We start from the raw sequence: 87,533 nt of genomic DNA, 5'->3' as shown, positions 1-87,533 counted from the left end.
CGCGCGCTCCAGCGCCGCCTTGATGACCAGCGCGCCCAGATCGGGCGCGGCAATCTTTGCCAGCGAACCGCCGAATTTGCCCACCGCGGTACGCGCGGCCGAAACGATCACGATATCCGTCATTTTCAGTTCCTCCAGGCGGCGGGAAGTTGCGTTAGCCGCCTGCCCGTCACGTTAAAAACCCTTCACCGCGCATCACCGCAAAATTCGCGGCGCACGCTTCAGACCAACCCGACCTGCGCTTCGACCAGCCTCAGTCGCGCTGCTGCACGTAGCGCCCAGGCGCAGGTTCGATTTCGGGAAACTCCGCCGAGCCAGGCTGCGCGCGCGGCTTCACCTTCTTGCCACCGAACTGGTCGAGCCACTCGACCCAGGTCGGCCACCAGCTACCCGGCTTTTCCTCGGCCGCGGCGAACCAGTCGTCGGCCTCACCGGGCAGTTGCTTCGCATCGGCTTCGACGCTCCAGTAGCTGCGCTTGTTCTTCGAAGCCGGATTGATCACGCCAGCGATATGCCCCGACGCGCCCAACACAAATTTGAGCGGCCCCGAAAGCAGCGGCACCGAAGCATAGGCGCTGCGCCACGGCACGATGTGATCCTCGCGCGAACCATAGATGAAGGTGGGCACGTCGACGCGCGAGAGATCCACTTCCTCGCCGCACACGGTGAGCGCACCGGGCTCGCGCAGCTTGTTCTCGAGATACGTATTGCGCAGATACCACGCATACATCGGGCCCGGCAGGCTCGTCGAGTCGCTGTTCCAGTAGAGCAGATCGAACGCGGCGGGCGTGCGGCCTTTCAAGTAATTATCGACGACGTAGTTCCAGACCAGATCGTTCGGACGCAGGAACGAGAACGTGTTCGCGAACTCGACGCCGCGCATCAGGCCCGGCTTACTGCCATTCTTGCCCCCGATGGTCTGCTCGCGCATCTGCACATGCGCTTCGTCGATAAACACGTCGAGCACGCCCGTGTCGGAGAAGTCGAGCATCGTCGTGAGCAGCGTCATCGACGCCGCAGGATGCTCGCCGCGCGCAGCCGCGACGGACAGCGCCGTGGCGAGCAGCGTGCCGCCCACGCAGAAGCCGAGCGTGTTGATCTGCTCGCGCCCGCTGATGCTGCGCGTCGTCTCGATGGCGGTCAGCACGCCCTCCTCGATGTAGTCGTCCCAGCCTTTATGGATGATCGACGCGTCGCCGTTATGCCAGGAAACGAGGAACACCTGCTGGCCCTGCTCCAGCGCGTACGCGACGAGCGAATTCTCGGGCTGCAAGTCGAGGATGTAGTACTTGTTGATGCACGGCGGCACGAGGAGCAGCGGCCGCTCGCGCACGGTCGCCGTGCGCGGCTTGTACTGGATGAGCTGGAACAGCGCGTTCTCGAACACCACCGAGCCTTCGGTGTTCGCGAGATTACGGCCCACCACGAAGCGCGATTCGTCGGTTTGCGAGATCTTGCCGCGCGACATGTCGCCGAGCAGATTCATCACGCCCTGGCGCAGGCTCTCGCCATGGCTTTCGAGCAGCGCGTGCTGCGCGTCGGGATTGAGCGCGAGGAAATTGCTGGGCGACGCGGCCGCCGTCCATTGCTGAACCGCGAAGCGAATGCGTTCGCGCGTTTTTACATCGGTATCGATGGCGTCGACCATTTCATGCAGGTAACGCGCATTGAGCAGATACCACGCCGCAGTGAACGCATAGGCCGGCGTGGCCTTCCATGCGTCCGCGTTGAAGCGGCGGTCCTTGAGTTCGGGAGCCTTGGGCGAGGCGGCGGACGCCTCACGCAGAAGCTCGAGCGCGTCGCGCGAATATTCGGCCTGCAGATGCTGCAAACGCGAAGGCTCGATCGAGGCAGAAGGAAGCTTGAATCCTTCGAACGCGCCTAAAGCCGAGCGCATCGCAGCGGGATTCATCGCGGCATTGAACGCCGCCTGAGCGGGATTCGGAGCGGCATTCGCGGCGCCGTTGGCCAAGCCTTGCCAGAATGCGCCAGGCTGCGCCGCCTGGCCCCATTGCGGCATACCCGATTGCTGCGCGGCATCCATGGCGCTGCGCCATGCCTGCGTCCACGCATCGAGCATCTGTTGCATGCCAGCGGCGTCCGGTGTGAATTTCGGAATGAAAGACTGTGCACCGTCGGTTGAAGCGCCCGCACCCGGGGTAGTCGAGGAACGTTGAGATGCCGTCATGCCTGCTTTTGACCGATATGTCCCGAAGGACTGGTTGAGAGGCAGGTGGTCCGCGCGCGGCGCACTGTTGCTAACGTGAGCCTTGCCGCGTCCTGTCCCGTAGGTGAGGGACATTCTTGCTCCCCACTGCAAAGCATGTCAATGCTTGTGCCCGATTTTGCCGCACTGCGATATTTTTTTTATTATCGTTTTCCCGATGTAAGCCGTTCTTAAATTGGCTGACACAATGCGCCGCGCACGGCAGTGCGAAAAAAATCGCCTTGCGCGCAAGTGCTTGCAGTGCAATGAAGGAATCGCCCGGCTGATTTGAATTGCATGAAATACGGAGCTTCGCGCCGATAGTGCAATGCAGCAAAACAGGCCCGATCGAGCCTTAAAATCGGGGTTTGAAATACCAGGCAGGAAGCCGCGAATCGGAAATGAAGTAGCGGCTACCCGGGGCAAGGTTCAATACGTGATTCCGTTTGATTCAACGTGGCTCAGCGTTGCTCAAGGGGCGAGCCAGATGAGCGCCGCCATGCGCCCGGTCACGCGTTCGCGCCGATAAGAGTAGAACCGTTCACGATCTGTAAAAGTGCATAGCCCCCCGCCGCTGATATGCGTCACGCCGATTTCAGCAAGACGCAGGCGCGCCAGGCGCTCCAGATCGGCCAGATACTTGCCAGGCGCTTCGGAGCGCGGCACGAATGCCGCCGCTGTGCTGACGCGCACGGCATCGCGCTGTACACCATCAATGGTTTCGACGTGATCCATGAACGCAGTGCGCACGTCCTCCCCCACTTCGAACGCCTTCGGGCCGATTGCCGGCCCAAGGTAGGCGTGCAGTTCGCTCGCAGCGCAGCCCGCGAGCGTGGCCACGCGTTGCGCGGTTTTCTCGATGACGCCCGCAGCGAGCCCTCGCCATCCCGCATGCGCTGCGCCGACCGCCCGGCCCGCGCCATCGCAAAGCAGCACCGGCATGCAGTCGGCGACCATTACCGTGCAGGCGATGCCCGGCTGGTTGGTTACGCTCGCATCGGCCTCGAGCAGGGTACCCGCGCGAGCGGCCTCGAGCGCGACGGCCGCGTCTACCACCACTGGCCCGTGAATCTGCTTCAGCCACGCTGCCGGCACGCCCGCATAGGCGAGCAAGCGCGCGCGATTGGCTTCGACGTGCTCCAGGTCGTCGCCGGACGAACGGCCCAAGTTCAGGCCGCACGGCAACTCCACACCGTCTTCGTGTGCTGCATGCGCAAGCGATGCCTCATCGGCCTGCCAACGGCCGAACGGCGGCAAGCTCACGCCGCCGTTACGCGTGGTCACGATCGCACGCACGCGCGGCGTCACATGCCACTCCGGATGCAACAAATCAGCGGAGGTCAGTTCCGGACAGGTCGTCATGCGGGCTTGTTCTCCTCTTCGCCTTCGTCGTCTTCTTCGTCGTAGTCGTAATCGCCCTCGTCGCTGCCGATGACGTAACCCTCGTCGGTGTACGCGCTATCGAACATCTCTTCGTCGAAGCCGTATTCGTCCCCGCCCTCTTCGCGGCCGAAGCCGAGCGCTTCGATCAGCGCGTCCATGTCGTCGGGCACCTCCGCGCGCCATTGCATCGCACGGCCCGTAACCGGATGGATCAGGCCGAGACGCCACGCGTGCAGCGCCTGGCGCGCGAAGCCGCCAGGCAGCGCGGCGACCGAGCGCTTGCCACGCGCGTGCCCATACACCGGGTCGCCGAGCAGCGGATGGCCGATGGCCGCGCAATGCACGCGGATCTGGTGCGTGCGGCCCGTCTCCAGGTCGCAATGGATCGCGCTCACGGGCTGGTTGTGCCAGAGGGTCTTGTCGATGCGCCGGAAGTGCGTGCGCGCGGGCTTGCCCGAGGCGCCCGACACGACCGCCATACGCGTACGCTCGCGCGAATCGCGGCCGATGGGCGCGTCGATCGTGCCCTCGTCGCGAATATTGCCCCACACGAGCGCGAGATAGCGGCGCTTGACCGTGCGCGCCTGCAACTGGCGCACGAGATCGGTCTGCGCTTCGAGCGTGCGCGCGACCACCATCAGCCCCGAGGTTTCTTTATCGAGACGGTGCACGATGCCTGCGCGCGGCAGACCCGCCGCCGCCTCGCCATAGCGGTGCAGCAGGCCGTTGAGGATCGTGCCGCTCCAGTTGCCGGCGGCCGGATGCACCACGAGCCCGGCGGGCTTGTTGATCACGACGATGGCGTCGTCTTCGTAGACGACGTCGAGCGGCAGCGGCTCGGGAGTGAACGCGAGCTGTTCAGGCAGCAAATCGGGCACGAGCTCGATGACCGCGCCCAGCGGCACCGGCTGGCGCACCTTGGCCGGCTTGCCGTCGACGCGCACGCGCTGCTCCTCGATCCAGCCTTGCAGACGGCTGCGCGAAAACTCCGGAAACACTTTGGCGAGCACCTTGTCGAGCCGCTCGCCGGCAAGCTCGTCAGGCACCTCGACGCGGCGGGCTTCCTGCTCCTGCTGGGCGCGACGCGTACGCGGCGCGGCGGCGGACGTGCCGCCAATGGGGGCGTCATCACGCACCTGGCCGGCTGCTGCGTCATTGGGCGCATCGCCCAGGCTATAATCGCTGATGCTGTTTTGGGCGCCGGGAGCGCCGGCCCCCCGAATAACTGAACGGGTCATTGAGTCTGGGTCACCTGTGGACCTGTAGCTGGACTGGATAAATGCGAGCCTTGAACACGATTACGAAACTGGCCCAAGAAACAATGGCCCGAAACGCAACGCACACGGCGCGAGCACAAACGCTCGGCAAGATTGGCAATGTTATTCGCGTTGCCGCCTGCGGTGCCGCGCTCGCCTTGGTCGCGGCCTGCCACGGCCTGCCGCAAAAAACCGACGAAACGGCAACGTGGAATAACAACAAATTATATACGGAGGCCCAGGACGCGCTCTCCGGCGGCGACTGGGGCAAATGCGCGAAATACTTCGAGCAGCTCGAAGGCCGCGACCCGTTCGGCCGCTTCGCCCAGCAGGCGCAGATCAACGTCGCCTACTGCAGCTGGAAAGATAACGAGAACGACGCCGCCGACCAGGCCATCAATCGTTTCATCCAGTTGCACCCCGATCATCCGGACATCGCCTATGCGTACTATCTGAAGGGCATGATCCACTTCAACGACGACCTCGGTCTGTTCGGCCGCTTCTCCGGCCAGGACATGAGCGAGCGCGATCCGAAGTCGCTGCGCGAGTCGTATGACGCGTTCAAGGTTGTCGTCGACAAGTTCCCGAAGAGCAAATACGCGCCTGACGCGGCACAGCGCATGCGCTATATCGTGAACGCACTCGCCTCGCACGAAGTGCACGCGGCCGACTACTACTACCGCCGTGGCGCCTACGTGGCGGCGATCAATCGTGCGCAACTGGCGATCCAGGACTACAAGAGCGCGCCGGCAATCGAGGACGCCTTGCACATCATGATCCTCTCGTATCAGAAGCTGGATCAGCCGCAGATGGCCGAGGACACCCGCCGCGTGCTCGCAGCCACGTTCCCGGACAGCCCGTACATCACGGGCCACGCGCGCGCCGGCAAGGAAAGCAAGCCGTGGTACCAGATCTGGTGATCGCAGCTTCAGGCCAGTCCGCCCAATAAAAAATCGCCACGGAAATCCGTGGCGATTTTTTTTGCTGCTGCCGCCGCTAACGGTAATCGCGCTGCGGCAAGAACAGGCGCCAGAGGCGCCATCCTCGTTCAGTCTCGCTCGAACAGCGCGATCGACTCGACGTGCGACGTGTGCGGAAACATGTTGACCACGCCAGCGCCCTTGAGCCGGTAACCCGCTTCGGTCACGAGCACGCCCGCGTCGCGCGCGAGCGTCGCCGGGCTGCACGACACGTAGACAATGCGCGACGGCAACGGACCCTCGCCGCTCTTCGCGATCTCGGCGAGCGCCTGCGACACCGCGAGCGCGCCTTCGCGAGGCGGATCGATCAGGAATTTGTCGAACGCACCGAGCGCGCGAAGATCGTCGGCGGTGACTTCGAACAGATTACGGCACGCAAACGACGTATGGCCGTCCACGCCATTGGTGCGCGCGTTTTCGAGTGCGCGCGCCGTCAGCGTATCGCTGCCCTCGATGCCTACCACTTCGCGCGCGAGACGCGCGAGCGGCAGCGTGAAGTTGCCGATGCCGCAGAACAGGTCCAGCACGCGGTCGCCTGCCTCGGGCGCGAGCAGACGCAGCGCGCGGCCGACGAGCACGCGGTTGATCTGATGATTGACCTGAGTGAAATCCGTAGGCTTGAACGGCATGCGGATATCGAATTCGGGCAGCGTGTAGTCGAGCGCCTTGTCGAGCGGATAGAACGGAAACACCGTGTCCGGCCCCTTGGGCTGCAGCCAGAACTGCACGTTGTGCTGATCGGCAAAGGCGCGCAGCTGGTCTTCGTCGGCGGCGGTGAGCGGCTCGAGGATGCGCAGCACCAACGCCGTCACGCTCGATCCGACGGCCAGCTCGATCTGCGGCATGCGATCGCGAATCGACAGCGCCTCGACCAGCCGGCGCAGCGGCACGAGCATGGCCGAAACGTCAGGCGGCAGCACCTCGCAGCTCGTCATGTCGGCAACATAGCTGCTCTTGCGTTCGTGGAACCCCACCAGCACGCCGCCCTTCTTCGGCACGTTGCGCACAGTCAGACGCGCACGGTAGCGATAGCCCCACGACGGCCCGTGGATCGGCCGGAACATCGTTTCCGCACGCACCTTCGAGAGATGCATGAGATTGTCTTCAAGCACGCGCTGCTTGACGGCGATCTGGGCGCGCACGTCCAGATGCTGCATCGAGCAACCGCCGCAGGTGCCGAAGAACTGGCATTGCGGCCTCGTACGGATCGCGCTCTCGCGCAGCACGTTCACGACCTGGGCCTGCTCGAAGCTCGGCTTCTTGCGGTAGCTCAAATATGTGACCCGTTCGCCCGGCAACGCGCCCTCGACGAAGATCACCTTGCCGGGTTCGCCCGTTTCGGTGACGGTGCGGCCCACGCCACGCGCCTCCATGTCGAGAGACTCGATTTCCAGAATCGGGGCATGAGCAACCGACGCTTCGATGGATGCGCGTTTCTCGGCACGGCGCTCGCGCTTGCTGAGCTTCTTCGCGGGCACAGGCGGGGAAGCAGCGGCGGCGGATTCGGCACGGCCAGTTTCGGCACGGCCAGTTTCGGCGTGAACAGTTTCAGCTTGAGGGTCGGGGGCAGCTTGAGACACCAGCGGGTTCCTGACAGACAGTGAGGGGAATTTTCAGGCGAAGGCGAGATTGTAGTCGATTCGGCGTCTGCTCCCTACACGCGGCTGCGACACGCCCCCGCTCACCGCGGCATGCGCGCTTTCAAATTAATCCGATATTCGGCACCGGCACCGGTCAGTACGATGTTTCTCGCGATGTGCCATATGAGGCCAGCGCCCGAGACCCGACATCATGGACATACTCCTTTCTGATCAAGGCTTTGCGATCCCGCTGGCCATACTTTGCACCGCGGTCGTTTTGCTCGCCCCTTTTCTGGAAGTGCCGCCTCGTCGCGCCATCGCGCGGCGCAGATCGTATGCGGTCGCGGCAATCATGCTAGGTAGCCCGTTCCTGATGGTCGGCCTCATTTATCTCGTCGTCCGCTTCGTATTCGATTGAGTGTCCGAGTAAGCGGTCACCCATGCGTGCACACAATGCTTTGGATTCCCTGGCACGTTGAATTGAGACGAATCCGATAGGAAATCTCGCCCCGGGAGCGTACAGATAGCGCACCCATCATGATCCTCTGGTTTGAAATGAACAAACTGCTTTATGCGATGCTCGTCGCGACTGTCCTCGGTGCGAGCGCCTGCACCTCGCCGACGCCCGCTCCTGACGTGACGATTTCCTCCGTCACGCGGGGCATGACGCAAACCGAAGTCACCAAGCGCATCGGACCACCCGATCGCATCTTTGGCGAAAACGGCAGCGAGTGCTACCAGTACGCGCTCGGCGATTACGGAAGCGTCCCCTTCGCCGTTTATTTCAAGCAGCGCGCCGTATCGGCTAGCGCGCGCGGGAAATGCGACCTGGCCCTGGTGCGCGCGGCAGCCGGGCCCGCCGTGGCCTATCATTCTTCCGATTACGCGGTCATGCGCCGATAACCCGCTCGCAGCCACTCCGGAGTCCGGCGCTTCCGTCGTTCAATGATGCGTGAGCTGGAGCCGGCCATGAAACTCGTTAGCTGGAACGTGCAGTGGGGACGCGACGCATCCGGTGTCGTAGATCTCGCGCGCACGGTGCGCGAAGCCCGCCGTCTCGCCGACTTCGACATCCTGTGTCTGCAGGAAATCACGCGAGGCTTTCGCGCACTGCCGGGCGGCCCCGGCAACGATCAGTTCGCCGAACTGGCAGCGCTTCTACCCGGTTTCACGGTAATCGAGGCAATCGGCGCCGATCTGGGCGCCGATCCAGCCGCTGCGCCGGGCACTGGACCCGCGCCGCGCCGGCAGTTCGGCAATGCGATCGCCACACGCCTGCCCATCGCCCAGGTGTTTCGCCATCTGCTGCCGTGGCCCGCCGATCCTGCCGCACCGTCGATGCAGCGCGTCGCGCTCGAAGCGGTGCTCGATGTGTCCGGCGCGACTTCGTCGGGCGGCGCATTGCGCGTACTCGTGACACACTTGGAGTTCTATTCCGAGCGCCAGCGGCTCGCGCAGGTCGATGCGCTTCGGCAACTGCAGCAGGACGCCGCCGCCCACGCGGCGCACCCTGCCCCCGCCGAAAACACCGCAGGGCCGTTCGCTGGTACCGCGCGGCCGGTGAGTGCAATTATCTGCGGGGATTTCAACAGCGCCTTCGGCAGCGCTGCTTACACGCGTATGCTCGAGCCGCTAGCCGGCAGTCCGGCATTCGTCGATGCCTGGACGGCGCTGCATCCCGGCGCGACGCCACCGCCCACGGCAGGCGTCTTCGACACTGTGCAATGGTCCGACGGGCCGCTCGCCTGCGATTTCGTGTTCGTCACCGAGGATTTGCGTGGACGTCTCAAGTACTGCGAGATCGACGGCGCCACCGAAGCGTCCGATCATCAGCCCATCGTTCTCGAACTGGACTGACTCAGGGGAGTACCTCAGGGGACTAACTCAGAGGACTAACTCAGGGGACCAACTAAGCGCTGACCTTCACTGGCCGAACGCCTCCAGATATTCCTTCCAGTGCGCCGCGGGCTCGGCCGCGAGCGACTGCTTCACGAACGCGATTTCATCGTCGTATTCGCGCTCGGTGAAGCCGCCGCGCATCTTCTGGAAGCGGCAATAGAGCAGATACGTGTTGACCACATCGGTCTCGCAATAATTGCGGATTTCCTCAATATGCCCCTGCTGGAACGACGTCCACACCTGGCCGCCGTCCATCCCGAGCTTGCCCGGAAAGCCGCACAGTTTCGCAAGCGCATCGAGCGGCGCGTTGGCGCGCGGCTGATACATGGCGAGCAGGTCCATCAGGTCGGTGTGACGCGAGTGGTAGCGGCTGAGGTAGTTGTTCCACTTGAAGTCGCGGTCTTCCTCGCCCATTTCCCAGTAGCGCACGGCGCGGATGCCGTGCACCAACGCCCGATAATGCAGCACCGGCAGGTCGAAGCCGCCGCCGTTCCACGAAACGAGTTGCGGCGTGTACTTCTCGATGGTGCGATAGAACGAGTCGATCAGCTTCGCTTCGCCATCCTCGGGCGTGCCGAGCGAGCGCACGCGAAAGCCTTGGCCGTCGCGGAACACGCACGAAATCGCGGCCACGCGCTGCAAATGATGCGGCAGGAAATCGCTGCCGGTTTTCTCGCGGCGCGCGGCGAATGCGTGCTCGGCCACTTCGGCGTCGGTGAGCGAAGCGGGCAGATCTTCGAGACGGCGAATGCCGTCGACATCGGGAATCGTCTCGATGTCGAATACAAGTACGGGAACTGTCATTCAGGTTGACGCGAGGTTTTATAGAACGGCGTCCTTGCGCACGCCGTTCGAAGCGAAAAAGCGCTTGAGGCGCACCAGCGCTTCCTGCTGGATTTGCCGCACGCGCTCGCGGGTGAGGCCCATTTCGTCGGCCAGCTCTTCGAGCGTGGCGGGCTCGATATGGTTCAGTCCAAAGCGCCGCTCAATGACATGGCGATGCTTGTCCGAAAGCCGGCCGAGCCAGGCGCGCGTGAGCGTCTCGAGCTCGCGATGCTGCACCTCGGCGTCGGGCGACTGGCTCTGGTCGTCCGAGAGCAAATCGAGCAGGCTGCTTGCCGGATCGAGATCGAGCGGCGCATCGAGCGAAGCGGTGTGCTCGTTGAGCGCGAGGATGTCGGTGACTTCCTCGGTGGTCTTGCCCGTGAGATAGGCGATGTCGTCGATGCTCGCGTCGCGCCGGTCGGACGCCGAGTCGGCGTTCAGCGAATTCTTCTCCAGATGGCGCTTCGCACGCAGTACCTGGTTGAGTTCGCGAATCACGTGCACCGGCAAGCGCACCGTGCGAGCCTGGTTCATGATCGCGCGCTCGATGCTCTGGCGGATCCACCAGGTGGCGTAAGTCGAAAAGCGGAAGCCGCGCGTGGGATCGAACTTCTCGATCGCGTGCATCAAGCCGAGGTTGCCCTCTTCGATCAGGTCGAGCAGCGGCACGCCACGGTTCAGATAGCCCTTCGCAATGCTGACGACGAGACGCAGATTGCGTTCGATCATGACCTGCCGGGCCTCGAATTCGCCGGCCTTGGCAAGACGAGAGTAGCGCTGCTCTTCTTCGACGGTGAGCAGCGGCTTCACGCTGATCCGGTTCAGATAATGCTGGATGGTGTCGGCCGTGAGTTCGGCCTGCAAGATCGCGCGGAAGTCGTCCGCATCGGACGGCGCTTCCGCAGGTTCTTCATTTTCGCGGCCGCCCTCTTCCGAGGTGGACTCGCGCTCGTCGAACTCGCGTGCGTTCTCGAGTTCTTCGTCGTCGCCTTGCCGAGCGCCGTCCTCCACCGAAACCTGGGCGGCTTGACTGTCAGACTCGGACTGCTGCAGACGGCGCTTCGATTTCGGCATAGTCGGCTCGCTTTATTGCGGCGGCAAGTACTTCATAGGGTCGACGGGTTTGCCCTGACGGCGTACTTCGAAATGCAGCATCACACGGTCCGAATCGGTATTCCCCATTTCGGCGATTTTCTGACCCTTCGTGACCGCATCTCCTTCTTTTACCATCAAAGTCCGGTTGTGTGCGTACGCTGTCAAAAACGTCGCGTCATGCTTGATGATAATGAGATTGCCGTAACCGCGCAGCCCATTTCCGGCATAAACCACTCGTCCATCACCAGCCGCCTTGACCGGGTCACCGGTCGCACCACCGATATTGATGCCCTTGTTCTTCGCATCGTCGAAGCGGTTGAGCACCGGGCCACGCACCGGCCACGCAAGCGTAATGTTGCCCGCCGGCGCCGCAGCCATGTCGCCGCCGCTCGCCGGCGGCGGCACGGCTGCAACGGGCGGCGGTGCACCTGCGCCCGAGCCGTATATCGGCGGCATCGCTGCAGCCGAGCCCGACTGCGCACCCGGCGCCAGCGCAGCGACGACACCCGGCGCGCTGCTCGCACCATTCGGCGGCGCGACGCGCAGCAACTGATCGACTTCAATCTGATTCGGATTGGTGAGATTGTTCCACGTAGCGACGTCGCGGTAGTTCTGACCGTTTTCGAGCGCAATCCTATAGAGAGTGTCGCCAGGCTTCACCCGGTAGTATCCCGGAGGCGGCGGCCCGAGCGGCACCGCCGGCTGTGCACCCGCCGTCCCGAGCGGCGCAGTGCGGTCGACGACAGGTGCGTTGTCGAGGCGCGTTGCACAGGCCGTCAGCAGGCAGAGCGCGATGACCGAAGCACCGTTACGGGCTGCGGTCAGGTCAATATTCAAGCGTTTTCTTTGCATCGCGCGCAACATACTCATCGGTTTCAAATCACTCCGGATTTTAAAGGGACAAAGAAAACGCGATCAAGCCGCGACTCCCGCCACTGCGCAGGCCCCGTCCGCTCGACGAGCGTGAGCACCTGGGTCGTCTCACCCTGCTCCGCGACAGGCGCGACGAGCCGTCCGCCAATGGCAAGCTGTTCGAGCAGCGCCTGCGGCACCTCGAAGCCGGCGGCAGCGATCACGATCGCGTCGAACGGCCCCGCCGATGGCAAACCGAGCCGTCCGTCGCCATAGTGCAAGCGGATGTTCGGAATACGCAGTGGGCGCAGGTTCGTTTTCGCGCGCTCGTACAACGGCTTGATGCGTTCAATCGAATACACGTCGCGTGCAATCTGGCTCAGCACCGCGGCCTGATAGCCACAGCCCGTGCCGATTTCGAGCACGCGCTCGAGGTTGCGGCCCGCACCCGCGAGTTCGAGCATGCGGGCCACGACCGAGGGCTTCGAAATGGTCTGGTGATGGCCAATTGGCAACGCCGCATCTTCGTAGGCCTGGGTCGCGAGGCCTGGGTCGACGAACATGTGGCGCGGCACACCCGCAATCGCCTGGAGCACGCGCGGGTCGGCAATGCCATTCGCACGCAGGCGTTCGACCATGCGTTCGCGAACCCGTTCCGAAGTCAGCGCGTGCGCGCCATTGAGCGCGACGCCCGGCGCCCCCGAACTGGGCGCCACGCCGGTGCGCGCGTTGGCTGTGGGCCGTGCCTGGGCACTCTTGGCCACAGACGTGGTAGCAGAAAAAGATGCCGCAGCGCGCGGTGCAAGTTCGCTGCGGCGCACCTCGGGCTTGCGCGCGGGCGACGCGGCGGCGTGCAGCGCGCCCGGCGCTTTTGCGGGTTGAATGCCGTGCGCGGCAGACGACGAACCCGATGCGCCCGTCGTGCCCTTCACACCGGCGCTTTTCGCAGGCGCGGCTTTCGCCACGGGATTGACCGCCCGCTTCGCTGCGCCTGGTGCACCCGGCTGGCCTGCGCGCCCGAGCGGCGCACGCGCCTCGCCCGGCCGCCCATCGTGACGATCCTGGCCGTCATGACGCCGCGGCTCGCGCACGAGATCCGCGAGGCCGAGCGGGAAACGCTTCGTGCGTTCGCCCGTCATGAAGCGCTGCCGCCCTGACGCACCCAATCGTGCGTCGCTGGCAACATCTGCGTGTGTGTGAGGTCTAGTTGCAGCGGCGTGATCGACACATGGCCGTTCGACACCGCATGAAAGTCCGTGCCCTCGCTCGCGTCGCGCGCGCTACCCGACGGACCGATCCAGTAGATCGGCTCGCCGCGCGGATTGGTCTGGCGGATCACAGGCTGCGAAGGATGACGTTTGCCGAGACGCGTGACACGCCATTCGCCGAGTTCGTCGTATGGCAGATTGGGAATATTGACGTTGAGCAGCGGACTGCCCGGCAGCGGATTCGCCAGATAATGCGCGACGATGTCGGCCGCCACGCGTGCGGCGGAGTCGAGATGCACCCAGTCTTTATCGACGAGCGAGAACGCGATGGCGGGAACGCCGAACATGATGCCTTCGGTGGCCGCGGCGACCGTGCCCGAATAAAGCGTGTCCTCGCCCATGTTCTGGCCGTTGTTGATGCCGGACACCACAAGGTCGGGCTTGTGATCGAGCATCCCCGTGAGCGCGATATGCACTGAGTCCGTGGGCGTGCCGTTCACGTAATAGAAACCCGTGCTCGCCGAGCGCAGCACCGAGAGCGGGCGCCATAGCGTGAGCGAGTTGGAAGCGGCGCTGCAGTTCTGCTCGGGCGCCATTACCGTGACCTCGCCGAGCGGCTTGAGCGCTTCGTAGAGCGCAGCAAGGCCGGGCGCGAGATAACCGTCGTCGTTGCTGAGTAGGATTCGCATCCGCCGATTGTAACCGAGGATAGAAGGCAGGCGAACGACAGTCCGGTGTGCGCCGCGCCGCCGTGCACGGGCTGATTCGTAGTGCATTCCGGCGCGTATCGGAAATCTCGTGCGAGCCGCTTTTCGCCCCCCTCACACACCCTTTTGCGCAATCTTTCATGGCCGCATGCGTACCGGATTAATAACCTGCTCGCGGAAATAAATGCACGGTCGTTCGCGTTCGCCGGGATTGCCGTACACTGTGGCGCTGAGTCTTATCCATGACCGCCCCACCAGAACGACAGAAGACAGGAGACACGATGCGCGCAATCCGCTGCAACCAGTACGGCCCGCCCGAAACGCTCACTCTCGAAGACCTGCCTGAACTCGTGCCAGGCGCGGGCCAGGTGGTGATCGACGTGAAGGCGGCGGCCGTCAACTTCCCCGACGTCCTGATCATCGAGAACAAATATCAGGTCAAGCCTGCACTACCCTTCACGCCCGGCGCCGAAGTCGCTGGCATCGTGCGCGCCGCCGGCGAGGGCGTAGCGCTCGCACCCGGCATGCGCGTGGTCGCCTATGTGGGCAACGGCGGATTCGCGGAGCAAGTGCTTGCCGATGCCGCCGCCTGCGTGCCGCTGCCCGAAGGCGCCGACTACGCCACTGCAGCCGCCTTCACGCTTGCCTACGGCACCTCGCATCATGCGGTGGTCGACCGCGCCGCGCTGCGCGCCGGCGAAACGATGCTCGTGCTCGGCGCCGCGGGCGGCGTGGGTCTGGCGGCGGTGGAAATCGGCAAGGTGCTGGGGGCGCGCGTGATCGCGGCGGCATCGAGCGACGAAAAACTCGAGGTCTGCCGCCGCTTCGGCGCCGACGCCACCATCAACTACAGCACCGAGGACCTGCGCGAGCGCATCAAGGCGCTCACCGACGGCAAGGGTCCCGATGTGATCTACGACCCGGTCGGCGGCGTCTATGCCGAACCGGCGTTTCGCAGCATCAGCTGGCGCGGCCGCTATCTCGTGGTCGGCTTCGCCAACGGCGAAATCCCGAAGCTGCCGCTGAACCTCACGCTGCTCAAGGGTGCGAGCATCGTCGGCGTGTTCTGGGGCGATTTCGCGCGCCGCGAGCCGCAGCGCAACGCAGCCGCCTTCGCGCAGATGGTGGGCTGGATCGGCGAAGGCAAGCTCAGGCCCTATGTCTCGAAGCGTTACGCGCTCGCCGACACCGCGCAGGCGCTCAAGGACATGGCCTCGCGCAAGGTGACGGGAAAGATCGTGATCGAGCCCTGAGCGGCGCCTTATACCAGCGGGAATAAAAAAGGCTCGCAATGCGCGAGCCTTTTTTGCGTTTTTTGGCGCAATAACTGCGTTGTTAGACGATTTGTTGCGCGTGCAACTGTGCAATGCGCTCCGCGTCGTAACCGAGCGAACGCAAGACTTCGTCGGTATGCTCGCCCAGTTCGGGGCCGAGCCAGCGCGTGTCGCCTGGTGTTGCCGAGAGCTTCGGCGTAACCGCCGGCAGTGCGATATCGACGCCCTCGCCTTCCTGCCCGTCCTTCTTCTGCCAGCGGAACTGCTGGATCATCTGGCGCGCGGCGAACTGCGGATCGGTGAACATATCGGCCACCGTGTAGATGCGGCCCACGGGTACGTCCGCGTCGTTGAGCACGTCGAGCGCCTCGTCGATGGTGCGTGTCGCGAGCCACTGCGCGATCGCGCCATCGATCTCCGCGGTGCGCGGCACACGGCCATCGTTATGCGCGAGGCCGGGATCGTTGGCGAGGTCGTCGCGTTCGATCGCTGTCATTAGGCGCTTGAAGATCGGATCGCTGTTGCCGCCGATCACGATGCTGCCATCGCGGCATGGATACGTATTCGACGGCACGATGCCCGGCAGCGAGGCGCCGGTGCGCTCGCGCACCATGCCGTAAACGCCGTACTCGGGCACCACGCTCTCCATCATGTTGAACACGGCCTCGTAGAGCGCGACGTCGACAATCTGGCCGCTGCCGCCGTTCATATTGCGATGATGGAGCGCCATCATCGCGCCAATCACGCCGTGCAGCGCGGCGATCGAATCGCCGATCGAAATGCCGATGCGCGGTGGCGGCAGTTCGGGATAGCCGGTGATGTGGCGCAGCCCGCCCATCGACTCGGCAATCGCGCCGAAACCCGGGCGGTCGCGATACGGGCCGGTCTGGCCATAGCCGGAGAGCCGCACCATCACGAGACCCGGGTTCTCTTTCGAGAGCACGTCATAGCCGAGCCCGAGCTTTTCGAGCAGGCCAGGCCGGAAGTTCTCGATAACGATATCGGCTTCTTTCGCGAGCCGGCGCACGATCTCCTTGCCCTCCTCAGCCTTGAGATTGATCGTCACCGACTTCTTGTTGCGTGCCTGCACCGCCCACCAGAGCGAGGTGCCGCCCACTTCGGGATAGAGCTTGCGCCACTTGCGCAGCGGGTCGCCGCCCTTCGGATCCTCGATCTTGATGACCTCGGCGCCGAATTCGCCAAGAAAGCGCGCTGCGAACGGGCCTGCGATCAGCGTGCCGAGCTCGAGCACTTTCACGCCCGCGAGCGGACCGGCGGGTTTCGTACCGGATTCAGGGGAAGAGGCTGCGCTCATGAGTCTCCTTTCGTGTTCTGCAATCGGCGCGGCGCTACATCGAGCGCCGGTCGAGCATTGCGCGGGCAATGGTGCCCGCGTCGACGTATTCCAGTTCGCCGCCCACCGGCACGCCGCGCGCGAGGCGCGTGACAGCGAGGCCTCGCGCCTTGAGCGTCTGGCCGAGATAATGCGCGGTCGCCTCGCCTTCGTTGGTGAAGTTGGTTGCGAGCACAACCTCCTTGACGATGCCATCCGAGGCGCGCTTCACAAGGCGGTCGAAATGAATTTCCTTGGGACCGATGCCGTCCAGCGGACTCAGATGGCCCATCAGCACGAAATACAGTCCGCGATAAGTCATGGTCTGTTCGAGCATGATCTGGTCGGCGGGCGTCTCCACGACACACAGGAGCGTGGGATCGCGCTCATCGTCGAGACATGTTTCGCAGACCTGAGCTTCGGTGAAGGTATTGCACTTCTCGCAATGCTTCAGATGGTCGGTCGCGAACAGCAGCGCGCGGCCGAGCTTTTCAGCGCCGTCGCGGTCGTGCTGCATCAGGTGATAGGCCATGCGCTGCGCCGACTTCGGCCCGACACCGGGCAACACGCGCAGCGCCTCGACGAGCGCCGCCAGGGCGGAAGGTTGTTTCATGCGGATTCAGCGTGGCAATGCGTGAGCGTGTGCGGTGGCCGGGAAAGCCACCGCGCACGAGGCTGCGCGCAGCCACCGGGCCGCGCGGCGCGCCTGCTTTAGAACGGCATTTTGAAGCCCGGCGGCAGCGGCAGACCGGCGGTCATGCCGCCCATCTTTTCCTGCGACGTGGCTTCGGCCTTGCGCACGGCGTCGTTGAACGCTGCGGCGACGAGATCTTCGAGCATGTCTTTGTCGTCGGCGAGCAGGCTCGGATCGATCGACACACGGCGCACGTCGTTGCGGCACGTCATCGTGACCTTGACGAGGCCGGCGCCTGCCTGACCCTCGACTTCGATCTGGGCAAGCTGCTCCTGCATCTTCTTCATGTTTTCCTGCATCTGCTGAGCTTGCTTCATGAGCCCGGCGAGTTGACCTTTCAACATTTCACTGCTCCTTCTGGATCATGTGTGATTCGTAAATGACGTGTTCGCACGCGCGGCGCCCGGAGCGCCGCGCGGCGCAATTCAATGGGCGGCCTGGTTGCCGCCCGTCGCGGCTTCGGGCGCGATCGGCCGGATCGAACCCGGCACGATGCTCGCGCCGAAGTCGCGAATCAGTTGCTGCACGAAAGGATCGGCGCCGATCTCGCGCTCGGCGTCGCGCTGGCGCTCGGCGCGCGCAGCGGCATCCAGCGCAGCCGCCGTGCGGCGCGCTGGGCCGACCGTGACGTCGACTTCCACGGACTTGCCGAGACTTTCGGCCAGCGCCGTCTTGAGCTTGGCGACCTGCGAGGTTTCGGCGTACTGCGGCACCGGCACGCTGAGCTTGAGCACGCCGCCTTCGAGCGCGGTGAGCTCGCTGTTGAACGCAAGCTGATACGAGATGCCGGTGAGCGGTAGCGTGGCGGCAAGCGCCGGCCAGTCGCCCGAGAAGCCGATGGCGTCCAGCGGAATGCCTGCAGGCAGCTTGCTCACGTCGACCACTGCCGCCGAAGTCGCGGCGGGAGCAGCTGCGCGTGGCGCAGCGGACTCGCTCTCATACGTGGGCACGAAATTGTCGTCGGGCGCGGAGAAATAAGCGTCGTCGGCGCTGAGCGGCACGTAGTCGTCGGGCGGGATGTCATCCCAAGGCGGTGCGCCCGATGCGTCCTGACGCGGGCTCGCCCCTCGCGCGGGCCGGCGCGGCTGCGCTTCCTGCGCAGCCGCGGCGCGACGCGCGGGGTCCGGCGTCGGCACCTTCACCTCCGCGCGTGGCGCGGCGGCCTTGGGAACCGCCGTGGGCGCTGCGGCCTGGGCCGCTGGCCGGGAACCGCGTTCGGAGGAAACACGCATGCCCTTGCTACGCAGCACGTCGAGCGCGGCGCCCGCGCCGCTGCGCGACGAAGACGCGGCTACGGCCGCCGCCTTCTCAGGCTGCGGCTCGGGCGCTGCCGGCTCTGCGGCGACAGGCGCAACAGTGGGAGCCGAAGCGGTTTGCACGTCGGCTTGTGCTGCGGGCTTTGCGTCGTCGTCGCCCGACGCGGTCGTGGCTTCGTCTTCCCAAGGCGGCACGATGCGCGCTAGCGCAACAGGCGCGGCGTCCACCACATTCGCCGCCGCGGCGTCTGCGGGCGCGGCACGCACATCGTCGGCAACCGGCGATGCGGTGCCCTGCTTCGCGTCTTCGACCACAACGGCACGAAGCGGCGCGCTCGCCACTTCCGCCGGCGCCTGTTCGGCGCGCGGTGCGACCGACTTTGTCGGCGCGGCAAACCTCGGCTGGGCAACAGCACGTTCGGCGGACGCAGCGCCCGCCGCCGAAGTTACCGTCTGCGCTGCTGTCTGTACAGCCGCACGCACGCCGGCGCCTGCGGCAGCCGGCCTCGAGACCGGCGCGCTGCCGACACTGCCCGCGCCCACCGAAGGCTCGAACGCAAGCATGCGCAGCAGCGTCATGGTGAAGCCTGCGTACTCGTCGGGCGCAAGCCCGAGCTCGCTGCGCCCGAGCGTCGCGATTTGATAGAAAAGCTGCACTTGCTCCGCGCTCAGCACGTCAGCGAAGCGGCGCAAATCGTCAGCCTCGGGCCATTCATCAAGCACCGACGCCGGCGCGAATTGCGCCCACGCCACGCGATGGAACAAGCTCGCGAGATCTTGCAGCGCGGTCGAGAACGACAGGCTGCGCAGCGACATTTCGTCGGCGATCGCGAGCACCTGCGCACCATCGCCGGCAACCAGGGCATCGATCAGGCGAATCAGGTAGCTTTGGTCGAGCGCACCGAGCATGCCGCGCACGGCCTCTTCCGTGACCTGATTGGCCGAATAGGCAATGGCCTGATCGGTGAGCGAGAGCGCGTCGCGCATCGAGCCGTCCGCGGCGCGCGCGAGCAGGCGCAGCGCTTGCGGCTCGAACTCGACTTTCTCTTCGCCAAGAATATGCGTGAGATGCTCGACGATATTGCCGGCCGGCATCTGCTTCAAGTTGAACTGCAGACAGCGCGAGAGCACCGTGACCGGAATTTTCTGCGGATCTGTGGTCGCGAGGATGAACTTGACGTGCGGCGGCGGCTCCTCCAGCGTCTTGAGCATCGCGTTGAACGCGTGGTTCGTGAGCATGTGCACTTCGTCGATCATGTAGACCTTGAAGCGTGCATCCACTGGCGCATAGACCGCGCGCTCGAGCAGCGCCGCCATTTCGTCGACGCCGCGATTGCTCGCCGCGTCCATCTCGACATAATCGACGAAGCGGCCTTCGTCGATTTCCCGGCACGCGCGACACACGCCGCATGGCCTGGACGTCACGCCGGTCTCGCAATTAAGCGCCTTGGCGAAGATGCGCGAGAGCGTCGTCTTGCCCACGCCGCGTGTGCCCGTGAAGAGGTACGCGTGGTGCAGACGCCCGCCGTCGAGCGCATGCGTGAGCGCGCGCACCACGTGCTCCTGTCCGACGAGCGAAGCGAAATCCTTCGGTCGCCACTTGCGTGCGAGAACTTGATAGGTCATCCGGAAATTGTATCAGCAACGCCCGCGCGCCCAGATGGATTCGAAGCGCGTCTCGCGCCCTCCGGACGGGCACGCCGAACCACCGCAGCAGCACTGCCACGAGGCATCTCTGACGAGTTCTTGCACCCTGCCTCTTCGCTGCCAATCCGCATGCGAGCAACGTGCGCAGGCGGCACACTCAGCCACATTCGGCAAGGCTATGCACCAGGGAGAAAAACGAGGGGAAAGAAGAAATAACGCGGAAAAAAAGGAAGGTGACGAGCCTGACCCTCGGCACTGGCGGAAAACGGCTGTGGCTGCTTCGTTCCCGACCTGACCAGGTTGACCGCCCCTCCATGCGAGGAGGCCCGTCACGGCGCATTCTAACATCGGTTGTGCGGCATTGCGAATGCCGCATCGCAAAAAGTCTTCAAAAGACCCTGGACCAATGCGATGAATGAGCCGGGATGAGTCCGTGAAAAACATGAAGGCAGACGCAAAACGACACATCGTGTGCGCCCTCTTGCAAACACGCACGGCATCGCCATATCGGCATTGTGATGGGTGCGTCGCTCGGTGGGAGGCGTTGGCGCAAAGCAATGCTAACGCAGTAGAAACGCCCGAAAATGCCCGGAAACCCTGCTGCTGATATGCGTACTATCACCGTCGGCAACGCATAGGGATTTAGGCTACACTGGCGTCGACCGTTACCTGGGCAGGCCCGGCGACCGTGTCACGGCGACCGCATCCGGTCTCGCCTGGCTAGGCCTTGGCACCCCCGGATATATTTTGAGTTTTGGTGTATCGTGGCGAGCAATTCAATCAGCCTCGATCGTGAAGAGGTATTCATATAATGAGCGAACAAATCAAGCATATCAGCGACGCATCGTTCGAACAGGACGTCGTGAAATCCGACAAGCCCGTGCTGCTGGACTTCTGGGCCGAATGGTGCGGCCCCTGCAAGATGATCGCGCCGATTCTCGACGAGGTCGCGAAGGACTACGGCGATCGCCTCCAGATTGCGAAGATCAACGTTGACGAGCATCAATCGACGCCCGTGAAGTTCGGCGTGCGCGGCATCCCGACGCTGATCCTCTTCAAGAATGGCGCCGTTGCGGCACAAAAGGTCGGCGCGCTCTCGAAGTCGCAGCTCACCGCGTTCCTGGATAGCCACCTGTAACCAGGCGCTCCACCGCCCCGCCGCGAGAACAAGCGAATGGGCGGGCGAATCAAAGGTGCGTGTTGTCCACCGACAACACGCACCGCAAAAACATGCCGAAACTTACTGCCGGGCTCCACTGGCGGCTTCCGGCGTGTGCTATGCTAGAATTCATAAAGCGTCTACCCGGCGCCCTTATATAAGTCCTTGAGCGGTTCCGCTCGCTTCTTTTCCCCCAGACTTCTTTTCGTCGCATCCTCCCCGACGGGTTCTCCGTATGCATCTTTCCGAGCTCAAGTCTCAGCATGTCTCCGCACTGATCGAGATGGCCAATGGCCTCGAGATCGAAAGTGCGAACCGCCTGCGCAAGCAGGAGTTGATGTTCGCCATTCTTAAAAAGCGCGCCAAGACGGGCGAAACGATCTTCGGCGACGGCACGCTCGAAGTCCTGCCGGACGGCTTCGGTTTCCTGCGCTCGCCGGAAACCTCGTATCTCGCGAGCACGGACGATATCTATATCAGCCCGTCGCAGATCCGCCGCTTCAACCTGCACACCGGCGACACAATCGAAGGCGAAGTACGTACGCCGAAGGACGGTGAGCGCTACTTCGCACTCGTGAAGGTGGACAAGGTCAATGGCCAGCCGCCCGAGGCCTCGAAGCACAAGATCATGTTCGAGAACCTCACGCCGCTCCACCCGAACAAGGTGCTGCTGCTCGAGCGCGAAATGCGCGGCGAGGAGAACGTGACGGGCCGTATCATCGACATGATCGCGCCCATCGGCAAGGGTCAGCGCGGCCTGCTGGTCGCCTCGCCCAAGTCGGGCAAGACCGTGATGCTTCAGCACATCGCCCACGCCATCAAACAGAATCACCCCGACGTGATCCTGTTCGTGCTGCTGATCGACGAGCGTCCTGAAGAAGTGACCGAAATGCAGCGTTCGGTGGCGGGCGAAGTGATCGCCTCGACCTTCGACGAACCGGCCGCACGCCACGTGCAAGTGGCCGAAATGGTGATCGAGAAGGCCAAGCGCCTCGTCGAAATGAAGCACGATGTCGTGATTCTGCTCGACTCGATCACGCGTCTCGCACGTGCGTACAACACGGTTGTGCCCGCATCGGGCAAGGTGCTCACCGGCGGTGTGGACGCCAACGCGCTGCAACGTCCGAAGCGCTTCTTCGGCGCCGCGCGTAACATCGAGGAAGGCGGCTCGCTCACCATCATCGGCACCGCGCTGATCGAAACCGGCAGCCGCATGGACGACGTGATCTACGAAGAGTTCAAGGGCACCGGCAACATGGAAGTGCACCTCGAGCGCCGCCTCGCGGAAAAGCGTGTCTATCCGTCGATCAACCTGAACAAGTCGGGCACGCGTCGTGAAGAGCTGCTGATCAAGCCGGACATCCTCCAGAAAATCTGGGTGCTGCGCAAGTTCATCCACGACATGGACGAAGTCGAGGCCATGGAATTCCTGCTCGACAAGATCCGTCAAACGAAGAACAACTCCGAGTTCTTCGACATGATGCGTCGCGGCGGCTAAGGGCCACGCCCATCCTGCCCCTTTGATGTACCGCAAACGCCCGCACACGCGGGCGTTTGTCATTTCTGGTCAAGACAGTTTAACGCCCCAACCTGCACGTGAACGTTCACGTTGAACTATAATCCGCCCATCACTCCACCGCCGCAGCCATGCGGCCGCCCGCCGATGCCCAGGGATTCCAGCGCACTGCTGACGGTGCGCGACGCCGCCCAGCGGCTCAACGTCACGCCGCGAACGCTCAAGTATTACGAGGAACGCGGCCTCGTCACGCCCACGCGCAGCGAAGGCCGCTACCGCCTCTACGACGAACAGAATCTAGAGCAATTTGCCCGCATCCTGCGGCTACGTGCGCTCGGCTTCTCGCTGCACGGCATTACCGAGATGCTCAAGCGCCCGCTCGAATCGCTCGACGACGGCCGCCGGCGCTATTCGCAGGAATCGCTGCAGCAGATTGCCGATGCGCTCGCGCAACAGATCGACACGCTCGACGCACGGATCGCCGCAGTGCGCCGCGAGTTGAGGGAAGCGCAGACAGTGCGCACCGAACTGGCCGGCGATCTCGACTATCTGCGGCAGCGCCTTTCTGGCGTGCCATCGGAGACGTTGATCGACGAGCGGCTTGCCGCCACGCGCCGGCGCAAGGAGGAGGCAAAAGCCTCGGAGCCGCCCGGCCGCCGCCCGAGCACGAGAGGCGGCAAACGCAACAGCAATACAAGCGGCGCCTCACCCGCTGCCAAGCCTGCCGAGAGCAACGATGAAGGCGAAAGCGCCAGCGAGCGCAAACATGGGAGCGCTCGCGAATGAGCAGCACCCCGACCCGCGCCCCGCTGTTTGACGCGGCACGCCTGCGAGGCGACTTTTTCCCATGGGTGCTCGCGCTCGCGACCGGCCTCGACTACTACGACAACGCGATCTTTTCGTTCTTCACGAGCTATATCGCCGGCGGCATCAACGCTTCTCCCGACGAACTCGTCTGGGCATCCAGCGCTTACGCGGTATGCGCCGTGCTCGGCATTCTGCAGCAGCAATGGTGGGTCGAGCGCATCGGCTACCGCCGTTATGTGGGTGGCTGCCTGCTGCTCTATTCCGCGGGCGCGGTGGCGGCGGCGCTCTGCGAATCGTCGATCGAACTCGCCTTCGCGCGCGGTTTCCAGGGCTATTTCATAGGCCCGATGATGGGCACCTGCCGCATCCTCATCCAGATTTCCTTCACACCACAGCAGCGCCCGGTGGCGACGCGCGCGTTCCTGATCCTGATCGTGCTGTCCAGCGCGCTCGCGCCGCTCGCGGGCGGCTTTCTCGTTGCGCATTTCGACTGGCGCGCCCTCTTCGCGTTTTCCGCGCCCGCCGGCGTGCTCTATGCGGTGCTCGCCCTGCTCGCACTGCCCGACGCCGGCCACGTGCTGCCCGAAGAGCGCGGCGATACGCATTTCTGGCCCTACATCATCTTCGCACTTGCCCAAGGCGCGCTGCAGATCGCCATGCAGCAGGTGCGCTTTGCGCTCTTCAGCACCTCGCCCGGCACCATCTTGCTTAGCGTTGCCGGCATAGGAGCGCTCGCGTGGTTCGCCTGGCACCAGTGGCATCATCCGAAGCCGCTCATGCGACTGCATGCACTGCGCGAAAAGCCGTTTCGCGTCGGGCTGCTTCTCTACATGGTCTATTACTATCAGAGCACTGCGCTCAGCTATCTGGTCTCCCGCTTTCTCGAGGGCGGGCTGAATTATCCGGTGGAGAATGCGGGCCGCCTCACTGGCGTCACCTCGCTGATTTCGGCTTCGACGCTATTCTTCTATTTTCGCTACGCGAAGTACATCACACACAAGAAGTGGATCATCGTGCCGGGCTTCGTGCTGGCGGCGTTCATCTCGTTCTGGATGACACGCCTCACGCCCGAAACCAGCGAAAATTGGCTCGTTTTCCCGCTGCTGCTGCGCGGCCTGCTGCTGCTCTTCATCGTGCTGCCGGTCGCGAACCTGACGTTCCGCATCTTCGACAACGAAGAGTTCACGCACGGATACCGCTTGAAAAACGTCGTCCGTCAGTTGACGATATCGTTCGCGACCGCAACGATTATCATCGTCGAGCAGCACAGGCTGGCGCTCCACCAGACGCGGCTCGTGGAATTCGTGAACCCGTTCAACCCGATCTTCCAGAGCACTTATGCCACGCTCACGCACGCCTTCGAAGCGCTCGGCCGCTCGCCCGGCGAGGCCCATGGGCTCGCGCTCGTGCAGATGAGCCGCCTGGTCGCGCAGCAGGCGAGCTTTCTGAGCTCGCTCGACGGGTTCTATTTCCTGATCGGCGTGGCCGTGTGCGGCGGGATATTCGCAGCGTGGCAAAAGCAGATCGACTGAGCGGCTGAGCCTTCGAACACACCTGAACACGCACCCAAATGTGCAACAGAATACGCAACTGAGCGATGCTTTCGAAACTGACCCACTGGTTCGGCGCGCGCCGCCGCGAAAAGGCACTGCGCACCTATGCGATCGACGACGCGCTCTGGCAGACGACGCTTGCCGGGCTGCCCTTCCTCTCGCACCTCGAGGCCGCCGCCCTCGCGCGCCTGCGCGAACTCACGAGCCTCTTTCTCGCGCAAAAGGAGTTCTCCACGGCTCACGAACTCGAACTCACCGACCAGATCGCGGTAGCGATCGCGGCGCAGGCTTCGCTGCCGGTGCTCAATCTTTCCCTTGATCTCTATAAGGGCTGGGTTGGTGTAACCGTCTATCCCGGTGAATTCGTGATCCGCAAGACCGTCGAGGACGAGGACGGCGTGGTGCATGAAGTCGAGCACGACGCGAGTGGCGAAGCATGGGAAGGCGGGCCGGTGATCCTCTCGTGGGAAGACGCACAGATGACCGATGGCAGCGATGCCTACAACGTCGTGATTCACGAGTTCGCACACAAGATCGACATGCTCACCGGCGAGGCCGATGGTCATCCACCCCTTTTTCGCCGCTGGCATGCACCGCTCGACGGGCAGGCCTGGGCCGATGTGTTCGACAACGCCTATGACCAGTTCTGCGACAAGGTCGATGCCGTGCCCGAGCGCCGCTGGCCGCGCTTCGAGCGCGACTCGCTGATCGATCCCTATGCTTCGGACCATCCGTCGGAATTCTTCGCCGTGTGCAGCGAGGCGCTGTTCGTGAAGCCCAAGGCATTCGAGGCCGAATATCCCGAGCTTTACCGGCTGCTCGCATGCTATTACCGGCAGGATCCGGCCAAAGTGGGCGCGCTGGCCGCGCTCGCCGCTCCACCCACGTGAACCCGCCTCGCGAGGCAGCAAAAATTCGCCAACCAGCTGATTTTCTGGCATAATCGCCGTTTTTCGACCTTGGGCAAGTGGCTCGCGCCGAAACGACCTTCACAGTGAAGGCACGCGGGTTGGCTACCGCCAGATTTAAGGAATAACCATGAAAGAAGGCATTCACCCGAATTACCGCGAAGTCCTGTTCATCGACGTTTCGAACGACTTCCGGTTCGTGACCCGCTCGACCATCCAGACGCGCGAGACCGCCGAGTTCAACGGCAAGACCTACCCGCTCGCAAAGATCGAAGTGTCGTCGGAATCGCATCCGTTCTACACGGGCACGCAAAAGATCATGGACACGGCCGGCCGTGTCGAGAAGTTCAACAAGAAGTTCGGCGCGCGCGCCTCGGGCAAGGCAAAGTAAGCTTTCGAAGCGAGCTTCGCGCACCGGCTCTCGAGTCGGTCCCGCACAAAAAAGGGCAGCGTACGCTGCCCTTTTTTATTGCCTGCACGGTGTTCGCGCTGGTCCGCGCCGTGACGCTCGCTGGCGCGGGCGGCTAGAATGCCGGATGCTCCCGACCGGCGGCGCACGACGACACTGCCGCGGCAATTCCCGCGGCATCGCCCCCTTGAGGCCACGACCGCCATTGGCGCGCCCCGGTCTGCTTACCCGAATTCCTTCGCACTGCATGAAGCCTGCCATTCGCCTGACCGCCTCCGCCACCAGCGCCCTGCCGCGCTGGCTGCTGCTGACCATCTGCATCATCTTCGCTTCGTTCGGCCTGTTCGGCCGCGACCCGTGGAAGAACGAGGATGCGGCCGGCTTCGGCGTGATGTGGACGATGGCCGGCGGCACCACGCACGACTGGCTGATGCCGAACCTCGTCGGCAAATACATCACCGCAAATGGACCGCTTGGCTACTGGCTCGGCGCCATCTGCATCCGCGTCTTCGCCCCTTGGGTAGACGCGAGCAACGCAGCCCGCGTGGCCACCGGCGTGCTGTTCTGCAGCGCCTGCGCATTCGTCTGGTACGGCGCCTATCTGCTCGGCCGGCGCCCTGAAGTGCAGCCGTTCAAATACGCGTTCGGCGGCGAACCCGAGCCGCGCGACTACGGCCGTACGCTCGGCGATGGCGCCCTGCTCATCCTGCTGGCCTGCTTCGGCCTGGCCGAGCGCGGCCACGAAACCACGCCGCAACTGATGCAGTTCATGGGCATCGCCATGCTGGTGTACGGCCTCGTTCGCGCCATCGACAAGCCCATTCAGGGCGCGCTCTGGTGGGGCCTCGCGCTCGGCGTGGTGATGCTTTCGAGCGGGCCCGTGCTGGTCGGCGCACTGCTCATCGGCACGCTCGTCATGCTTGTGTTCGCGCCCGAGACGCGCTCGCGCTGGCTGCTCGTGGCCGGCTTGCCGGTCGCACTCGTGGTGTCGCTCTCCTGGCCGATCGCCACCCTACATCTCTATCCCACGGATGGCGTGTGGTTCCTCGACCAGTGGGCGCGCACGAGCGTCAGTGCCTTCGCGGGCCCTCCGGGCTCGGTGCTGCGCTACGCGGCCAAGAACCTGCCGCTATTCACGTGGCCGGCCTGGCCGCTCGCCATCTGGGCCTGGATGAGCTGGAAGGGGCTGCGGCGCGCGCCGCATGTCGCGATTCCGCTCTCGGTCATCGTGCCGCTTCTGATCCTCGTGATCGTGCAGAGCCACGAAACCAACCTGCTCTTCATGCTCGTGCTGCCTGCGCTCTCGGTGCTCGCGACCTTCGCGCTGCCCACGCTCAAGCGCGGCACGATCAACGCGATCGACTGGTTCGCGGTGCTGAGCTTCACGATCCTCGGCACCTTCGTATGGCTCGTCTGGCTCGCCAGCATGACCGGCTTCCCGGCGCCGCTCGCGCGCAACCTCGCGCGCCTCGTGCCGGGCTACGTGCCGCAGTTCAAGATTCTGTCGTTCGTATGCGCGGTGGCCGTGACCGTGTGCTGGATCACGCTCGCACACTGGCGCGTCGCGCGGCACCCGAAGGTGCTCTGGCGCAGCGTCGTGTTGTCGAGCGCCGGCACCACGCTGATGTGGGTGCTACTGATGACGCTCTGGCTGCCGGTCGTCAATTACAGCCGGACCTACAAGGACGTCGCTCAGCAGATCGCCGCGCATCTGCCGGTCGACTATCAGTGCATTTCGCCCGTGCGCCTCGGCGACGCGCAGATCGCCACCTTCGCGTATTTCGGCAAGATGCATTTCTCGTTCAACGAGGACTGCGACGTAATCCTGCGTCAGGACACGCAGGACTATAGCGAGCCGAGCCCGATGTCGAACTTCGCGTGGAAGCTCGTCTGGGAAGGCCGCCGCGCGGCCGACCGCGACGAGCGCTTCCGCCTCTATGTGCGCATCGACCGCCCGCAGCCGCCGCTGAAGAAACGCATCTGGCACAAACGGCCCGACTGAGGCCCCGGTGACAGCAACCTTCCTCGGCGATATCCGGCGCATCGCCACCCTCGCCTGGCCGGTGCTGGTCGGCCAGCTCGCGATCATCGCGTTCGGCGTGATCGACACCGCGATGGTGGGCCGCTATTCGGCGCTCGATCTCGCGGCGCTGGGGCTCGGTTCGTCGATCTATGTTTCGGTCTATATCGGTCTGACCGGGATACTCACTGCGCTGCAACCCGTCGCGGCGCAGCTCTACGGCGCGCGCAAGGACATCGAGATCGGCCTCGAAGTGCGCCAGGCCTTCTGGCTCGCGTTCGTGCTGATGGTGATCGGCTTCGTGATCCTGTACTTTCCCGGTCCGCTGCTGGACCTCGCGCGCGCGCCCGAGGCGCTGCGCGAGCGCACCATCGCGTATCTGCGGCTGCTCTCGTTCGGGCTGCCTGCGAGCCTCGCGTTCCGCATCTACAGTTCGCTCGCCAACGCCGTAAGCCGGCCGCGCCTCGTCATGTTCCTGCAGGTGGCCGCGCTCGGCATCAAGGTGCCGCTGAACACTTGGCTCATTTTCGGCGGCCTCGGCGTGCCCGCACTGGGCGGCCCGGGTTGCGCGCTCGCGAGCACCGCGATCAACTGGGCGCTTGCCGCGTGCGCCGCAATTGCGCTCACGCGCATCGACGTATTCGCGCCGTTCGAAATCTTCAAGCACTTCTGCTGGCCCGAGTGGAAGCGTCAGGCGGAACTGCTCAAGCTCGGCATTCCGATGGGGCTTTCGTATCTCATCGAAGTGACGTCGTACACCTTCATGGCGATCTTCATCGCGCGCCTCGGCACGACGACGCTCGCGGGCCACCAGATCGCCGGCAACGTGGGTGCGGTGCTCTACATGACGCCGCTCTCGATCGGCGTGGCGACTTCCACGCTGGTTGCCCAGGCGCTGGGCGGCGCGCGCCCAGCCGAAGCGCGCACGCTCGCGCGGCATGGCGTGATGACCGCGGCGGCGATCGCCTGCTGCTATGGCGCGATCGTGCTGGTGCTGCGGCCGCTCCTGATCAAGGGCTATACGCCGGACCCGACTGTCGCCGTGGCGGCGATGCCGCTCGTGGCGATCGTCACGGTCTATCACGTGTTCGACGCTCTGCAGATCACCACAGCATTCGCGCTGCGCGCCTACAAGGTCGCTGTGGTGCCGACGGTGATCTACGCCATTGCGCTGTGGGGCGTCGGCCTCGGCGGCGGCTATGCGCTCGGCTTTAATGTGCCTGGCACGCTGCCCGAGTGGGCGACCGGAGCACGCGGCTTCTGGATCGCCAATACGGCGAGCCTCGCGCTTGCCGGTGTCGGGCTCGTGATCTATCTGTCGTTTGTCAGCAGGCGGTATCTGCGCGTGAAGGCGTAAAAACCACCACTGGGCAACCGCCGAAGCAGGCACCCAGTCTAGGCAGTTAGTTGCAAATTAATCGACTTCTTCACGCGCCGATGCATGACCCCGCGCGGCTTCGACGGTCTGCGCGGCGTGATACGACGAACGCACGAGCGGCCCCGCCACCACCTCACTGAACCCCATGCCAAGCCCGGCCTCGCGCAGCGCCGCAAACGCGTCCGGATGCACGTAGCGGCGCACCGGCAAGTGATAACGCGACGGCGCGAGATATTGCCCGATCGTCAGCACCTCCACGCCATGCTCGCGCAAATCGCGCATGGTCGCGTACAGCTCGGTGTCGGTCTCGCCCAGCCCCACCATGAGTCCCGATTTCGTGACGAGCGCCCCATGCGCGGCCTTTGCACGCGCGAGCAGTTCGAGCGAGCCGCGATAGTCAGCGCCCGGCCGCGCCGCCCTGTAAAGCGACGGCACAGTCTCGATGTTGTGGTTGAACACATCGGGCCAGGCCACCGAGAGCGCCTCCAGTGCGCGATCGATGCGTCCACGAAAATCCGGCGTCAGAACCTCCACGCCGATGCCCGGCACGCGCTCGCGCACATTGGCGATGCAGCGCGCGAAGTGCGCCGCACCGCCATCACGCAGATCGTCCCGGTCCACCGAGGTGATCACGACATGACGCAGGCCGAGCGCCGCGACCGCCTCCGCAAGGTGCACGGGCTCATCTTCGTCGAGCGGCGCTGGCCGCCCGTGCGCAACGTCGCAAAACGGGCAGCGCCGCGTGCACAGACCGCCCATGATCATGAAGGTGGCCGTGCGCTGCGCGAAGCACTCGCCGATATTCGGGCACATTGCCTCCTCGCACACCGAATGCAGGCGGTGCTCGCGCAGCACGGCTGCCACCCCGGCGACCGTCGTGCTCATGAGCGGACGCGCGCGCAGCCAGGGCGGCTTGGGCAGCGCCGTGCCCTCGTCCGCCGGCACGATCTTCACGGGGATGCGCGCGAGCTTCTCGCGGCTGCGCAGGCCATGCTGGCCGAGCGCAGTGTCGCCGGACGCGCCCGGCGATGGTGCGCCCGCGCACGCCGCTTCAATCGTGACGGCGTTCATGGTCAGCCTCCCGTCTCGAAGAGCGCCTTGAGCGCGCGATTGACCTCGGCGGCGGCCTCCATCTGCACCATGTGCCCCTTGCCGGCGATCACCTCGACGCGCACTTCGGGCGACAACCCTTGTGCGTGCTTGACCGGAATGATCTGGTCAGTCTCGCCCCAGATCACCAGCACCTTCGGCGCCAGCGTCGACAGGCGATCTCGGAACACGCGCCGCTGCGCGCCGCCCTCGAAGGCCTGCGCCGAGATTTTCCTCAGCGCGTCCTGCACGCCTTCGAGCCGCTTGTACTTCACGAGGTCTTCCACGAGCTGGCGCGTAACCAGCGCAGGATCGGCGAACAGCTTCACCACATGCGGCTTGAGCGCGTTGCGGTTCGCTGCCGCGACGAAGCCCTCGATATACGCGCCGTCGATCTCGTCGCCGAGCCCCGCGCTCGCGATCAGCGCGAGCGTTGCAACGCGCGCGGGCACGCGTTCGGCCACCGTCATCGCGACCGCGCCGCCCAGCGAATGCCCGACCAGATGGGCACGCTCGATCTTCTGCGCGTCGAGAAAATCGACCACGCTCTGTGCGAGTTCGTCGAGCGCGCCGCTCTGGACCGCCTTGCCCGATTCGCCGTGTCCCGGCAGATCGAGCGCCCACACGGTGCGTTCCGTGGCGAGATCGGCATGATTGAAGAGCCAGTTGTTGAGATCGCCGCCGAAGCCGTGGATCAGCACGACTGGCGTGCCGTCGCCCTCGCCCAGCTTCAGATAGCGCAGCGTGCGCCCGCCGATTTGCGCCTTCTCCGGCTGCGGACCGGCATCGGCGTCGCCGGCTTTCGCAGGCACGAAATCGCGCTGGAATTCGGCCACCGCCGCATCTATTTCGGCCTCCGAATCTTCTACGCCCGCCACCACGCCGAGCAGCGCGCCCACCGGCAGCGTGTCGCCTTCCTGCGCGATCTGCCGCCGCAACACGCCGTCGAACGCGCACTCGACGCCCGACGCGATCTTGTCGGACTCGACGTCGAGCAATTCCTCCCCCTTGGCCACCTTGTCGCCGAGCGACTTGAGCCAGCCGTTCACCTGGCCCTGCTCCATCGAAAGGCCCCACTTGGGCATCGTGATCATGTGAATCGGCATGACTTCAGCTCCTTGCTGCGCGCACGGCATCGGCGATCTGCTGCGCCGAGGGAATGTAAAGGTCTTCGAGCGAGGCCGCGAACGGTACCGGCGTATGCGGCGCGGTCACCATGCCGACCGGTGCCTTGAGATCGCGAAACGCCTTATTCGCCACGAGCGCGGCGATGTCGGTCGCGATCGAGCAACGCGGGTTCGCTTCGTCGACGACCACGATGCGGCCCGTGCGGCTCACGCTCTCCAGAATGGTCTCCTCGTCGAGCGGCGAGGTCGTGCGCAGATCGATCACATCGGCTTCGACGCCGTCCTTCGCAAGCTGTTGCGCCGCGTCGAGCGCGTAGTGGAGCATACGCCCATAAGTGACGATGGTGACGTCGTCGCCGTCGCGCGCGATGTTGGCCTCGCCGAACGGAATCGAATACGACTCTTCGGGCACCTCGCCCTCCATCGTGTAGAGCAGCTTGTGCTCGCAGAAGATCACCGGGTCGTTGTCGCGGATGGCCTCGATCATGAGGCCCTTCGCGTCATAAGGCGTGGCCGGGCACACGACCTTGAGGCCCGGAATATGCGTAAAGAGCGACGTGAGCATCTGCGAGTGCTGGGCCGCCGCGCGCAGGCCCGCGCCGTACATCGTGCGAATCACCACCGGCGTGACCGCCTTGCCTCCGAACATGTAGCGGAACTTCGCCGCCTGATTGAAGATCTGGTCAAAGCACACGCCCATGAAGTCGATGAACATCAGCTCCGCCACCGGCCGCATCCCGCACGCCGCCGCGCCCACTGCCGCGCCGATGAAGCCGCCCTCCGAGAGCGGCGTGTCGAGCACCCGACCCGGGAATTTGCCATAGAGGCCCTTCGTCACGCCGAGCACGCCGCCCCACGCGTCCTGCTCGCCAGGCGAGCCCGCGCCGCCCGCGTTGTCCTCGCCCATCACGATCACGCTCTCGTCGCGCGCCATCTCCTGGGCGAGCGCTTCATTGATCGCCTGCGAATAGGTGATTTTCCGTGCCATTTCCGTCTCCTTGATCTGGAATCCTGATTACCTGATTGAACCGCGCTCAGGGATACGACACGTACACGTCGGTAAGCAGCGCGTCGGGGGCCGGCAACGGCGCGGCCTTGGCCTTCGCCACGGCGTCGTCGATCAGCGCCTTCACTTCGGCGTCCACCTTGCGCAAATCGTCGGTGCTTGCGAGTTCCGCGCGCACCACGCGCTCTTCGAAGCGCTTGAGACAGTCCTTTTCCTCGCGCAGCTTCTGCACCTCGCCGGGGGCGCGATAGGTTTGCGCATCGCCTTCGAAGTGGCCGAAATAGCGCGAAAGTTTCATCTCGATGAGCGTCGGGCCGCCACCATTGCGCGCCCGCGCCACGGCCTCGCCAAGCGCCTCGTGAACGGCGAAAAAGTCGAAACCGTCGACGATCACGCCCGGCATGCCAAAGCCGTTGGCGCGGTCGGCGATGTTGTCGGCTGCGACCGACCACGTAGACGAAGTCGCTTCCGCATAGCCGTTATTCTCGGCGACGAAAATTACAGGCAAACGCCATACCGAAGCAAGATTCATCGACTCGAAGATCACGCCCTGGTTCGACGCGCCATCGCCGAAAAAGCACACGCCCACACCACCGGTTTTCTTTTGCTTCGCGGCGAGCGCCGCGCCGCACGTGAGCGGCCCGCCCGCACCGACGATGCCGTTCGCACCCAGCATGCCCTTCGAGAGATCGGCGATGTGCATCGATCCGCCCTTGCCACGGCACGAGCCGGTGGCGCGGCCATAGATCTCGGCCATCATTTCACGCACGTCCACGCCCTTGGCGATGCAATGGCCGTGGCCACGGTGCGTGGTGGCGACGTAATCGTTGTCGTTCAGATGGCTCATGGTGCCGACGGCGGACGCCTCCTCGCCCGCATACAAATGCACGAAGCCCGGGATCTCGCCGGTTGCGAATTCGACGTGCAAGCGCTCCTCGAACTCGCGGATCGTGCGCATCGAGCGATACGCCGCGAGCAACTGCTCCTTGTTCAACGTGACAGACATGGTTGTCTCCTGTCGAGTTGTGATGACCACGGTAGTAATGCCTGCTGTTTCCGAAACGAACTGGGTGGGTGGAGTGGCTCCTTTATTGAGGAAAGTTGGAAGGGAAAATCCGATGAAGTGCGCGTTACTCCGGCGCCGCGCGCAACAACTGATGCGAGGCCGCATAACGCAAGGTGCGTGCAACGTCCACAGTCACCGGACCGCCCCAGTCGAGCGCGATTTCGTAGCGATCGCCGCGCGCCGGTTCGATCTCGCGCTCGCCATCGAAGGCGAGCGTGCCGTGATCGGCGTCGAGCGGCAGCGCCATGCCCACCTCGAGCCGCTGGCAGGTGCGCATCATCAGGCGCTCGATGCGCCCGGGCGCGATGGGCGCGATGAGCGGCACGCCTTCGCCCTCGCCGCCTTGCGTAGACGCCTGCGCAAAGGTCATGTGCAGGCCGTGCGCGGCGTCTCGACCGACCGGCGCCCATGCACCGCCGATCGACGCGAGCCCGATGCCATCGGGCGGCGCAAAGGCCAGGAATAACGATTCGATATCCGAACTATCTGAAATCGCGCGCGCGCCAATAAACGGCTGACGCGACACGCAGATATCGACCAGCGCGATCTCTTCGCGCCCGCGATTCGGCCCCTCGACGCAACGCGCGACAAGACGTTTGTTGCGCGCCAGCGCCGTTTCGGGCGGCACGGCGCCGGTGGCGACGAGCGCGCCCGCGAGACCCGCGACCGTGGCTTCGCGCAGTTCGGGAAACGCGTTGTTGGTGCCGGTCGAAAGCGCGAGCAGCGGCGTGTCGCCGCAATGCGCGGCAACGGCGCGATGCGTGCCGTCGCCGCCGAGCACGGCGATCAGCGCGACCCGCTCGCGAACCATATGCGCGACGCCCGCGTGCGTGTCGGCCACGCTCTCGCTGATCGGCAAATCGATGAACTCCACGGCGGGCCAGCGTTCGTTTCGCGCCACGGCCGCATGGGTTTCGAGCGCGCGCAGCACAAGCGCGGCCACGCCGGTGCGGTCGCGCAGCGTGAGCACGCGCTCGACGCCCAGTGCACCAAGCCCCGCGAGCAGGCGCACGACCATGTTGGCCTTTTCCGCAGTCGGAAAGACGGAAGCGTGCGTGGTAAGACGGCGAATGTCGCGCCCCGAAGCGGGGTTCGCGATCACGCCAACGGTCACGGGCGTCGTCACGGGCGTTGTCTCCTATGTCGCGGCGCATCTGCGCACCGCTATTGCCCTGAATCTCTGCAAGCGCTGTGCCAATGCACTCGAATGGCCGTCGATGTCCTGCCGAACACCGTATCTACTGGCGTTGCGGGAGCAGTGAAGGCGCATCCGCACGATCGTTCACGGCCCGCACGGCGTCTCCGTTGCGACGGGAAGGGCCCACCCCACAAGACTAAGCCCGTCTCCCGCGTCCATGGCAAAACCCGTCCGGCCCAGCGCAGCAGGCCTCGCGCCGCGTCTCACGATCGTCTCGTCGCACCCTGAGACGATCGTCTCGGCTGTCTCGCATGCTGCGCTGCGGTGTGATCGCGCGCCGCAGATGTGCTACAAAAAGGCTCCCGCCGAACGCTCCAAGCGCCGACGCCCCTCGTCAGGAATCGTCTGGAATCGCCCATGCCCTACGCACTCGCGCCCACCCGCCACGCCGAACGCGTACGCGGCGCCGTCGAAGGCCGGCTGCCCGCGCCGAACGACTCGCCGCGTCTCGTCTCGTCCTGGCAGCGCTCGTTCGAGCGTTATCAGCTCGACCCGGGGTCGGTGATCGGCCCGCGCGTGCTGAGCGCCGCCGAGCTGCGTGAGATCCGCGACCGTGAAGAGGCTTTCCTGCGCGCCTCTGGCCAGTGCCTCACGCGCCTGCACGAGACCGTGCGCGACGCCGACTATTGCGTGATGCTCACCGACGCACACGGCGTCACCATCGACTACCGCATCGATCGCGAACGCCGCAACCACTTCAAGCACGCGGGGCTCTATATCGGCTCGTGCTGGTCGGAGAGCGAGGAAGGCACGTGCGGCATCGCGAGCGTGCTCACCGATCTCGCGCCCATCACGGTGCACAAGACCGACCACTTTCGCGCCGCGTTCACGACGCTCACGTGCAGCGCCGCGCCCATCTTCGCGCCGGGCGGCGAGCTGATCGGCGTACTTGATGCCTCTGCCGTGCAGTCGCCCGACAACCGCGACAGCCAGCGCATCGTCAATCAGCTCGTGCGCCAGAGCGCGACGCTCATCGAAGACGGCTACTTTCTGCATCGCACCTCGGCGTGCTGGATTCTTTTCGGACACCAGAACCGCAACTATGTCGAGGCGCAGCCCGAGTTGCTGATCGCCTTCGACGAGAACGGCAACGTGGCCGCCGCGAACCGACGCGCGCGCGAATGCATTCCGGGGCTCGACGGGCCGCGCCATATTGACGAGATCTTCGATTCGTCCCACGTGCAGTTGCGCGATATTGGCCGTATCGAAGCCATCGCGGCGCTGCGCCTGCGCGCGAACGGCGCCATGCTCTATGCGCGCATTCGCGCACCGCTCGGGCGCACCGGATTCCCGGGCGCGGCGCGCGCCTCATCGCCGGCTGTACACGGCGCAACGCCGCTGCGCAACGCGCGTGCCGAGGACACCCGGGACCATGGCGCGCTAGGCCCATTCCTGCGCAGCGCGGATGCGCGCGTCGCGGAAAACGCGCGCATCGCGCAGCGCGTGGCAGGCAAGCGTTTGCCGGTTCTGCTGCTTGGCGAAACGGGCGCGGGCAAGGAAGTGTTCGCGCGTGCGATCCACGACGCGGGGCCGCGCCACAACCGGCCGTTCGTAGCGGTGAACTGCGGCGCGCTGCCGGAGTCGCTGATCGAGAGCGAGCTCTTTGGCTACGCGCCGGGCGCGTTCACGGGCGCGCGGCGCCATGGTTCGCGCGGCAAGATTGCGATGGCCGATGGCGGCACGCTCTTTCTCGACGAGATCGGCGACATGCCGCTCGCGTTGCAGACGCGCCTCTTGCGCGTGCTCGCCGAAGGCGAGGTGCTGCCGCTCGGAGGCGAAACGCCCACGCACGTCGACCTCGAAGTGATCTGCGCGACCCACCGCGATCTCACGCAGATGGCCGCTTCAGGCACGTTTCGCGAAGACCTTTACTACCGGCTCTGCGGCGCTGTGCTCACATTGCCGCCGCTGCGCGAGCGGCACGACATCGCCGGGCTCATCGAATCGGTGTTCGCCGAGGAGGCGCAGGCGGCCGGCCGGCCGCTCGTGCTCGACACCGATCTCGCCGCGCGGCTTGCGGCGTTCGCCTGGCCCGGCAATCTGCGCCAGTTGCGCAACGCCATGCGCTACGCATGCGCGGTGTGCGATACGGTACGCGTAGAGGCGCGGCACTTGAGCAGCGACCTCGCGGCGCAACTGGCCGCAACCGGCAATCCAGGCAGCGCTCCGATCAGAAATCCGGCGGACAACCATTCCGACGAACGCTCGCGCATCATCGCGGCGCTCACCGCGCATCGCTGGCGGCCCAATGCCGCCGCTGCGGCGCTGGGCATTTCGCGCGCGACGCTCTATCGGCGCATTGCGAAACTCGGCATCGTCGGGCCGCATCGCGCCTGAAGCACGTCGCAAACGCCATCCAATTGCACAGAAGTATTAAAGATTGTGCGGCGCGATTGTATTGCCACGAAACCATGGGTATAAATCGAGCGCTTCCCGTTCACGGATACGCCAACTGACTTATCCTTGTAGTGCAGCACCACCTACTCGATGCGTCGTCCGTTCCCGGCTAACCGAAATGCCCTCAATGGAGTGATTGCCATGCTCAAGAAGTTGCTGATGCTGTTCCTCGCGCTGGGTCTGTCGCTGTCCGCCGCGCTGGCGGCGGCTGTCGAAGTCAACACCGCTGATCAAGCCACGCTTGAATCCGTCAAGGGCATCGGCCCGGCCCACTCCAAGGCGATCATCGACGAGCGCACCAAGAACGGCCCCTTCAAGGACGCCGACGATCTCGTGAACCGGATCAAGGGCATCGGCCCGAAATCCGTGCAGAACCTTGAAGCCGCGGGCCTCACGATCAACGGCTCGTCGGCGCCGCCTGCGGCCAAGAGCGCCACGACGTCGAAGAGCAGCAAGAGCGCCGCTCCTGCCGCGCCCGCTGCCGCCGGCACCACGCCCAATCCGATGACGACCGCGCAAGCGCCCGCTGCCACGACCGCGCCGCAAGCCGCGTCGGATACGGGCGCAAGCAAGTCGAAGCACAAGAGCAAGAAGGACAAGGCAGCCGCTGGAGCAAGCGCGCCTGAAGCAGGATCCGCCGCAGCGGCGCCGGGCGCTGCCTCGGACACCACGGCGAAGAAGTCCAAGAAGTCGAAGAAGAGCAAGGCTGCGTCCGACGCGGCTGCTTCGGGTGCATGATTCGCATACCCGGTTTGCATTCCGGGTTCCGGTTTTCCGGCCGCGGCCTCTGCCGCGGCCATCCTTCAGAGAGATTGTCATGAGCCTGCTAGATACCCTCGGTTCCCTGCTCGGTTCCTCGTCGCAGCAACAAAGCGGCGGCCAAGCCCAACTCCTCGCCGTCGCGATGGAATTCATCAACAACCAGCCGGGCGGACTGAACGGCCTGATCCAGAAGTTCCAGCAAGGCGGCCTTGGCGATGTCGTGCAGTCGTGGGTCGGCAACGGCGAGAACCAGGCGGTTTCGCCGGATCAACTCCACAATGCACTGGGCTCCGATGTGGTTTCGGGTCTCGCGCAAAAGGTCGGCATGCAGCCCGACCAGGTCAGCGGCCTGCTCGCGCAGGTGCTGCCGCACGTGATCAACGCCGGCACGCCGAACGGTGAAGTGCCCGCCGGCGGACAGATCAATTCCGAGAGCGTGCTGGGCACGCTGGGCGGCCTTGCTTCGCTGCTTGGCGGCGGGAACAAGCAGACATAAGCAGACGTAAGTTGTCGCGCGCCAGGTGCGCCACATAGGAAAAAGGGCAACGGAAAATTCCGTTGCCCTTTTTGTTTGCCGCTGCGCGTGCCTTCCGGCACGCGCTTCGCGCTGATTGAACCGCGCCTTAGTGCACGACGTGTTCGAACACGAACTTGCCGTCCTGGACGTTGACCGGAATCACATCCTTCGGCCCGAACTTGCCAGCGAGGATCAGCTTGGCAACCGGATTCTCGATCTCCTGCTGGATCGCACGCTTGAGCGGCCGCGCCCCGAACAGCGGATCGAAGCCGACCTCGGCGATCTTCGCGAGCGCCTCGTCCGACACCTCCAGTTCCATGTCGAGCTTCACCAGACGCTCGCGCAAACGCCGCAACTGGATCTTCGCGATCGACTCGATATTCGCGCGGTCGAGCGCATGGAACACCACCACTTCGTCAATCCGGTTCAGGAATTCCGGCCGGAACTGCTGCTTCACTTCGTTCCAGACTGCTTCCTTCACCACTTCCTGCGGCTCGCCCGTCATCGACTGGATGAGATGCGAACCGAGGTTCGACGTCATCACGATCACCGTGTTCTTGAAGTCGACAGTGCGTCCCTGGCCATCGGTCATGCGGCCGTCGTCGAGCACTTGCAGCAGCACGTTGAACACGTCCGGGTGCGCCTTCTCGACTTCGTCGAGCAGGATCACGCTATACGGCTTGCGACGCACGGCCTCGGTCAGATAGCCGCCCTCCTCGTAGCCCACGTATCCCGGCGGCGCGCCGATCAGACGCGCGACGCTGTGCTTCTCCATGAACTCGCTCATGTCGATGCGGATCAGATGATCCTCCGAATCGAACAGGAAGCCCGCGAGCGCCTTGCACACTTCGGTCTTGCCCACACCCGTCGGCCCGAGGAACAGGAACGAGCCATAAGGCTTGTTCGGGTCCGCAAGACCGGCGCGCGAACGGCGGATCGCATCGGCCACCGCGTTGATCGCCTCGTCCTGCCCCACCACGCGCTCGTGCAGCTTGTCTTCGATCAGCAGCAGCTTTTCGCGCTCGCCTTGCATCATGCGCGAGACCGGAATGCCGGTCGAACGCGACACGACCTCGGCGATTTCCTCGGCGCCCACGTGGGTGCGCAGGAGCCGCCGGCGCGTCGGGTTGTTCTGCTCGTCCGCCTCGGCCTGCGCGACCTGCTTCAGTTGCGATTCGAGTTGCGGAAGCCTGCCGTACTGCAATTCGGCAACCTTTTCGAGCTTGCCTTCGCGCTGTAACTTCGTGATCTCGGCGCGCACCCGATCGATTTCTTCCTTGATCTGCGCGCTGCCCTGCACTGCCGCTTTCTCGGCGGTCCAGATCTCTTCGAGGTCCTTATATTCGAGGCTCAGGCGGTCAATCTCTTCCTCGATCAGCTGCAGACGCTTTTGCGACGCTTCGTCCTTTTCCTTCTTGACGGCTTCGCGCTCGATCTTCAGCTGGATCAGGCGACGGTCGAGCTTGTCCATCTCTTCGGGCTTCGAATCGATTTCCATCTTGATCTTCGAAGCCGCTTCGTCGATCAGATCGATGGCCTTGTCCGGCAAGAAGCGATCGGTAATGTAGCGATGCGAGAGCTCCGCCGCCGCGACGATCGCCGGGTCGGTGATTTCCACGCCGTGGTGCAGCTCGTACTTCTCCTGCAAACCGCGCAGGATCGCGATGGTCGCCTCGACCGACGGTTCGTCGACGAGCACCTTCTGGAAGCGGCGCTCGAGCGCGGCATCTTTTTCGATGTACTTGCGATATTCGTCGAGCGTGGTCGCGCCGATGCAGTGCAGCTCGCCGCGCGAGAGCGCCGGCTTGAGCATGTTGCCCGCATCCATCGCGCCTTCGGCCTTGCCGGCGCCCACCATCGTGTGAATTTCGTCGATGAAAACGATGGTCTGACCTTCGTCCTTCGCGATGTCGTTGAGCACGGCCTTCAGGCGCTCTTCGAACTCGCCGCGATACTTCGCACCCGCGAGCAGCGCCGCCATGTCGAGCGAGAGCACGCGCTTGCCCTTGAGCGTTTCCGGCACTTCGCCGTTGACGATACGCTGCGCGAGACCTTCGACGATGGCCGTCTTGCCCACGCCCGGCTCGCCGATCAGCACCGGGTTGTTCTTGGTGCGGCGCTGCAGGATCTGGATCGAGCGGCGGATTTCGTCGTCGCGGCCGATCACGGGGTCGAGCTTGCCCGCGCGCGCACGCTCGGTCAGGTCGACGGTGTACTTCTTGAGCGCTTCGCGCTGGCTCTCGGCATCCTGGCTATGGACCTGCGCGCCGCCGCGCACCGCGACGATCGCCGCCTCGAGCGCCTTGCGCGTGAGGCCGTTCTTGCGCGCGATCTGGCCGGCATCGCCCTTATCCTCGGCGACCGCCAGCAAGAACATCTCGCTCGCGATATAGGTGTCGTTGAGCTTCTGCGCTTCCTTGTCGGCCTGATTCAGCAGGCCCGTGAGTTCGCGGCCGACCTGCACGTTGCCGTCGGTGCCCTGCACCTGCGGCAAACGGTTGATGGCGTCGTTGAGCGCGTTCTGCAATGCCTGAACCTGCACGCCAGCGCGCGACATGAGCGAGCGCGCCGAGCCGTCCTGCTGCGCGACGAGCGCCGCCAGCAGATGGACCGGTTCGATGTATTGATTGTCGTGCCCGACGGCAAGGCTTTGTGCGTCGGAAAGTGCTTCCTGGAACTTGGTGGTGAGTTTGTCGACTCTCATTTAAAACGAGACCTCCAATTTTTTAACTGTCACCAAATCTGAGGGGTGTTGCGCGGGTTTCAAGCGGGCGCCGCGTAATTTTTTCCGATTTTCTCACCCAGAGCCTGGGCGAACGGCCGCACCTGCCTGCCGCGAAACGGCAGGCAGGTGCGGTGTGGCGAGGCACCTTTGTGAGAATAGACGCTAAGCGGGGAAACGCGGCGTGCGCGAGCGACGGGTGCGCCGCGCTGCGGGCTTCAGTGGGCTTCAGTGCTCGCCCGGCGGCGCATGCGGCACGACTCGCGCGCGTGGCATCAGGATAACGGGCGCGAGGCCCAGCAAGCCGGTCAGCTCCCCGGCAGGCTGCGCCAGCTCGCCGATGGTGTGCCGGTCGAGCTCGGCCAGGAACGCGTCACGCGCCGCCGCCAGCGCATGCTTGAGCCGGCATTGCGGCTCAATGACGCAGCTTCGGCGCTCGCCATGCTCGTCGGGGAAGCATCCGACCAGCGCGAAATCGCTCTCGGTCTGCCGCACTACTGCGCCGACGCTCAGTTCTAGCGAATTCTGCCCGAGCCGCAGGCCACCGTTGCGCCCACGGATGGTATCGACCCAGCCGAGCTCGCCCAGACGCTGCACCACCTTCATCAGATGGTTCTTCGAAATGCCGTAGGCATCCGAGATCTCCTGGATGGTCGAGAGCCCGTCGCGACGCAGCGCGAGATAAAGCATCACGCGCAGCGAATAATCGGTGTAGTCGGTCAGTCTCATGGTGCCAGGCTGTCAGTGGGCGCGCGAGCGCGAATAACCATACAATAACATGCAAGTCGCATGCACGTTTTTGATCGCCTGGGTATTATGATCGCTTCGATCAGTACTTCGCAAAATCATTCGTTGTGTGGCGGCTCAGCGCCCCGCCCCCAGGCTTCCGACATGACGCACCCCGACACCAGCGCCGCTCCCGCGCGGCACACCGCCCCTACCGAAGACAACATCCGCGAGCTCGTCTACGCGTTCTACGACCGTGTGCGCGCGGATGCCCTGCTCGGTCCTGTTTTCGAGGGGGTGCTGGCTGGCCGCTGGGACGAGCATCTACCGAAAATGTGTCGTTTCTGGTCGAGCCTCGTGCTCGGCACGAAGACTTACCGCGGCAATGTGCAGCAGGCGCATGACCCGGTGCCGGGCGTCGAGCCGAAGCATTTCAGCCACTGGCTCTATCTGTTCCTCGACACGGTTCAGGCGCATTACGAGCCCGCTGTGGCCGTGCAGTTCATGGAGCCCGCGCTGCGCATCGCGCAAAGTCTGCAGTTGAGCCGCTTCGGCTGGGATTACGTGGTTCCGCCCGAACAGCAGGCCCTACTCGATTCGATCGCACCGCGCCGCCGTCCGACGGATCACGGTCACGATCTGCCCACTCGACCGGCTGGCGAGCCGTTTCCGGCCAAATTCATTGGCCGCTCGATGGACGAGAATGAGGACGAAGCCGCGCGCTCGCACTGAACGCGCCCGCCATGCATGCGCGGGATGCGCCGGGCTGTTAGTTGCATAACACCCCGCTTGCCGAATGCCTCGTCTCAGAGCAGTTTGCGATCGACTTTCGGCACCTCGGGCGCCATCTTCTCCAAACGCTCGGCCTGCCCGACGATAAAGTCCGCGACGGTCTGTAGCAGCCCGCGCTCTTCACCGACATAAGTCGCGCTCCGAGCCAATTCCGGAGCCAGGCTGCGTGCCGCGTACGCCATGCGGACCAGCTCACGCGCGAGATAGCGCGGCTGTACACCCGTGCGCTGCGCGAAGCACGCCAATTCGAACGGTGTGACCGCGTCGAGGTGAAACGCGTCGCCGTAACCCATCGCCATTTCCTGCTCGACCATTTCGCCGTACGCGTTCACCGACACAAGGTCGTATAGCGGCGCTGGAACGAGGCCGCCGCGCTGCATGAAGAACGAGAGATTCTTGCCGTGCGCATCGCTGTTGCCGATGAGCAACTGGAACACCGCCCAGCGCGTGAGGAACGTACGAGCAGCCGCCGGCGTAACGAAGCGCGACGTCAACGCGAAGAGTTTTTCGAAGCTCGCGCCTTCGCGGATCATCCGCACGTCTGCCGTATTGCCGAAGTTGCGCTCGTACTTGAACGAAACGGGCAAATCCAGCGCCTGACAGCCGTCGATCACATGAAGGCGCTTGACTGCCGCCACACGCCCGGAACTAATCTCCTGCTCGACCACGCGATCGAAGCGCTCAATGAGGAGGATCGGCTCGGGAATCCTGCGGATCGTCACCGGCGCGACCGGCAAGCCCATGCGCGCCGCGAGCGTCATGCAGAAGTGCTCGTTGGCGACCATGAACGGCGTGCCCGGATTGCGCGACTCGGGCTTGAGAATGTGTGTCGAGCTGAGCGGACTACCGTCGACGAGCGAAAGCTGGCTGCCTTCCACCAACACCTGCAACTTGTCCTGATAACCGGCGATGGACAGACGCACGCGCTTGTCCCATACCGGAAAAGGCAGCGTGTCACGGTCACGGATGCGCTCCGTCAACTCCTCCTCGCCGACGATGCGGCGCCCGTGGTCGCCCAACGGCGCCCCACTCTCCACCGCGACCTGTGAAGCGGCCGCCATCGGCTGGGTTTCCTCGCCCGTGACAAGAAAGCTCAATGCCCCGACCGGCTCCTGGCCGAGCATGCGAATCAGGCCGTAGAGGTTGTCTTTCGAAATCTGGTAGACGATCGAAGCGACGTCGAGCGCCCGCCCTTCCGGCAGCAGATTGCCGATGAAGCGAGCAAGCGTGCCCGTGGGGGGCGCGGCGCCATCGAGCCCGATATGCGGCGAGAGCGGAAACGCGTCACGCCGAGCAAGCCAGCCGTCTTCGTAGCGGAAGTCGTAACGATCCTCGCGAGGCTCGAAGCCTAGTGAGCCGACCGGCTCGCCATTCGTCGAGACATTCAGGGCGTGTCGCATCAACGGCGCTCCTCGCCGGACGAATCGAGCATGTGGAGCACCTCGGACGCCTCGACACGCGGCAGCACGAGCAGGCTCAAGCCGAGGCCGTCGAGAATCAGGAACAGCTTGTCGAGACCGATCGGGCGCCCGTTTTCCAACCGCGAGAGCACGTCTTTTGAAACGCCGATCTGGTCGGCTGCATCGTCGATGCGCAACGCGCTCTGAGCGCGTCGATTGCGCACGAGCCGGCCGAGTGCGGCCAGGTCGGGCGCGCCCGGAGTCAACTCGATGGGTTTCGGTAGTACGCGAGCCATAGTTCCGATATATCAGGAATAATGGCGGCTGGCAGTGCCTTGACAGCCATAATTCCGCCAATAACGGAATTATGGCTCAAAATCGGACGGGAATCCAATAAAACCTTAAATATCGGAACTATCTGTGGCCGCTCGGGTGTCAACCCAATAATTCCGCGATACCTGAACTATTTCACGGTCGACGGCGCGTTCAGGCTTCTTTCGCCGCATTCGTCGACGTCACGCCCCAGCGCGCGAGCGCCGCATCGTCGCTCTCGCGTGCATCGACCCAGCGCGCGCCTTCCCCAGTCTCTTCCTTCTTCCAGAAAGGCGCCTCGGATTTCAGGTAGTCCATCACGAACTCGCACGACGCGAACGCATCGCCACGATGCTTCGAGGTCGTCGCCACCAGCACGATCTGGTCGAGCGGCGCGAGCTTGCCCACGCGATGGATGATCAGCACCTCGATGCCAGGCCAGCGCCGCTGCGCCTCAGCGACGATGCCCTCCAGCGCCTTCTCGGTCATGCCCGGATAGTGCTCGAGCTCCATACCCGCGACCGCGCTGCCGTCATTGATGTCGCGCACGGTCCCGACGAAGCACGCCACCGCGCCAATCGCCGGATTACTCGCACGCAGTTGCGCAACTTCGGTCGTCAGGTCGAAATCCCCGGTCTGGACACGTACTGGCATGGCCGCTCTCCTCGTCGCCCTTGGTCGTCTTTGTGAATCAGCCGCCCGTGACCGGCGGGAAAAACGCCACTTCGCAGCCATCGGTGATGCGCGTGGCCGGATCGGTCATGACATGGTTGCAGGCCATGCGCAGCGCACGCCCCTCCGCCAGCGTTTCCGACCACACGCCGCCGCGCGCACGCAGCCAGCCGCGCACGTCGCCCACCGTGACGATGCCATCGGGCAGCGTGACCGTCTCGTCGGCCACGCCCAGCGCCTCGCGCACGCTCGCAAAAAATTTCAACTGGATCTTCATCGGATAACGCTCAACTCAATACAGCAGTTCGGTGAAAGGAATGAAACGCACGGTTTCGCCCGCGCTGATCGCATGATTCGGCGGATTGTCGATGAGGCCGTCGCCCCATACCGTCGATGTGAGCACCGCCGAGCTCTGATTCGCAAACAGGTCGAGGCCGCCCGCCGGGTTCACGCGCGCGCGCAGGAACTCGTTGCGGCGATCGGCCTTGGCCTGCGAGAAATCGGCGCGCAGAGAAAGCGCGCGCGGACTCACGTGCGTCGCGCCGGACAGGCGCAGCAGGAACGGCCGCACGAACAGCAGGAAGGTCACGAAGCTCGACACCGGATTGCCCGGCAAGCCGATGAAAAACGCCTCGTCGGCGGCAGCCTGATTCGCGTCCTGCGGCCGGCGCACTGCGCCGAACGCCAGCGGCTTGCCCGGCTTCATCGCGATCTGCCACATGTTGATGTGCCCTTCGGCCTCCACCGCCGGCCTCACGTGGTCTTCCTCGCCCACGGAAACGCCGCCCGAGGTCAGGATCAGATCGTGCTTCGCGGCGGCCTCGCGCAGCGTCGCGCGGGTGACGTCGAGCCGGTCCGGCACGATGCCGTAGTCGGTGACCTCGCAGCCGAGATTGCGCAACAGGCCCGTGAGGGTGAAGCGGTTCGAGTTGTAAATCGCGCCCGGCTTGAGCGGCTCGCCCGGCATGGTCAACTCGTCGCCGGTGAAGAACACCGCCACTTTCACGCGACGCACAACCGTGAGCGTCGCGCAGCCCACCGACGCCGCCAGCCCGAGCGCCGCCGGCGTGAGCCGAGTGCCCACGGGCAGGATCACGGCGCCGTTCTTGATATCGGCGCCCTGAGCCGTAATCCACTCGCCCGCCTTCGGCGCATGCAGGATCGTCACCTCGCCGTCGGCGGCCTCAGTCTGCTCCTGCATCACTACGGCATCGGCGCCCGGAGGCACCGTCGCGCCCGTGAAAATGCGCGCTGCCGTGCCCGCCGCCAGCGGCTGCGGCGCATGCCCGGCGGGCACGCGCTGCGAAACCGGCAGACGGCGGCTGCCCTGCGCGAGATCGGCCACGCGCACCGCGTAGCCGTCCATCGCGCTCGTGTGCATCGGCGGCACGTCGAGCGGCGAGACGACCTCGGCCGCCAGCACGCGGTTGAGCGCGTCGAAGGTCGATAGTGTCTCGGTGGCGCTGCCGTGCGCGGCATCGGTCAGGGGCCTGGCGGCGGCCAGCAAAGTGGCGAGCGCGTCGGCGGTCGAAAGCATCGGCGCGCGCGGCGCAGGCGCGGCGGCAGCGGAGGATGGCGATTGAGGCGTGGACATTGGCGGGGATGTTGGGCTTGACTGGACGCCGCGTGCGGCGCCTTCGACAGAAGTGGTCTGTCGGTATTGTAGCGGCGAGGACGCGGCGTTGCGCCGCTACGCTTTATGCCACGAATTTGCAGCGCCCTGGTCGCGAGCGCGACCAGGGTTCATACGGCCACTCAGTGGGCCATCAAAGCCCCGTGTGGGCGGCGATGAAGTCCTTCACGCGCTGGGCATCGGCCGGCATGACTTCGAAGCGCTGCGGCAGCGCCTCCAGGCCTTCGAACGCGGCCGGGCGCTCCGCTTCGCGATCGAGCGCCTCGCGAATCGTTTCGCCGAACTTCACTGGCTGCGCGGTTTCGAGCACGATCATCGGCACGCCCGGTTGCAGGTGCTCGCGCGCGACCTTCACGCCGTCCGCGGTGTGCGTGTCGATCATGGTCTGATAGCGCGCATACACGTCGCGGATCGTCGCGATGCGGTCGTCGTGGCTGCTGCGCCCCGACACGAAACCGAATTGCTGCACACGCACGAAGTCGCCGCTGGCCGCGAGATCGAAGCCGCCCTTTTCCTCGACGTCGCGGAACAACTGCGTCACGCGCGACGGATCGCGGCCAAGCAGGTCGTAGACAAAGCGCTCGAAGTTCGATGCCTTCGAGATGTCCATGCTCGGGCTGGTCGTGTGATAGGTCTCGGCCGAGCCGCGCACGCGATAGATGCCCGTGCGGAAGAACTCGTCGAGCACGTCGTTCTCGTTGGTGGCGACCACGAGCTTCTCGATCGGCAGGCCCATCATGCGCGCGATATGGCCCGCGCAGACGTTGCCGAAATTGCCCGAAGGAACCGTGAACGAGACGCGCTCGTCGTTGCTCTTCGTAGCCGCGAAGTAACCCGCAAAGTAGTAGACGACCTGGGCCACGACACGCGCCCAGTTGATCGAATTGACCGTGCCGATCTTCTGCTGCGCCTTGTACGCGTGGTCGTTCGAGACCGCCTTGACGATGTCCTGGCAATCGTCGAACACACCTTCCACCGCGAGATTGAAGATGTTCGGGTCTTGCAGGCTGAACATCTGCGCGGTCTGGAACGCGCTCATCTTCTTGTGCGGCGAGAGCATGAACACGCGCACGCCCTTCTTGCCGCGCATCGCATATTCGGCGGCGCTGCCGGTGTCGCCGGAAGTCGCGCCAAGAATGTTCAGCTGCTGGCCCGCCTTCGCGAGCGCGTACTCGAACAGATTGCCGAGCAGCTGCATCGCCATGTCCTTGAACGCGAGCGTCGGGCCGTTCGAGAGTTCGAGCAGCGAGAGCTGCGCGCCGTTTTCCTCGCCGAGCGTCGTGAGCGGCGTGATCTTGCTCGCGTCCTCGCCATGGCGCACGTTGCAGTACGTGGCGGCGGTATAGGTGCGGCGCGTCAGGTCGCGCAGGTCCTCGGCGGGAATGTCGTCGCTGAACTTCGAGAGAATCTCGAACGCGAGGTCCGCGTACGAGAGGCCGCGCCAGCGCGCGAGTTCTTGCTGGCTAATGCGCGGATACTCGGCCGGCAGATACAGGCCGCCGTCGCGCGCGAGGCCGCCCAGCAGGATGTCGGAAAACGAGTGATGCTCGCCGGCACCCGCGCCGCGCGTCGATACGTAATTCATTGCCTTTGCCTTATTCAGCGCTTCAGTTCAGTCCTTCCATGCGCAGCTTCGTCACCGACGACTTCACGGTCGCCAGCTTCTCCACCTGCGCAATTGCCGCGTTGACGCGCTTCTCGACCGTCTCATGCGTGATCAGGATGATGTCGGTTTCCGCCTTGCCCTGCGCGTCGACCTGCTCCGATTCCTTTTGCAGCAGCGCGTCGATCGAAATACCGCTGTCGGCGAGGATGCGCGTGATGTCGGCCATCACGCCGGTCTGGTCGGCCACGCGCAGGCGCAGGTAGTAGCCGCTCGTGACTTCTTCGATCGGCAGGATCGGCGTGTTCGAGAGGCTGTCCGGCTGGAACGCCAGATGCGGCACGCGGTGCTCGGGGTCGGCCGTGTGCAGGCGCGTGACATCGACGAGATCCGCTACCACGGCCGAGGCCGTCGGCTCCGAGCCCGCGCCCTTGCCGTAGTAGAGCGTCGTGCCCACGGCGTCGCCGTGCACGACCACCGCGTTCATCGCGCCTTCCACGTTCGCAAGCAGGCGCTTGGCCGGGATCAGCGTCGGGTGCGTGCGCAGCTCGATGCCCTTCTCCGTGCGGCGCGCGATGCCGAGCAGCTTGATGCGATAGCCGAGTTCTTCCGCGTACTTGATGTCGATGGCGTCGAGCTTGCTGATGCCTTCCACGTAAGCCTTGTCGAACTGCACGGGCACGCCGAACGCGATCGCGCTCATGATCGTGGCCTTGTGCGCGGCGTCCACGCCTTCGATGTCGAAGGTCGGATCGGCTTCGGCATAGCCCAGCTCCTGGGCGCCCTTCAATGCGGTCGCGAAGTCGAGGCCGCGCTCGCGCATTTCCGAGAGGATGTAGTTCGTGGTGCCGTTGATGATGCCGGCGATGTACTCGATGCGGTTGGCCGTGAGGCCTTCACGCAGCGCCTTGATGATGGGAATGCCGCCCGCGACCGCCGCCTCGAAAGCGACAATCACGCCCTTGGCACGCGCCGCTTCGAAGATCTCGGTGCCGTGGACCGCCAGCAGCGCCTTGTTCGCGGTGACCACGTGCTTGCCATTGGCGATGGCGCGCAGCACGAGGTCCTTCGCGACGCTCGTGCCACCGATCATTTCGGCAATGATCGAGATCGACGGATCATCGACGACCGCGTTGAAGTCGCTCGTCAATTCGACCGTGCCGGCTTCGGCGCCGAGCGCCGCCGTGGCCTTGGCCGGGTTGCGCACGGCAATGCGCGCGACCTCGATGCCGCGGCCCGCGCGGCGTTTGATTTCTTCCTGGTTGCGGCGCAGTACCGTGAAGGTGCCGCTGCCCACCGTGCCGAAGCCCAAGAGACCTACTTTGATCGGTTCCATGCAGCGTGTGTTCGTCTAAGTGTTTAAAAGGAAAAGCGGTTGCGCCGCGCCAGACAATCAGCCGCGCGGCGCGCATGGCGTATGTGCCGGACGCGGCTCAGGTGCCGTGCCTCTGGCGGTAGTTGTCGAGGAAGCGCGCGATGCGGTTGATCGAATCGGTCAGGTCGTCGACGTTCGGCAGGAACACCACGCGGAAGTGGTCCGGCTGCTTCCAGTTGAAGCCCGTGCCCTGCACCAGCAAGACGCGCTCAGCGAGCAGCAAGTCCAGGATGAACTGCTGGTCGTCCTGGATCGGATAAAGCTTCGGGTCGAGGCGCGGGAACATGTAGAGCGCCGCCTCGGGCTTCACGCAGGTCACGCCAGGAATGGCCGTGAGCATGTTGTAGGCGAGTTCGCGCTGACGATACAGGCGCCCGCCCGGCTGGATCAGCTCGTTGATGCTCTGGTAGCCGCCCAGCGCCGTCTGGATCGCGTACTGGCCCGGCACGTTCGCGCACAGGCGCATCGAGGCCAGAATGCCCAGGCCCTCGGTGTAATCCTTCGAGCGGCGGCGGTTCTCGGCCGTCAAGCCCGACAGGAACATCCAGCCCGCGCGGTAACCGCACGCGCGATAGCTCTTCGACAGGCTGTTCAGCGTGACCGTGATGACGTCTTCGGACAGCGAGCCGAGCGCCGTGTGGGTCTTGCCGTCGTAAATGATCTTGTCGTAGACCTCGTCGGCGAAGATGATCAGGCCGTGCTCGCGCGCGATGGCCACGAGGCCGCGCAGCAGCTCGTCCGAGTACAGCGCGCCCGTGGGGTTGTTCGGGTTGATGACCACCAGCGCGCGCGTGTTAGGCGTGATCTTCGCGCGGATGTCGTCCAGATCCGGCATCCAGGCGTTCGATTCGTCGCAGATGTAATGCACGGGCGTGCCGCCCGACAGGCTCACCGCCGCCGTCCAGAGCGGATAGTCGGGCGCCGGCAGCAGCACTTCGTCCTCGTCATTCAGGAGCGCCTGCATCGCCATCACGATCAGCTCGGACGCGCCGTTGCCGATGTAGATGTCGTCAAGCTCGACGCCCTTCACGCCCTTTTGCTGCGCGTAATGCATGATCGCCTTGCGCGCGGCGAATACGCCCTTCGAGTCCGAATACCCCGAGGAGCCCGGCAGGTTCAGGATCATGTCCTGAATGACCTCGTCGGGCGCATCGAAGCCGAACGGCGCGAGATTGCCAATATTCAGCTTGATAATGCGGTGGCCTTCTTCTTCAAGGCGCTTGGCATGCTCGAGCACCGGCCCCCGGATGTCGTAGCAAACGTTCTGCAGCTTGTTGGATTTGAGGATCGGTTTCACGGCGGGCGGTTGGTCCAAAAGCGTTTGTTGTGTCCGGGGGCAGTCTGAAAATCTGGATCGGGCTGCGACGGGGTTGATCGGCATAGACGACGCGCGGGGCTGCGGGCCGCACAGAGGCAGCACACAATTGCACGAAGCATGGATTGTACGGTCTGGCAGCCAGCCTGCAGCTTGTGACTGCGTTCGCCCTTCGATGGATGATGACCCGGGCCGATGGGCTGATGCGGATGCTACCAGGGCACACCGGAACACATCAGGCACGCACCCGACGCGCGCGGAAGGCTCGCTGCCGGGGCCGGCGCTGGCTGCACCCTTTCGGTGCGCCTTTAAGCGCACGTTCAAGCACGTCATCGGGCCCTTTGAGCAAGGCCCGTCGTCGCAGCCGCTAAAAAGCTATAATTTAGCGGATTTTGGCCGACTTCCGCAATGCGCAATAAGCCGCGCGCCTCCCGAACCGAGACCTTCCGGAACCGAAGTTTTGAAACTACACCAGGACTCCAGCGGCGCCCTGAACACCGTCACCAGTTACGGCGCCGATTACGTCGAAATCAACCTCGAACGCCACACCGGCAGCGTCATCGTGATGCCAGAGACGCCCGTCATACCCTGGCCGGTCAGCGCGTTCGACGCCTTGAGCCCCGAACTTTTCGAGATGCTACTGCCGCTCGACCCCGAGGTCGTGGTGTTCGGCAGCGGTGAGCGACTGCGCTTCCCCCATCCGCGCCTGACCGCGGCGCTGGCCGCGAAGCGCATTGGCGTGGAGGCCATGGACTTCAAGGCCGCCTGCCGCACCTACAACATCCTGATGGCCGAAGGCCGGCGCGTGGCCGCCGCGCTACTGATCGAATCCTGATTCAATCCTGACCGAAAGCTGAGCCGTCTCGCATCGCCTTAAGCCCGCCTTCAGGTAAGCCCGGCGCGCCGTAGTACACTTGCGCGCCGCAGCGGGCGCTGCACGCCCGTTGCGATATCACGGGCGCCGCACCGCCTGACCGACCGCAACATCAACAAGAACAGGCTGGAACCCATGAACGATACGCCCTCGCGGCTGCCGCTCAATCGCAGCACGATCCTGCTCCTGATCGTCGCCCTCGCCATCATCTGGTTCGTGCCGCTCGGCTGGCGCCATCTGGTGCCGAGCGACGAAGGCCGCTATGCCGAAATGGCGCGCGAGATGTTCGCCAGCGGCGACTGGATCACCCCGCGCTACAACGGCTACAAGTATTTCGAGAAACCACCGCTGCAAACCTGGATGAACGCGCTCACGTTCGCGTGGTTCGGCATCGGTGAATGGCAGGCGCGTCTCTACACGGCGCTCACGGGCTTCGCAGGCGTGCTGCTGATCGGCTTCACCGGCGCACGCGTCTTCAACGCCGCCACGGGCTTCTTCGCCGCGCTCGTACTCGCCTGCGCGCCGTACTGGAACCTGATGGGCCACTTCGACACGCTCGACATGGCCCTGTCGTTCTGGATGGAGCTCACGCTCTGTGCGCTGCTGCTCGCCCAGCGCCCGAACCTGTCTACGCGCGCGGCGCGCCTGTGGATGTGGGTCTGCTGGGGGGCGATGGCGCTCGCGGTGCTCTCGAAGGGCCTGATCGGCCTGATCCTGCCGGGCGCCGTGCTGGTGCTCTACACGGTGATCGCGCGCGACTGGGCGCTCTGGAAGCGCCTCTACCTCGTGAGCGGCCTGATCGTGTTCTTCGCGATCGTCTCGCCGTGGTTCGTGCTGGTGCAGCAGCGCAATCCCGAGTTCTTCAACTTCTTCTTCATCGTCCAGCAGTTCCAGCGCTATCTCACGCCCGCGCAGAACCGTCCCGGCCCGTTCTACTACTTCGTGCCCGTGATGCTGGTGGGCTTCCTGCCGTGGCTCTCGGTGAGCGTGCAGAGCGTGCGCCACGCGCTGCGCGCGCCGAACCAGCCCAACGGCTTCGCCCCCGTCACGCTGATGCTGGTCTGGAGCTTGTTCATCTTCCTGTTCTTCAGTGCATCGCACTCGAAGCTGCTTTCGTACACGCTGCCGATCGCGCCGCCGCTCGCGCTCATCATCGGTCTGTATCTGCCGCTCATGACCCGCAAGCAGTGGAACCGTCATCTGGCGGGCTACGCGCTGCTCGCCGTTGTGTTGATGGCCGGTTCGTTCGTGCTCACGCGCATCGGCGACTCGCGCAACCCCAACGCGCTCTATCGCGAGTTCCAGGTCTGGGTGTTCGCCGCGGCTGCGGTCGCCTTCATCGCCACCATGATCGGGCTGCGCCTGAACCGCGCGAAACGCACGCCCGAGACAGGCGCCAGCTCGCCGGCCGTGGCGCTCGGCGCCGCGTGGCTGCTGCTCGCGACCATCGCGGGCACGGGACACGACGTGTTCGGCACGCTCAGCTCGGGCGCGCCGCTCGCGCCCGCGGTGCGCGCTGCCATCGCGAAACTGCCGCCCGACACGCCGTTCTACTCGGTGGGCGTGCTCGACCACACGATGCCCTTCTACGTGCGTCACACGATGACGATGGTGCAGGTCACCGACGAACTGGCCTTCGGCATTTCCGAGGAGCCGCAAAAATGGGTGCCGACCATCGCGGAATGGGAGCAGCGCTGGAAGGACGAGCGCTATGCGCTCGCGCTGCTGCCAGCGGACCGCTACAACGAGCTGGCCGCCCAGGGTTTCCCGATGCAGGTGGTCGCGCGCGACTCGCGCCGCGTGATCGTCGAGAAGCCGCAATCCTGACGATTCCCGGGCTTGCGGCGGCCATGCCGCGCGCATAGGCGATAATGCTGCGCTCCGGCGCTACGTGAAACGTGGATAGTGGCGGCTGCGAATGGCGGCTGTACCGGCCGCCTGCTGCGGCTCCGGCCCAGTGAGCGCGTCTGCACACCGCCATTGCGCCGCCAGAGCAACCGTGGTGGGCCCGCCAGCCGCGCGCCCACGGCAATCCCGCCCCTGATTCACTTCGCGCCCCTATTAGGCCCCTATTAGCCATCCAACACGATGAATCCGATTTCCCTCATCTGCATCCTCGCCGGCGTCAGCCTGAATGCCTGTGCGCAACTGTTGCTGAAAGCCGGTGTCAATGCCGTTGGACACTTCGAATTCACCCGTGCGAACATCCTGCCCATTGGCTGGAAGCTGGCGACGCAACTGCCGATCATCGGCGGTCTCACCTGCTACGTGTTCAGCGTGGTCGTGTGGATCGTGGGACTCTCGCGCGTGGACGTCTCGATCGCCTATCCGATGCTCTCGCTCGGCTACGTGGTCAACGCGTTCGCAGCGTGGTATCTGTTCGGCGAGGTGCTGAGCATGCAGCGCCTGATTGGCATCGGCATCATTCTGATCGGCGTGTTGGTGCTCGCGCGCAGCTAATGATGCAGCGCACCGTAGCACGCCCGGGCACGCATCGAGGCGTGCCTGCGTGTCTCTGGCATCCTTGCACCGCAGCCGAATTCCGATTTTTTCTGACGTTCTCACGAGCAAAGCACTCATGACCCAGTCATCCGCGCAGTCTTCCGTTCCGTTCCTGCCGTTCGTCAAGCCCGAGATCGACGAAGAAACCATCGCGGGCGTCGCCGACGTGCTGCGCTCGGGCTGGATCACGACCGGCCCGCAGAACCAGGCGTTCGAGGCCGCGCTCTCCGAGTACTGCGGCGGCCGCCCGGTGCGCACCTTCAACTCGGGCACCGCGACGCTCGAAATCGGCCTGCGCATCGCGGGCGTGGGCCCCGGCGACGAAGTCATCACCACGCCCGCCTCGTGGGTCGCCACCAGCAACGTGGTCTACGAAGTGGGCGCGACGCCCGTGTTCGCCGACATCGACCCCGTCACGCGCAACATCGACCTCGACAAGCTCGAAGCGGCCATCACGCCGCGCACGAAAGCGATCATCCCCGTCTACCTCGCCGGTATGCCCGTCGACATGGACCGCCTCTACGCCATCGCCCGCCAGCACAAGCTGCGCGTGATCGAAGACGCCGCGCAGGCGTTCGGCTCGACGTGGAACGGTAAGCGCATCGGCGCGATCGGCGACATCGTCTCGTTCAGCTTCCACCCCAACAAGAACCTCACGTCGATCGAAGGCGGCGCGCTCGTGCTCAACAACGCGGACGAAGCGGAGCTCGCCCGCAAGTATCGCCTGCAGGGCATCACGCGCAAGGGCTTCGACGGCATGGACTGCGACGTGCTCGGCGGCAAGTACAATCTCACGGACGTCGCGGCGCGCGTGGGCCTCGGCCAGCTCAAGCACATCGAGCGTTTCACCGAGCAGCGCCGCAAGCTCGCGCATGCCTATTTCACGGGCTTCGAGGGCAGCGCTGCCGTGAAGCTCGGCGTGGGCCTGCCGGTTGCGGACTTCACTAACAGCAACTGGCACATGTTCCAGATCACGCTGCCGCTAGAGCAGCTCACGCTCGACCGCGCGGGCTTCATGGAGCAGCTCCAGGAGCGCGGCATCGGCTCGGGCGTGCACTACCCGGCCATCCACCTCTTCACGCTCTATCGCGAGAAAGGTTTCCGTGCGGGCATGTTCCCGCACGCCGAGCGGTTCGGCGCGACCACGGTCACGCTGCCGCTCTTCACGCAGATGAGCGTCGCCGACGTGGCGCGGGTGTGCCGCGCCGTCGACGACATCTGCACGCAGTACGCAGTCGGCGCCGCCGCCTGACCTGGCGCTTCACACGGGATTCAGGCACGCGGGTGCGGTAGCCCAGGGGGGACGCACTCGCTTGAGAGCGGCAATTTCGACGCCAATTACACGCATTACCAGAACGGAAAAGACGCACTCATGACCCAAACGGAACAACGCACCTTGACCCCGGAGTCGCCGGAAGTCTCGGTCATCATTCCGGTCTACAACGAGGAAGCGGGACTCGCCGCGCTGTTCGCGCGCCTGTACCCGGCGCTCGACGCGCTCGGCACCTCGTACGAAATCATTTTCATCAACGACGGCAGCCGCGACCGCTCGGCCGCGATGCTCGCCGAGCAGTTCCGCGCCCGGCCCGACACGACGCGCGCGATCCTGCTCAACGGCAACTACGGCCAGCACATGGCGATTCTCGCGGGCTTCGAACAGGCGCGCGGCGAAATCGTCATCACGCTCGATGCCGACCTGCAGAACCCGCCCGAAGAAATCGGCAAGCTGGTCGAGAAGATGCGCGAAGGCTACGACTACGTCGGCACCATTCGCATGCAACGCCAGGACAGCCTGTGGCGCCGCAAGGCCTCGCAGATGATGAACCGCCTGCGCGAGCGCATCACGCGCATCAAGATGACGGACCAGGGCTGCATGCTGCGCGCCTACAACCGCCACATCATCGACACGATCAACCGCTGCGGCGAGATCAACACCTTCATTCCGGCGCTCGCCTATACGTTCGCGCAGAACCCGGTAGAAGTCGATGTCGCGCACGAAGAACGCTTCGCGGGCGAATCGAAGTATTCGCTCTATAGCCTGATCCGGCTAAACTTCGACCTCGTGACCGGCTTCTCGGTCGTGCCGCTGCAGTGGCTCTCGTTCATCGGCGTGATTCTCTCGCTCGGCTCGGCGGGCCTCTTCATCTTGCTGCTGATTCGCCGCTTTATCCTCGGCGCGGAAGTGCAAGGCGTGTTCACGCTGTTCGCCATCACGTTCTTCCTGCTCGGCGTGATCATCTTCGCGCTCGGCCTGCTCGGCGAATACATCGGCCGCATCTATCAGCAAGTGCGCGCGCGTCCGCGCTATCTCGTGCAGACGATCCTCGAAGAGCGCAATGGCCGCGAAGTAATGGGCGTGCCGCGCCAGGACGTCGTCCAGGGCGTGCAGGCGTCGCTCAACATCGGCACCGGACCCGCCGCAAATCAAGGCGCAAACCCGGGCACACAGCGAGGGGCACAGTCATGAAGCCGCGTGCCGTCGTTTTCGCCTATCACAATGTGGGCGTGCGTTGCCTGCAGGTGCTACTCGCGCGCGGCGTGGACGTCGCGCTCGTCGTCACGCACGAGGACAGCCCGACCGAGAACATCTGGTTCGGCAGCGTGAAGTCGGTGGCCGAGGAACATGGTATCGACGTCATCACGCCCGCCGATCCAAAGGGCCCCGAACTGCGCGCGGCCGTTGCCGCCGCGCGGCCCGACTTCATCTTCTCGTTCTACTACCGGCACATGCTGCCGGTGGACCTGCTCGCGATCGCTCCGCGCGGCGCCTACAACGTGCACGGCTCGCTGCTGCCGAAGTATCGCGGCCGCGTGCCCACCAACTGGGCCGTTATCAAGGGCGAGACCGAGACCGGCGCGACGCTCCACGAGATGGCCGCCAAGCCCGATGCGGGCGCAATCATCGCGCAAACGCCCGTGCCGATCCTGCCCGACGACACGGCCGCAATGGTGTTCGACAAAGTGACCGTGGCCGCCGAACAGACGCTCTGGCGCGTGCTGCCCGCGCTGATCGCGGGCGAGGCGCCGCATCTGCCGAACGATCTCTCGCACGGCAGCTACTACGGCGGGCGCAAGCCCGAGGACGGCCGCCTCGATTTCATGCAGCGCGCGCAGGACGTCTACAACCTGATCCGCGCAGTCGCGCCGCCCTATCCCGGCGCGTTCACCGACATCGGCAGCGAGCGCTTCGTGATCGCCCGCGCGCGCATGGCGCGCCCCGGCACCGATCTGTCGAAGCTAGCCGGATTGCCCCCCGGTATCCACGTAAGCGATAATGCGCTTTTCGCCGTCTGCGGCGACGGCCGCGCAATCGCGATCCACGAGCTGCGGCGCCAGCAGAATGGTCAAGAGACCATCGTTACCCCCGCCGCGTTCTCCGAACTCACTTCATCTGTCCCCCGTCCATGAAAAAAGTCCTGATCCTGGGTGTGAACGGCTTTATCGGCCATCACCTCTCCAAGCGCATCCTCGAAACCACGAACTGGGAAGTGTTCGGGATGGACATGCAAACGGACCGCCTCGGCGATCTCGTCAAGCATGAACGGATGCACTTCTTCGAAGGCGACATCACGATCAACAAGGAGTGGGTCGAGTACCACGTCAAGAAGTGCGACGTGATCCTGCCGCTGGTGGCGATCGCCACGCCCGCGACTTACGTGCAGCAGCCGCTGCGCGTGTTCGAACTCGACTTCGAGGCGAACCTGCCGATCGTGCGTTCGGCGGTGAAGTACGGCAAGCATCTGGTCTTCCCGTCGACCTCCGAGGTCTACGGCATGTGCTCCGACGAGCAGTTCGACCCGGACGCCTCGGCGCTGACCTATGGCCCGATCAACAAGCCGCGCTGGATCTACGCGTGCTCCAAGCAGCTCATGGACCGCGTGATCTGGGGTTACGGCATGGAAGGCCTGAACTTCACGCTGTTCCGTCCGTTCAACTGGATCGGCCCGGGCCTCGACTCGATCTACACGCCGAAGGAAGGTTCGTCGCGCGTCGTGACGCAGTTCCTCGGCCACATCGTGCGCGGCGAGAACATCAGCCTCGTCGACGGCGGCGCGCAAAAACGCGCGTTCACCGACATCGACGACGGCATCGAAGCGCTCATGAAGATCATCGAGAACAAGGACGGCGTCGCCACGGGCAAGATCTACAACATCGGCAACCCGACCAACAACTTCTCGGTGCGCGAACTCGCGCACAAGATGCTCGCGCTCGCGGCCGAGTTCCCCGAGTACGCCGAAACGGCCAAGAAGGTCCAGCTCGTCGAAACGTCGTCGGACGCGTACTACGGCGCGGGCTATCAAGACGTGCAGAACCGCGTGCCGAAGATCGAGAACACGATGCAGGAACTCAGCTGGGCGCCGAAGTCGACTTTCGACGAAGCACTGCGCAAGATCTTCGAAGCGTACCGCGGCCACGTGGCCGAAGCACGCGCGCTGGTCGAGCAGCAATAAGCAAGGGACGCGCTCCTTGGCCCGCATCGTCCTGAAAATCGACGTCGACACGCTGCGCGGCACGCGCGAAGGCGTGCCGAATCTCGCACGCATCTTCGACCGCTACAAGGCACGCGCGACGTTCCTCTTCAGCCTCGGCCCGGACCACACCGGCTGGGCGCTGCGCCGCGTGTTCCGGCCTGGCTTTCTCAAGAAGGTCTCGCGCACGTCCGTGGTGGAACACTACGGCGTGAAGCAGCTGATGTACGGCGTGCTGCTGCCCGGCCCCGACATCGGCGTGCGCGCTGCGGCCGAGATGCGCGCGATCCACGAAGCCGGCTTCGAATGCGGCATTCACACGTGGGATCACGTCTACTGGCAGGACAACGTGCGCAACCGCGAGCCCGACTGGACCGCGCGCGAGATGAACAAGAGCCACGAGCGCTTCGCGCGGATCTTCGGCACCGCGCCGGTCACGCATGGCGCGGCGGGCTGGCAGATGAACGAGGCCGCGTTCGAGCAGATCGACGCGTGGGGCATGCAGTACGCCTCGGACGGACGCGGGCATTCGCCGTATCGCCCCGTGGTGCGCGGGCGCACGCTCAACCACGTGCAGATGCCCACCACGCTGCCCACGCTCGACGAAGTGCTGGGCGTGGACGGCGTGGACATCGACAACGTCGCCGCGTGGCTGCTCAAGCGCACCGAGCACAATCCGCACGACCAGGTGTTCACGCTGCACGCCGAGCTCGAAGGTCAGAAGCTCGCGCCGGTGTTCGAGCAACTGCTCGCCGGCTGGCGCGCGCAGGGCCATACGTTTGCCACGATGGGCGACTACCATGCGGCGCTGGACCCGGATTCGCTGCCATCGTACCCTGTCACCTGGGGCGAGATCGCCGGCCGCTCGGGCCAGTTGATCGTCCAGCCCGACTGAAATCCGCTGCATGGCGATGCCGCGGCGCAGCGTGCACGAGACTGCGCTGCGCCGCCCATGCGAGCCCATAACAACAGGAGAGCCACGTGCCTGACGTGACCATCGCAGTCGACCAACCCGTTCCCGATTTCACCGCACCCGCCACCGGCGGCGACTTCACGCTCTCGAGCCTCAAGGGCAAGAAGATCGTGCTGTACTTCTACCCGAAGGACAACACGCCCGGCTGTACGCGCGAAGGCATGGAGTTCCGCGACCTCTATCCGAAGTTCAAGAAGGCGGGCGCGACGATCGTGGGCGTCTCGCGCGACAGCGTGCGCTCGCACGAGAATTTCAAGACCAAACTCGAATTGCCGTTTACCTTGGTATCAGATGGCGACGAAGCGCTCTGCTCGCTCTTCAACGTCATCAAAATGAAGAAAATGTATGGCAAAGAAGTGAGAGGAATCGAGCGCTCCACGTTCCTCATCGACGCCAGCGGTGTGCTGCGCCAGGAGTGGCGCGGGCTCAAGGTGCCGGGCCATGTCGAGGAGGTCCTGGAGGCTGTACAAGCGCTGTGAGGCGCGTTATATTGGGCTGCAATGAGTGCCTGTCCACCCCATTTTTTGTCGCATTTGCCACGCCCGCGCGGTCTTGAGAACGGTCACAGGATGACCGCTTCAGCGCATCCGGGGCAACGCGCCATTAAAGCAGTCAAGCCGCTTGCCTCGTCACCCGGGGGAGCGGCTTTTTTGTTTGCATCTTTGTTAGCTGTCACTCCCTCCACGTCGTACCGGATTAGCGACCCGGCGCGCGTCAACGTCAAGGAGCCGATCGAAAAACAGGCGAACCGGCATTTTCAGACCTGAGCGCGCACCCAAGCGCGGTCACGGCGGACGCCTACCCGGCATCCGCACGCTCCGCCCGAAAGCGCACCGTACGGTTTAACACCGCGACCACTCGACCCGATTTTTTCGAGGGACACCATGCCTTTGCCTACCCCCCCCAGCAAGCTCGGCAACCTGCTGCCGCCCGATGAATACAAGGCCCGTGCGCGCACGACGCGCAGCACGCGCAAAACAGCGAGCGAGAACGACGCCGCCGATGTCGCCGACTACGGCGCGGACAGCGTCGCCGAGCCGATGACCCTCGCCGCCAATGCGGCAACCACGCTGCGCACCGTGCCCATGCACACTGCCAGCGCCGAACTCGCAGCGCTCGAACCGATCGCACCGGCGCCGGCGCGAAAACGCAAACAGCAAACCGCGGCGCTGCTGCAGCCGGTGCAAGCGCATGCCGAGCCGCAAATCGAAGCGCCCGCCGCACCCGTGGCGCGCGGCGGAAAATCGCCTGCGGCCAAAACGACCGGCAGCACCACCGCAAGCGCGCCGCGCACCAGCACGAAGAAGCGCCTGCACCCCGAAGAAACCATGGAGGTCCAGAAGCTCTTCGTGCTCGACACGAACGTGCTGATGCACGATCCGACCTGCCTGTTCCGCTTCGAGGAACACGACGTCTTCCTGCCGATGATGACGCTGGAAGAGCTCGACAACCACAAGAAGGGCATGTCGGAAGTGGCGCGCAATGCGCGTCAGGTGAGCCGCACGCTCGATCAGCTCGTCGCGAACGCGGGCCCGATCTCGGAAGGCATCTCGCTCGACCGGCTCGGCAGCCGCGAGGCGCTCGGGCGTCTGTACTTCCAGACCACGCTCACGCACATCGATCCGGTCGACGGCCTGCCCGAAGGCAAGGCCGACAACCAGATTCTCGGCGTCGTGCGCGCGCTGCAGCGCGACCGGCCGGACAGCCTCGTCGTGCTAGTGTCGAAAGACATCAACATGCGCATCAAGGCGCACGCGCTCGGCCTGCCCGCCGAAGACTACTTCAATGACCAGGTTCTCGAAGACAAGGACCTGCTCTACTCGGGCATCCGCGCGCTGCCGCAGGACTTCTGGACCAAGCACGCGAAGGGCATGGAGTCCTGGCAGGACACCAAGACCGGCACCACGTATTACCGCGTGACGGGTCCCGAGTGCCTCTCGATGCTCGTGAACGAGTTCGTCTATCTGGAGCCGCAGAACGGCGAGCCCACGTTCCACGCGATCGTGCGCGAGCTCAACGGCAAGACGGCGCTGCTGCAAACCTTGCGCGACTATGGCCACCACAAGAACAACGTGTGGGGCATCACGGCGCGCAACCGTGAGCAAAATTTCGCGCTGAACCTGCTGATGAACCCCGAGATCGACTTCGTCACGCTGCTCGGTCAGGCCGGCACGGGCAAGACGCTCGTCGCGCTCGCGGCGGGCCTCGCCCAAGTGCTCGACGACAAGCGCTACAACGAGATCATCGTGACGCGCGCGACGGTGCCGGTAGGCGAAGACATCGGCTTCCTGCCCGGCACCGAAGAGGAAAAGATGCAGCCGTGGATGGGCGCCTTCGACGACAACCTCGAAGTGCTCCAGAAAACCGACGATGCCGCCGGCGAATGGGGCCGCGCCGCGACCCAGGAACTGATCCGCTCGCGCCTGAAGGTCAAGAGCATGAACTTCATGCGCGGCCGCACGTTCGTGGACAAGTATCTGATCATCGACGAGGCGCAGAACCTGACGCCCAAGCAGATGAAGACGCTCGTCACGCGCGCCGGTCCGGGCACGAAGATCGTGTGCCTGGGCAACATCGCGCAGATCGACACGCCGTATCTGACCGAAGGCAGCTCCGGCCTCACCTATGTAGTCGACCGCTTCAAGGGTTGGGCGCATAGCGGCCACGTGACGCTCGCGCGCGGCGAACGCTCGCGTCTCGCCGATTACGCATCGGACATTCTGTAAAGCCACGCTTGCAGCGCTTCTCGAAGCGCTACCCGCATCCCCAAAGACCGTATCCGGGCAACCGGATACGGTCTTTTTTTATCCGTCGAAGCGCGCTTCGGCGTGCCGAACCGGCAACAGCCCACCTGCAAACTTCAAGTAAGTTGTGAAGAATTCTTGCCGAAGCCATGTTCGGCGGGCTACCATCCGCTCATTACCGGTTTTCCCCAATGGCAAATGCTCGGCGTTTGCCGGTTGTATTTTTCATGCGGCGACTCTGGCTTCCCTTACTGATCGTGGTCTTTCTTGCAGCGTGCTCCAGCGCGCCGCAGAAGAACTCGCGCAGCGAAAGTTCGGGCTCGAGCGCCAACGCGTGGCGCACCAAGCCACCGGGCTTCCCCAATTTCGTCGATCACAGCGTCGGGCGCGAGGAAATCTCCATCCAGGCGATGAGCCTCGTCGGCATTCCATACCGCTGGGGTGGTAATACGCCCGACAGCGGCTTCGATTGCAGCGGTTTGGTAAAGTATGTGTTCGCGCGCTCGGCGCAAGTGGACCTGCCGCGCACCACGGCTGACATTAGTCAGCGCGGCGAGGTCATCGATCCCGACGAAATCGCGGCTGGCGACCTCGTGTTCTTCAACACGACCGGCCGGCCGCACTCCCACGTAGGCATTTATGTCGGCAAGCTGCGCTTCGTCAATGCGCCGTCCACAGGCGGCACAGTGCGGCTCGATTACTTGACCAACCCCTACTGGGCCAAGCATTTCGACGGCATTCGCCGCATGGCGCCGGCGAAGCGCGCTCCGAGCACGCCGTTCGACACCCCAACCTGGGAAGCCTCCACGCCTGCGCCTGCCACACCGTCGGCGGCCGTTGCGGCTGCGGCTCCCACCCTTGCTCCGGCTCCTGCGGCGCCTTCCGCCACGCGAGCCAACGCCGCTGCAACCGCCACGGCACCCGCCACCGCGCCGCGCATGGCTACGGTGGATCAGAGCCGCTTGACGTCAACACCTCAGCCCGGCTATGCCGACGGCGCCGTGCCGATTTCAGGCACAAGCTCCACGCCGTCGGCCGACGCCTTCGAGCCGCCGCCCGCCGCGCTCAACGCCGCCCAGGCTCAGGCCCGCCAAGCCGGCGCGGCTGCGCCCGCCGTCGCGCCCGCTGCCTCTATTGCCCCCGCAGCCGCTCCACGCGACGCCATCAACGCCGCTGCCGATGCCTTCGAGCCGCCGCCGCCCGGCATGAACGCTGCAGCACGCCAAGCCGCACAAGCGGGTTCAACGTCAATCGAACCCGCGCCGCCCTCGGGCGCGCCCGCACAGATCATGCGCGCGTCGACGGCAGGCGGCAGCGCCCCTGCTCCAACGCAATCGAGCGACGATCCAATCGCCCGCTTCGCCACTGGCTCGTTCTGAGCCGCGCGTTCTGAGCCGAACGCACCAGCCGCGTTTTCCTCCGCGCAGCGTCCGCAACCCGCCAATCCCTGGCCGAAAGGCCAATCAAAAGACTTAGGCGGTTTCGCGCGCGCTGCGCGTCTGCTATCGTTTTGGGACTGTTTTTCACTTTCGTGCAGCGAGGCAGCGATGGAACTCGGACTCGGCAGCAAAGTAGTTCTCGTTACCGGCGGCAGCAAGGGGATCGGCCTCGCTTGCGCCCGCGCATTCGCCAAGGAAGGCGCGAAAGTCGCGATCGTCTCGCGCGATCCCGCCAATCTGGCGCGGGCACGCGAGCAACTGGCGAGCGAGGGGCTCCACATCCATCTCACGCGCGCCGACCTGCACGAGCCCCATAGCGCCGCCGACGTGGTCGAGGAAGTCGCCACGGCCGTGGGCCCCATCGACATCCTCATTAACAGCGCGGGCGCTGCCCGCCGCTACGACCCGGAACTGCTCGACGCTGAAGCATTCAAGGCGACCATGGAAGCCAAGTACTTCCCGTACATCTATCCGCAGCAGGAGGTGCTGCGCCGCATGGTGGATCGCATCAAGGCGGGCACGGCCAGGGAGCCCGGCGCGATCGTCAACATCATCGGGATGGGCGGCAAGTACGCGAGCGACATTCATATCGCGGGCGGCGCGGCGAATGCGGCGCTCATGCTTGCCACGGTGGGGCTGGCGCACTACCACGCGCGCTACGGCATCCGCATCAACGCGATCAACCCGGGCGCGACACTCACCGAACGCCTGCAAGAGGCCATGCAACTGGAAGCGGGACGCGAAGGCATCAGTGCCGAAGACGCACTCACGCGCGGCGAGGCCAGGGTGCCGCTCGGGCGCTACGCGAAACCCGAGGAAATCGCCGACGTCGCGCTCTTCCTGGCGAGCCGCCGGGCCAGTTACGTGACCGGCGCAATCGTGCCGATGGACGGCTGCACGACGCCGATCATCTGATCCGCCGGCGGCCACCAGCGCGCCATTCCGGCTACGCGCAAACAAGAACGGCGCCCGAAGGCGCCGTTCTTTGCTGCTCTACCTGCCCTGCATTCTCACAGGAACCGGTGACCGATCCACCAGCCCGCTGCCGCGAGCGTGGCCGAGGCCGGAATCGTCAGAATCCACGCCCAGACGATGTTGCCCGCTACGCCCCAGCGCACAGCGCTGAGCTTCTGGGTCGCACCCACCCCGACGATCGCGCCGGTGATCGTATGCGTCGTGGACACGGGAATGCCCAGTGCAGAAGCCGTGAAGAGCGTAAGCGCCCCGCCCGACTCCGCGCAGAAGCCGCCCACGGGCTTGAGCTTGGTGATCTTTTGACCCATGGTGCGCACGATCCGCCAGCCGCCGAACAACGTGCCAATACCCATGGAAAGATAACAGCCGCCGATCACCCAGATGGGCGGCGCAGCAGCGGTTGCCGAGGCATAGCCCGTCGCGATCAGCAGCATCCAGATGATGCCGATGGTCTTCTGCGCGTCGTTGCCGCCGTGACCGAGGCTATAGAGGCCCGCGGAGACCAGTTGCAGGCGCCGGAAACGCCGGTCCACCTTGCTTGGTGGCGTTCGGAAATACAGCCACGACACCGTGAGCATGAAGAACGACCCCAGCACGAAGCCGAGCAGCGGCGAAATGAAGATGAAGGCAACGGTCTTCATGAGGCCGTCGAGGTTCAGCGAGTGCCAGCCCGACTTGGCGAGCGCCGACCCAACGAGCCCGCCGATCAGCGCGTGCGACGAACTCGACGGAATGCCGTAGTGCCACGTGAGCACGTTCCAGCCGATCGCGCCCACGAGCGCGCCGAACACCACGTAGTGGTCGACGATATCGGGGTCGATGGTGCCCTTGCCCACCGTCTGCGCCACCTTCAGGTGGAAAACGAAATAGGCAATCACGTTGAACATGGCGGCGAACGCCACGGCCTGCTGCGGCTTGAGCACGCCCGTCGACACGACGGTGGCGATGGAATTCGCCGCGTCGTGAAAGCCGTTCATGAAGTCGAAGATGAGGGAGATGGCCACCAGTCCGACGACCACCCAGAGGGCGAGTTGTATCGAATGCATCGTGGTCCGCTCAGGCGTTCTCTAGCACGATGCCTTCGATGATGTTCGCGACATCCTCGCACTTGTCCGTGATCGTTTCGAGCAGCTCGTAGATCGCCTTCAACTTGATCAGCGTCTTGACGTTGTCTTCCTCGCGGAAGAGCTTGGACATGGCCGAACGAAGCAGCCGGTCCGCTTCCGATTCGAGGCGGTCGATGTCCTCGCACGCCTTCAGGATCTCGCGCGCCTGCTTCATGTCGGAGAGCAGCGCCACCGCTGCCTGCACGCGCTCGGCCGTGGCCGTGACCACGTGCGCGAGCTGGCTGGCCTCGGAGGTCAGCGACTGCACGTCGTACAGCGAGATGGCCGTGGCGACGTCCTCCATGAGGTCGAGGCAGTCGTCCATCGTCGTGATCAGCTTATGGATCTCGTCGCGGTCCAGCGGCGTAATGAACGTCTTGTGCAGCAGGTCGATGGCTTCGTGCGTGAGCTTGTCGGCGGCCTTTTCGGCGGTCTGCACGTTCTGTTTATGGATTTCCGCGTCAGCCAGATTGTCGATCAGAAGCTCGAGCTCACGGCTTGCGGATACGATGCACTTCGCGTGCGCGTTGAAGATTTCGAAGAACTTGCCCTCAGTGGGCATGAATCGACCGAACATTGGAATCCCGGTAATTGGTCTCGGATCGCCGTCACAAAACGGCAAGATAGCCGTCATAAAACGGCGACATTGTATCGTCACGGGCTGGTCGCCGCATGCATCTGGGGATGTCGGAACGCAGCTTGCGCCATTTGGGCGCAAGCGCACATCCCGTTTTTCAGCAACTTCCCAGCTACTTCGCCTTACTCGCTGTAAAAGTTCTGCGCGCCAGCAAAATTGTCGAACTTCGTGTATTGACCGTGAAACGTGAGTCGAACTGGCCCGATCGGGCCATTACGCTGCTTACCGATGATGATCTCGGCCGTGCCTTTATCAGGGCTGTCGGGATTGTAAACTTCATCACGGTAGATAAACAGAATGACATCCGCATCCTGTTCGATAGCGCCCGATTCGCGCAGGTCGGACATGACCGGACGCTTGTTGGGACGCTGTTCGAGACCGCGGTTGAGCTGCGAAAGCGCGATCACGGGCACGTCGAGTTCCTTGGCGAGACTCTTGAGCGAGCGCGAAATCTCCGAAATCTCGGTCGCGCGGTTCTCGCCCGACGAGGAACCACTCATCAGCTGCAGGTAATCGATGATGATGAGCCCGAGCTTGCCACATTGGCGCGACAGGCGTCGCGCGCGCGAGCGCAACTCCATCGGGTTCAGGCCGCCGGTTTCGTCGATGAAAATCTGCGCCTCGCTCATTTTCTGCACGGCGTGCGTGAGCTTGGGCCAATCTTCGTCGGTGAGGCGGCCGGTACGCATGCGGTGCTGGTCCAGTCGGCCGACCGAACCGAGCATACGCATGATGAGTTGCGTGCCCGGCATTTCCATCGAGAACACCGCGACCGGCAGACCGTACTCCACGGCCACGTATTCGCCGACGTTCATCGAGAACGCGGTCTTGCCCATCGACGGACGCCCCGCCACGATGATCAGCTCGCCGCCGTGCATGCCCGAGGTCATGCGATCGAGGTCGATGAAACCCGTGGGCGTGCCCGTCACATCGCTCGGATTGGCCGTGTGGTAGAGCGTGTCGATGCGCTCGACCACCTGCGTGAGCAGCGGCCCAATCTCGAGGAAGCCCTGGGTGCCGCGCGCGCCATCCTCGGCAATCGAGAACACCTTCGACTCGGCCTCGTCGAGCAACTGCCGCACTTCCTTGCCCTGCGGGTTGAAAGCGTCGGCCGAAATTTCGTCGGCGACGGAAACGAGGCGGCGCAACACCGCGCGGTCGCGCACGATTTCCGCATAGCGGCGAATGTTCGCGGCGCTCGGTGTGTTCTGTGCGAGCGCGTTCAGGTACGCGAGGCCGCCGACGTCATCAGCTTTGCCTGAGGTCCCGAGCGCCTCGTACACCGTCACCACGTCCGCTGGGCGCGTCGCCGAGATCAGGCGACCAATATGCTCGAAGATGAGGCGGTGATCGTAGCGATAGAAGTCGCTTTGCGAGAGGAAGTCGGCAATCCGGTCCCAGGCGCCGTTATCCAGCAGCAGGCCGCCGAGCACCGACTGTTCGGCCTCGATCGAATGCGGCGGGACTTTCAGCGATTCGAGTTGGGGATCTTTCGGAGCGTTCATGGAGGGCAATTATCGGACAAGCCGGCTACCTGGAACAAGCAAAACGGCTGCAATTTGACGACACAATGCCAGCACTTCGGCGGCTGCCGATGTGCACACAACAAAAAAGGCAGAAGCCGCGGCGGGCTCCTGCCTTTTTTGAATTTACAGCGCTCAAGCGGCCTGACGGGTTGCCCCGCTGGCTGCCTGGATGCTTAGGCGTGCTCGCCCAGCACCGACACCGTGACGTCGACGAGGACGTCGGTGTGCAGCGAAACGTGCACCGGGTGGTCGCCCACCATCTTCAGCGGGCCTTCCGGCAGGCGCACTTGCGCCTTTTCCACTGCGAAGCCAACCTTGCCAAGCGCAGCGGCGATGTCCGCGTTCGTGACCGAACCGAACAGACGGCCGTCCACGCCGGCCTTCTGGCCGATCTGAACGGTCAGGCCATTCAGCTTTTCGCCTTCGGCTTGAGCAGCGACCAGCTTTTCAGCGGCGGCCTTTTCGAGTTCAGCGCGGCGAACTTCGAATTCAGCGATTGCGTCCTTCGTTGCACGGCGTGCCTTCTTGTTCGGGATCAGGAAGTTACGTGCGTAACCGTCCTTAACCTTCACGATGTCGCCGAGGTTACCCAGGTTGACGACTTTTTCCAGAAGAATGATCTGCATTCTATTGCTCCTTATCGCGTCGTCTTATTAGGCCTTGTGCTGGTCGGTGTACGGCATCAGCGCGAGGAAACGCGCGCGCTTGATAGCCGTGTCCAGCTGACGCTGATAGTGGGCCTTCGTACCCGTCAGACGAGCCGGCGTGATCTTGCCGTTTTCGCCGATGAAGTCCTTCAGCGTATCGAGGTCCTTGTAGTCGATCTGTTCGACGTTTGCAGCCGTGAAGCGGCAGAACTTCTTGCGCTTGAAGAGCGGGTTTTGTTGCTGACGACGCTTGTCGAATTTCTTACCAGTCGGGCGGGGCATGATTAGTCCTTTCCTGTGCCTTGCATTTCGGTGATGTGAAACACCAAGGTTCGCGCATTGCGGTGCTTTTTCGCCAGAAAACCGGTGAAGAGCGCTTCCACGCCCATCTCGCAGCTTTCAACGAGACCGCAGGCCTTGCCGGCCGCCACCGCGGGCATCGTGAGTTCGACGAAACGGGCGATGCCGGCTTCGACGACCTCCGTGCGGTGCTGCAACGTGACGCTTGCGATCGGAACGCCGGCGGGGGTGTACCGCACCGGTTCGCGTTCGACGACGCTAGCCGTTAGCTGCAGCCTGTTCACGGGGCTTGCTTGAATCCTGATGGCTTGTACTTAAGCCTGCGCTTCGGTCGGCTGGGCAGCCGCCTTCTTGGCTTCTTCGCGCTGCACTTCCTTCATCATCGGCGACGGGCCGGTTTCGGCCTTCTTCATCTTGACGATGAGGTGACGCAGAACAGCGTCGTTGAACTTGAACGCGTGTTCCAGTTCGTCGAGCGTGGTCTGGTCGCATTCGATGTTCATGCAGACGTAGTGAGCCTTCGCGAGTTTCTCGATCATGTAGGCCAGTTGACGACGGCCCCAGTCTTCGATGCGGTGGATCTGGCCACCGTGCGACGTGATCGTGCTCTTGTAACGCTCGATCATCGCGGGCACTTGCTCGCTTTGATCGGGATGCACGATAAAGACGATTTCGTAATGACGCATATTCACTCCTTGTGCTTACTTGTGGATATAAGCCACCCGGGCGTCGGAACCGGTGCGGCAAGTGAGAAGCCGAAGATTGTAGCGCGATCTGCCCCGCCCATGCAACCTGAATTATGGCTTTGCGCAGTGTTTCGGGCGTGTTTTCAAGGACTTGCGCGGCAATTCACGCCCACCAGCGCCTCAGCCACTACCGCTGTGGCTGTCAGCGAGCCGCGCATCGAGCGCTGCGCGCAGGCCGGCCAGCGCATCCGGACCCGCATCGGTGACGGCCCACCAGGTCATGCCGGCGGCCTGCCAGCGGGCAAGCGAATAGCCTTCACTAGCGCGAGGCGCTGCGGCCTCTGTCATCGGCCCCGCCACGCCGGGTGGGAAGACGTAGACGTCGATCACATGCTTGCGGTAGCGGTAGACCAGCACCGCGACTCGCTCGCGCCCCACATAATCGAGGCGGCCGCCCACGAGCGGGAAGCCTTGCGCGGAAAAGTCCTCCACGGGCGGCGCGTAGTCGATGCGGCCGTTGAACCACGGCTTCACCGTGTGGCGGTCCGTGGACACCACATCGAGATCGCGCCCCGAGATCTGCGCACGCACGTGGCTCGCCACGAGTTCCTCGACAAAAGCCCCGTCAGCAGCAGGTTTGCGCAGATGCAAAACCACGGCCACGCTCAAGGCACAAAGAACCAGCACGGCGCATGCAAACCCTGCGAGCCCCGCAGCGGGCACACCAGCCGATGCGAGTCCGCGGGCGCCGCCATCGCCCACCGCACGCCCCCGAATGCCGGGCAACGGCCACAGCCCATGCAGCCAGCGGCGCCATGCATCGGTTCGTGCCGGCGCTGAGCCTTGCACGCTATCCAACGTCATCGATGGGCTTTGCGCGGGCGGCAACGCGGCCACAATGCGCGCGGCCAAGCCCTCCGGCGCCCGATGGTAGGGCGCCGTACGCGTCAGGCGGGAAATGGCCTCGACATTCGCAGCCGCGCTACGGCACTGCGCACAGCCAGCCAGATGCTCGCGCACGCGCCATTCGTCGGCGGCGGAAAGTTCACGGTCGACACTCGCGTCGACCAGCGGGCGCGCTTCGTCACAGTTCATCGGGCGCCTCCTTGGCAGGACGTGGCACACACGGCCCCTGAGGCTCGCACGCTCCGCCGTCGACGGCCGGCTCCTCCCGGAACCGGCCGTCGGGCCCCCGGCCGGATGGTCTCCACGCTTTGCTGCTTGCCCCGAAATCTGCCTTGTTGGCCGCGTCGTTGGCTGCGCTGTTGGCCATATCGCCCGCATCGCCAGCTGTCTTTTCAAGCGTCTTTGCCGGCCCGGCCGCGGCACCACCGCTACGCGCGTGCGCCGCCAGCATCGCGGCGAGGCGCTTGCGGCCCCGCGCAAGCCGCGACATCACCGTGCCTATCGGTACGTCGATGACTGCCGCGATCTCGCGATAACCCAACTCCTCCAGTTCGCGCAACACCAGCACCTCGCGGTACTCCACCGGCAGGCGCTGCATGGCCTCCTGCACGATCCGCGCGTCCTCCGCGCGGATCGCGAGCGCCTCCGGGTCGGCGCTGCCCGTGTCCCAACCGTCCGGCGGCTGGTCGTCGCGCAACTCGTCGAACGGCGCGACTTCCTCCGCGCCCGCGCGCCGCCGCCACTCGTCGTACCAGACGCGCCGCACGATCGCGAGCAACCAGGGCCGCGCGTGCTCCCCGCGAAACGCGTCGAAGAAGCGGAACGCACGCAAAAAAGCTTCCTGCACGATGTCCTCGGCGTCGCCGGGATTACGCGAAAGCCAGCGGGCGAGGTTGTACGCGGCATCGAGATGCGGCAGCGCCAGCGCCTGAAAACGGCTGCTTCGCTGCGCATCACCAGGTCCCTCGTGCACTTCGTGCATCTCGTGCGCCCCGTTCGCGGATTCGCCCACGTCGTACCCTCGTGCCTTATGGCTCGCGGCGCGACCTCAACGCTCGACGCCGCGCACAACGCACACGCCGGCGCCGGTCTCGCCCATGCATTACTCGCACAACAGCCAGTTTATTCCCGAGAAATGCATGCGAAAACGAAAAATAAATCGGGAATGCGAGGGGCTGAAAACTCCGGCTCCGATCAGGCCACGCCGCTCCAGTACCCCGGCCGCGCGTAGACCTCTTTCAGGTAATCGATGAAATAGCGCACCCTGGCCGGCACGTAGCGTTGCTGCGGATACACGGCGAGGATGTCGTAGTCGGGCAGCGCGTATTCGTCGAGCACGGTCTCCAGTTCGCCACGCGCGAGTTGCGCATCGATCTCCCACGTCGAGCGCCAACCGAGTCCGAGCCCCTCGGTGACCCAGCGGTGCAGCAGCTCGCCGTCGTTGCAGTCGAGTGTGCCGCCCACGCGCACGGTCGCGAGCTTGCCGTTGCGGCTGAAATACCAGCCGCGGTTCTGGCCGCCCTGCAGATTGAACGCGAGACAGTTGTGACCCGGCAGGTCTTCAAGCGTCTTCGGCTTGCCGTGCTTGCGAAAGTATTCGGGTGTGCCGCACACTACACGCCGGTTCGTGGCGAGCTTCACCGCGACGAAATTCGGGTCCACGGCCCCGCCGATCCGAATCGACAGGTCGTAACCCTCGCGCACCAGATCGACCACACGATCGGTCAGGTTGAACGAGACCTGCAGTTCGGGCTTGTCGGCGAGAAATTCGGGTGCGAGCGGCGCCACATGCTTGCGCCCGAAGGCCGCCGGCGCGGAGACGATCAGATGCCCGTTGACCACGCGCCGTCCCGCGGACAGCTCGTTCTCGGCCTGCTCCCACTCCGACAGCAGGCCGCGGCAACGCTCGAGGAACGCAGCGCCCTCCTCGCTCACTACGAGCCGCCGCGTCGAGCGGTACATGAGTTTCACGCCGAGGCGCTTTTCGAGCGCGTCGATGCGCCGCCCGAGTATCACTGGCGAGACGCCCTCGGTCAGCGCGGCCGCCGCGAGGCTGCCCGAGTCGGCCACGCGCACAAAGGTTTCGATCTGCTTGAAGCGGTCCATTGCCTGTTCTCCTGTCGGCTGGAGTTAGCACTTCAGTGCTAACTCCAGCCCCATGCCGCGCGCCCAAGGCGCCGGCGCACCCTGGCCTGCCCTGCCCGCCCGGGGCCCAACGCCCGAAAGCGCCGCCCCACGGCGATTCCATACTTTTTGTTTCGGAATAAACAACCTGGGCTGATCTTATCAAACCTTTCTGACAAGCCTAAAGTTAGCCTCAATCGTTGTATCCGATGCTCGCCACCCCCTTGGCGCAGCCCATCAAGCATTAGTTACATTCAGGAGACTTTCCATGGCCAAGATGAGAGCCGTCGACGCAGCCGTTCTGGTGCTCGAAAAAGAAGGCATCGACACCGCCTTTGGCGTGCCCGGCGCTGCAATCAACCCCTTCTACTCGGCGATGAAGAAAGCCGGCGGCATCACCCACGTGCTCGCCCGCCACGTCGAAGGCGCTTCGCACATGGCCGAAGGCTACACGCGCGCCAACGCTGGCAACATCGGCGTGTGTATCGGCACCTCGGGTCCCGCTGGCACCGACATGATCACGGGCCTGTACTCCGCTTCCGCTGACTCGATTCCTATCCTCGCGATCACGGGTCAGGCACCGCGCGCTCGCCTGTACAAGGAAGACTTCCAGGCCGTCGACATCGAATCGATCGCCAAGCCCGTCACGAAGTGGGCCGTCACCGTGCGTGAGCCGGCACTCGTGCCGCGCGTGTTCCAGCAAGCGTTCCACCTGATGCGCTCGGGCCGTCCGGGTCCGGTGCTGGTCGACCTGCCGATCGACGTGCAGCTCGCCGAAATCGAATTCGACATCGACACCTACGAGCCGCTGCCGGTCTACAAGCCGCAAGCATCGCGCAAGCAGATCGAAGCCGCAATGGAGCTCCTGAACGCCAGCGAGAAGCCGCTGATCGTCTCGGGTGGCGGCGTGCTCAACGCTGCAGCCGAAGACCTGCTCGTGCAGTTCGCGGAAACCGTGGGCGTGCCCGTGATCCCGACGCTGATGTCGTGGGGCGCCATCCCCGACGATCACCCGCTCATGGCAGGTATGGTCGGTCTGCAAACGTCGCACCGCTACGGCAACGCCACGATGCTCGCATCGGACTTCGCACTTGGCATCGGCAACCGTTGGGCGAACCGCCACACGGGCAGCGTCGAGGTCTACACGAAGGGCCGCAAGTTCGTGCACGTCGACATCGAACCGACGCAAATCGGCCGCGTGTTCGGCCCGGATCTGGGCATCGTTTCGGACGCCAAGGCTGCGCTCGAACTGTTCGTCCAGGTCGCACAAGAGTGGAAGGCTGCTGGCAAGCTCAAGGACCGCAGCGCATGGGTTGCTGACTGCCAGGAACGCAAGCGCACGCTGCAGCGCAAGACGCACTTCGAAAACACGCCGATCAAGCCGCAGCGCGTGTACGAAGAGATGAACAAGGTGTTCGGCCGCGACACGTGCTACGTCAGCACGATCGGTCTCTCGCAGATCGCAGGCGCCCAGTTCCTGCACGTCTACAAGGCGCGCAACTGGATCAACTGCGGCCAGGCAGGCCCCCTCGGCTGGACGATTCCGGCAGCGCTCGGTGTGCGCGCAGCCGACCCGTCGCGCCCCATCGTGGCACTCTCGGGCGACTACGACTTCCAGTTCATGATCGAAGAACTGGCAGCCGGCGCACAGTTCAAGCTGCCGTACGTCCACGTGCTCGTGAACAACTCGTACCTCGGCCTGATCCGCCAGGCACAGCGCGCGTTCGACATGGACTACTGCGTCCAGCTCGGCTTCGAGAACATCAATGCGCCTGAAATGAACGGCTACGGCGTCGATCACAAGACCGTGGTCGAAGGCCTCGGCTGTAAGGCACTGCGCGTGTTCAAGCCGGAAGAAATCGAGCCGGCGCTGAAGCAGGCTCAAGCGATGGCCGCTGAATTCAGCGTGCCGGTGGTGGTCGAAGTGATTCTCGAGCGCGTGACGAACATTTCGATGGGCGCCGAAATCGACTCGATCAACGAGTTCGAAGAACTCGCCGAGAAGCCGGAGCATGCACCGACGGCTATCACCCCGCTGAACGCACTCGACTAAGCTTGAGCGCATTCGACTGAGCATCACCCAAGCAGGCCGCGCGTCCGGCATCGGTGCGCCGCCTGCCTGATTTCATTTTACTGACCGACCAGCGAGACCCAGCACCATGCCAAAATTCGCCGCGAATCTAACCATGCTGTTCAACGAAGTGCCGTTCCTCGACCGCTTTGCCGCGGCAGCCGAGGCGGGCTTCGATGCTGTCGAATTCCTGTTCCCGTATCCGTTCAAGGCCGAGGAACTGGCCGAGCGCCTCGCCGCGCACAAGCTCAAGCTCGTGCTGCACAACCTGCCCGCCGGCAACTGGGAAGGCGGCGAGCGCGGCATTGCCTGCCTGCCCGACCGCAAGGGCGAGTTCAAGGAAGGCGTCGGCCGTGCGATCGAGTACGCCAAGGCGCTGAACGTGCCGCAACTGAACTGCCTCGTGGGCATCCCCACGGCAGGCGTCGACCGCGACACCGCGCTTGCGACCATCGTTGAAAACCTGAGCTACGCCGCGGGCGAGCTCAAGCGCGAAGGCATCCGCCTGCTCGTCGAGCCGTGCAATTCGTACGACATCCCGGGCTTCGCGCTGAACCGTTCGGCTGAAGCGCTCGATGTGATCGCGAAGACCGGCTCGGACAATCTGTTCCTGCAGTACGACATCTATCACATGCAGCGCATGGAAGGCGAACTCGCCGCGACGATCAAGAAGCACTTCGCGAAGATCGCTCACATCCAGCTCGCCGACAACCCGGGCCGCAACGAGCCGGGCACGGGCGAAATCAACTACCCCTTCCTGTTCGATCTGCTCGACACGCTCGGCTACGAAGGCTACATCGGCTGCGAGTACAAGCCGCGCACGACGACCGTCGAAGGCCTCGGCTGGCTGCGCAACGCGCAGCTTCGCTCGGCGGAACTCGCCTGACCTGGTCGCGTCGACACACTCATCGAACCGCATTCGACTCAACGGAGACATACAGATGGCAAAGATTGGTTTTATCGGCCTCGGCATCATGGGCTCGCACATGGCCCGCAACCTTCTGAAGGGCGGCCACGAGCTCGTCGTGAACGGCAAGTTCCCGGTGCCTGAAGACCTCAGCAAGCAAGCTACCGTGGTCGCCGATTCGACGGCCGTGGCGCAGGCTTCGGACATCGTCATCCTGATGGTGCCGGACACCCCCGACGTCCAGAAGGTGCTGTTCGGCGACGACGGCGTTGCGAAGGGCCTCTCGGCCGGCAAGCTCGTGATCGACATGAGCTCGATCTCGCCGATCGAAACGCAAGAGTTCGCCAAGCAGATCAACGCACTCGGCTGCGACTACCTCGACGCACCGGTTTCGGGCGGCGAAGTCGGCGCACGTGAAGCGACGCTCACGATCATGGTCGGCGGCCCGGAGAAGTCGTTCGAAATCGCCAAGCCGCTGTTCGCGCTGATGGGCAAGAACATCTCGCTGATCGGCGAGAACGGCGCAGGCCAGACCACCAAGGTCGCGAACCAGATCATCGTCGCGCTGAACATCGAAGCCGTGGCGGAAGCCCTGCTGTTCGCAGCACGTTCGGGCGCCGATCCGGAGCGCGTTCGCAAGGCGCTGATGGGCGGCTTCGCTGCATCGCGCATTCTCGAAGTGCACGGCGAGCGCATGACCAAGCGCACGTTCGATCCGGGCTTCCGCATCGAACTGCACCAGAAGGACCTGAACCTCGCCATCGACGGCGCACGCAAGCTGGGCATCGCCCTGCCGCACACCGCCAGCGCACAGCAGCTGTTCAGCGTCTGCGTCGCGAACGGCGGCAAGGCATGGGATCACTCGGCAATGGTCCGCGCACTCGAAATCATGGCTAACTTCGAAATCGCCGAAGGCAAGAAGGCCTAAATCAAAACCGCTTGAATCGCTCACGCGACTCGAAAGCGGTTTGATCGAGTAGTTCCCCCCGGTGAGGCATTGCACGCAACACTCGCGCGCAATGCATCACCGGGATTTCGCAGTATCAAGGCAACATCCAGGCAGTAAGCAACATCCAGATTCCGGCTGGCGCGAACGATACGCGACGGCTACAAGTGGGGCGCTTCGTGGTGGCGGCAACCATCGCGGAGCAAATCGGGGCCGCTCTGGGCTGAGGGCGGCCAGTGGGGTCCGAAAGCGGCACTCGGTGACGGCGGGGAAGCCTTGGTCGGTCAGACGTCATCACCGGGTGTCCGCCTGTCGGATTGCGACACTCCATCAGCCATCCTGGATTCAGCGCACTCGCGCTTCCCTCCTCAACGCACTCCCCACCCTGCTCTCGCGCAACGCCTGCCGCGCACTTCACACTCTTTTACGCTCGAGCGCTGGACGTCTTCGCGCCCGCGTTTCTAGAATCGTGCTTTCATTCGTCTGTCACGCAGACGGCGCAAGGTGGAGCCGCTACCCGTTGCGTGGCCACCCAATCAATCCCAGCACGTAAGGAGTGTGATCGATGGGCATCATCAGCTTCATCAAGGAAGCCGGCGAAAAGCTGTTCGGCGCAGCCGCCGCACCGGCCCAAGCCGCAGAATCCGCAGCTGCACCGGCCGCGAATCTTGCCGAATTGAACCAGAAGGCCGGCGATGCAATCGCCGCCTATATCCGCTCGCAGGGCCTCGACGCCGACAACCTCGGCGTGACCTATGACGGCGTTTCGCACACGGTCACGGTCACGGGCAATGCCGTTGACCAGGCAACCAAGGAAAAGATTCTGGTGGCCGCCGGCAATGTCCAGAACGTGGACAAGGTCGACGACCAGATGAGCGTGACGAACCCCGCGCCCGAAGCGCAGCACCACACCGTGGTCTCGGGCGACAACCTCTGGAAGATCGCCGAGAAGTACTACGGCAGCGGCGCGAAGAACGACGTCATCTTCCAGGCGAACACGCCGATGCTCAAGAGCCCGGACAAGATCTATCCGGGCCAGGTGCTCGTGATTCCGTCGCTGCAATAACACGCTCGACGAAAACGAAACAGGCCTTGCGGTGCAATCCGCAAGGCCTGTTTGCATGGTGCCTGCCGTTCAATACGTATCGAACACGCGCTGCAATGCGGCCTTTTCGTTCGTGCCCGCCGCAAGCGCGAGCATCAGCAGCACGCGCGCCTTGTAGGGATTCAGCGTGCCCGCCGAGACGAAGCCGAGCGCATCGTCCTTCGCCGCGCCGTTGTGCATCACGTGCCCCGACCCCACGCGCGACGCGCGCACCACGGCGACCCCGCGCGCCGCTACTTCGGCAAGCGCTTGCTGCAGCGTGATGTGAATCGAGCCATTGCCGGTGCCCGCCACGACGATGCCGCGCACACCCGCGCTCACGAGCGCATCCACGGCGATGCGCGAGACGCCCGCATAGCTCGTGACGATCTCGACCTGCGGCCATTGCACATCCGCATTGAAGGACGCATCCACGGTATGGGGACGCAGCGCGCGCCGCTGGAATTCCACCCGCCCGTCCTGCACCCAGCCCAGCGCGCCGATCTCGGGCGACTGGAACGCGTCCACCGCGTAGGTGCTGATCTTGGTGACATCGCGCGCGCAATGGATGCGGTTATTGAACGCCACCAGCACGCCCTGCCCGGCCGCCTGGCCGCTCGCCGCGAGCGCCACCGCATTGAGGAGGTTCAGCGGGCCATCGGCGGAAAGCGCCGAGGCAGGCCGCATGGCCGCCGTCAAAATCACGGGCTTGCGGCTCTTCACCGTGAGATGCAGGAAATAAGCGGTTTCTTCGAGCGTATCGGTGCCATGCGTGATGACGACGGCGTCGATGTCGTCGCCCGCGAGCAACTCGTTCACGCGCTGCACGAGCGCGCTCCAGAGCGCGAACGACATGTCCTTGCTGTCGACGCTCGCGACTTGCTCGGCATGGATCTGCGCGAGCGCATCGAGACCCGGGACGGCCGCCAGCAGTTGCGCCACGCCGATCACGCCGGCCTGATAGCCGGCGGTATTGGCCGCGTCGGGCGCGGAGCCCGCGATGGTGCCGCCAGTAGCCAGCACGGCGACGCGCGGCAGCGCCTGGGCGCCGGGCGCGATTTGGGGAGAAGTTGGCGTGTTCATGGCGGCGATTCTAAGCGAATCGCCGCCCGCCCCGAAATAGACAGAAGACCGGAGAACGACCGGGCCAGACAGTCCGCATGAAGGCCCCCCTGCTTCAGACCGTCTCGCGCAACTGGCCCGCGATCTGCTGCTCGGTAAGCTGCGGCGCGAACATTTCAATCAGCTTGTAGGCGTACTGGCGCAGGAAGGCGCCCTTGCGCAGGCCCACGCGCGTCGTGCTGGCCTCGAACAGATGCTGCGTGTCGAGCGCCACGAGTTCGCTGTCGCGCTTGGGGTCGTAAGCCATCGCGGCCACCACGCCCACCCCCATGCCCAGTTCCACGTAGGTCTTGATCACGTCCGCGTCGATGGCGGTCAGCACCACGTCCGGCACCGTGCCGGCCTTCGCGAACGCCTGGTCGATATGCGAGCGGCCCGTGAAGTCCTGGTCGTAGGTGATGATCGGGAACTCGGCGATCTCCTCGAGCGTGAGGTTCTCGCGGCCCACCAGCGGATGCGTCTTCGGCACGACCACCACGTGATGCCACGAATAGCACGGGAACGTCACGATATCGGGGAAACGGTCGAGCGCCTCGGTCGAGATGCCGATATCGGCCTCGCCGTTGATGATCATCTGCGCGATCTGCTGTGGATTGCCCTGGCGCAGCGCGAGATGCACCTTCGGAAACACTTCGCGGAACTGGTGCACGACCTTGGGCAGCGCGTAGCGCGCCTGCGTGTGCGTCGTGGCCACGACGAGATGGCCGCTGTCCTGATCGGCGAACTGGCGCGCCACGCGGCGCAGGTTCTCGGCGTCGAGCAGCATGCGTTCGATCAGCTGATGCACGGCCTTGCCCGGTTCGGTAAGGCCCGTGAGGCGCTTGCCGCGGCGAATGAAGATGTCGACGCCGAGCTCGTCCTCCAGGTCCTTGATCTGCTTCGAGACGCCGGACTGCGAGGTGTAGAGCACGTTCGCCACTTCGGTCAGGTTCATGTTCTGCCGGACGGCTTCACGCACGAAACGCAACTGCTGAAAATTCATGTTCTTCTCTCCGGAACTGCCAACCGCTTCTTTGTCGAATAGTCTGTTGGTTATTCGTTATTTTCGCCGATCATCAGGCGGGAAACACGCGCAGCCCGCGCGGCACCGCCGTCACGCCATCGCCGGGCGCGAGGCTCAGCGCGCGCCACGTCTCGCGGTCGAGCTGCGCCTCGAGCACACCGCCCGCACGGCTTTCGAGTTCCACGCGCACCGCGCCGCCGAGCGTCACCACGCGGCGCACGTCCACGACAATGCCGTCGCGATGCGTATCGGCCTCGCGATGCAGCACGATATCGTGCGGCCTCACATAGGCGAGCGCTGGGCCTTCGAAGCCGGCCTGCACCGCGATCGGCTGCGCCGCGCCGTCGGCCACGAAGCCTTGCGCATCGACGCGCCCATGCAAGCGGTTCGCCGCGCCAAGGAATTCGTAGACGAACGCCGATTGCGGATGATCGTACACGTCCTGAGGGCTGCCGACCTGCTCCACATGCCCATGATTCATCACGACGATGCGGTCGGCCACTTCGAGCGCTTCTTCCTGGTCGTGCGTGACGAAAATCGTCGAGATGTGCAGGTCGTCGTGCAAGCGCCGCAGCCAGCTGCGCAGCTCCTTGCGCACCTTGGCGTCGAGCGCGCCGAACGGCTCGTCGAGCAGCAGCACTTTCGGCTCCACAGCGAGCGCGCGGGCCAGCGCGATGCGCTGGCGCTGACCGCCGGAAAGCTCGGACGGATAGCGCTGCGCGAGCCAGTCGAGTTGCACGAGCTTGAGCAGCTCATGCACTTTCTCACGGATTTGCGCTTCGGAGGGACGCTCGTTGCGCGGCTTCACGCGCAACCCGAACGCCACATTCTCGAACACGGTCATATGGCGGAACAGCGCGTAGTGCTGGAACACGAAGCCCACCTGGCGCTCGCGTGCGCCAACCGTGGCCACGTCCTGCCCCTGGAGCACGACCTGGCCTTCATCGGCATATTCGAGCCCCGCGATCACGCGCAGCAACGTGGTCTTGCCACAACCGGAAGGTCCAAGCAAGGCGACCAATTCGCCCGCCGGAAAGTCGAGCGAAACATTGTCGAGCGCCGTGAAGTCGCCGAAGCGCTTTTGCAGATTGCGAACGATGATGCCCATCTTTACAGCTCTCCCTGTTCGAGCGCGCGGCGCAATGCGCCTGCGTGTTGTGCGTGTTGTTGCGCATTGACTGCGCCTTGAGGCGCAGACGCGCTGCGCATGACCGGCGGCCCCGCGAACGCCGGCACGTCGCCGGTATCGCGCAGCTCGGCGGACAAGTGGCGCTCGGCCAGCAGCTTGAGCCCCAGCGTCACGAGCGCGAGCAACGCGAGCAGCGAGGCCACGGCAAACGCCGCCGCGAAGTTGTACTCGTTGTAGAGGATCTCCACATGCAGCGGCATCGTGTCGGTCTGGCCGCGAATGTGTCCCGACACCACCGAAACCGCGCCGAACTCGCCCATCGCGCGCGCATTGCAGAGAATCACGCCGTACAGCAGGCCCCATCGGATATTCGGCAGTGTCACGCGCCGGAACATCTGCCAGCCAGAGGCGCCCAGCACATGCGCCGCTTCTTCCTCGTCGGTGCCCTGAGCCTGCATCAGCGGAATCAGTTCGCGCGCGACGAACGGGAACGTCACGAAGATCGTCGCGAGCACGATGCCGGGCACCGCGAAGATGATCTGTACATTGTGATCCGCGAGCCAGGGGCCGAGCCAGCCCTGCGCGCCGAACAGCAGCACGTAGATAAGCCCTGAAATCACGGGTGAAACCGAAAACGGCAGATCGATCAGCGTGGTGAGCAGCGCCTTGCCGCGGAACTCGAACTTGGCGATGGCCCACGATGCCGCGAGGCCGAATGCCAGATTCAGCGGCACGGCAATCGCGGCGGTGATCAGCGTGAGCTTGATTGCGGCGAGCGCATCGGGGTCGGCGAGCGATTCGAAATAGAAGCCGATGCCCTTGCTCAACGCCTGCCAGAACACGGCGACGAGCGGCACCACCAGAAACAGCGCGAGAAACGCCAGCGCGATGCCGGTGAGAAACCAGCGTACCCACGGGGCTTCCGTTACGGAGTTCGGATGTCCCGCGTTGCGGGCCCGCGTATTTATCGTGCTCATTGCGCACCTCCTGCGACAGCGGCCTGCGCCGGATTCGCTGCACGCGGAGACGAAGCACGGCGGCTCGTGCGCCGCTGCAAATACCATTGCAACGTGTTGATGAGAAGCAGCATGACGAACGACACGCACAGCATCACCACGGCCAGCGCGGTCGCGCCCGCATAGTCGTATTGCTCGAGCTTCGTGATGATGAGCAGCGAGGTGATTTCCGACTTCATCGGCACATTGCCGGCGATGAAGATGACCGAGCCGTACTCGCCCAGCGCGCGCGCGAACGCGAGTGCAAAGCCCGTGAGCAGCGCGGGCAATGCAGCCGGCAACACCACGCGGCGGAACGTGAGCCAGCGCGACGCGCCCAGGCAAGCAGCGGCCTCTTCCTGCTCGCGCTCGAATTCTTCGAGCACGGGCTGCACGGTGCGCACGACAAACGGCAGGCCAATGAACGTGAGCGCCACCAGCACGCCGAGCGGCGTGAACGCGATCTTGAGGCCTAGCGGCTGCAGGAACTGGCCGATCCAGCCATTGCCCGCATACACAGCGGCAAGCGAGATGCCCGCCACGGAGGTCGGCAGCGCAAACGGCAGATCGACGAGCGCATCGATCACGCGCTTGAACGGGAACGTGTAGCGCACCAGCACCCAAGCGAGCAGGAACCCGAACACCGCGTTGATGAGCGCCCCGCCAAGCGCGGAGAAAAACGTGAGGCGGTAAGACGCGATCACGCGCGGCGACGCCACCGCGCGCACGAACTGCACCCAATCGAGCGTCGCGGTCTTGAGGAACGTGGCCGCGAGCGGAATGAGCACCACGAGGCTCAGATACGCCACCGTGATGCCGAGCGTCACGCCGAATCCCGGCAGCGCGCCTGGCTTCTGTAATCGAAACGTCGTCATGCTCTATCTCTTCACATGGGTTGCGCAGACCACCTCTCGTCATGCGATGGGGCGCCGCGGCTAAAGGCGCGCCTCGTTGGGCGCGCCTTGTATTTGTCGTTTGCGTTGCTTGCTACTGCTTATTGCAGCCTGCTTACTACGGCTTGCTTATTGCGGCTGATAAATCGAATCGAACACGCCGCCATCCGCGAAATGGGTTTTCTGCGCGTTGGTCCAGCCGCCGAACGCCTCGTCGACCGTGTAAAGCTTGAGCTTCGGGAACTTCGCCGTGAGCGCTGCGGGCACCTTGTCCGAGCGCGGACGATAGAAGTTCTTCGCGGCAATCTCCTGGCCTTGCTCGCTATACAGGAACTGCAGATACGCCTGCGCCACCTTGCGCGTGCCGTGCTTGTCCACGACCTTGTCGACCACCGCAACCGGCGGCTCCGCGAGAATGCTGGCCGACGGCACCACGATCTCGAACTTGTCCGGCCCGAACTCCTTGAGCGAGAGGAATGCTTCGTTCTCCCACGCGATCAGCACGTCGCCGATATCGCGCTGCACGAAGCTCGTGGTCGCGCCGCGCGCGCCCGAGTCGAGCACGCCTGCGTTCTTGTAGAGCTTCGTGATGAACTCCTTCGCCTTCTGGTCGTTGCCGCCCGGCTGATGCGCCGCATAGGCCCAGGCCGCGAGGTAATTCCAGCGCGCGCCGCCCGAGGTCTTCGGATTGGGCGTGACGATCGAGACGCCGGGCTTCACGAGGTCGTCCCAGTCCTTGATGTGCTTCGGATTGCCCTTGCGCACGAGAAACACGATGGTCGAGGTGTACGGCGAGGCGTTGTCGGGCAGACGCTTTTGCCAGTCCTTCGCGATCAGCCCTTTATTGGCGAGCGCGTCGATGTCCCAGGCGAGCGCAAGCGTCACGACGTCCGCCTGCAGCCCGTCGAGCACCGAGCGCGCCTGAGCGCCCGAGCCGCCGTGCGACTGCTTGATGGCGAGCGTCTCGCCACCCTTCGCCTTCCACTCCTTGATGAAGGCCTCGTTGATGTCCTGATACAGCTCGCGCGTGGGATCGTAGGAGACGTTGAGCAGCGCCGTGTCCGCATGAGCCGCCGGCGTGAAAGCCGCCATGCCAACGAGCGGCGCCACGCCGATCACCAGTTTCGCCGCCAGTGTCCTGAACCATGCGCGCCCCGTAGTGCCTTGTTTCATCTGATTTTTCTCCGTGCCGTCGTGTGTTTTCGTGCGCTTTCTTACGTTTGCGTGTGCCATGCAGCAATCGATGGAGGCCAGTCTAGCGATTGGCTTACATTATTAAAAATGATGTTTTCTCATTTTTTAATACGCAAAAGTGGTAAGGACGGAGGACTTGGGCGCTTGTGCATGTTTTCGTCTGTGATTGCGCCTGTCTGGGCGGGGGAAAGCGCCGTCACGACGCCATCCAGAAAACAAAGTTCAAGTAACACTTGAAAAGCGGCGAGTACTGTATAAAAATACAGTTACCTGTTCAAACATACAGTAGCGCCATGACCAAACTCACCGCACGACAGCAGCAGGTTTTCGATCTGATCCGCCGCGCGATCGAGCGCACCGGCTTTCCGCCCACGCGCGCCGAAATCGCTGCCGAACTAGGCTTCAGCTCGGCAAACTCGGCAGAGGAACATCTGCGGGCGCTGGCGCGCAAAGGCGTGATCGAGCTGGCTGCGGGCGCATCGCGCGGCATCCGCCTCGTACCCGGTCCCGGCGATCTGCCGCATCAATTCACGCTGCCGCACGCGGGCCTCATGCAGCTATCGCTGCCGCTCGTGGGCCGCGTCGCGGCGGGTAGTCCGATCCTCGCGCAAGAGCACATTTCGCAGAATTACACCTGCGACCCCGCGCTCTTTTCCAGCCGGCCCGACTACCTGCTCAAAGTGCGCGGTCTGTCCATGCGCGACGCGGGCATCCTCGACGGCGACCTGCTCGCCGTGCAAAAGAAAAGCGAAGCGAAGGACGGCCAGATCATCGTGGCCCGACTTGGCGACGACGTCACCGTGAAGCGCCTGAAGCGGCAGCGCAACGGCATCGAGCTGATCGCGGAGAACCCTGACTACGAGAATATTTTCGTCGCGGCCGGCAGCGCGGATTTCGCGCTCGAAGGCATTGCCGTTGGTCTGATCCGTCCCACCGAATTCTGATAATTCCGCCTGCGCATTTTCTGCGCATTTTCTGGAGAGAGTCATGGAACGCCTTGCCCGCCTGTTGCCCTTCCGTCAATTCGGCCGCCTGCGTCATCTGCGCGGGATTGCCTCGTGCGCCATGCGCGAGGCGCGCGCCTCGGCGGCCGCCCTCGGTCTTCAGCGCGGCTATCCGGTCAATGGCTCGCTTTTCGACGACATCGAGCGAGAAGATGAAGCGCCCGCGCTGCCTTCGGCGCAGCCGGCTTTCGCGCGCGTTTCGCTCAACAGCACGCTGAATACCGAGCAGCCCGACCGCCGCGCACCGGTGCGCGTCTATCACGGCCAGTCGCGGCTCATCATGGTGGGCACGATGGAGGCAGTATGTCGCGCCATCGACCGCTGCATCGCGGAACAGCAAGCCGACGTGCCGGTTGCGCTGGCAAAGTAATCAACAAAAGTGGGATCGTTTTTGATTGCGCGCGGTCAACACCCTGATTGAACATCTCGGGGTTGCATTAGCCAATGACTGATACCCAAACGTATCCGCGCAAATCATCAAGCTGGAAAAAGCCCGTCGCAATCGCCGTCGCAGCGGTTGCGATCGTGGCCGCAGTGGGCTACGGCTACGCATCGCCGTACATCGCCTTGAACAATCTCAAGGCAGCCGCCGACGCACGCGACGCGGCTGCACTGCGCGAATACGTCGATTACCCGGCGCTGCGCGCGAGCTTGAAGCAGCAGGTTGGCGAGATGCTGCAACAACGCATGGAGGCCGCGCACGCCAGCAATCCGCTCATGCTGTTCGGCGCCATGATCGGCAATGCGCTGATCGGCCCGCTCGTGGACGCGTATGCCACGCCTGAAGGCGTGGCCGCGCTGCTCAGCGGCATGCCACCGACCGGCAAGCCGGGAGAACGGCCTGCGCCTGTGCCGCCGTCTGAAGCGCCGCCATCGTCACCGTCCTCACAGCAGGGCGGATTGCCGCCCGCGCCCGGCAATCCGCCGGCACAGGCGCAATCTCCGCAGCCGCGCGCGCAAACCTCGGCGGGCTATCGCAGTCTGAACACGTTCGCCGTCACGTGGCAACGCGGCAGCAGTGGCAATGGCGGCGAGCGCTATGCCGCCATCCTGCAGCGTCATGGGTTGTTTTCGTGGAAGCTCGCCGCGGTGGAATTGAACGAGCCGAATATCGGCAGCGGCGCGAACGCGTCGAACTGAGCCAGCCGTATTGAGATAACGGTAGGAAACTGCAGGAACCGCGAGAATTGCGGCGAGCCATCTACGTGGTGACTCCGCCGCTTCGGTGATCGCCTGGGCGCTGGAATAGCGCCCAGAAGCGACTGGAAGCGGCTAAGCCGCCGCCTGCTGTTGCTGTTTTTCCTCGGCAGCCGAAGAGCAGGCCACGAGAATGCTGCACGTCACGCGGTCGAGCAGCGGCGTATTGCCCGCGCCCATCCACCAGCGCGAAAGTCCGGTGCGGCAGCGATGCCCCACCACTACGAGATCGACGTGCAACTCATTGGCGAGATTCGCAATCTCGTCGATGGGATGCCCAAACGCGAAGTGGCCCTGCGCACGCACGCCGCGTTCAGTCAGCCAGTCCACGCCTTCCTGCAGAATCTCGCGCGCCGTTTCCTCAAAGCGCCCACACGCCACGTCGGTGAGCAAGCCCGCGCTTTGCGCGATCGTCGAGCGCAT

Annotated in this window: 83 protein-coding genes and 1 other RNA gene (1 of these 84 running past the window's edge); 37 read left to right on the top strand and 47 right to left on the bottom strand. The window is 64.4% G+C overall.

What is annotated here, in order from left to right; genetic code table 11:
- The 4 genes from HV773_RS04640 to HV773_RS04625 form a co-directional block, all read right to left on the bottom strand.
- Positions 1-123: thiolase family protein (locus HV773_RS04640; protein ID WP_484555905.1), on the bottom strand; the 123-nt coding region annotated here is incomplete at its 3' end.
- A gap of 130 nt (positions 124-253) precedes the next feature.
- Complete coding sequence (gene phaC / locus HV773_RS04635; RefSeq protein ID WP_129562101.1) at positions 254-2,089, bottom strand: class I poly(R)-hydroxyalkanoic acid synthase; 1,836 nt, start codon at positions 2,087-2,089, stop codon at positions 254-256.
- 588 nt (positions 2,090-2,677) lie between these two features.
- Positions 2,678-3,568 carry a peptidoglycan editing factor PgeF gene (gene pgeF, locus HV773_RS04630; protein ID WP_129562102.1) on the bottom strand — a complete coding sequence of 297 codons (891 nt, stop codon included), beginning with the start codon at positions 3,566-3,568 and terminating at the stop codon, positions 2,678-2,680.
- Positions 3,565-4,827, bottom strand: coding sequence for an RluA family pseudouridine synthase (locus HV773_RS04625; protein ID WP_129562103.1), 1,263 nt, complete (start codon positions 4,825-4,827; stop codon positions 3,565-3,567). Before HV773_RS04625 ends, pgeF begins: the two co-directional genes overlap by 4 nt.
- Before the next feature lie 41 nt (positions 4,828-4,868).
- On the opposite strand from HV773_RS04625, the gene HV773_RS04620 reads away from it, so the two are divergent.
- A complete protein-coding gene (locus HV773_RS04620; RefSeq protein WP_129562104.1) occupies positions 4,869-5,765 on the top strand; it encodes an outer membrane protein assembly factor BamD in 897 nt (298 codons plus the stop codon).
- 128 nt (positions 5,766-5,893) lie between these two features.
- Here the strand turns inward: HV773_RS04620 and rlmD are convergent, their stop codons facing one another.
- Complete coding sequence (rlmD, locus tag HV773_RS04615) at positions 5,894-7,249, bottom strand: 23S rRNA (uracil(1939)-C(5))-methyltransferase RlmD (protein ID WP_129563335.1); 1,356 nt, start codon at positions 7,247-7,249, stop codon at positions 5,894-5,896.
- A 367-nt stretch (positions 7,250-7,616) separates the two neighbouring features.
- Between rlmD and HV773_RS04610 the strand changes: the two genes are divergently transcribed.
- From HV773_RS04610 to HV773_RS04600, 3 genes are all read left to right on the top strand, one after another.
- Positions 7,617-7,823, top strand: coding sequence for a hypothetical protein (locus HV773_RS04610; protein ID WP_129562105.1), 207 nt, complete (start codon positions 7,617-7,619; stop codon positions 7,821-7,823).
- A 137-nt stretch (positions 7,824-7,960) separates the two neighbouring features.
- Complete coding sequence (locus HV773_RS04605; RefSeq protein ID WP_129562106.1) at positions 7,961-8,308, top strand: hypothetical protein; 348 nt, start codon at positions 7,961-7,963, stop codon at positions 8,306-8,308.
- A gap of 66 nt (positions 8,309-8,374) precedes the next feature.
- On the top strand, positions 8,375-9,262 hold the full coding sequence (locus HV773_RS04600; protein WP_129562107.1) for an endonuclease/exonuclease/phosphatase family protein: 888 nt from the start codon (positions 8,375-8,377) through the stop codon (positions 9,260-9,262).
- Positions 9,263-9,328: 66 nt separating this feature from the next.
- On the opposite strand, the gene HV773_RS04595 is transcribed toward HV773_RS04600, so the two are convergent.
- From HV773_RS04595 to surE, 5 genes are read right to left on the bottom strand one after another with little or no spacing between them, the layout of a single operon-like run.
- Complete coding sequence (locus HV773_RS04595) at positions 9,329-10,108, bottom strand: 3'-5' exonuclease (RefSeq protein ID WP_129562108.1); 780 nt, start codon at positions 10,106-10,108, stop codon at positions 9,329-9,331.
- Between the two features lie 18 nt (positions 10,109-10,126).
- On the bottom strand, positions 10,127-11,203 hold the full coding sequence (rpoS, locus tag HV773_RS04590) for an RNA polymerase sigma factor RpoS (protein WP_129562109.1): 1,077 nt from the start codon (positions 11,201-11,203) through the stop codon (positions 10,127-10,129).
- A gap of 12 nt (positions 11,204-11,215) precedes the next feature.
- Positions 11,216-12,094, bottom strand: coding sequence for a peptidoglycan DD-metalloendopeptidase family protein (locus tag HV773_RS04585; protein WP_129562110.1), 879 nt, complete (start codon positions 12,092-12,094; stop codon positions 11,216-11,218).
- A gap of 5 nt (positions 12,095-12,099) precedes the next feature.
- Positions 12,100-13,215, bottom strand: a complete 1,116-nt coding sequence (locus HV773_RS04580; protein ID WP_129562111.1) for a protein-L-isoaspartate(D-aspartate) O-methyltransferase — start codon at positions 13,213-13,215, stop codon at positions 12,100-12,102.
- Positions 13,212-13,973: a 5'/3'-nucleotidase SurE gene (gene surE / locus HV773_RS04575; RefSeq protein WP_129562112.1), complete on the bottom strand. Its 762-nt coding sequence runs from the start codon at positions 13,971-13,973 to the stop codon at positions 13,212-13,214. Before surE ends, HV773_RS04580 begins: the two co-directional genes overlap by 4 nt.
- 299 nt (positions 13,974-14,272) lie before the next feature.
- Here surE and HV773_RS04570 point away from each other — a divergent pair, with 299 nt between their 5' ends.
- Positions 14,273-15,244: an NADPH:quinone oxidoreductase family protein gene (locus tag HV773_RS04570; RefSeq protein ID WP_129562113.1), complete on the top strand. Its 972-nt coding sequence runs from the start codon at positions 14,273-14,275 to the stop codon at positions 15,242-15,244.
- A gap of 82 nt (positions 15,245-15,326) precedes the next feature.
- On the opposite strand, the gene HV773_RS04565 is transcribed toward HV773_RS04570, so the two are convergent.
- The 5 genes from HV773_RS04565 to ffs all read right to left on the bottom strand — a co-directional run bounded on the left by HV773_RS04565 (position 15,327) and on the right by ffs (position 20,526).
- Positions 15,327-16,580: a CaiB/BaiF CoA transferase family protein gene (locus HV773_RS04565; protein WP_129562114.1), complete on the bottom strand. Its 1,254-nt coding sequence runs from the start codon at positions 16,578-16,580 to the stop codon at positions 15,327-15,329.
- Between the two features lie 34 nt (positions 16,581-16,614).
- A complete protein-coding gene (gene recR, locus HV773_RS04560) occupies positions 16,615-17,211 on the bottom strand; it encodes a recombination mediator RecR (RefSeq protein WP_035526232.1) in 597 nt (198 codons plus the stop codon).
- A gap of 98 nt (positions 17,212-17,309) precedes the next feature.
- Entirely contained in the window at positions 17,310-17,636 is a 327-nt protein-coding gene (locus tag HV773_RS04555) for a YbaB/EbfC family nucleoid-associated protein (protein ID WP_028204938.1), read from the bottom strand.
- Between the two features lie 81 nt (positions 17,637-17,717).
- Complete coding sequence (locus HV773_RS04550) at positions 17,718-20,174, bottom strand: DNA polymerase III subunit gamma/tau (protein WP_129562115.1); 2,457 nt, start codon at positions 20,172-20,174, stop codon at positions 17,718-17,720.
- A 253-nt stretch (positions 20,175-20,427) separates the two neighbouring features.
- Positions 20,428-20,526: signal recognition particle sRNA small type (ffs, locus tag HV773_RS04545), an RNA gene on the bottom strand.
- A 480-nt stretch (positions 20,527-21,006) separates the two neighbouring features.
- Between ffs and trxA the strand changes: the two genes are divergently transcribed.
- The 8 genes from trxA to HV773_RS04505 all read left to right on the top strand — a co-directional run bounded on the left by trxA (position 21,007) and on the right by HV773_RS04505 (position 29,924).
- Complete coding sequence (gene trxA, locus HV773_RS04540; RefSeq protein WP_027797264.1) at positions 21,007-21,333, top strand: thioredoxin TrxA; 327 nt, start codon at positions 21,007-21,009, stop codon at positions 21,331-21,333.
- Positions 21,334-21,589: 256 nt separating this feature from the next.
- Complete coding sequence (rho, locus tag HV773_RS04535) at positions 21,590-22,852, top strand: transcription termination factor Rho (protein ID WP_129562116.1); 1,263 nt, start codon at positions 21,590-21,592, stop codon at positions 22,850-22,852.
- 165 nt (positions 22,853-23,017) lie between these two features.
- Positions 23,018-23,656 carry a MerR family transcriptional regulator gene (locus HV773_RS04530; RefSeq protein ID WP_129562117.1) on the top strand — a complete coding sequence of 213 codons (639 nt, stop codon included), beginning with the start codon at positions 23,018-23,020 and terminating at the stop codon, positions 23,654-23,656.
- Positions 23,653-25,209 (top strand): MFS transporter, encoded by a 1,557-nt coding sequence (locus HV773_RS04525; RefSeq protein ID WP_129562118.1) that lies wholly within the window; start codon positions 23,653-23,655, stop codon positions 25,207-25,209. The genes HV773_RS04530 and HV773_RS04525 overlap by 4 nt, the downstream gene beginning before the upstream one ends.
- Before the next feature lie 65 nt (positions 25,210-25,274).
- Positions 25,275-26,120, top strand: a complete 846-nt coding sequence (locus HV773_RS04520; RefSeq protein ID WP_129562119.1) for a M90 family metallopeptidase — start codon at positions 25,275-25,277, stop codon at positions 26,118-26,120.
- Between the two features lie 148 nt (positions 26,121-26,268).
- On the top strand, positions 26,269-26,529 hold the full coding sequence (locus HV773_RS04515) for a type B 50S ribosomal protein L31 (protein WP_129562120.1): 261 nt from the start codon (positions 26,269-26,271) through the stop codon (positions 26,527-26,529).
- 265 nt (positions 26,530-26,794) lie between these two features.
- Complete coding sequence (locus tag HV773_RS04510) at positions 26,795-28,549, top strand: ArnT family glycosyltransferase (RefSeq protein ID WP_129562121.1); 1,755 nt, start codon at positions 26,795-26,797, stop codon at positions 28,547-28,549.
- 7 nt (positions 28,550-28,556) lie between these two features.
- Positions 28,557-29,924: an MATE family efflux transporter gene (locus HV773_RS04505; RefSeq protein ID WP_129562122.1), complete on the top strand. Its 1,368-nt coding sequence runs from the start codon at positions 28,557-28,559 to the stop codon at positions 29,922-29,924.
- A gap of 57 nt (positions 29,925-29,981) precedes the next feature.
- On the opposite strand, the gene lipA is transcribed toward HV773_RS04505, so the two are convergent.
- The 5 genes from lipA to HV773_RS04480 form a co-directional block, all read right to left on the bottom strand.
- Positions 29,982-31,016 (bottom strand): lipoyl synthase, encoded by a 1,035-nt coding sequence (lipA, locus tag HV773_RS04500; RefSeq protein WP_129562123.1) that lies wholly within the window; start codon positions 31,014-31,016, stop codon positions 29,982-29,984.
- A gap of 2 nt (positions 31,017-31,018) precedes the next feature.
- The gene (locus tag HV773_RS04495; protein WP_129562124.1) at positions 31,019-32,140 is read right to left on the bottom strand and encodes an acetoin dehydrogenase dihydrolipoyllysine-residue acetyltransferase subunit; all 1,122 of its coding nucleotides are present in this window, start codon (positions 32,138-32,140) and stop codon (positions 31,019-31,021) included.
- A gap of 4 nt (positions 32,141-32,144) precedes the next feature.
- On the bottom strand, positions 32,145-33,149 hold the full coding sequence (locus HV773_RS04490) for an alpha-ketoacid dehydrogenase subunit beta (protein ID WP_129562125.1): 1,005 nt from the start codon (positions 33,147-33,149) through the stop codon (positions 32,145-32,147).
- 46 nt (positions 33,150-33,195) lie between these two features.
- Positions 33,196-34,173: a thiamine pyrophosphate-dependent dehydrogenase E1 component subunit alpha gene (locus HV773_RS04485; RefSeq protein ID WP_129562126.1), complete on the bottom strand. Its 978-nt coding sequence runs from the start codon at positions 34,171-34,173 to the stop codon at positions 33,196-33,198.
- Between the two features lie 124 nt (positions 34,174-34,297).
- A complete protein-coding gene (locus tag HV773_RS04480) occupies positions 34,298-35,359 on the bottom strand; it encodes an ATP-NAD kinase family protein (protein WP_129562127.1) in 1,062 nt (353 codons plus the stop codon).
- A gap of 429 nt (positions 35,360-35,788) precedes the next feature.
- Here HV773_RS04480 and HV773_RS04475 point away from each other — a divergent pair, with 429 nt between their 5' ends.
- From HV773_RS04475 to HV773_RS04465, 3 genes are all read left to right on the top strand, one after another.
- Positions 35,789-37,768, top strand: a complete 1,980-nt coding sequence (locus tag HV773_RS04475; RefSeq protein ID WP_129562128.1) for a sigma-54-dependent Fis family transcriptional regulator — start codon at positions 35,789-35,791, stop codon at positions 37,766-37,768.
- A gap of 201 nt (positions 37,769-37,969) precedes the next feature.
- Complete coding sequence (locus tag HV773_RS04470) at positions 37,970-38,566, top strand: ComEA family DNA-binding protein (RefSeq protein WP_129562129.1); 597 nt, start codon at positions 37,970-37,972, stop codon at positions 38,564-38,566.
- A gap of 79 nt (positions 38,567-38,645) precedes the next feature.
- A complete protein-coding gene (locus tag HV773_RS04465; RefSeq protein ID WP_129562130.1) occupies positions 38,646-39,086 on the top strand; it encodes a YidB family protein in 441 nt (146 codons plus the stop codon).
- 127 nt (positions 39,087-39,213) lie between these two features.
- Here HV773_RS04465 and clpB read toward each other — a convergent pair whose 3' ends face one another.
- Together clpB and HV773_RS04455 are read right to left on the bottom strand one after the other, a co-directional pair.
- Positions 39,214-41,811, bottom strand: a complete 2,598-nt coding sequence (gene clpB / locus HV773_RS04460; RefSeq protein ID WP_129562131.1) for an ATP-dependent chaperone ClpB — start codon at positions 41,809-41,811, stop codon at positions 39,214-39,216.
- 246 nt (positions 41,812-42,057) lie between these two features.
- Positions 42,058-42,558 (bottom strand): Rrf2 family transcriptional regulator, encoded by a 501-nt coding sequence (locus HV773_RS04455; protein WP_129562132.1) that lies wholly within the window; start codon positions 42,556-42,558, stop codon positions 42,058-42,060.
- 162 nt (positions 42,559-42,720) lie between these two features.
- Here HV773_RS04455 and HV773_RS04450 point away from each other — a divergent pair, with 162 nt between their 5' ends.
- On the top strand, positions 42,721-43,287 hold the full coding sequence (locus HV773_RS04450) for a group III truncated hemoglobin (RefSeq protein ID WP_129562133.1): 567 nt from the start codon (positions 42,721-42,723) through the stop codon (positions 43,285-43,287).
- A 74-nt stretch (positions 43,288-43,361) separates the two neighbouring features.
- Here the strand turns inward: HV773_RS04450 and HV773_RS04445 are convergent, their stop codons facing one another.
- From HV773_RS04445 to HV773_RS04410, 8 genes are all read right to left on the bottom strand, one after another.
- Entirely contained in the window at positions 43,362-44,747 is a 1,386-nt protein-coding gene (locus HV773_RS04445) for a HipA domain-containing protein (RefSeq protein ID WP_129562134.1), read from the bottom strand.
- The gene (locus tag HV773_RS04440) at positions 44,747-45,043 is read right to left on the bottom strand and encodes a helix-turn-helix domain-containing protein (protein ID WP_174220051.1); all 297 of its coding nucleotides are present in this window, start codon (positions 45,041-45,043) and stop codon (positions 44,747-44,749) included. The genes HV773_RS04445 and HV773_RS04440 overlap by 1 nt, the downstream gene beginning before the upstream one ends.
- 190 nt (positions 45,044-45,233) lie before the next feature.
- Complete coding sequence (locus tag HV773_RS04435) at positions 45,234-45,713, bottom strand: molybdenum cofactor biosynthesis protein MoaE (RefSeq protein WP_129562135.1); 480 nt, start codon at positions 45,711-45,713, stop codon at positions 45,234-45,236.
- Between the two features lie 37 nt (positions 45,714-45,750).
- The gene (moaD, locus tag HV773_RS04430) at positions 45,751-46,008 is read right to left on the bottom strand and encodes a molybdopterin converting factor subunit 1 (RefSeq protein WP_129562136.1); all 258 of its coding nucleotides are present in this window, start codon (positions 46,006-46,008) and stop codon (positions 45,751-45,753) included.
- Between the two features lie 15 nt (positions 46,009-46,023).
- Positions 46,024-47,268, bottom strand: a complete 1,245-nt coding sequence (locus HV773_RS04425; RefSeq protein WP_129563337.1) for a molybdopterin molybdotransferase MoeA — start codon at positions 47,266-47,268, stop codon at positions 46,024-46,026.
- A gap of 229 nt (positions 47,269-47,497) precedes the next feature.
- Positions 47,498-48,949: a threonine synthase gene (gene thrC / locus HV773_RS04420; RefSeq protein ID WP_129562137.1), complete on the bottom strand. Its 1,452-nt coding sequence runs from the start codon at positions 48,947-48,949 to the stop codon at positions 47,498-47,500.
- 22 nt (positions 48,950-48,971) lie between these two features.
- Complete coding sequence (locus HV773_RS04415; RefSeq protein WP_129562138.1) at positions 48,972-50,303, bottom strand: homoserine dehydrogenase; 1,332 nt, start codon at positions 50,301-50,303, stop codon at positions 48,972-48,974.
- Between the two features lie 97 nt (positions 50,304-50,400).
- The gene (locus HV773_RS04410; RefSeq protein WP_377728861.1) at positions 50,401-51,723 is read right to left on the bottom strand and encodes a pyridoxal phosphate-dependent aminotransferase; all 1,323 of its coding nucleotides are present in this window, start codon (positions 51,721-51,723) and stop codon (positions 50,401-50,403) included.
- Positions 51,724-52,117: 394 nt separating this feature from the next.
- Between HV773_RS04410 and HV773_RS04405 the strand changes: the two genes are divergently transcribed.
- The 13 genes from HV773_RS04405 (at position 52,118) to HV773_RS04350 (ending at position 65,573) form a co-directional block, all read left to right on the top strand.
- Positions 52,118-52,492, top strand: coding sequence for an Mth938-like domain-containing protein (locus HV773_RS04405; RefSeq protein ID WP_129562140.1), 375 nt, complete (start codon positions 52,118-52,120; stop codon positions 52,490-52,492).
- 174 nt (positions 52,493-52,666) lie between these two features.
- On the top strand, positions 52,667-54,358 hold the full coding sequence (locus HV773_RS04400) for a glycosyltransferase family 39 protein (RefSeq protein WP_129562141.1): 1,692 nt from the start codon (positions 52,667-52,669) through the stop codon (positions 54,356-54,358).
- Positions 54,359-54,619: 261 nt separating this feature from the next.
- Positions 54,620-54,991, top strand: coding sequence for an SMR family transporter (locus tag HV773_RS04395; protein ID WP_129562142.1), 372 nt, complete (start codon positions 54,620-54,622; stop codon positions 54,989-54,991).
- Between the two features lie 118 nt (positions 54,992-55,109).
- A complete protein-coding gene (locus HV773_RS04390) occupies positions 55,110-56,285 on the top strand; it encodes a DegT/DnrJ/EryC1/StrS family aminotransferase (protein ID WP_129562143.1) in 1,176 nt (391 codons plus the stop codon).
- Between the two features lie 120 nt (positions 56,286-56,405).
- Positions 56,406-57,500, top strand: a complete 1,095-nt coding sequence (locus HV773_RS04385) for a glycosyltransferase (protein ID WP_227875293.1) — start codon at positions 56,406-56,408, stop codon at positions 57,498-57,500.
- On the top strand, positions 57,497-58,441 hold the full coding sequence (locus tag HV773_RS04380; RefSeq protein ID WP_129562144.1) for a formyltransferase: 945 nt from the start codon (positions 57,497-57,499) through the stop codon (positions 58,439-58,441). Before HV773_RS04385 ends, HV773_RS04380 begins: the two co-directional genes overlap by 4 nt.
- On the top strand, positions 58,438-59,484 hold the full coding sequence (locus HV773_RS04375) for a bifunctional UDP-4-keto-pentose/UDP-xylose synthase (protein ID WP_129562145.1): 1,047 nt from the start codon (positions 58,438-58,440) through the stop codon (positions 59,482-59,484). The genes HV773_RS04380 and HV773_RS04375 overlap by 4 nt, the downstream gene beginning before the upstream one ends.
- 16 nt (positions 59,485-59,500) lie before the next feature.
- The gene (locus HV773_RS04370; protein ID WP_129562146.1) at positions 59,501-60,397 is read left to right on the top strand and encodes a polysaccharide deacetylase family protein; all 897 of its coding nucleotides are present in this window, start codon (positions 59,501-59,503) and stop codon (positions 60,395-60,397) included.
- Between the two features lie 95 nt (positions 60,398-60,492).
- Complete coding sequence (locus HV773_RS04365; protein WP_129563338.1) at positions 60,493-60,954, top strand: peroxiredoxin; 462 nt, start codon at positions 60,493-60,495, stop codon at positions 60,952-60,954.
- 90 nt (positions 60,955-61,044) lie between these two features.
- On the top strand, positions 61,045-61,242 hold the full coding sequence (locus HV773_RS36655) for a hypothetical protein (RefSeq protein WP_217481892.1): 198 nt from the start codon (positions 61,045-61,047) through the stop codon (positions 61,240-61,242).
- A gap of 117 nt (positions 61,243-61,359) precedes the next feature.
- Positions 61,360-63,201: a PhoH family protein gene (locus HV773_RS04360; RefSeq protein WP_175194344.1), complete on the top strand. Its 1,842-nt coding sequence runs from the start codon at positions 61,360-61,362 to the stop codon at positions 63,199-63,201.
- 245 nt (positions 63,202-63,446) lie between these two features.
- Entirely contained in the window at positions 63,447-64,598 is a 1,152-nt protein-coding gene (locus HV773_RS04355) for a C40 family peptidase (protein ID WP_129562148.1), read from the top strand.
- Between the two features lie 168 nt (positions 64,599-64,766).
- Positions 64,767-65,573 (top strand): SDR family NAD(P)-dependent oxidoreductase, encoded by an 807-nt coding sequence (locus tag HV773_RS04350; RefSeq protein WP_129562149.1) that lies wholly within the window; start codon positions 64,767-64,769, stop codon positions 65,571-65,573.
- Between the two features lie 95 nt (positions 65,574-65,668).
- On the opposite strand, the gene HV773_RS04345 is transcribed toward HV773_RS04350, so the two are convergent.
- From HV773_RS04345 to HV773_RS04300, 10 genes are all read right to left on the bottom strand, one after another.
- Positions 65,669-66,679, bottom strand: coding sequence for an inorganic phosphate transporter (locus HV773_RS04345; protein ID WP_129562150.1), 1,011 nt, complete (start codon positions 66,677-66,679; stop codon positions 65,669-65,671).
- Positions 66,680-66,689: 10 nt separating this feature from the next.
- Positions 66,690-67,316: a DUF47 domain-containing protein gene (locus tag HV773_RS04340; RefSeq protein ID WP_129562151.1), complete on the bottom strand. Its 627-nt coding sequence runs from the start codon at positions 67,314-67,316 to the stop codon at positions 66,690-66,692.
- A gap of 182 nt (positions 67,317-67,498) precedes the next feature.
- The gene (locus HV773_RS04335) at positions 67,499-68,881 is read right to left on the bottom strand and encodes a replicative DNA helicase (protein WP_129562152.1); all 1,383 of its coding nucleotides are present in this window, start codon (positions 68,879-68,881) and stop codon (positions 67,499-67,501) included.
- A 194-nt stretch (positions 68,882-69,075) separates the two neighbouring features.
- A complete protein-coding gene (rplI, locus tag HV773_RS04330; RefSeq protein ID WP_129562153.1) occupies positions 69,076-69,528 on the bottom strand; it encodes a 50S ribosomal protein L9 in 453 nt (150 codons plus the stop codon).
- 27 nt (positions 69,529-69,555) lie between these two features.
- Positions 69,556-69,831, bottom strand: coding sequence for a 30S ribosomal protein S18 (rpsR, locus tag HV773_RS04325; RefSeq protein ID WP_027797225.1), 276 nt, complete (start codon positions 69,829-69,831; stop codon positions 69,556-69,558).
- A gap of 2 nt (positions 69,832-69,833) precedes the next feature.
- Positions 69,834-70,133 (bottom strand): primosomal replication protein N, encoded by a 300-nt coding sequence (priB, locus tag HV773_RS04320; RefSeq protein WP_028216786.1) that lies wholly within the window; start codon positions 70,131-70,133, stop codon positions 69,834-69,836.
- A gap of 30 nt (positions 70,134-70,163) precedes the next feature.
- The gene (gene rpsF / locus HV773_RS04315) at positions 70,164-70,535 is read right to left on the bottom strand and encodes a 30S ribosomal protein S6 (protein WP_027818337.1); all 372 of its coding nucleotides are present in this window, start codon (positions 70,533-70,535) and stop codon (positions 70,164-70,166) included.
- 180 nt (positions 70,536-70,715) lie between these two features.
- On the bottom strand, positions 70,716-71,630 hold the full coding sequence (locus HV773_RS04310) for an anti-sigma factor family protein (protein ID WP_129562154.1): 915 nt from the start codon (positions 71,628-71,630) through the stop codon (positions 70,716-70,718).
- Complete coding sequence (locus HV773_RS04305) at positions 71,620-72,423, bottom strand: RNA polymerase sigma factor (protein WP_129563339.1); 804 nt, start codon at positions 72,421-72,423, stop codon at positions 71,620-71,622. Before HV773_RS04305 ends, HV773_RS04310 begins: the two co-directional genes overlap by 11 nt.
- Before the next feature lie 212 nt (positions 72,424-72,635).
- Complete coding sequence (locus tag HV773_RS04300; RefSeq protein ID WP_129562155.1) at positions 72,636-73,547, bottom strand: LysR family transcriptional regulator; 912 nt, start codon at positions 73,545-73,547, stop codon at positions 72,636-72,638.
- 286 nt (positions 73,548-73,833) lie between these two features.
- Here HV773_RS04300 and gcl point away from each other — a divergent pair, with 286 nt between their 5' ends.
- The 4 genes from gcl to lysM all read left to right on the top strand — a co-directional run bounded on the left by gcl (position 73,834) and on the right by lysM (position 78,555).
- Positions 73,834-75,618 (top strand): glyoxylate carboligase, encoded by a 1,785-nt coding sequence (gcl, locus tag HV773_RS04295; protein WP_129562156.1) that lies wholly within the window; start codon positions 73,834-73,836, stop codon positions 75,616-75,618.
- Positions 75,619-75,724: 106 nt separating this feature from the next.
- Positions 75,725-76,522 carry a hydroxypyruvate isomerase gene (hyi, locus tag HV773_RS04290; protein WP_129562157.1) on the top strand — a complete coding sequence of 266 codons (798 nt, stop codon included), beginning with the start codon at positions 75,725-75,727 and terminating at the stop codon, positions 76,520-76,522.
- Positions 76,523-76,571: 49 nt separating this feature from the next.
- The gene (locus HV773_RS04285; RefSeq protein WP_281365248.1) at positions 76,572-77,471 is read left to right on the top strand and encodes a 2-hydroxy-3-oxopropionate reductase; all 900 of its coding nucleotides are present in this window, start codon (positions 76,572-76,574) and stop codon (positions 77,469-77,471) included.
- A 583-nt stretch (positions 77,472-78,054) separates the two neighbouring features.
- The gene (gene lysM, locus HV773_RS04280; protein WP_129562159.1) at positions 78,055-78,555 is read left to right on the top strand and encodes a peptidoglycan-binding protein LysM; all 501 of its coding nucleotides are present in this window, start codon (positions 78,055-78,057) and stop codon (positions 78,553-78,555) included.
- Between the two features lie 69 nt (positions 78,556-78,624).
- Here the strand turns inward: lysM and HV773_RS04275 are convergent, their stop codons facing one another.
- From HV773_RS04275 to HV773_RS04250, 6 genes are all read right to left on the bottom strand, one after another.
- Entirely contained in the window at positions 78,625-79,656 is a 1,032-nt protein-coding gene (locus HV773_RS04275) for an asparaginase (protein ID WP_129562160.1), read from the bottom strand.
- A 94-nt stretch (positions 79,657-79,750) separates the two neighbouring features.
- A complete protein-coding gene (locus tag HV773_RS04270; RefSeq protein ID WP_129562161.1) occupies positions 79,751-80,677 on the bottom strand; it encodes a CysB family HTH-type transcriptional regulator in 927 nt (308 codons plus the stop codon).
- A gap of 73 nt (positions 80,678-80,750) precedes the next feature.
- Positions 80,751-81,806: a sulfate/molybdate ABC transporter ATP-binding protein gene (locus tag HV773_RS04265; protein WP_129562162.1), complete on the bottom strand. Its 1,056-nt coding sequence runs from the start codon at positions 81,804-81,806 to the stop codon at positions 80,751-80,753.
- Between the two features lie 2 nt (positions 81,807-81,808).
- The gene (cysW, locus tag HV773_RS04260) at positions 81,809-82,804 is read right to left on the bottom strand and encodes a sulfate ABC transporter permease subunit CysW (protein WP_129562163.1); all 996 of its coding nucleotides are present in this window, start codon (positions 82,802-82,804) and stop codon (positions 81,809-81,811) included.
- Positions 82,801-83,697 carry a sulfate ABC transporter permease subunit CysT gene (gene cysT / locus HV773_RS04255; RefSeq protein WP_129562164.1) on the bottom strand — a complete coding sequence of 299 codons (897 nt, stop codon included), beginning with the start codon at positions 83,695-83,697 and terminating at the stop codon, positions 82,801-82,803. The genes cysW and cysT overlap by 4 nt, the downstream gene beginning before the upstream one ends.
- 147 nt (positions 83,698-83,844) lie before the next feature.
- Positions 83,845-84,888 carry a sulfate ABC transporter substrate-binding protein gene (locus tag HV773_RS04250; protein ID WP_129562165.1) on the bottom strand — a complete coding sequence of 348 codons (1,044 nt, stop codon included), beginning with the start codon at positions 84,886-84,888 and terminating at the stop codon, positions 83,845-83,847.
- A 314-nt stretch (positions 84,889-85,202) separates the two neighbouring features.
- On the opposite strand from HV773_RS04250, the gene lexA reads away from it, so the two are divergent.
- The 3 genes from lexA (at position 85,203) to HV773_RS04235 (ending at position 87,053) form a co-directional block, all read left to right on the top strand.
- Complete coding sequence (gene lexA, locus HV773_RS04245) at positions 85,203-85,853, top strand: transcriptional repressor LexA (RefSeq protein WP_035526115.1); 651 nt, start codon at positions 85,203-85,205, stop codon at positions 85,851-85,853.
- A 43-nt stretch (positions 85,854-85,896) separates the two neighbouring features.
- Positions 85,897-86,283, top strand: a complete 387-nt coding sequence (locus HV773_RS04240) for a hypothetical protein (protein ID WP_162497810.1) — start codon at positions 85,897-85,899, stop codon at positions 86,281-86,283.
- A 74-nt stretch (positions 86,284-86,357) separates the two neighbouring features.
- A complete protein-coding gene (locus HV773_RS04235) occupies positions 86,358-87,053 on the top strand; it encodes a DUF2939 domain-containing protein (RefSeq protein ID WP_129562166.1) in 696 nt (231 codons plus the stop codon).
- Between the two features lie 132 nt (positions 87,054-87,185).
- On the opposite strand, the gene HV773_RS04230 is transcribed toward HV773_RS04235, so the two are convergent.
- Positions 87,186-87,533: the 3' portion of a universal stress protein gene (locus HV773_RS04230; protein ID WP_129562167.1), read on the bottom strand. Its footprint extends 126 nt past the window's final position; the window shows 348 of its 474 coding nt (coding positions 127-474); the start codon falls outside the window, past its right edge — the gene reads right to left on this strand; it ends in the stop codon at positions 87,186-87,188.

The organism is Paraburkholderia caffeinitolerans (assembly GCF_902859945.1).
Lineage (GTDB): Bacteria > Pseudomonadota > Gammaproteobacteria > Burkholderiales > Burkholderiaceae > Paraburkholderia > Paraburkholderia caffeinitolerans.
The sequence above is the reverse complement of the archived record's forward strand: the minus strand, read 5'-3'. Positions and strand labels throughout refer to the sequence as shown.

Coding starts and splice junctions, on each gene's coding strand:
- phaC (WP_129562101.1), bottom strand. CDS start 2,089: ATGCAACAGATGCTCGATGCGTGGACGCAGGCATGGCGCAGCGCCATG.
- pgeF (WP_129562102.1), bottom strand. CDS start 3,568: ATGACGACCTGTCCGGAACTGACCTCCGCTGATTTGTTGCATCCGGAG.
- HV773_RS04625 (WP_129562103.1), bottom strand. CDS start 4,827: ATGACCCGTTCAGTTATTCGGGGGGCCGGCGCTCCCGGCGCCCAAAAC.
- HV773_RS04620 (WP_129562104.1), top strand. CDS start 4,869: ATGCGAGCCTTGAACACGATTACGAAACTGGCCCAAGAAACAATGGCC.
- HV773_RS04610 (WP_129562105.1), top strand. CDS start 7,617: ATGGACATACTCCTTTCTGATCAAGGCTTTGCGATCCCGCTGGCCATA.
- HV773_RS04605 (WP_129562106.1), top strand. CDS start 7,961: ATGAACAAACTGCTTTATGCGATGCTCGTCGCGACTGTCCTCGGTGCG.
- HV773_RS04600 (WP_129562107.1), top strand. CDS start 8,375: ATGAAACTCGTTAGCTGGAACGTGCAGTGGGGACGCGACGCATCCGGT.
- HV773_RS04595 (WP_129562108.1), bottom strand. CDS start 10,108: ATGACAGTTCCCGTACTTGTATTCGACATCGAGACGATTCCCGATGTC.
- rpoS (WP_129562109.1), bottom strand. CDS start 11,203: ATGCCGAAATCGAAGCGCCGTCTGCAGCAGTCCGAGTCTGACAGTCAA.
- HV773_RS04585 (WP_129562110.1), bottom strand. CDS start 12,094: ATGAGTATGTTGCGCGCGATGCAAAGAAAACGCTTGAATATTGACCTG.
- HV773_RS04580 (WP_129562111.1), bottom strand. CDS start 13,215: ATGACGGGCGAACGCACGAAGCGTTTCCCGCTCGGCCTCGCGGATCTC.
- surE (WP_129562112.1), bottom strand. CDS start 13,973: ATGCGAATCCTACTCAGCAACGACGACGGTTATCTCGCGCCCGGCCTT.
- HV773_RS04570 (WP_129562113.1), top strand. CDS start 14,273: ATGCGCGCAATCCGCTGCAACCAGTACGGCCCGCCCGAAACGCTCACT.
- HV773_RS04565 (WP_129562114.1), bottom strand. CDS start 16,580: ATGAGCGCAGCCTCTTCCCCTGAATCCGGTACGAAACCCGCCGGTCCG.
- recR (WP_035526232.1), bottom strand. CDS start 17,211: ATGAAACAACCTTCCGCCCTGGCGGCGCTCGTCGAGGCGCTGCGCGTG.
- HV773_RS04555 (WP_028204938.1), bottom strand. CDS start 17,636: ATGTTGAAAGGTCAACTCGCCGGGCTCATGAAGCAAGCTCAGCAGATG.
- HV773_RS04550 (WP_129562115.1), bottom strand. CDS start 20,174: ATGACCTATCAAGTTCTCGCACGCAAGTGGCGACCGAAGGATTTCGCT.
- trxA (WP_027797264.1), top strand. CDS start 21,007: ATGAGCGAACAAATCAAGCATATCAGCGACGCATCGTTCGAACAGGAC.
- rho (WP_129562116.1), top strand. CDS start 21,590: ATGCATCTTTCCGAGCTCAAGTCTCAGCATGTCTCCGCACTGATCGAG.
- HV773_RS04530 (WP_129562117.1), top strand. CDS start 23,018: ATGCCCAGGGATTCCAGCGCACTGCTGACGGTGCGCGACGCCGCCCAG.
- HV773_RS04525 (WP_129562118.1), top strand. CDS start 23,653: ATGAGCAGCACCCCGACCCGCGCCCCGCTGTTTGACGCGGCACGCCTG.
- HV773_RS04520 (WP_129562119.1), top strand. CDS start 25,275: ATGCTTTCGAAACTGACCCACTGGTTCGGCGCGCGCCGCCGCGAAAAG.
- HV773_RS04515 (WP_129562120.1), top strand. CDS start 26,269: ATGAAAGAAGGCATTCACCCGAATTACCGCGAAGTCCTGTTCATCGAC.
- HV773_RS04510 (WP_129562121.1), top strand. CDS start 26,795: ATGAAGCCTGCCATTCGCCTGACCGCCTCCGCCACCAGCGCCCTGCCG.
- lipA (WP_129562123.1), bottom strand. CDS start 31,016: ATGAACGCCGTCACGATTGAAGCGGCGTGCGCGGGCGCACCATCGCCG.
- HV773_RS04495 (WP_129562124.1), bottom strand. CDS start 32,140: ATGCCGATTCACATGATCACGATGCCCAAGTGGGGCCTTTCGATGGAG.
- HV773_RS04490 (WP_129562125.1), bottom strand. CDS start 33,149: ATGGCACGGAAAATCACCTATTCGCAGGCGATCAATGAAGCGCTCGCC.
- HV773_RS04485 (WP_129562126.1), bottom strand. CDS start 34,173: ATGTCTGTCACGTTGAACAAGGAGCAGTTGCTCGCGGCGTATCGCTCG.
- HV773_RS04475 (WP_129562128.1), top strand. CDS start 35,789: ATGCCCTACGCACTCGCGCCCACCCGCCACGCCGAACGCGTACGCGGC.
- HV773_RS04470 (WP_129562129.1), top strand. CDS start 37,970: ATGCTCAAGAAGTTGCTGATGCTGTTCCTCGCGCTGGGTCTGTCGCTG.
- HV773_RS04465 (WP_129562130.1), top strand. CDS start 38,646: ATGAGCCTGCTAGATACCCTCGGTTCCCTGCTCGGTTCCTCGTCGCAG.
- clpB (WP_129562131.1), bottom strand. CDS start 41,811: ATGAGAGTCGACAAACTCACCACCAAGTTCCAGGAAGCACTTTCCGAC.
- HV773_RS04455 (WP_129562132.1), bottom strand. CDS start 42,558: ATGAGACTGACCGACTACACCGATTATTCGCTGCGCGTGATGCTTTAT.
- HV773_RS04450 (WP_129562133.1), top strand. CDS start 42,721: ATGACGCACCCCGACACCAGCGCCGCTCCCGCGCGGCACACCGCCCCT.
- HV773_RS04445 (WP_129562134.1), bottom strand. CDS start 44,747: ATGCGACACGCCCTGAATGTCTCGACGAATGGCGAGCCGGTCGGCTCA.
- HV773_RS04440 (WP_174220051.1), bottom strand. CDS start 45,043: ATGGCTCGCGTACTACCGAAACCCATCGAGTTGACTCCGGGCGCGCCC.
- HV773_RS04435 (WP_129562135.1), bottom strand. CDS start 45,713: ATGCCAGTACGTGTCCAGACCGGGGATTTCGACCTGACGACCGAAGTT.
- moaD (WP_129562136.1), bottom strand. CDS start 46,008: ATGAAGATCCAGTTGAAATTTTTTGCGAGCGTGCGCGAGGCGCTGGGC.
- HV773_RS04425 (WP_129563337.1), bottom strand. CDS start 47,268: ATGCTTTCGACCGCCGACGCGCTCGCCACTTTGCTGGCCGCCGCCAGG.
- thrC (WP_129562137.1), bottom strand. CDS start 48,949: ATGAATTACGTATCGACGCGCGGCGCGGGTGCCGGCGAGCATCACTCG.
- HV773_RS04415 (WP_129562138.1), bottom strand. CDS start 50,303: ATGGAACCGATCAAAGTAGGTCTCTTGGGCTTCGGCACGGTGGGCAGC.
- HV773_RS04410 (WP_377728861.1), bottom strand. CDS start 51,723: ATGCCGATCAACCCCGTCGCAGCCCGATCCAGATTTTCAGACTGCCCC.
- HV773_RS04400 (WP_129562141.1), top strand. CDS start 52,667: ATGAACGATACGCCCTCGCGGCTGCCGCTCAATCGCAGCACGATCCTG.
- HV773_RS04395 (WP_129562142.1), top strand. CDS start 54,620: ATGAATCCGATTTCCCTCATCTGCATCCTCGCCGGCGTCAGCCTGAAT.
- HV773_RS04390 (WP_129562143.1), top strand. CDS start 55,110: ATGACCCAGTCATCCGCGCAGTCTTCCGTTCCGTTCCTGCCGTTCGTC.
- HV773_RS04385 (WP_227875293.1), top strand. CDS start 56,406: ATGACCCAAACGGAACAACGCACCTTGACCCCGGAGTCGCCGGAAGTC.
- HV773_RS04380 (WP_129562144.1), top strand. CDS start 57,497: ATGAAGCCGCGTGCCGTCGTTTTCGCCTATCACAATGTGGGCGTGCGT.
- HV773_RS04375 (WP_129562145.1), top strand. CDS start 58,438: ATGAAAAAAGTCCTGATCCTGGGTGTGAACGGCTTTATCGGCCATCAC.
- HV773_RS36655 (WP_217481892.1), top strand. CDS start 61,045: ATGACCGCTTCAGCGCATCCGGGGCAACGCGCCATTAAAGCAGTCAAG.
- HV773_RS04360 (WP_175194344.1), top strand. CDS start 61,360: ATGCCTTTGCCTACCCCCCCCAGCAAGCTCGGCAACCTGCTGCCGCCC.
- HV773_RS04355 (WP_129562148.1), top strand. CDS start 63,447: ATGCGGCGACTCTGGCTTCCCTTACTGATCGTGGTCTTTCTTGCAGCG.
- HV773_RS04350 (WP_129562149.1), top strand. CDS start 64,767: ATGGAACTCGGACTCGGCAGCAAAGTAGTTCTCGTTACCGGCGGCAGC.
- HV773_RS04345 (WP_129562150.1), bottom strand. CDS start 66,679: ATGCATTCGATACAACTCGCCCTCTGGGTGGTCGTCGGACTGGTGGCC.
- HV773_RS04340 (WP_129562151.1), bottom strand. CDS start 67,316: ATGTTCGGTCGATTCATGCCCACTGAGGGCAAGTTCTTCGAAATCTTC.
- HV773_RS04335 (WP_129562152.1), bottom strand. CDS start 68,881: ATGAACGCTCCGAAAGATCCCCAACTCGAATCGCTGAAAGTCCCGCCG.
- rplI (WP_129562153.1), bottom strand. CDS start 69,528: ATGCAGATCATTCTTCTGGAAAAAGTCGTCAACCTGGGTAACCTCGGC.
- rpsR (WP_027797225.1), bottom strand. CDS start 69,831: ATGCCCCGCCCGACTGGTAAGAAATTCGACAAGCGTCGTCAGCAACAA.
- rpsF (WP_027818337.1), bottom strand. CDS start 70,535: ATGCGTCATTACGAAATCGTCTTTATCGTGCATCCCGATCAAAGCGAG.
- HV773_RS04310 (WP_129562154.1), bottom strand. CDS start 71,630: ATGAACTGTGACGAAGCGCGCCCGCTGGTCGACGCGAGTGTCGACCGT.
- HV773_RS04305 (WP_129563339.1), bottom strand. CDS start 72,423: ATGCACGAAGTGCACGAGGGACCTGGTGATGCGCAGCGAAGCAGCCGT.
- HV773_RS04300 (WP_129562155.1), bottom strand. CDS start 73,547: ATGGACCGCTTCAAGCAGATCGAAACCTTTGTGCGCGTGGCCGACTCG.
- gcl (WP_129562156.1), top strand. CDS start 73,834: ATGGCCAAGATGAGAGCCGTCGACGCAGCCGTTCTGGTGCTCGAAAAA.
- hyi (WP_129562157.1), top strand. CDS start 75,725: ATGCCAAAATTCGCCGCGAATCTAACCATGCTGTTCAACGAAGTGCCG.
- lysM (WP_129562159.1), top strand. CDS start 78,055: ATGGGCATCATCAGCTTCATCAAGGAAGCCGGCGAAAAGCTGTTCGGC.
- HV773_RS04275 (WP_129562160.1), bottom strand. CDS start 79,656: ATGAACACGCCAACTTCTCCCCAAATCGCGCCCGGCGCCCAGGCGCTG.
- HV773_RS04270 (WP_129562161.1), bottom strand. CDS start 80,677: ATGAATTTTCAGCAGTTGCGTTTCGTGCGTGAAGCCGTCCGGCAGAAC.
- HV773_RS04265 (WP_129562162.1), bottom strand. CDS start 81,806: ATGGGCATCATCGTTCGCAATCTGCAAAAGCGCTTCGGCGACTTCACG.
- cysW (WP_129562163.1), bottom strand. CDS start 82,804: ATGAGCACGATAAATACGCGGGCCCGCAACGCGGGACATCCGAACTCC.
- cysT (WP_129562164.1), bottom strand. CDS start 83,697: ATGACGACGTTTCGATTACAGAAGCCAGGCGCGCTGCCGGGATTCGGC.
- HV773_RS04250 (WP_129562165.1), bottom strand. CDS start 84,888: ATGAAACAAGGCACTACGGGGCGCGCATGGTTCAGGACACTGGCGGCG.
- lexA (WP_035526115.1), top strand. CDS start 85,203: ATGACCAAACTCACCGCACGACAGCAGCAGGTTTTCGATCTGATCCGC.
- HV773_RS04240 (WP_162497810.1), top strand. CDS start 85,897: ATGGAACGCCTTGCCCGCCTGTTGCCCTTCCGTCAATTCGGCCGCCTG.
- HV773_RS04235 (WP_129562166.1), top strand. CDS start 86,358: ATGACTGATACCCAAACGTATCCGCGCAAATCATCAAGCTGGAAAAAG.